The 112,562-nt window shown below is 42.7% G+C and carries 122 protein-coding genes and 1 other RNA gene (2 of these 123 only partly in view); 86 read left to right on the top strand and 37 right to left on the bottom strand.

Annotation, left to right across the window (positions count from 1 at the left end):
• The 10 genes in view from ACY3ZI_RS13995 to ACY3ZI_RS13950 are tightly spaced (at most 51 nt apart) and all read left to right on the top strand, a layout consistent with a single transcriptional unit that may run on beyond the window.
• On the top strand, positions 1 to 1,519 hold the 3' portion of the coding sequence (locus ACY3ZI_RS13995) for a phage tail tape measure protein (RefSeq protein WP_487375366.1). The gene continues 581 nt to the left of window position 1, outside the view; the window shows 1,519 of its 2,100 coding nt (coding positions 582-2,100); the start codon falls outside the window, past its left edge; the stop codon is at positions 1,517 to 1,519.
• Complete coding sequence (locus ACY3ZI_RS13990) at positions 1,512 to 1,844, top strand: DUF2590 family protein (RefSeq protein ID WP_487375365.1); 333 nt, start codon at positions 1,512 to 1,514, stop codon at positions 1,842 to 1,844. The genes ACY3ZI_RS13995 and ACY3ZI_RS13990 overlap by 8 nt, the downstream gene beginning before the upstream one ends.
• Positions 1,837 to 3,027 carry a baseplate J/gp47 family protein gene (locus ACY3ZI_RS13985; RefSeq protein WP_487375364.1) on the top strand — a complete coding sequence of 397 codons (1,191 nt, stop codon included), beginning with the start codon at positions 1,837 to 1,839 and terminating at the stop codon, positions 3,025 to 3,027. Before ACY3ZI_RS13990 ends, ACY3ZI_RS13985 begins: the two co-directional genes overlap by 8 nt.
• Complete coding sequence (locus ACY3ZI_RS13980; RefSeq protein WP_487375363.1) at positions 3,014 to 3,631, top strand: phage tail protein; 618 nt, start codon at positions 3,014 to 3,016, stop codon at positions 3,629 to 3,631. Before ACY3ZI_RS13985 ends, ACY3ZI_RS13980 begins: the two co-directional genes overlap by 14 nt.
• A 13-nt stretch (positions 3,632 to 3,644) precedes the next feature.
• Positions 3,645 to 5,567: a phage tail-collar fiber domain-containing protein gene (locus ACY3ZI_RS13975; RefSeq protein ID WP_487375362.1), complete on the top strand. Its 1,923-nt coding sequence runs from the start codon at positions 3,645 to 3,647 to the stop codon at positions 5,565 to 5,567.
• Positions 5,567 to 6,262: a tail fiber assembly protein gene (locus ACY3ZI_RS13970; RefSeq protein WP_487375361.1), complete on the top strand. Its 696-nt coding sequence runs from the start codon at positions 5,567 to 5,569 to the stop codon at positions 6,260 to 6,262. Before ACY3ZI_RS13975 ends, ACY3ZI_RS13970 begins: the two co-directional genes overlap by 1 nt.
• A complete protein-coding gene (locus tag ACY3ZI_RS13965) occupies positions 6,244 to 7,014 on the top strand; it encodes a hypothetical protein (RefSeq protein WP_487375360.1) in 771 nt (256 codons plus the stop codon). Before ACY3ZI_RS13970 ends, ACY3ZI_RS13965 begins: the two co-directional genes overlap by 19 nt.
• A complete protein-coding gene (locus ACY3ZI_RS13960) occupies positions 6,965 to 7,534 on the top strand; it encodes a baseplate complex protein (RefSeq protein WP_154602631.1) in 570 nt (189 codons plus the stop codon). Before ACY3ZI_RS13965 ends, ACY3ZI_RS13960 begins: the two co-directional genes overlap by 50 nt.
• A complete protein-coding gene (locus ACY3ZI_RS13955) occupies positions 7,534 to 9,210 on the top strand; it encodes a hypothetical protein (protein WP_487375359.1) in 1,677 nt (558 codons plus the stop codon). Before ACY3ZI_RS13960 ends, ACY3ZI_RS13955 begins: the two co-directional genes overlap by 1 nt.
• 51 nt (positions 9,211 to 9,261) lie before the next feature.
• A complete protein-coding gene (locus ACY3ZI_RS13950; protein WP_487375358.1) occupies positions 9,262 to 9,429 on the top strand; it encodes a hypothetical protein in 168 nt (55 codons plus the stop codon).
• Between the two features lie 587 nt (positions 9,430 to 10,016).
• Here the strand turns inward: ACY3ZI_RS13950 and ACY3ZI_RS13945 are convergent.
• The 3 genes from ACY3ZI_RS13945 to smpB all read right to left on the bottom strand — a co-directional run bounded on the left by ACY3ZI_RS13945 (position 10,017) and on the right by smpB (position 11,548).
• On the bottom strand, positions 10,017 to 10,529 hold the full coding sequence (locus tag ACY3ZI_RS13945; RefSeq protein WP_487375357.1) for a hypothetical protein: 513 nt from the start codon (positions 10,527 to 10,529) through the stop codon (positions 10,017 to 10,019).
• 125 nt (positions 10,530 to 10,654) lie between these two features.
• Positions 10,655 to 11,018, bottom strand: a transfer-messenger RNA (tmRNA) gene (gene ssrA / locus ACY3ZI_RS13940).
• Between the two features lie 47 nt (positions 11,019 to 11,065).
• Positions 11,066 to 11,548, bottom strand: coding sequence for an SsrA-binding protein SmpB (smpB, locus tag ACY3ZI_RS13935; RefSeq protein ID WP_006814817.1), 483 nt, complete (start codon positions 11,546 to 11,548; stop codon positions 11,066 to 11,068).
• A 153-nt stretch (positions 11,549 to 11,701) separates the two neighbouring features.
• On the opposite strand from smpB, the gene ACY3ZI_RS13930 reads away from it, so the two are divergent.
• Both ACY3ZI_RS13930 and ACY3ZI_RS13925 read left to right on the top strand, forming a co-directional pair.
• Positions 11,702 to 12,136 (top strand): type II toxin-antitoxin system RatA family toxin, encoded by a 435-nt coding sequence (locus ACY3ZI_RS13930; RefSeq protein WP_036949406.1) that lies wholly within the window; start codon positions 11,702 to 11,704, stop codon positions 12,134 to 12,136.
• On the top strand, positions 12,129 to 12,422 hold the full coding sequence (locus ACY3ZI_RS13925) for an RnfH family protein (RefSeq protein ID WP_211886192.1): 294 nt from the start codon (positions 12,129 to 12,131) through the stop codon (positions 12,420 to 12,422). The genes ACY3ZI_RS13930 and ACY3ZI_RS13925 overlap by 8 nt, the downstream gene beginning before the upstream one ends.
• 278 nt (positions 12,423 to 12,700) lie before the next feature.
• Here ACY3ZI_RS13925 and bamE read toward each other — a convergent pair whose 3' ends face one another.
• From bamE to nadK, 3 genes are all read right to left on the bottom strand, one after another.
• Entirely contained in the window at positions 12,701 to 13,093 is a 393-nt protein-coding gene (gene bamE, locus ACY3ZI_RS13920) for an outer membrane protein assembly factor BamE (RefSeq protein WP_036949409.1), read from the bottom strand.
• Positions 13,094 to 13,205: 112 nt separating this feature from the next.
• A complete protein-coding gene (gene recN, locus ACY3ZI_RS13915; RefSeq protein WP_211886191.1) occupies positions 13,206 to 14,867 on the bottom strand; it encodes a DNA repair protein RecN in 1,662 nt (553 codons plus the stop codon).
• Between the two features lie 85 nt (positions 14,868 to 14,952).
• Positions 14,953 to 15,837, bottom strand: a complete 885-nt coding sequence (gene nadK, locus ACY3ZI_RS13910) for an NAD(+) kinase (RefSeq protein WP_181478775.1) — start codon at positions 15,835 to 15,837, stop codon at positions 14,953 to 14,955.
• Between the two features lie 116 nt (positions 15,838 to 15,953).
• Here nadK and grpE point away from each other — a divergent pair, with 116 nt between their 5' ends.
• Entirely contained in the window at positions 15,954 to 16,544 is a 591-nt protein-coding gene (grpE, locus tag ACY3ZI_RS13905; protein WP_036949413.1) for a nucleotide exchange factor GrpE, read from the top strand.
• 119 nt (positions 16,545 to 16,663) lie between these two features.
• Here grpE and ung read toward each other — a convergent pair whose 3' ends face one another.
• The gene (gene ung / locus ACY3ZI_RS13900; protein WP_211886190.1) at positions 16,664 to 17,344 is read right to left on the bottom strand and encodes a uracil-DNA glycosylase; all 681 of its coding nucleotides are present in this window, start codon (positions 17,342 to 17,344) and stop codon (positions 16,664 to 16,666) included.
• Between the two features lie 339 nt (positions 17,345 to 17,683).
• Here ung and grcA point away from each other — a divergent pair, with 339 nt between their 5' ends.
• Both grcA and ACY3ZI_RS13890 read left to right on the top strand, forming a co-directional pair.
• Entirely contained in the window at positions 17,684 to 18,067 is a 384-nt protein-coding gene (gene grcA, locus ACY3ZI_RS13895) for an autonomous glycyl radical cofactor GrcA (RefSeq protein ID WP_108478520.1), read from the top strand.
• Positions 18,068 to 18,227: 160 nt separating this feature from the next.
• Positions 18,228 to 19,682, top strand: coding sequence for a Tle-like phospholipase domain-containing protein (locus tag ACY3ZI_RS13890; RefSeq protein ID WP_211886188.1), 1,455 nt, complete (start codon positions 18,228 to 18,230; stop codon positions 19,680 to 19,682).
• Between the two features lie 52 nt (positions 19,683 to 19,734).
• On the opposite strand, the gene srmB is transcribed toward ACY3ZI_RS13890, so the two are convergent.
• The 4 genes from srmB to ACY3ZI_RS13870 all read right to left on the bottom strand — a co-directional run bounded on the left by srmB (position 19,735) and on the right by ACY3ZI_RS13870 (position 24,467).
• Entirely contained in the window at positions 19,735 to 21,129 is a 1,395-nt protein-coding gene (gene srmB, locus ACY3ZI_RS13885; protein WP_230082521.1) for an ATP-dependent RNA helicase SrmB, read from the bottom strand.
• 181 nt (positions 21,130 to 21,310) lie between these two features.
• The gene (gltS, locus tag ACY3ZI_RS13880) at positions 21,311 to 22,516 is read right to left on the bottom strand and encodes a sodium/glutamate symporter (protein WP_211886186.1); all 1,206 of its coding nucleotides are present in this window, start codon (positions 22,514 to 22,516) and stop codon (positions 21,311 to 21,313) included.
• Between the two features lie 299 nt (positions 22,517 to 22,815).
• On the bottom strand, positions 22,816 to 23,733 hold the full coding sequence (hutG, locus tag ACY3ZI_RS13875; RefSeq protein ID WP_487375356.1) for a formimidoylglutamase: 918 nt from the start codon (positions 23,731 to 23,733) through the stop codon (positions 22,816 to 22,818).
• Positions 23,734 to 23,735: 2 nt separating this feature from the next.
• Positions 23,736 to 24,467, bottom strand: a complete 732-nt coding sequence (locus ACY3ZI_RS13870) for an IclR family transcriptional regulator (protein ID WP_211886183.1) — start codon at positions 24,465 to 24,467, stop codon at positions 23,736 to 23,738.
• 159 nt (positions 24,468 to 24,626) lie between these two features.
• Between ACY3ZI_RS13870 and trmN the strand changes: the two genes are divergently transcribed.
• Entirely contained in the window at positions 24,627 to 25,361 is a 735-nt protein-coding gene (trmN, locus tag ACY3ZI_RS13865; RefSeq protein ID WP_211886182.1) for a tRNA(1)(Val) (adenine(37)-N(6))-methyltransferase TrmN, read from the top strand.
• 39 nt (positions 25,362 to 25,400) lie between these two features.
• On the opposite strand, the gene nadB is transcribed toward trmN, so the two are convergent.
• On the bottom strand, positions 25,401 to 27,002 hold the full coding sequence (gene nadB / locus ACY3ZI_RS13860) for an L-aspartate oxidase (protein WP_487375355.1): 1,602 nt from the start codon (positions 27,000 to 27,002) through the stop codon (positions 25,401 to 25,403).
• 431 nt (positions 27,003 to 27,433) lie between these two features.
• Here nadB and rpoE point away from each other — a divergent pair, with 431 nt between their 5' ends.
• The 11 genes from rpoE to acpS all read left to right on the top strand — a co-directional run bounded on the left by rpoE (position 27,434) and on the right by acpS (position 37,186).
• Positions 27,434 to 28,012 (top strand): RNA polymerase sigma factor RpoE, encoded by a 579-nt coding sequence (rpoE, locus tag ACY3ZI_RS13855; protein WP_006661282.1) that lies wholly within the window; start codon positions 27,434 to 27,436, stop codon positions 28,010 to 28,012.
• Positions 28,013 to 28,069: 57 nt separating this feature from the next.
• The gene (rseA, locus tag ACY3ZI_RS13850) at positions 28,070 to 28,693 is read left to right on the top strand and encodes an anti-sigma-E factor RseA (protein WP_211886178.1); all 624 of its coding nucleotides are present in this window, start codon (positions 28,070 to 28,072) and stop codon (positions 28,691 to 28,693) included.
• Positions 28,693 to 29,643 (top strand): sigma-E factor regulatory protein RseB, encoded by a 951-nt coding sequence (gene rseB / locus ACY3ZI_RS13845; protein ID WP_036949430.1) that lies wholly within the window; start codon positions 28,693 to 28,695, stop codon positions 29,641 to 29,643. Before rseA ends, rseB begins: the two co-directional genes overlap by 1 nt.
• Positions 29,644 to 29,646: 3 nt before the next feature.
• A complete protein-coding gene (rseC, locus tag ACY3ZI_RS13840) occupies positions 29,647 to 30,111 on the top strand; it encodes a SoxR-reducing system protein RseC (RefSeq protein WP_036949432.1) in 465 nt (154 codons plus the stop codon).
• Between the two features lie 290 nt (positions 30,112 to 30,401).
• On the top strand, positions 30,402 to 32,198 hold the full coding sequence (gene lepA / locus ACY3ZI_RS13835) for a translation elongation factor 4 (protein ID WP_211886453.1): 1,797 nt from the start codon (positions 30,402 to 30,404) through the stop codon (positions 32,196 to 32,198).
• Between the two features lie 17 nt (positions 32,199 to 32,215).
• Positions 32,216 to 33,181 (top strand): signal peptidase I, encoded by a 966-nt coding sequence (gene lepB / locus ACY3ZI_RS13830; RefSeq protein ID WP_036949433.1) that lies wholly within the window; start codon positions 32,216 to 32,218, stop codon positions 33,179 to 33,181.
• Between the two features lie 282 nt (positions 33,182 to 33,463).
• Positions 33,464 to 34,144 (top strand): ribonuclease III, encoded by a 681-nt coding sequence (rnc, locus tag ACY3ZI_RS13825; protein WP_036949435.1) that lies wholly within the window; start codon positions 33,464 to 33,466, stop codon positions 34,142 to 34,144.
• Positions 34,141 to 35,049, top strand: a complete 909-nt coding sequence (gene era / locus ACY3ZI_RS13820) for a GTPase Era (protein WP_036949437.1) — start codon at positions 34,141 to 34,143, stop codon at positions 35,047 to 35,049. Before rnc ends, era begins: the two co-directional genes overlap by 4 nt.
• An 11-nt stretch (positions 35,050 to 35,060) precedes the next feature.
• Positions 35,061 to 35,786, top strand: coding sequence for a DNA repair protein RecO (recO, locus tag ACY3ZI_RS13815; RefSeq protein WP_132495602.1), 726 nt, complete (start codon positions 35,061 to 35,063; stop codon positions 35,784 to 35,786).
• 285 nt (positions 35,787 to 36,071) lie between these two features.
• Entirely contained in the window at positions 36,072 to 36,803 is a 732-nt protein-coding gene (gene pdxJ, locus ACY3ZI_RS13810; protein WP_132495600.1) for a pyridoxine 5'-phosphate synthase, read from the top strand.
• The gene (gene acpS, locus ACY3ZI_RS13805) at positions 36,803 to 37,186 is read left to right on the top strand and encodes a holo-ACP synthase (RefSeq protein ID WP_036949441.1); all 384 of its coding nucleotides are present in this window, start codon (positions 36,803 to 36,805) and stop codon (positions 37,184 to 37,186) included. The genes pdxJ and acpS overlap by 1 nt, the downstream gene beginning before the upstream one ends.
• Before the next feature lie 177 nt (positions 37,187 to 37,363).
• Here acpS and ACY3ZI_RS13800 read toward each other — a convergent pair whose 3' ends face one another.
• Complete coding sequence (locus ACY3ZI_RS13800; RefSeq protein WP_487375354.1) at positions 37,364 to 37,624, bottom strand: YfhL family 4Fe-4S dicluster ferredoxin; 261 nt, start codon at positions 37,622 to 37,624, stop codon at positions 37,364 to 37,366.
• Between the two features lie 216 nt (positions 37,625 to 37,840).
• Between ACY3ZI_RS13800 and ACY3ZI_RS13795 the strand changes: the two genes are divergently transcribed.
• Positions 37,841 to 39,241, top strand: a complete 1,401-nt coding sequence (locus ACY3ZI_RS13795) for a tyrosine-type recombinase/integrase (RefSeq protein ID WP_487375353.1) — start codon at positions 37,841 to 37,843, stop codon at positions 39,239 to 39,241.
• On the opposite strand, the gene ACY3ZI_RS13790 is transcribed toward ACY3ZI_RS13795, so the two are convergent.
• From ACY3ZI_RS13790 to ACY3ZI_RS13750, 9 genes are all read right to left on the bottom strand, one after another.
• A complete protein-coding gene (locus ACY3ZI_RS13790; RefSeq protein ID WP_487375352.1) occupies positions 39,238 to 39,501 on the bottom strand; it encodes a hypothetical protein in 264 nt (87 codons plus the stop codon). The genes ACY3ZI_RS13795 and ACY3ZI_RS13790 overlap by 4 nt on opposite strands.
• A gap of 581 nt (positions 39,502 to 40,082) precedes the next feature.
• Positions 40,083 to 40,676 carry an HNH endonuclease signature motif containing protein gene (locus ACY3ZI_RS13785; protein ID WP_430247558.1) on the bottom strand — a complete coding sequence of 198 codons (594 nt, stop codon included), beginning with the start codon at positions 40,674 to 40,676 and terminating at the stop codon, positions 40,083 to 40,085.
• Positions 40,673 to 40,903, bottom strand: coding sequence for a hypothetical protein (locus ACY3ZI_RS13780; protein WP_430247557.1), 231 nt, complete (start codon positions 40,901 to 40,903; stop codon positions 40,673 to 40,675). Before ACY3ZI_RS13780 ends, ACY3ZI_RS13785 begins: the two co-directional genes overlap by 4 nt.
• Before the next feature lie 25 nt (positions 40,904 to 40,928).
• The gene (locus ACY3ZI_RS13775) at positions 40,929 to 41,108 is read right to left on the bottom strand and encodes a hypothetical protein (protein ID WP_430247556.1); all 180 of its coding nucleotides are present in this window, start codon (positions 41,106 to 41,108) and stop codon (positions 40,929 to 40,931) included.
• A 44-nt stretch (positions 41,109 to 41,152) separates the two neighbouring features.
• A complete protein-coding gene (locus ACY3ZI_RS13770; RefSeq protein ID WP_430247555.1) occupies positions 41,153 to 41,653 on the bottom strand; it encodes a siphovirus Gp157 family protein in 501 nt (166 codons plus the stop codon).
• On the bottom strand, positions 41,653 to 43,641 hold the full coding sequence (locus ACY3ZI_RS13765) for a hypothetical protein (protein WP_430247554.1): 1,989 nt from the start codon (positions 43,639 to 43,641) through the stop codon (positions 41,653 to 41,655). The genes ACY3ZI_RS13770 and ACY3ZI_RS13765 overlap by 1 nt, the downstream gene beginning before the upstream one ends.
• 12 nt (positions 43,642 to 43,653) lie before the next feature.
• Positions 43,654 to 43,986, bottom strand: a complete 333-nt coding sequence (locus tag ACY3ZI_RS13760; protein WP_225575571.1) for a hypothetical protein — start codon at positions 43,984 to 43,986, stop codon at positions 43,654 to 43,656.
• A 623-nt stretch (positions 43,987 to 44,609) separates the two neighbouring features.
• Positions 44,610 to 45,767, bottom strand: coding sequence for a type I restriction endonuclease (locus ACY3ZI_RS13755; RefSeq protein ID WP_487375351.1), 1,158 nt, complete (start codon positions 45,765 to 45,767; stop codon positions 44,610 to 44,612).
• Between the two features lie 9 nt (positions 45,768 to 45,776).
• Positions 45,777 to 46,469, bottom strand: coding sequence for an XRE family transcriptional regulator (locus tag ACY3ZI_RS13750; RefSeq protein WP_487375350.1), 693 nt, complete (start codon positions 46,467 to 46,469; stop codon positions 45,777 to 45,779).
• Between the two features lie 106 nt (positions 46,470 to 46,575).
• Between ACY3ZI_RS13750 and ACY3ZI_RS13745 the strand changes: the two genes are divergently transcribed.
• The 42 genes from ACY3ZI_RS13745 to ACY3ZI_RS13540 all read left to right on the top strand — a co-directional run bounded on the left by ACY3ZI_RS13745 (position 46,576) and on the right by ACY3ZI_RS13540 (position 77,342).
• Positions 46,576 to 46,785 carry a helix-turn-helix domain-containing protein gene (locus ACY3ZI_RS13745; protein ID WP_039855066.1) on the top strand — a complete coding sequence of 70 codons (210 nt, stop codon included), beginning with the start codon at positions 46,576 to 46,578 and terminating at the stop codon, positions 46,783 to 46,785.
• Between the two features lie 109 nt (positions 46,786 to 46,894).
• Positions 46,895 to 47,350, top strand: coding sequence for a toxin YdaT family protein (locus ACY3ZI_RS13740; protein WP_108477975.1), 456 nt, complete (start codon positions 46,895 to 46,897; stop codon positions 47,348 to 47,350).
• A 17-nt stretch (positions 47,351 to 47,367) separates the two neighbouring features.
• A complete protein-coding gene (locus tag ACY3ZI_RS13735; protein ID WP_006814777.1) occupies positions 47,368 to 47,592 on the top strand; it encodes a hypothetical protein in 225 nt (74 codons plus the stop codon).
• A 1-nt stretch (position 47,593) separates the two neighbouring features.
• The gene (locus ACY3ZI_RS13730) at positions 47,594 to 48,445 is read left to right on the top strand and encodes a helix-turn-helix domain-containing protein (protein WP_487375349.1); all 852 of its coding nucleotides are present in this window, start codon (positions 47,594 to 47,596) and stop codon (positions 48,443 to 48,445) included.
• Entirely contained in the window at positions 48,438 to 49,028 is a 591-nt protein-coding gene (locus tag ACY3ZI_RS13725; protein WP_487375348.1) for an ATP-binding protein, read from the top strand. The genes ACY3ZI_RS13730 and ACY3ZI_RS13725 overlap by 8 nt, the downstream gene beginning before the upstream one ends.
• Positions 49,025 to 50,395: a replicative DNA helicase gene (locus ACY3ZI_RS13720; protein ID WP_487375347.1), complete on the top strand. Its 1,371-nt coding sequence runs from the start codon at positions 49,025 to 49,027 to the stop codon at positions 50,393 to 50,395. The genes ACY3ZI_RS13725 and ACY3ZI_RS13720 overlap by 4 nt, the downstream gene beginning before the upstream one ends.
• A 196-nt stretch (positions 50,396 to 50,591) precedes the next feature.
• A complete protein-coding gene (locus ACY3ZI_RS13715) occupies positions 50,592 to 50,828 on the top strand; it encodes a hypothetical protein (protein ID WP_487375346.1) in 237 nt (78 codons plus the stop codon).
• Positions 50,825 to 51,358, top strand: a complete 534-nt coding sequence (locus ACY3ZI_RS13710; protein WP_487375345.1) for a hypothetical protein — start codon at positions 50,825 to 50,827, stop codon at positions 51,356 to 51,358. Before ACY3ZI_RS13715 ends, ACY3ZI_RS13710 begins: the two co-directional genes overlap by 4 nt.
• A gap of 16 nt (positions 51,359 to 51,374) precedes the next feature.
• A complete protein-coding gene (locus ACY3ZI_RS13705; protein WP_487375344.1) occupies positions 51,375 to 51,713 on the top strand; it encodes a hypothetical protein in 339 nt (112 codons plus the stop codon).
• Between the two features lie 78 nt (positions 51,714 to 51,791).
• Complete coding sequence (locus ACY3ZI_RS13700) at positions 51,792 to 52,385, top strand: DUF1367 family protein (protein WP_487375343.1); 594 nt, start codon at positions 51,792 to 51,794, stop codon at positions 52,383 to 52,385.
• Between the two features lie 11 nt (positions 52,386 to 52,396).
• Entirely contained in the window at positions 52,397 to 52,711 is a 315-nt protein-coding gene (locus ACY3ZI_RS13695) for a Ref family recombination enhancement nuclease (protein ID WP_006660871.1), read from the top strand.
• Positions 52,712 to 52,745: 34 nt separating this feature from the next.
• Positions 52,746 to 53,297, top strand: a complete 552-nt coding sequence (locus ACY3ZI_RS13690) for a DUF1133 family protein (protein WP_487375342.1) — start codon at positions 52,746 to 52,748, stop codon at positions 53,295 to 53,297.
• A gap of 200 nt (positions 53,298 to 53,497) precedes the next feature.
• Positions 53,498 to 53,695: a TrmB family transcriptional regulator gene (locus ACY3ZI_RS13685; protein ID WP_265498469.1), complete on the top strand. Its 198-nt coding sequence runs from the start codon at positions 53,498 to 53,500 to the stop codon at positions 53,693 to 53,695.
• 143 nt (positions 53,696 to 53,838) lie between these two features.
• Positions 53,839 to 54,897, top strand: coding sequence for a DNA-methyltransferase (locus tag ACY3ZI_RS13680; RefSeq protein ID WP_487375341.1), 1,059 nt, complete (start codon positions 53,839 to 53,841; stop codon positions 54,895 to 54,897).
• A 100-nt stretch (positions 54,898 to 54,997) separates the two neighbouring features.
• Entirely contained in the window at positions 54,998 to 55,411 is a 414-nt protein-coding gene (locus tag ACY3ZI_RS13675; protein WP_006661481.1) for a putative holin, read from the top strand.
• Positions 55,411 to 55,779 carry a hypothetical protein gene (locus ACY3ZI_RS13670; protein WP_006661482.1) on the top strand — a complete coding sequence of 123 codons (369 nt, stop codon included), beginning with the start codon at positions 55,411 to 55,413 and terminating at the stop codon, positions 55,777 to 55,779. The genes ACY3ZI_RS13675 and ACY3ZI_RS13670 overlap by 1 nt, the downstream gene beginning before the upstream one ends.
• Positions 55,776 to 56,258: a TIGR02594 family protein gene (locus tag ACY3ZI_RS13665; protein ID WP_487375340.1), complete on the top strand. Its 483-nt coding sequence runs from the start codon at positions 55,776 to 55,778 to the stop codon at positions 56,256 to 56,258. The genes ACY3ZI_RS13670 and ACY3ZI_RS13665 overlap by 4 nt, the downstream gene beginning before the upstream one ends.
• Before the next feature lies 1 nt (position 56,259).
• On the top strand, positions 56,260 to 56,799 hold the full coding sequence (locus ACY3ZI_RS13660; protein ID WP_487375339.1) for a hypothetical protein: 540 nt from the start codon (positions 56,260 to 56,262) through the stop codon (positions 56,797 to 56,799).
• A gap of 61 nt (positions 56,800 to 56,860) precedes the next feature.
• Positions 56,861 to 57,880, top strand: coding sequence for a terminase small subunit (locus tag ACY3ZI_RS13655; protein ID WP_487375338.1), 1,020 nt, complete (start codon positions 56,861 to 56,863; stop codon positions 57,878 to 57,880).
• A 198-nt stretch (positions 57,881 to 58,078) separates the two neighbouring features.
• Positions 58,079 to 59,482, top strand: a complete 1,404-nt coding sequence (terL, locus tag ACY3ZI_RS13650) for a phage terminase large subunit (protein WP_487375337.1) — start codon at positions 58,079 to 58,081, stop codon at positions 59,480 to 59,482.
• Positions 59,483 to 59,486: 4 nt separating this feature from the next.
• Positions 59,487 to 61,004 carry a phage portal protein gene (locus ACY3ZI_RS13645; protein WP_487375336.1) on the top strand — a complete coding sequence of 506 codons (1,518 nt, stop codon included), beginning with the start codon at positions 59,487 to 59,489 and terminating at the stop codon, positions 61,002 to 61,004.
• A gap of 22 nt (positions 61,005 to 61,026) precedes the next feature.
• Complete coding sequence (locus ACY3ZI_RS13640; RefSeq protein ID WP_487375335.1) at positions 61,027 to 61,752, top strand: phage head morphogenesis protein; 726 nt, start codon at positions 61,027 to 61,029, stop codon at positions 61,750 to 61,752.
• Positions 61,749 to 63,011, top strand: a complete 1,263-nt coding sequence (locus ACY3ZI_RS13635; RefSeq protein ID WP_487375334.1) for a DUF2213 domain-containing protein — start codon at positions 61,749 to 61,751, stop codon at positions 63,009 to 63,011. The genes ACY3ZI_RS13640 and ACY3ZI_RS13635 overlap by 4 nt, the downstream gene beginning before the upstream one ends.
• Complete coding sequence (locus tag ACY3ZI_RS13630; protein ID WP_473042832.1) at positions 63,011 to 63,508, top strand: structural cement protein Gp24; 498 nt, start codon at positions 63,011 to 63,013, stop codon at positions 63,506 to 63,508. Before ACY3ZI_RS13635 ends, ACY3ZI_RS13630 begins: the two co-directional genes overlap by 1 nt.
• Positions 63,508 to 64,575, top strand: coding sequence for a major capsid family protein (locus ACY3ZI_RS13625; RefSeq protein WP_006814749.1), 1,068 nt, complete (start codon positions 63,508 to 63,510; stop codon positions 64,573 to 64,575). Before ACY3ZI_RS13630 ends, ACY3ZI_RS13625 begins: the two co-directional genes overlap by 1 nt.
• Positions 64,576 to 64,631: 56 nt before the next feature.
• Complete coding sequence (locus ACY3ZI_RS13620; RefSeq protein ID WP_154634582.1) at positions 64,632 to 64,973, top strand: hypothetical protein; 342 nt, start codon at positions 64,632 to 64,634, stop codon at positions 64,971 to 64,973.
• 2 nt (positions 64,974 to 64,975) lie between these two features.
• On the top strand, positions 64,976 to 65,407 hold the full coding sequence (locus ACY3ZI_RS13615; protein ID WP_487377541.1) for a DUF4054 domain-containing protein: 432 nt from the start codon (positions 64,976 to 64,978) through the stop codon (positions 65,405 to 65,407).
• Complete coding sequence (locus tag ACY3ZI_RS13610) at positions 65,407 to 65,865, top strand: hypothetical protein (protein ID WP_187129406.1); 459 nt, start codon at positions 65,407 to 65,409, stop codon at positions 65,863 to 65,865. Before ACY3ZI_RS13615 ends, ACY3ZI_RS13610 begins: the two co-directional genes overlap by 1 nt.
• Positions 65,865 to 66,233 (top strand): phage collar protein, encoded by a 369-nt coding sequence (locus ACY3ZI_RS13605; protein ID WP_187129405.1) that lies wholly within the window; start codon positions 65,865 to 65,867, stop codon positions 66,231 to 66,233. The genes ACY3ZI_RS13610 and ACY3ZI_RS13605 overlap by 1 nt, the downstream gene beginning before the upstream one ends.
• Positions 66,223 to 66,738, top strand: a complete 516-nt coding sequence (locus tag ACY3ZI_RS13600; protein ID WP_487375333.1) for a phage gateway protein — start codon at positions 66,223 to 66,225, stop codon at positions 66,736 to 66,738. The genes ACY3ZI_RS13605 and ACY3ZI_RS13600 overlap by 11 nt, the downstream gene beginning before the upstream one ends.
• A gap of 9 nt (positions 66,739 to 66,747) precedes the next feature.
• Entirely contained in the window at positions 66,748 to 68,235 is a 1,488-nt protein-coding gene (locus ACY3ZI_RS13595) for a DUF3383 domain-containing protein (RefSeq protein WP_487375332.1), read from the top strand.
• Between the two features lie 10 nt (positions 68,236 to 68,245).
• A complete protein-coding gene (locus tag ACY3ZI_RS13590) occupies positions 68,246 to 68,698 on the top strand; it encodes a phage tail fiber protein (RefSeq protein ID WP_487375331.1) in 453 nt (150 codons plus the stop codon).
• Between the two features lie 50 nt (positions 68,699 to 68,748).
• Positions 68,749 to 69,207 carry a hypothetical protein gene (locus tag ACY3ZI_RS13585; RefSeq protein ID WP_006661498.1) on the top strand — a complete coding sequence of 153 codons (459 nt, stop codon included), beginning with the start codon at positions 68,749 to 68,751 and terminating at the stop codon, positions 69,205 to 69,207.
• An 82-nt stretch (positions 69,208 to 69,289) separates the two neighbouring features.
• Positions 69,290 to 71,422 (top strand): hypothetical protein, encoded by a 2,133-nt coding sequence (locus ACY3ZI_RS13580; RefSeq protein WP_487375330.1) that lies wholly within the window; start codon positions 69,290 to 69,292, stop codon positions 71,420 to 71,422.
• Complete coding sequence (locus tag ACY3ZI_RS13575) at positions 71,419 to 71,946, top strand: phage baseplate protein (RefSeq protein WP_108478004.1); 528 nt, start codon at positions 71,419 to 71,421, stop codon at positions 71,944 to 71,946. Before ACY3ZI_RS13580 ends, ACY3ZI_RS13575 begins: the two co-directional genes overlap by 4 nt.
• A 2-nt stretch (positions 71,947 to 71,948) precedes the next feature.
• The gene (locus ACY3ZI_RS13570) at positions 71,949 to 72,242 is read left to right on the top strand and encodes a phage baseplate plug family protein (RefSeq protein ID WP_108478005.1); all 294 of its coding nucleotides are present in this window, start codon (positions 71,949 to 71,951) and stop codon (positions 72,240 to 72,242) included.
• Positions 72,235 to 73,050: a baseplate hub protein gene (locus ACY3ZI_RS13565; RefSeq protein ID WP_006814738.1), complete on the top strand. Its 816-nt coding sequence runs from the start codon at positions 72,235 to 72,237 to the stop codon at positions 73,048 to 73,050. The genes ACY3ZI_RS13570 and ACY3ZI_RS13565 overlap by 8 nt, the downstream gene beginning before the upstream one ends.
• Positions 73,051 to 73,177: 127 nt before the next feature.
• Positions 73,178 to 73,870: a Gp138 family membrane-puncturing spike protein gene (locus ACY3ZI_RS13560; protein ID WP_006814737.1), complete on the top strand. Its 693-nt coding sequence runs from the start codon at positions 73,178 to 73,180 to the stop codon at positions 73,868 to 73,870.
• Positions 73,867 to 74,211 carry a contractile injection system sheath initiator gene (locus tag ACY3ZI_RS13555; RefSeq protein WP_006814736.1) on the top strand — a complete coding sequence of 115 codons (345 nt, stop codon included), beginning with the start codon at positions 73,867 to 73,869 and terminating at the stop codon, positions 74,209 to 74,211. The genes ACY3ZI_RS13560 and ACY3ZI_RS13555 overlap by 4 nt, the downstream gene beginning before the upstream one ends.
• Positions 74,204 to 75,391: a baseplate J/gp47 family protein gene (locus tag ACY3ZI_RS13550; protein WP_006814735.1), complete on the top strand. Its 1,188-nt coding sequence runs from the start codon at positions 74,204 to 74,206 to the stop codon at positions 75,389 to 75,391. Before ACY3ZI_RS13555 ends, ACY3ZI_RS13550 begins: the two co-directional genes overlap by 8 nt.
• Positions 75,388 to 76,047 (top strand): DUF2612 domain-containing protein, encoded by a 660-nt coding sequence (locus ACY3ZI_RS13545; RefSeq protein WP_006814734.1) that lies wholly within the window; start codon positions 75,388 to 75,390, stop codon positions 76,045 to 76,047. Before ACY3ZI_RS13550 ends, ACY3ZI_RS13545 begins: the two co-directional genes overlap by 4 nt.
• 5 nt (positions 76,048 to 76,052) lie before the next feature.
• Positions 76,053 to 77,342: a phage baseplate protein gene (locus tag ACY3ZI_RS13540; RefSeq protein ID WP_487375329.1), complete on the top strand. Its 1,290-nt coding sequence runs from the start codon at positions 76,053 to 76,055 to the stop codon at positions 77,340 to 77,342.
• A gap of 79 nt (positions 77,343 to 77,421) precedes the next feature.
• Here the strand turns inward: ACY3ZI_RS13540 and ACY3ZI_RS13535 are convergent, their stop codons facing one another.
• From ACY3ZI_RS13535 to ACY3ZI_RS13520, 4 genes are all read right to left on the bottom strand, one after another.
• Positions 77,422 to 78,489: a glycosyltransferase gene (locus ACY3ZI_RS13535; RefSeq protein WP_487375328.1), complete on the bottom strand. Its 1,068-nt coding sequence runs from the start codon at positions 78,487 to 78,489 to the stop codon at positions 77,422 to 77,424.
• A gap of 104 nt (positions 78,490 to 78,593) precedes the next feature.
• A complete protein-coding gene (locus tag ACY3ZI_RS13530) occupies positions 78,594 to 78,884 on the bottom strand; it encodes a hypothetical protein (RefSeq protein ID WP_487375327.1) in 291 nt (96 codons plus the stop codon).
• Complete coding sequence (locus ACY3ZI_RS13525; protein ID WP_487375326.1) at positions 78,881 to 79,126, bottom strand: DinI-like family protein; 246 nt, start codon at positions 79,124 to 79,126, stop codon at positions 78,881 to 78,883. The genes ACY3ZI_RS13530 and ACY3ZI_RS13525 overlap by 4 nt, the downstream gene beginning before the upstream one ends.
• Before the next feature lie 527 nt (positions 79,127 to 79,653).
• On the bottom strand, positions 79,654 to 80,103 hold the full coding sequence (locus ACY3ZI_RS13520) for an XRE family transcriptional regulator (RefSeq protein WP_108478528.1): 450 nt from the start codon (positions 80,101 to 80,103) through the stop codon (positions 79,654 to 79,656).
• 191 nt (positions 80,104 to 80,294) lie between these two features.
• Here ACY3ZI_RS13520 and leuE point away from each other — a divergent pair, with 191 nt between their 5' ends.
• Positions 80,295 to 80,942 carry a leucine efflux protein LeuE gene (gene leuE / locus ACY3ZI_RS13515; protein ID WP_036949445.1) on the top strand — a complete coding sequence of 216 codons (648 nt, stop codon included), beginning with the start codon at positions 80,295 to 80,297 and terminating at the stop codon, positions 80,940 to 80,942.
• A gap of 87 nt (positions 80,943 to 81,029) precedes the next feature.
• A complete protein-coding gene (gene tadA, locus ACY3ZI_RS13510; RefSeq protein ID WP_036949447.1) occupies positions 81,030 to 81,542 on the top strand; it encodes a tRNA adenosine(34) deaminase TadA in 513 nt (170 codons plus the stop codon).
• Here tadA and mltF read toward each other — a convergent pair.
• A complete protein-coding gene (gene mltF / locus ACY3ZI_RS13505) occupies positions 81,539 to 83,197 on the bottom strand; it encodes a membrane-bound lytic murein transglycosylase MltF (RefSeq protein ID WP_487375325.1) in 1,659 nt (552 codons plus the stop codon). The genes tadA and mltF overlap by 4 nt on opposite strands.
• 268 nt (positions 83,198 to 83,465) lie before the next feature.
• On the opposite strand from mltF, the gene purL reads away from it, so the two are divergent.
• Positions 83,466 to 87,353 carry a phosphoribosylformylglycinamidine synthase gene (gene purL / locus ACY3ZI_RS13500; protein WP_487375324.1) on the top strand — a complete coding sequence of 1,296 codons (3,888 nt, stop codon included), beginning with the start codon at positions 83,466 to 83,468 and terminating at the stop codon, positions 87,351 to 87,353.
• A gap of 98 nt (positions 87,354 to 87,451) precedes the next feature.
• On the opposite strand, the gene ACY3ZI_RS13495 is transcribed toward purL, so the two are convergent.
• The 8 genes from ACY3ZI_RS13495 to ACY3ZI_RS13460 all read right to left on the bottom strand — a co-directional run bounded on the left by ACY3ZI_RS13495 (position 87,452) and on the right by ACY3ZI_RS13460 (position 96,461).
• Positions 87,452 to 87,820 (bottom strand): type II toxin-antitoxin system PemK/MazF family toxin, encoded by a 369-nt coding sequence (locus ACY3ZI_RS13495; RefSeq protein ID WP_211886170.1) that lies wholly within the window; start codon positions 87,818 to 87,820, stop codon positions 87,452 to 87,454.
• Positions 87,820 to 88,083 carry an AbrB/MazE/SpoVT family DNA-binding domain-containing protein gene (locus ACY3ZI_RS13490; RefSeq protein WP_132495588.1) on the bottom strand — a complete coding sequence of 88 codons (264 nt, stop codon included), beginning with the start codon at positions 88,081 to 88,083 and terminating at the stop codon, positions 87,820 to 87,822. The genes ACY3ZI_RS13495 and ACY3ZI_RS13490 overlap by 1 nt, the downstream gene beginning before the upstream one ends.
• Before the next feature lie 290 nt (positions 88,084 to 88,373).
• Positions 88,374 to 89,414 carry a ferric ABC transporter ATP-binding protein gene (gene fbpC, locus ACY3ZI_RS13485; protein ID WP_132495586.1) on the bottom strand — a complete coding sequence of 347 codons (1,041 nt, stop codon included), beginning with the start codon at positions 89,412 to 89,414 and terminating at the stop codon, positions 88,374 to 88,376.
• A 16-nt stretch (positions 89,415 to 89,430) separates the two neighbouring features.
• Positions 89,431 to 91,509: an ABC transporter permease gene (locus tag ACY3ZI_RS13480; RefSeq protein ID WP_211886162.1), complete on the bottom strand. Its 2,079-nt coding sequence runs from the start codon at positions 91,507 to 91,509 to the stop codon at positions 89,431 to 89,433.
• A gap of 260 nt (positions 91,510 to 91,769) precedes the next feature.
• Positions 91,770 to 92,801 (bottom strand): ABC transporter substrate-binding protein, encoded by a 1,032-nt coding sequence (locus tag ACY3ZI_RS13475; protein WP_211886161.1) that lies wholly within the window; start codon positions 92,799 to 92,801, stop codon positions 91,770 to 91,772.
• Positions 92,802 to 92,828: 27 nt separating this feature from the next.
• On the bottom strand, positions 92,829 to 94,154 hold the full coding sequence (uhpC, locus tag ACY3ZI_RS13470; protein ID WP_487375323.1) for an MFS transporter family glucose-6-phosphate receptor UhpC: 1,326 nt from the start codon (positions 94,152 to 94,154) through the stop codon (positions 92,829 to 92,831).
• A 106-nt stretch (positions 94,155 to 94,260) separates the two neighbouring features.
• Positions 94,261 to 95,787: an MASE1 domain-containing sensor histidine kinase gene (locus ACY3ZI_RS13465; RefSeq protein WP_187129381.1), complete on the bottom strand. Its 1,527-nt coding sequence runs from the start codon at positions 95,785 to 95,787 to the stop codon at positions 94,261 to 94,263.
• Positions 95,788 to 95,834: 47 nt separating this feature from the next.
• The gene (locus ACY3ZI_RS13460; RefSeq protein WP_036949460.1) at positions 95,835 to 96,461 is read right to left on the bottom strand and encodes a response regulator transcription factor; all 627 of its coding nucleotides are present in this window, start codon (positions 96,459 to 96,461) and stop codon (positions 95,835 to 95,837) included.
• Between the two features lie 1,022 nt (positions 96,462 to 97,483).
• Between ACY3ZI_RS13460 and ACY3ZI_RS13455 the strand changes: the two genes are divergently transcribed.
• From ACY3ZI_RS13455 to glnB, 5 genes are read left to right on the top strand one after another with little or no spacing between them, the layout of a single operon-like run.
• Positions 97,484 to 98,923 carry a sensor histidine kinase gene (locus ACY3ZI_RS13455; RefSeq protein ID WP_036949462.1) on the top strand — a complete coding sequence of 480 codons (1,440 nt, stop codon included), beginning with the start codon at positions 97,484 to 97,486 and terminating at the stop codon, positions 98,921 to 98,923.
• Positions 98,924 to 98,925: 2 nt separating this feature from the next.
• Positions 98,926 to 99,738: a two-component system QseEF-associated lipoprotein QseG gene (gene qseG / locus ACY3ZI_RS13450; RefSeq protein ID WP_487375322.1), complete on the top strand. Its 813-nt coding sequence runs from the start codon at positions 98,926 to 98,928 to the stop codon at positions 99,736 to 99,738.
• On the top strand, positions 99,735 to 101,075 hold the full coding sequence (glrR, locus tag ACY3ZI_RS13445) for a two-component system response regulator GlrR (RefSeq protein WP_132495578.1): 1,341 nt from the start codon (positions 99,735 to 99,737) through the stop codon (positions 101,073 to 101,075). The genes qseG and glrR overlap by 4 nt, the downstream gene beginning before the upstream one ends.
• 41 nt (positions 101,076 to 101,116) lie before the next feature.
• Positions 101,117 to 102,739: an NAD+ synthase gene (locus ACY3ZI_RS13440; protein ID WP_487375321.1), complete on the top strand. Its 1,623-nt coding sequence runs from the start codon at positions 101,117 to 101,119 to the stop codon at positions 102,737 to 102,739.
• Positions 102,740 to 102,751: 12 nt separating this feature from the next.
• Positions 102,752 to 103,090, top strand: coding sequence for a nitrogen regulatory protein P-II (glnB, locus tag ACY3ZI_RS13435; protein ID WP_004921424.1), 339 nt, complete (start codon positions 102,752 to 102,754; stop codon positions 103,088 to 103,090).
• A 186-nt stretch (positions 103,091 to 103,276) separates the two neighbouring features.
• On the opposite strand, the gene hmpA is transcribed toward glnB, so the two are convergent.
• Positions 103,277 to 104,476, bottom strand: coding sequence for an NO-inducible flavohemoprotein (gene hmpA, locus ACY3ZI_RS13430; protein WP_211886156.1), 1,200 nt, complete (start codon positions 104,474 to 104,476; stop codon positions 103,277 to 103,279).
• 350 nt (positions 104,477 to 104,826) lie between these two features.
• Here hmpA and glyA point away from each other — a divergent pair, with 350 nt between their 5' ends.
• Positions 104,827 to 106,080 (top strand): serine hydroxymethyltransferase, encoded by a 1,254-nt coding sequence (gene glyA / locus ACY3ZI_RS13425; protein ID WP_036949469.1) that lies wholly within the window; start codon positions 104,827 to 104,829, stop codon positions 106,078 to 106,080.
• Positions 106,081 to 106,209: 129 nt separating this feature from the next.
• Complete coding sequence (locus ACY3ZI_RS13420) at positions 106,210 to 107,361, top strand: 3-phenylpropionate MFS transporter (protein ID WP_487375320.1); 1,152 nt, start codon at positions 106,210 to 106,212, stop codon at positions 107,359 to 107,361.
• Positions 107,362 to 107,442: 81 nt separating this feature from the next.
• On the opposite strand, the gene suhB is transcribed toward ACY3ZI_RS13420, so the two are convergent.
• On the bottom strand, positions 107,443 to 108,246 hold the full coding sequence (gene suhB, locus ACY3ZI_RS13415; protein ID WP_211886153.1) for an inositol-1-monophosphatase: 804 nt from the start codon (positions 108,244 to 108,246) through the stop codon (positions 107,443 to 107,445).
• A gap of 124 nt (positions 108,247 to 108,370) precedes the next feature.
• Here suhB and trmJ point away from each other — a divergent pair, with 124 nt between their 5' ends.
• From trmJ to hscB, 6 genes are all read left to right on the top strand, one after another.
• Positions 108,371 to 109,102 (top strand): tRNA (cytosine(32)/uridine(32)-2'-O)-methyltransferase TrmJ, encoded by a 732-nt coding sequence (trmJ, locus tag ACY3ZI_RS13410; protein WP_211886152.1) that lies wholly within the window; start codon positions 108,371 to 108,373, stop codon positions 109,100 to 109,102.
• 117 nt (positions 109,103 to 109,219) lie between these two features.
• Complete coding sequence (iscR, locus tag ACY3ZI_RS13405; RefSeq protein WP_036949477.1) at positions 109,220 to 109,717, top strand: Fe-S cluster assembly transcriptional regulator IscR; 498 nt, start codon at positions 109,220 to 109,222, stop codon at positions 109,715 to 109,717.
• 128 nt (positions 109,718 to 109,845) lie between these two features.
• Positions 109,846 to 111,060 (top strand): IscS subfamily cysteine desulfurase, encoded by a 1,215-nt coding sequence (locus ACY3ZI_RS13400; protein WP_132495564.1) that lies wholly within the window; start codon positions 109,846 to 109,848, stop codon positions 111,058 to 111,060.
• Positions 111,061 to 111,084: 24 nt separating this feature from the next.
• On the top strand, positions 111,085 to 111,471 hold the full coding sequence (gene iscU, locus ACY3ZI_RS13395; RefSeq protein ID WP_036949481.1) for a Fe-S cluster assembly scaffold IscU: 387 nt from the start codon (positions 111,085 to 111,087) through the stop codon (positions 111,469 to 111,471).
• Positions 111,472 to 111,675: 204 nt separating this feature from the next.
• A complete protein-coding gene (gene iscA, locus ACY3ZI_RS13390; RefSeq protein ID WP_154628970.1) occupies positions 111,676 to 111,999 on the top strand; it encodes an iron-sulfur cluster assembly protein IscA in 324 nt (107 codons plus the stop codon).
• Positions 112,000 to 112,111: 112 nt separating this feature from the next.
• A protein-coding gene (gene hscB, locus ACY3ZI_RS13385; RefSeq protein WP_036949485.1) for a co-chaperone HscB crosses the window boundary here: on the top strand, positions 112,112 to 112,562 show its 5' portion. Its footprint extends 71 nt past the window's final position; only the first 451 of its 522 coding nucleotides appear in the window; the start codon lies at positions 112,112 to 112,114; its stop codon lies off the right edge, out of view.

Here is a 112,562-nt window from a genome sequence, read left to right as displayed (position 1 = left end):
AAATGCGGGTACCCAATTTGGCGTGGGCATTGATGAACAGCTCGCCGTATTAGGTGAATTGCAAAGAACGCTTGGTGGTGAATCATCCGGGGCTTATGAAGCATTCCTAAAAACAGCCGAAGATAGCGGTAAAAAATTAGGGCTGTCCTTTGTCAATGCGTCAGGGCAAATGCTGTCCATGCCTGAAATGTTGGATAAATTACAAGCTAAATACGGGAAAAGCATAGAGGGAAACCTCAAAGCACAAAAAGAAATTGAAGCCGCTTTCGGTGACTCAGCTGTGGTCGTAAAACAGCTTTACGGGAATGTCGATATTTTAAGAAAAAATATTGGTTTCTTGGGGGGTAGCGATGGAATGAAAAGAACCACTGAGCAGGCTGAAAAACTCGCTGATCCATGGGCAAGGTTAATGTCAATTTGGCAATCAATCCGTATCGCAGTTGGCATGACTTTATTACCTGTTATCACACCGCTGATTGATAAAATCGCAGAGGGTGGTCAAACACTTGTGCGCTGGTTAACACTATTCCCAAATATCGCGCGTTGGATTGGTTATATCACCATGGGTACGCTTGGATTTGCAGCTGCGGGCGCAGCAGCAAATATTGTAATGGGCATTGGTAAATTTATCATGTCCGGTTTTAGCATCATTGTAGGACTGTTTAATGGCGTCTTAAAAATAGGTGCCGCTGCTGTGTGGTTATATCGTTCTGCAATTTTGGCTTGGAATATTGCGCTAAAATTTATTCGAGGAACGTTGTTAGCTGTTCGTATAGCAGCAATGGCGGCTGGTGTAGGATTCACGTTTATGAGTTGGCCCATTCTTTTAATCATTGGCGCAATTGCATTACTTGCCGTTGGTATCTATTACCTCATTAAATATTGGGATGATATTAAAGCTGCGATTATGGACACAAAAGCGTTTCAGGCCGTAGCGATTTGGATTAAAAGCGTTGCACAGATTGCTACTGTTGCATGGCAATGGATTTCAGAGAAGTGGAATGAGTTCACAACATTTTTTGCAGATACATGGGCGTTCAAAGCGATCATGCTTGTGATTGAAACAACGAAAATCGCATTCACAAAAACATTTGATGCCATTGTTGCGGGTTGGGATAGCGTCGTTAATTTCTTTGGTGACTTCTCTATCGACAAAACATTTGAAGCGATGGGAAATACTATCAAAAACATTTTTTCAAACGTTTGGCAATCCATCACAGATATGTTTACAGGCGTCTGGAACAGCATCGTTGAAAAGTTAAATTACTTGCCGGGTGTCAACATTGAAACGAAAGCAACCGGAACCGTTGACGGTGCACCAGCCACAGCAGGTGCTGCGGGTTTATTAGTTGGTGGGCAATTGAATGGCGTAGAAAAAGGCGGCATTAGTCGGCAAATCAGCAATAACCGAACCCAATCGATTGATAACAGCAAGCGTTTTGATAACGTAACATTCAATGTGACAAACGGAATGTCACCAACGGATTTAGCGGAATGGACTGCGCTGGAAAATGGATAATTTACTCTATTTTGATTTATTAATTACTGACCGAAACTTTACACTGAACTCCGGTAATGAACCGGAGTTGTGTAATAACCGTCGGTCAATCACTCAAGATGTCGCCCACAGTATTATCGAAAGCGGTCTTGCCACGCAGTTAGTCGCGGAGCGTAGCCCAACATTACGCGCGGATATTCTCACACAAATGGAAATTCTTGTTGAAAGCGACGAGCGACTCGTGCCGGGTACCGTTGTGCTCGACGAAGAAAATAAAACACGGATTTGGGTAACAGCGGAAACGTATGACTTTGGTCCTATCAGTATTGGGGTGAGTCATGAATAACAAAAACATCCCTGAAATCGACTATGAAAATGTTTTGCGTGAAAGTGGCATGCCCATCACCGAGGAAGAAATCAGCCAACAATTTGCTGAAATTGTTCACGATGAGGGGCTAATTACTAACACATCGAATATGTCGCCATTCTGGCGGTTGATTAATACGATTGTAACCCGCCCTGTTCGTTGGCTGATTGAGGCATTAATTAATGTCACGTTAAAAAATATGTATCTCGCCACGGCGTCAGGGCAATGGCTGGATATGTTCGCATGGGGCGTGAATTTAAAGCGTAAACCTGCAACACAAGCAAACGGAGTGATCCGTTTTTATCGCTCTGCTGGGGCTGGCTCTATTACTGTGCCAGCGGGAACGATTGTTCAAACAGAGCGTATTAATGGAATTGTTTACAGTGTTAAAACCGTTGAAACCAAGGTGATTGATACTACTAGCGCATTAGTGCCGGTTATCGCTGAACATGCCGGGGGAGCTTATAACTTAGCCCCAGGTTATTTCCGTATTTTACCCGTGGCCATATCTGGCATTGAAAGAGTACAAAACGAGGAAAACTGGTTATTAGTACCGGGTGCAGATGCCGAGAGTGACAACGATTTGCGTGACCGTTGCCGCAATCAGTACAACTTAGTCGGCAGCTATCATACTGACGCTGTTTATCGCGGCATGATTGCCAGTGTAGTGGGATTGAGTATTGACCGTATTTTCTTTTTGCATGATGCGCCGCGTGGCCCGGGTACCGCAAACGCATATTTGCTGTTAGACAGTGGCGTCACAAGCCAGCCGTTTATCGATAAAGTGAATGACTATATCAATAAACAAGGCTATCACGGGCATGGTGACGATATGCAGTGCTTTCCGATGCAAGAAACGCAGCATGTTTTAAAAGTGACGCTATTTGTGCCAAGTGTGGAAAATTTCACAGCAGAAGAACTGCAAAAGCTAAAGCAAGATGCGGGCGATTTAGTGCGTTGTGCTTTTCGTGAAAACGCACTTTATGATGTTAAAAAGACATGGCCCTATTCCCGTTTTTCATTCTCAAATTTAGGTCGTGAGCTGCATAAACAATTTACGGTGTTGGATTCTATCGTTTTTAGCATTCCCGATATTGTCAGTGATTTGAATGTGCCGAGATTAAAATCACTCACGATTGAGGTGAAAAATGCCAGAGTTTAAGGAACGCTTAAAACGATTGTTGTTGCCGTCGTGGATGAACAAAGGCGAGCCTGCAACATTACTAAGAGCAACAAAGCGATTTTGGGAAATTATCTATGGGTGGCTAACATGGCCATTAGCGCAATTAGATGCAGAAACCTGCACTGAATCATTATTAAACTTGCTTGCTTATCAACGCGATATCCATCGTTTTAATAATGAACCGCTGGATTTATACCGTAAGCGCGTGAAGTACGCGTTTATCAATGCGAAAGACTCCGGCAGTGTCGCCGGATTTATTGAAATATTTAAACGCCTTGGCGTGGGCTATGTCGAAATTAACGAGCGCCAGCCAGATATTGACTGGGACGTCATTATCTTACGCGTTAGCGACGGGCAAATAGCGAATAACCCTGATTTATTGTTAAACATTATCAGGCAATACGGGCGTACTTGTCGCCGTTATCGCTTTGAAGTTATGGCTGTGCATCAGCTTGGCATGCGAGTTGGTTTTGTTGAAGCCGAATATATTTGCTATTACGCAACATTACCTAATCAGCCGCTCTATATTCGAATTGGACAAATTTCAGCGTCGAGCGAAGTCTACGGCGCTTCATTAATGTAAAGGACTGCATTATATGGCATCAGTTATTACCATTGCTTTTGAGGGATGGAAAGCCCAAGAAGCTGCAACAGGAAAGCCTGTTTTACTCAATGAGTTTGTGTTCGCGAATGTACCGAACTTAGACCCGACTAAACCTATTGACCGCAACGAAAAGTTACCACCTGCCAATCAGATTGTTCACCGTCAAGCCGTGAACAAAGCAGGGTTGGTGAGTGAGAATGCCGTCGCATACAGCGTCACTTTAGGTGCAGATGTAGGCGATTTCGACTTTAACTGGATTGGGTTACTTAATAAAGAATCCGGTACCGTTGCGATGATCACCCATGCCCCACTCCAGAAAAAGCTGAAAACGCAAAATGGGCAGCAAGGTAATGTTCTGATCCGTTCATTCTTGCTTGAGTTTAATGGCGCTGCAGAAGAAACCCAAATCAAAACCAGCGCAGAGACGTGGCAGATTGACTTTACTGCACGTCTAACGGGCATGGATGAAATGCAGCGTCTTATTAACGTCGATAACTACGGCGCAGCCGCATTCTTTAATGATGGTTTTGAAGTCACTCGTAGCGGTGAACAGTTTACCGTTAAAAAGGGTCTGGGATATGTGGGAGGTCTGCGTGGTCAGTTAGAGCAAAATCAGATTTTAAACGGGTTACGCAATACCAAGATTTACGCAGATTTCAGCTATCAAGGAAATATTGTTAGCAAATGGAATACAGTTATCAAAATTACATCAGCAGCAACGCTGAGTAATTATGTTGATGCTACGGGATTCACGCACCAAGTTTTCGCCATTGCCAGTGTTGATGCATCGGGGAACGTAAAAGACTTGCGCCCTAAAGGCGCGTTAAGCACCCAATCCATTAGTGAGCTTGAGAAAAGAGTCAATGATAGTTTGGGTGGAAAGCAAGATAAAGGGGACTATGCACTTCGCGGAGAAAGTTACACAAAAACAGAATCAAATTTGAAGTTTCAGCCAACAGGGAACTATCAACCTGCGGGAAATTATGCCCCTGCGGGTGATTATGCAACAAATGCTGCATTGAATGCTGGGCTTAATGAAAAATTTGATAAAAAAGGTGGTACAACCACAGGGGCAATATCAGTTAAGTCATCAAACGAAGCCATATCAATACAGTGTACGAATGAAGAAATTGCCTTTTATTCAATAAAAAATTCAAATGGCAACCGAGCTGCTTATTTTGGCTATGGTAGCCCTGCATCGCCGGATACACTTCAAATTATAAATAGTCGCAGCAACACAAACGTGACCATTGATGGTGGGCGAATCACAGTTAATGGTAAAGAGCTAATGTCGATAGGGGCTTACGGCTTTGGCGGGCGTGGTATCTCACTATCAACTGCGAATGATACTGAGTTGCTCTCATTATTGAGAAATGTTGATACGCCATCGCAAATACTAAGTTCTAGAGAAGTTGCTAGCCAATATTTCCCCGGTAACTACTCAGCATCGTTTTATGCTAGGGGAAATGATTCATTCACTCTGTTTGCTGCAAGTTGTTTTTCTGATGATGTTACTGTCACCGCAGGTAACAATGCAGGAACGCGATTAAAAGTCCTGAAATTACTGACAAGTCAGAATTTAGCACAAGAATTAGGTAGCAGCTCTACGGTTGCAATTAGTCAGAAAGCGGTGTCTGAATCACTGTTTGGGAGAGGTAAATATATTGATGTGACGTCACAAAGAAGTTCAGGTGTTACTTATACAAATACAACGAAAACACCGAGATTTATCTCGTTGATATTAACAGAGAACGTCATGAACCCAAGAATAGAAGTCACCGTTGATAATGTAGTTGTTATGCTTTCTTATAACTCATCAGGAACTTCTAGAAATGGGGGCGTTAGCATGATCCCTGCAGGTTCAACTTATTCATTCACAGCAAATGCTCGTATTCAAGTACTGGAGTTAAACTAATGATACATTTCAAAAATAAAGATAATGCCGTATTTGCATATACGAAGTCAGATTTAACTCAAGTTGAGAGAGCGAGTGAGCTTGAAAAGTTGATTCTAGACATGGAGCCAACATATAGCACTTTAGCTGATAGCTTACAAAAAGCATCGATTGAATTAGAAGAGACATTAAATCAACATGAGCATGTTCAAGGGAAACGTGAGGATATCTTACTTAATACTACTGATGATATTGAAATTGTTAAAGATTTAATTAAAAAACTTGATGAAGAAATTGCTCAATTGGATTTAATTGTTATCGATAAACAAGAGCAAAAAAATAATGCTCTAATTGCATTCAATAAAGTACAAGATGAATTAGAGCCTTTAAAAAGTGAATATTCTGAAATTCTTCCCGTTTTCTTTGATATCAGAGAGCATCTGAAGGTATTGAAAAAAATAACTAATAAAGAGGTTGAAGCATACATAAACCCGCCAGTCTCAAAAGAGCAATACACCGCAGAAGCAGAAATGCAAAAGCAACAGTGTGCTGAGGATGCAGAAAAAAACATCACTATTTTAGAGCGTAAAGTGCGATTGAATATGGCAACTGACGCCGATAAAAATAGTCTTACTGCATGGGAAATTTACAGCATTAACATTGCTGATATCGACACATCAACCGCACCGGATATCACATGGCCAGTGAAACCATAATTCACCCAAAGTGGCGTAAATCCGTAATGAAAATGTCCCCGACTATGTCGGGGCTAACTTGTTCGATGGTGCCTGCACACCCATTTATCTACGGGCTAGGGCAAAAAACAGAAACGGGAAGCTATTTAAGCCCAACAAATTCTATTAACCATATAGCCAAAAAACTGGCGGGAACGGCTGAAACTGAAATCGTTGTCATGATGGTCAGTGCGAAAAGTCACCTTGAATTTATGTCACTGTTACAGCTATTTTCAACTGTATTCCCCTTGCCTGTTTTTTCGCAAGTTGAGCGCATGGCGAAAACCGCGGCAAATCTGCAAATGACCAAAATGCAGCTGCCGGGGTCGCAATTTGGCGGTTTACCAAAGCCACAGGCACTATCAACATCAAGTAGCCGCGCCACTATCAACGCTCAACTGATAGAACAAGCCAAAAACAGCGCAGGCAGTGCCAGTGGTATAGATGCCATGAAAGCGGCGATGTCGGGATTTAAGTCAGCAAGAGAAACTGCACTCAAAGACATTGGCAATAAACTGGCTGATTTATTGGGAAAATCAGTGGTTATTTGGAGTTTTACGGGCAAAGGCACGGGCGATTATTTAGCCGAGCAGCTAAAAAAAGATATTCCGGAGCCGGATGCTATTTTTACACTAGCAACACTGTTCGCAGGAAGCGAACTAGCACCATTAAAGGGAATGCTTCATGAACCAATCAACCAACCAGAAACCGACAACAATCATATTCGCCCTTGACGGCGAAGCGATCCCTTTAAAAAACATCAAAGTTAACCCGTCGGTACAATTTCAAGATAAAGACCAATCCGGTCAAACGTCGAGCACAGCTGTCGCTGAGCAAGGAATCAAGCCAAAAGAGCTGCGTGTCACGGGCGTGATTAACTTTACGGATGACAAAATTCTATCGCGATTATTTGCCCTTGCCGAAGCCAAAGACGGCGGAAAATTAAAGCGTTATCGCGTTGCCAACCATACTGCCAAAGCTATTAATTTTCGCATTGCTACATTTACGGGCAATATTGACGCCAGCGAAATTGACGGGCAAATGGCGTGGCAAGTCACGTTCACGCTAAGAGAACATTTGTCTGTTTCTGAGAAAAAAGATATTAGAGCAGCAGGTCAAGTTCAAGCGAAGAAACAAACCGGTAATCCAAAAGCACCGGTTAAAGGAACGTCAGCTGCAGAAGAAAAAGACGAATTAACATGGTTCGAAAGTACGGTTTTGAAACCAATTGATGATTTTGGGAATAAATTCTGATGAAGCCAATTAGCCGCTGTTATTTATCCAGTGATGAGGTTCATATTGTTGATGCCAAAATCATGCTGGAGTTATCCGCGTGTGGGCGTGGATTTTTAACGGTTGAAACAGAAAAAGACTATACCGGAAAGTTAGTTCGCTTCGACACGGGTTACACTGATTCGCTCTATCGTTATTTCACTGGATATGTCGAACGCGCACAACCTGCTGAGAACGGATTTCAAAAACTGTTTGTTCGTGAGCTGGTAGCGGTATTTGATAAAATGTGGCCATGTTCATTTCAGCACCCAACATTAAAAAACATCACAGACTATCTACACGAAAATAGCGGGTTAACCTTTATTTTGCCTGATGCGAAATATATTAATACACCGATTCCGCATTTCACCCACAACGGTACCGGATTTCAACTGTTAGCCAATTTAGGCGCTGTTTTCAGTATTGATGATTATGTGTGGTACCAAATGCCTGATGGAAAAATCTTTGTGGGAAGTTGGTCCGATTCGATGTTTAAAGATGATAACCACGAAATCTCCGCAAAATTCTCAAAAGGGCAATCAGCAGGTAACAGCGCTACTTATCCTTTAATTCCTGCTTTACGTGCCGGAACCGTGGTCAATAATCAGCGTGTTAACAAAATTCAACTTGAAAATGAAGATATTACACTCTATTGGACTGCAGTAAATCCGCTCACAGGTAAAGCAGAAAATAAAACCCCAATTCAAAGCCAAATTGATAAAGCATATCCTGAATTATCTGCAGGGCTACATTTACCAAAATTCGCCAGAATTGAATCACCAACAGAGTCAGTGAGTGCCGGTGATGTTTCTGATCCATTCAGACCCAAATACGCCGTTGATGTCCAGTTACTTGATGGTGATGGTAACGAATCTGCCGCACCCACTTATAAAGCCGTGCCGTTACCACTGCCGATGGCAGGTGGTGAAAGTGGTATGTTTCAATTTCCACCTGAGGGGACATTAGTTGAAATAGCTTTTGAGGGAGGCAGACCGGATAAACCATTTATTCGGCAAACACTCAGTCAAAATAATACCCTACCGGATATACAACCAGGGGAGCAATTGCAGCAACAGCGCAAAGAAGTTTTTCAGCGCGTGACGCAAGATGGTAGCTGGAACCGTGAAACAGACCAGACCATTAATGAGTCGTCGATGCTACGCAATATCAAAGCGGATAAAGAACAACGTGAATTAGTTGCACGGGAAACGACAGTACAAGCAACAGACACATTAACCATTCTTGGTACAAGAAAATTGTTAGCTGGGGCAATCCAGCAATTATCCGAGGGTGACTATTCTATCGCGACATCAGCAAACTATATTGCGAGTATTGAAAAAGATATGACCGTTAATGTTGGCCAGAATGCCACAGTTGAAATTAGTCAAAAGCTCATAGAGAAAGTTGGACAGATAAAGCAAAGTATTGCAGGAGTTCAGCAACAAATTATCGCCCCAGTCGTCTGGATAGGTAGCCAAAAAATCAACGTCGCGCAGTTGATGATAGACACACTCGATGTTGTCAAAGAGCTAGCCGAACTCACAGCAGAACATACCCACAGCAACACAGGCGCACCACTGAACGCGACAGCCATCAAAGGCACTGGTACCAAGTCAGAAATATTGAATAAAAAGTATTCTCCTGTCATTGGAAAGTAAAACTAGAATTAGATAGAATCATTGATATAAAAGGTTTATTGAGAGGTTACTATGAGTGATGCAACAATGCTACAAGTGCTAAGGAATCAAGCATTACAGCGCGCAATTGGTGAAATGAATGCGGCTCTTGAAACAATGCTAAAAGATGAAAACGGTGAGTATCCTATGCTAGCCACAGTAGTTCAAGATTGCATAACAACGCTCCAAGACAATATGTGAATTATAGATACATAGATTAAAAGTATCGTCCATCATTGCCCACATCATGTGGGCTTTTTTATACCTGCAATATAACAGCCTACACGCCACACAGAGCGCATCAATAATCATCTAGCAAAACCTAATCATTGAATCGGATCGCGTCCACTGCATATCGCTGGTGAATCACAGCGCCCACGAAAGAAAAGATTTCACCACGTAAAACGCACTACACCGCACCCGCCTGCACAATTTGGATCATAAAATTATTTCAGTTTTAAAATTCTACAAAATATATCGCCAAGCCGCGCCAATACTAGGGAGTTGCCGAAGTTATCAAACTGAAATGTGTGAAAAGAATTTCAATAGATTTCAGTTTTTGGATCGCAGAACGGATCGCGTTAAAATCTCAATGCAATGAAATATAAAAGAAAATTCTATTTTACGTGGGATTGATTGGATCGCAAAAAGTGCGTGGATATTTCAAAAAGTCAGCAATCATGCGGCTTGAGAGGGATTGAAAAACTGAAATGAGTTACAAAAATATTCAGGGAAATCAGCGTGACATACTTTTGAAAAAATAAATCACGCCGTGACATGTCACGAAATTATTGTAAGCGACCTTGTGCCACTTGAACGCTAACAACAGATTTATTTTTGATATCGACAGTGCAGTGGTATGTCATTGTTGATTTAGCATTAAAGCCATTTGTAAATTTGACCTGATCACCAAGTAAAACAATTTGTCCTGCATCTTGCTTTAGTAGATAGCGAGAAAAAAGAGGGGAGGTAAAACCATCAGTCCATTCATATTCGAATTTAGAATATTTTTCGACACCACTTTTGCATGCAGTAATTACATCAGGATTAATCATCATTGAGTTAGCTATGCATTCACCGTCTGTAGCTTCACAGACTGCGGGATTTGTTTTTGATGTTTTATCATCAGAGTCACCGCTTGAGAAGTAATAAACAATAGCCGCGAAAATGACGATCATAATAAGACAGCCACCTGCCTTTTGACCTACAGTTACACCCGGCTCTTTAACTCCACAGTGCGGACATTCTTTTGCCTTGTCTGATACTTCTTTTTTGCATTCTTTGCATTTCACTAAAGCCATATTACCCTCGTTAATAAATTGCTAGGTTTATATATGAGTGTCCATCTTAATTTAAAGTGGTGGACGCAAAGTGGACATTAGATAAAACAAAGGGGCTGCGTTTTCACGCAACCCCTTGATTTAATTGGTGGAGCTGGCGGGAGTTGAACCCGCGTCCGAAATTTCTACATCCTCGGTACTACATGCTTAGTCTAGTCTTTAATTTCATTTGCCAGCTGCGGACAGACACGCCACCAACAAACTATCCTGATTAAGTTTAACGCTTCAACCCCAGGCAAGGCATCCACGCGATCTCTTTTGGGTTTGACTTCTCTTGATCCCCGTCCTAAGAGCGGAGGCTAGGGAGAGAAGGCTCTAAGCAGGTTATTAAGCTGCTAGTGCGTAGTTTTCGTCGTTTGCGACTATTTTTTTGCGGCTTTTTACGAGGCCAACCGCCCCTCGGCATGCACCTTGGGTTTCGCAAATCCCGTCGAATCCAGAATCAGCCCCAAGTTGTGAGTGCAGTATAACAGAAAATAACTCTATAAAGCTAGGACTTAGCGATTAGAATGTTTCATTATACGTGCTTTATCTAATTGCCACTCTCTATCTTTGATATCAGAACGCTTGTCGTGGGCTTTTTTACCTTTGGCTACGCCAATTTTCACTTTGCACCACGCGTTTTTCCAATATAAGGAAAGAGCGATGACAGTATAGCCTTCGCGGTTAACTTTACCGTAAAGGGTATCTAATTCACGTTGATTAAGAAGTAGTTTTCTACTGCGGGTTGGGTCGCAGACAACATGGGATGATGCGACTGTCAGTGGTGTAAAGTTGGCACCAAACAGATAGGCTTCACCATCGCGCAGTAAAACATAGCTATCACCAATGTTGGCTTTGCCCGCGCGTAATGATTTAACTTCCCAACCTTGTAGGGATAAACCCGCCTCGAACTCCTCTTCGATAGAATATTCGTGGCGAGCACGTTTGTTCATAGCAATTGTTGCTGAACCGGGTTTATATGGTTTTTTCTTTGTCATAGTTCATTCATTATACGTTAAGATGCGTTGAATGAAATCGTTCAACACTGATATTTTTGCGATTGTGCATTTCTTGCCCTGCACGGGTTTTGTTTTTTGAGTAACCCATCAATGGTGCTATTATATGCGCAGTTTTTGGGGATAGGAATTGATATGCCACAGATTAGTCGCTCTGCGTTAGTTCCTTTTAGCGCAGAACAAATGTATAAACTTGTGAATGATGTAATTTCATATCCAAGTTTTTTACCGGGATGCGTTGGAAGCCGAATCATTAGCCAAAATTCAGAAGAAATGACGGCATCAGTTGAGGTTTCAAAGGCGGGAATTAGCAAAACCTTCATTACTAAAAATGCGCTGGAAGATAATAAACGTATCCAAATGCAGTTAGTGGAAGGCCCTTTTAGAACTCTATCTGGGGGATGGCAGTTTATTCCTTTGAGTGCTGACGCCTGTAAAATAGAGTTTCATCTCGATTTTGAATTTACCAATAAGCTGATTGAGTTGGCATTCGGTAAGATATTCAAAGAGCTGGCCAACAATATGGTTCAAGCATTTACGTCTCGTGCTAAGGTCGTTTACCGTGTCTGATATCAACATTGAAGTGACATATGCGTTACCTGAAAAGCAATTTTTACTCTCTGTAAAAGTTGCAGAAGGAACCACGATTGAAGATGCAATTATTGCATCGGGTATTTTAACGTTGCGTTCGGATATCGATTTAAAGAAAAATAAAGTGGGTATTTATAGTCGGCCTGCGAAATTGGGTGATGTCGTTCAAGAAGGGGATAGAATTGAAATTTATCGCCCATTGATTGCCGATCCGAAAGAGCTACGCCGCAAACGAGCTGAAAAATCGAAAGAGAATAATAAATAAGATATTGCGCAGTGAGCGAATCAATTATATATGAAGCCGAGTGAAAGCTCGGTTTTTTTGTTTCAAATATATAGGTTTTTTCTTTGCGGGTGCGATGGATGCGTCGATTGATAGGCTAGAACGTAGAGGATGGCGCTTTTATGTATTGGCGAGAAGCTATAAAGGGATAAATAAAAGCACTAAAGTAACTACCTGTTTGTTATCCCATCATATAATTGGGCAGGTAGTTACTTATATACTCAAGTTATACACGCTCAAGCATTACGCTATATAGGGTGTTATTCCGCTGCTTTTGGTTCTGATGCTTTAACTTCACCAGCTTCCATGGCTTGTTGTGCTTCAAGGTTTTTCTCATTTTTGATATCTGTGAGGATACCGTTGCGATCAAACGTCAGCGTCAATGTTTCTTGCTTCACTGGGTCATGCCCCAGCTCTTGGCGGAAAACATAAAACCAAGTCTGAGAACCAAACGGGTCAGTCATCATTGGCGTGCCTAAAGCATAAGCAACCTGTTGCTGTGTCATTCCTTTTTTAATCTTCGCAACATCTTTCGCCGTGAGGTAGTTACCTTGGTTAATATCCGGATGATAGACAAGACGTTCCATCATTGAACAGCCCGTGGACATTAATGCGAATGATAGCGCTGCAGCAGTTAACAATTTATAACGCATGGATATCTTATTCCTTTTGGAGTCAGAACATCAATGATAATCGACATTGATACAATTTAAAACCTTCCAGATCGACTCTAAGACAACAGGAGATAAAAAAAGTTGTCGAAATTTAAGCTGCGAGCAACTCTTTTGCATTAGCCAATGTATTTTTCGTTACCTCTGAGCCAGCAAGTAACCGTGCAAGCTCTTGTAATCTAGATTTTTTATCCAGTAATTGCATGTGAGTCTCGGTTTCTACACCGTTCGTTTCTTTACTAACATAAAAATGGTGATGACCACAGCCCGCAACTTGTGGCAAGTGAGTTACACACATAACTTGGGTGGATTCACCAAGTTCACGGAGTAATTTCCCGACAATAGCGGCGGTTGGACCACTGATCCCCACGTCCACTTCATCAAAAATTAAAGCCGGAGTATCCATTTTTTTCGCGGTGATCACTTGAATGGCTAAAGCGATGCGAGATAGCTCACCACCTGATGCAACTTTAGCCAAAGCTTGATGTGGCTGTCCTGGGTTAGTAGTGACATTGAATTCGACTTTGCAGGCGCCATCGATTTGTAAATGTTCAGGGACAAATTTTACATCAATCGTGAAAAGGCCATGAGGCATTGAAAGTTGGTGCATACTGCTAGTAATTAGCTGGCTGAGCTCTTGTGCATAATGCAGACGTACATGATGTAAACGTTCCGCACATTCTAGAGCTTTTTGGTGGTCAGCAATGGCCTGCGCATTTAAAGCTTCACAATCTTCATTTTGGTTAGCTATCTGATTTTGTTCTTCAACTAATTGTTGAAAAAGTTCAGGCAGTGCTTCAGGCGTAACGTGATGCTTACGTGCCAAACTAATTTGTTTGGAAATTCGCTGCTCTAATTCGAATAAACGATTTGGGTCTAATTCATATTGATCGCAGTAATGTTTAATTTCATCACTCACTTCATTAACTTGGATGGCTGCTTCTTCCAGCATATCCAATAACCCTGAAAATTTAGGGTTCAGAGTGACTAAATCTGAAAGCTCATTTTTTGCCATATTGAGAAGGCTGATGACGTTTGCATCGTCACTTTCTGTCAGAATTTGTGCTGTTGTTTGCCCAATAGTTAAAAATTGCCCATGATTAGCAAGCTGCTTATATTCTTGATCAATTTCCTCAAACTCCCCTTGAACGGGTAGGAACTCATTTAACTCTTTTAAATGATAATCAAGCAATTGCTGGCGAGATTCACGCTCTTGCATCTGTTTTTGAAATACAGCTAATTGCTGACAAGATTCATGCCACTTTTGCCACGTCTGCTTCATTTGAGCGAGTAATGCTTGCTGATTAGCATAGGCATCAAGTAGGGATTGTTGATGATCATTATCCAATAATAGCTGGTGAGCATGTTGACCATGAATTTGGATCAGTAATGCGCCAAGTTCACGTAATTGCGATAAGGGAACGGAGACACCGTTAATAAAGCCTCGAGAACGACCATCGGTTGCGATAGTACGGCGTAGTAAGCATTCATTTTGATTATCAAGTTGATGCTCAATGAGCCAATTTGCTGCCATTTGAGCGTCAGACAGTGAAAAGCGAGCACACAAGTCGGCACGTTGAGCACCAGGACGAACCATGTTGGCTTCACCTCGGTTACCTAAACATAAACCAAGAGCATCGATAGCAATGGATTTACCCGCACCGGTTTCACCTGTAATTGTCGTCATACCGCTACGAAAATCGATTTCTAACTCACGAACGATAGCAAAATTATTGATGGTTAGTTGGGTTAGCATCTGCGCTCTCCTGTTTAAATACACACCTGTGTTTTCATACAGTTTAACCTGTTTTTTTATACAGTAAAGAGGCAGTGCAAAAAATTTAAAAAGTTTTTTTAGACCAACCGAGTTTTGAACTTAATGTATTGAAATAATTGTAATCTTTTGGATGAACTAAATTCAGACTCTTCGAGCTGCGCTTTATAATCACCTCTTCGCCATCCTGTATAGGTAGCATAATTTGACTGTCGCAACTCACTTCATAATCAATATTGGTCCGTAAAAATTTTAAGCGGATACTGCTGTCGCTGCTGATAACTAATGGGCGAGACGATAGGGTGTGTGGGAACATCGGCACGAGTACAATAGCGTCTAGATTCGGCGTAAGGATAGGTCCCCCAGCGGATAAAGAGTAGGCTGTTGAGCCTGTCGGGGTCGCAATAATTAAGCCGTCTGAGCGTTGTGAAAAGGCAAATTTTTCATCAATATAAACTTCAAACTCAATCATATGCGCGACTTTGCCTGGGTGAAGAACCACTTCATTAATGGCGCTACTTTTACGGGCTTTTTGATTCGCCTTGATAACTTGAGCTTCTAATAAAAAGCGCTGCTCTTCATGATATTCCCCATCAAGAACACAGGACAGTTGCTGAAGGGCATTGTCGGGGTCCAGGTCGGTTAAAAATCCCAAATTACCTCGGTTGACACCAATAACTTTATTGTTATAGCGGGATAAAATTCGCGCAGCTCCAAGCATGTTGCCATCGCCGCCAACCACAACGACTAAATCGGCTTGTTGACCGATTTCTGTTAAAGTTCCTGTATTGGCATCTTTTAATTTCAAATCCTTAGCCACTTGTTTATCAATTATTGCGTGGTAATTTTTTGAAATCAGCCAATGATAGATAAGTTCATGGGTTGCCAATGCTTCAGGGTGCCTTGGGTGTCCGACAATACCGATAGTTTTAAATTGTGAAGATGGTGTCATCTTAGCCTTTTGCATACTTTTTTAACTCCTCGTTGTATGACTTCCCTTGAATCCCTGTATTAGATCCCCATAATACTCTCATAGATAGAATTATTGCTAAATACGCGGAGATATTCATGAGTAGTAAAGAACAAAACATGCATGATGAGCAAGCTTCTGAGCAAAATGAAACACAAAAAGTGCAAGCAGAGCAAGAAGTTGATACTCAACAAGCAGATTTACAAGCCGAAGAACAAGCGTTAGCAGCGCGTATTGCTGAGCTTGAACAGCAACTTGAAGCTTCCCGTAAAACTGAACGCGAAGCAATGTTACGTGCTCACGCTGAAATCGAAAACATTCGTCGTCGTACAGAACAAGATATTGAAAAAGCCCACAAGTTTGCGCTTGAGAAGTTTTCCAATGAATTGTTGCCTGTTATTGATAACTTAGAGCGTGCAATTGAGGCAGCTGATCGTGACAACGAAGAATCCAAAGCGATGTTAGAAGGCTTAGATCTTACGTTGAAAACGTTCTTAGATGCCGTTTCTAAGTTTGGTATTGAGCCTGTTGATGCGGCAAATGTGCCATTCAACCCTGAAGTTCACCAGGCAATGACCATGATTGAATCTCCTGACCATAGCGCAGGTCAAGTGATCAACGTGATGCAAAAGGGTTATACCTTGAATAACCGTCTGTTGCGCCCTGCAATGGTCATTGTTTCTAAATAAGTTTAGAGCATAAATAGTTTTAGGGTATATAACGAGAATGGGATGCTGAGCATCCCATTTTTCTATTGCGAACTTCTAAGAACTTCATCACCAATACATTTTATCGCTATAGAATGCATTTATTCAGGAATAACTGGATACCAATCAATAGGTGCGCGACCTTGCTGTTCAAGCAATTGATTAGCTTTCGAGAAATGGCCACATCCTAAGAAGCCTCGATGAGCAGAAAGTGGTGATGGGTGAGGTGCTTTAAGTACATGGTGGCGCTTAGTATCGATAATGCGACCTTTCTTTTGTGCATGAGAGCCCCATAAAAGAAAAATCACGCCCTCAGTATGATCATTAATCGCCTGAATCACTTTATCTGTAAACGTTTCCCAGCCTAGGTGTGCATGTGAGTGCGCATTGCCTTGTTCTACAGTTAATACCGTATTGAGGAGTAAAACCCCTTGTTGAGCCCAGCTGAGCAGGTATCCATGTTCCGGGCGGACAAATCCTGGAATATCTTTCTCAAGCTCTTTATACATATTGACGAGTGAAGGCGGCGCTTTAATACCCGGACGTACAGAAAATGATAATCCGTGTGCTTGCCCTGGTCCATGATAGGGGTCTTGTCCCAAGATAACGACTTTGATGTCCGCTAATTCGGTATAGCGAAACGCATTGAAAACATCTTCTTGCGGTGGGTAGATTACTTTTCCGCTTTCTCTTTCGTTCGCGACAAACGCGAGAGTCTCTTTGAAATAGGTTTGTGATTTTTCCGCACCGATTACGTCGTGCCAAGTCATCGTATTTGACATGAATGATCCCATAGTGATGTATTTTATAGTTCGTAGCTTACTGGTTCATGGCGCATAGATAAAGTGTTGTTCCGCGCTAACTCCCTAAAAGCACTTCAAATTAATTTGAAAATTTACAAAAATAATTAAAAAGCCCAAATGTGAATATTGATTTAAATCATAAAGATGCGCAGCCATGGTTAATTACCATACGAAATATTTGATAAATATCAAAGAATCCGGGGGTTCTAGCTGGTATATATTAGATAAACAGGTTGGTTAGACCAATTATCCAATCAATAGCGATTAAAAACAGTTAGCAAAGATTGATCAAAATCTGATTCGAACGTGGAGGTCGAGATGATTACTGGTATTCAAATTACTAAAAGTGATAATGCAGCACTGCTGAACTCTTTCTGGCTAATCGATAGCGAGACAAATGAAGCTCGTTGCGTGTGTGCGAAAGCAGATTATAGCGAAGGTCAGGTTGTTCCTAAAGATGAATTGGGGGCTTTTGAGAGCCGCGAAGTTCCTTTGGAAATGAAACCAACTGTTCGCGTAGAAGGTGGTCAGCACTTAAATGTTAACGTATTAAGCCGTGAAACATTAGAAGATGCAGTTAAAAACCCAGAGAAATATCCGCAATTAACTATCCGTGTTTCTGGTTATGCAGTGCGTTTTAATTCATTAACACCTGAACAACAGCGTGACGTTATTACTCGTACTTTCACTGAAAGCCTGTAATAAACATTAAGGGGTCAATAGATCTCTTATCTTAATAAATTCTAAAAGCCATTGTTCTCAATGGCTTTTTTATTTACCCCTAACAAAGTTGATTATTTCCCCCCTTGGTTATTTATATTTCAATATTCTTCCAGCATACAGCATTTGTTAGGGAGAATTTATGCCATTCAGTACAGCAATACAGCAGACAGTAAGTAAGGACGAACTTTCTTTTGTTGAAGAAGGTTTAAATTTATATCAACAAAATACATTTTCGGATTCATTATGTAGCCCCCGTGATAAATGGTCTAAAAATGTTACGAGAGAGGAGTTTCTAGGAAGAGATGCACAGAATAAAGATTATCTTTTAGCGTTACTATCACAAGGTGCCTATCATAGTAATTGGCGTGATATTCAAGGAATAGAAAAACTCAGCACGTCAAAAATTAATGAATTAGGTATAGATGCAGAACTTTTAAATAATGAATTTACAGGTTTTCAATCGAATATTTGTTGTTTTAATGGTCTGTATATTATTTGCTTTGCGGGAACAAATGATATTGTCGATTTTTATGCCAACATTCGGCAAGGCCTAGGATATTACGAACCTCAATTCTTTCAGGCGGTAGGGTTAACAAATATTCTATATCGAGCCGTGAAAGGTAATATTATCTGCACAGGGCACTCTCTAGGGGGCGGTCTTGCATCAATAGCCGCATTGGCGAGTCAATCACCTTGTATTTCATTTAGTCCTTCAGGGCTTGCTCAAAACACAGTTCATAAAATTGGAATGGATTATAACATTGCTAAGCAACAAGCAGATGAAGGTTTGATACGCTTTTATACTGTTCAATATGATTGGCTTGATGCACTTCAAAACACGTTACCAATCCCTTCTGCGTTGGGAAACCGTATCAAAATGGCTTACAGCGAACATAATTCTTGGAAAGACTGGTTACCACACCGTTTGTTGACCAGGAGCTTTATTGCACATTCAATGGTTAAGATTATTAGGATGATGTGCAAACATAAACCATGGAATAATTGGAATGCGATTACAGGTGAATTTGATAAAACAGCGGATTCTATGTTGAATGAATTTCCAAACGTAGAGCAGAAACAAAGTTTTAATTGGCAAGAAAGCTGTAAAAATTCAATTAAGAAAGAAAATATTAGTGAATTTAAAGTGCTGCTTTCAATGAAAAATAAGCACTGCGATATTGATAAACTCGCAATGCAATCTGTTCGTGCGGGTAATAGCCAATTTATAAAAGTATTATTGGAATCTCCATACGGGCAGGGAATTAAAAAAATGCAGTTAGCTCAGCAAAAAACAGTTTTACATTTAGCGGCTCAAAGCGGGAGAGTGGCTCAATCAGAAATTTTGCTGAGTAATGGTTTAATGGTCAACGTGAGAGATAATTTGGGAAATACCCCGTTGCATGATGCTTTAAATAGCCACTCTTTAGATGTTGCTGAATTATTATTATCAAATGGCGCAGATTGGCGAATGGAAAATAATCAGGGTTATAACTGCCGAGATATTTTAGATAATCATATGATAAAAGCAGAAGCGTTAACCAATGAAAGTCGGGTTATGAGAGAGAAGGTCTATAAGTTAATGAACTTAAGTTAATAAATGAAAAACGGGCCGAAGCCCGCTTTTGTCAGTATCACTCGATTGAGTTTTACTTGGTTTTATTGCTATCTGCTGCGCTTGCAGACGGTGCAGCTTTAGATGGCGCAGACGCAGTTGCAGATGGCGTAGTTGTAGATGATATAGCTGGAGTGCGACGTTTACCGATATTTTTCTTATCGCGATGGCGTACTTTTTCTTTTTTCTTGCTTTGCTCTTCTTTTTTCTTCTCTTTACGCTTAGCCAGCACTTTCTTAGAGGGTTTTGGCTTATTCAGCATCGCTTCAGAAGGCGCTTTGGTTGTTGGGCGTAATGAATCTACCACTCGCATCTTAATTGGGTCTTCGATGTAGCGAGTGATTTTACCCAGTAGAGGGAAATCGTGCGCTTCAACTAAAGACAGAGCAGTTCCTTTGCGTCCAGCACGACCGGTACGACCGATACGGTGCAAATAGACATCCGCGGTGCGCGGTAAGTCAAAGTTAAAAACATGGCTGACGTTTTCAATGTCTAATCCACGAGAAGCCACGTCTGTTGCAACGAGGACTTTAACTTGTCCAGTCACTAAGCGGCGAACAGCTTCGTTACGCTTCGCTTGCACCATTTCACCTTCGATATAGCAAGGTTCAATCCCTGCCTCACGCAGCCATTGGACAACTTCACGAACGCGTTCACGCTTACGCACAAAGACAATCGATTTGGTGACGTCTTCTTGCTTGATAAGGTGACACAGCAGCGCAGTTTTATGCTCTAACGTGTCAGCGCGATAGTAAAATTGTTGGATTTTCTTGCGTTCACGGCGTGAAGGATCTGCTTCAATTTCGATAGGATCTTCGAGTAGACGCTCAGCAAAATCACGAATTGCTTCACCTTCAAGAGTGGCAGAGAACAACATGGTTTGCTTGCGCCAGCGGGTTTCACCTGCGATAGTTTCGATATCGTGCGCAAAGCCCATATCCAGCATACGGTCAGCTTCATCGAGGATCAAAATCTCTACGGCGCGGCAATCGAAGTTTTCTTCTTTAATGTATTGCAGCAAACGTCCGGTGGTTGCGACGACGATATCTTGGTTTTCGCTGAAAACCTCAGCGTGGTTCATATACGCAACGCCGCCTGTAATGGTGGCAACGTCTAAATGATTATGTGCACACAACTCTTTAGCTTGATCAGCGACTTGCATAGCGAGTTCGCGAGTTGGTGTTAAAATCAGAACGCGAGGCGGACCTGATTTTTTTCTTGGGAAATCAAGTAAATGTTGAATGGCTGGCAATAAGAACGCCGCAGTTTTACCTGTTCCGGTTGGGGCTGAACCTAAAACGTCGCGTCCATCCATTGCAGGAGGGATAGCCGCTTCTTGGATGGCCGTCGGGCGCTCGTAACCTTTATTGGTCAGCGCGGTGATCAGGCTCTCATCAAGCTCAAGTTCAGAAAAAGTGGATGCAGTCATGATATACCTCTATTTGGGGCGCTGATTATAAACAGGTTAGCAAAATTGTTCACCACAAAAATCAGCTTTGTGCAGAGTTTACCTGTTTTTGTTGGCGGGGGGTATATAAGGAAGTGGCTTACTGATAATGCTCCCTCTTACCAAACTCTGTCGTATGGTTGGTAAGAGGGATGAAGTGGAATTAGCTGAGCATGTTAATTAACCAAGTGTGGTAAGGAATTCCCACGAGGTCGATAAGTACAGCACCGCTTAATGGCACAATCATAAACGCTTTCATAGAAACTTGTTTGTAGCGCTCACAGACTGATGACATGTTTGCCATTGCGTTCGGTGTAGCCCCTAAACCATGTCCCATCATGCCTGAACACATTACTGCAGCATCGTAGTTTTTGCCTAACAGCCTGAAGACGACGAAAACAACGAACAGGATGATGGCAATAGTTTGCGCCAGTAAGATGATGAATAATGGCAGGGCGATGACTTTCAATTCCCAAATCTTAAGCGACATCATCGCCATGGTTAAGAATAAGCCCAGTGAAACATCTGAAATTAGGTTGATGGATTTTTGGTTAATACGAACAATTTCAACTTGGTCGTTAATGTTACGCACAATAATCGCGATAATCATTGCACCGACATAGCTTGGTAAAGAGAATCCCGTGGCTTTAGTAAATTGCGCAGAAGCAAATTGACCGACAACCATTACACCTAAAATAAGCGCTAACATTTTTAAGAATGCATGGGCATCGATAGAGTCGATTTTGCCAGCCAATTTCTCTTCAACTTTCACGCTTTCAATGTGTTCTTCGGTTTGAATAGTGACTTTGTGTTTTTTAATTAAATAGCTCGCGATAGGGCCACCTAATAAGCTTCCTGAAATCAGACCAAACGTTGCCGCTGCAATCGCCGCAACAGTTGCAGACTGTACGCCAAGACCTTCGGCCATACCACCAAATGCCGCCGCACCACCGTGTCCACCTGTTAAAGAAACACCGCCAGCCATGATCCCGATAACCGGGTCGATACCTAATAAATGCGCCAGACCGGCACCAAAGGTGTCTTGGAAAATAACCAATGTCCAGCAAATTAACAGGTAAGTAATGAGTAAGCGTCCACCGCTTTTTAATACGCGGAAACTGCCATCAATACCAACAGTCGTAAAGAACGCCACCATCAAGAATGTTTGTAAGCTGGTATCGAACGTAATTTCAGCTAAATCGAAAGACTTTAATCCCCAAATAAGTAAGCTGACTAAAAAACCACCAATGACCGGTGAAGGGATACAAAAACGTTGTAGCCATTCAATGCGTTTTTTGAGGTGAACACCCATTAGCAGGCAAACTACAGTCAGGAAGAGGGTGGTGAGTGTGTCGATTTGGAATGTCATTTTTTTCCCTTTATTTATACCATGTCTTTCAATCTACAGCGTTGTTGGCCGCGTTCGGCTACCCTAGTCACATACTTATGTATGCTCCTAGGGATATCCTCTCTAGCCGCCTAGCTGTAACTCGAAATCCAAGGGTATAAATGTCTTGTTAAAGACACGATAAAATTGTTTTTCGTGCTACAGCTTTAGGGGCACAATGCTGTTTATTTTTAACTAGTTGCTTAGTTGACTAAGCTTTTATTTATATTTTGAAAGACAAGGTAAGTTGTTTATCAGTCGTTTTATTGTGTTTGTTGTTTTTAGAATAAATATTGGTAAACCAAGTAAGCTGCTAGTTTTGATGTGTGGTTATCAATATCAAATTCAGGATTGCACTCAGCGATATCAAACAGTGCAATCTTGCCGCTAGATTTGATGACACTAAATAATTCATCAAATGTTTCAGTAGAAATCCCTCGAGCGGCTGGTGCGCTGACTCCCGGTGCGATACCCGCAGAGAACACATCTAAATCCACAGTGACATACAGGTAATCCACAGAATTTATAAATTGTTTAATCTGTTCAATCGCTTGGGGTAATAAGCTCGCGGTTAAGGCTTTATCGCGAATATAGTGGCAGCCTAAGCGCTCCGCTGTATCAAATAACACCTTGGTATTACCGTGATCTGCGATGCCTAAACATAGGTAATTGAAAGGGCGCTGGTGCTTAGCGCACAGTTGTGACGATTGTAAAAATGGCGTACCAGATGTGGCTTCTGGGGCTTCACGTAAATCAAAGTGTGCATCAAAATTGATGATCCCAATGTTTTTTTCTGGCTGATGTTTTTGAACGAAATCGAAAACACCTTGGAAGCTCGCAAAGCCGACTTCGTGACCGCCACCTAAAACAATGGGTTTTTGGCGCTGTTCTAACACTGAGATTATCTCATCGGACAGTCGGCGTTGAGCCGCTTCCAGATCACCATCATCACAACTTACCGTTCCCACATCACGAATAGCTAGTGGCTGATGGATAGGCAGGCCAGCAAGTTGACGGCGGATGGCATCAGGGCCGGCTTTAGCGCCTTGACGACCTTTATTGCGGCGAACACCTTCGTCCGAAGCGAAGCCGATAATGGCAAACTCCGCAGGTAAACGCTGGTTGATGACTTGGTGAATGCGTAAATGTTCCTGTGTTTCACCATCAGTACGACCCTGCCATTGAAAAGGTTGTGTCATAGTTACTCCAAGTTAATCAGTTTTGTTATATTTTGGGCCGTTTGGCATGTGGCTTTAATCAGCTCATCGACGCGGTTGATGGCACGAAATTCGGGTGCCATGACAGAGACGACAGCTAAAATATCATTGCCTTTAAAAACAGGTGCTGATGCGCCAAAAACACCCGCATCAATTTCACCAACAGAAATGCCATAGCCCTGTTGACGGATTTGGATTAGATCCTGTTTTAATTTCTGTAAATAGTTATCTTTGTGTAGCTGCTTGGCGTGGGTTTCGAAGACCAATTCTTGGTATTGTTCATCACGGTAAGCTAAGAGGGTTTTTGCACTAGCGCCGCGGATCACGGTATTGCCATGTCCCACAATAAAAGAGCAGCGTACGGCTTGTTCACTATCAATTTTATCAACACAGATGGTTTCCCGTAGGTTGGCGGTGATAATTGCCGCAGTTTCTTGGGTCTTTTTCGCTAATGCATGAAGCTCTGATTTTGACGAGGTCATCAACAAACTGTGGTGATAGTATTTTTCTTGAGTTTTGATACTCTGCGCACCAACGGTATAAGTGCCATATTGCTTAGAGTAAGTTATAAATTCCCAGTTTATGAGAATAGTTAAAAGCCGATAAACCGTTGAGAGCGGAATATCTAATTCTTTGGAAATGGTTTGCGGTGTGATTGGAGACGCGCAAGTCGTGACAAACGATAAGATATCTAGTGTTCTATTAATACTGTTCATGGCATCTCCTTTTTCTCGAACTTAGCAGTAAAAAAAATCACTAACAAATCACATTCTCATTATGCGAGAATAATATTATTAGAATTAGATTAAATTTGCAGATTTGTGGGTTGAAATTGAGAATATTCACGTAAATCCTATTTAAACCAGAGTGGCAGTATGAGCGAACAAAAAAAGAGTTATCGAAAAGGCGGGTTTACCTTCAAGCAATTTTTTGTTGCTCATGATCGTTGCGCGATGAAGGTCGGTACTGACGGGGTATTACTCGGTGCGTGGGCGCCTCTTAATGCAACAAAATATGCGTTGGACATAGGCAGTGGGAGCGGATTAATAGCCTTAATGCTAGCTCAGCGTAGTGAGCAAGTGCAGGTTGATGCGGTTGAACTTGATGACGCTGCGGCGTTACAAGCACAGGAAAATTTTGATGAATCTCCATGGTCTGAACGGCTGCGAGTGCTCCATCAGGACATTATTACGTTTAGCGAACAGCCTAACCATCAGTATGAATTAATCGTGAGTAATCCTCCTTATTTTGAGCCCGCGGTAGCGTGTCGGGATGAAAAACGCGATCAAGCTCGCTATACCGGAACACTTACTCACCAAGTATTATTAGATAGCGCGAAACGATGCTTGGCACCAGACGGGATTTTTTGTTTGGTATTGCCTTATGATGTAGGGCAGAAAGTCGAAGCGATGGCAATGGCGAGTGGTTGGTATTTAGCCTATCGCGCGCAAGTTCAGGATAAAGCCCATACACCATATCATCGGATGCTATTAGGGTTGACGATTAAGATGATGGAACCGGTTATTTCGTCTTTAACATTGAAACAACCAGATGATAGCTATACGGATGAGTTTATCTCGTTGATCCAGCCATTTTATCTTAAGTATTAAAAGCCTATCTGCGGCTAATGCACAGATAGGCGGTGAATATTAGCGGGTTAAAACGGTTGGACCAGAATCGGGTAAAAGCTCAGGGTAGTCTAAGGTATAGTGCAAACCGCGACTCTCTTTACGTTCTAAGGCGCAGCGCACCATTAGTTCTGCAACTTGGACTAAGTTGCGCAGTTCCAGTAAGTTATTGGAGATGCGGAAATTAGCATAGTAATCATTAATTTCTTGTTGAAGTAGATGAATACGACGCAAAGCGCGTTCAAGGCGTTTTGTGGTTCTTACTATCCCCATGTAATCCCACATAAATAAACGCAATTCATGCCAGTTATGCTGAATGACAACTTGTTCATCAGAATTATGAACTCGGCTTTCATCCCATTCAGGGAGTTCAGAAACCTCAGGGATCTGGTTGATCGTTTTGATGATATTTTCTGCGGCAGCCCACCCATAAACTAGGCATTCAAGTAATGAGTTGGACGCCATGCGATTGGCACCATGTAGCCCGGTATAACTCACTTCACCAATAGCATAAAGATTCGGCACATCTGTCATGCCTGTCGGGTCAACAACGACGCCGCCGCAGGTATAGTGGGCTGCGGGAACGATTGGGATCGGCTCTTGGGTTAAATCTAAACCTAAGGTGAGTAATTTGGCATAAATGGTGGGGAAGTGGTGCTGAATAAACTCAGGGGATTTGTGGCTGATGTCCAGATACATGCAGTCTGCCCCGAGGCGTTTCATTTCATGGTCGATGGCTCTGGCGACAATATCCCGCGGCGCTAATTCACAACGCGCGTCATAATCTGGCATGAATCGGCTGCCATCAGGGCGTTTTAAGTAGGCGCCTTCACCGCGTAAAGCTTCGGTGAGTAGGAAATTACGAGCTTGAGGGTGGAATAAACAAGTTGGGTGAAACTGGTTAAATTCCAAATTAGCTACGCGGCAGCCTGCCCGCCATGCCATGGCAATACCATCACCGGATGAGATATCGGGGTTGGTGGTGTATTGGTAAACCTTCGCAGCGCCACCCGTGGCTAAAACGATGGTTTTTGCTCGGATTGTTTCGACTTGCTCTTTTTGGCGGTTCCAAACATAGGCGCCGACAATGCGGGAGCGGGCGTTCTTTTGGGTTTTATCTTCGAGGATCAGATCAACCGCATTGTAGCGTTCTTTGATCTGGATATTCGGATGCTCAAAAGCAATATTAACAAGGGTGGTTTCAACCTCTTTTCCGGTGGCATCTGCGTGATGCAAAATACGGCGATGACTGTGTCCGCCTTCTCGGGTGAGGTGATACTGCGTTTCCCCTGTTTCGTTGACTTCGGTATCAAATAAAACCCCTTGGTCAATCAGCCATTGAACACAATGTTTGGCGTTTGATGCTATAAACTCTACGGCGCTCTTTTCGCAGATCCCCGCGCCAGCCACAAGCGTGTCATTAACATGGGATTCTATGCTGTCGGTGTCATCGAAAACGGCGGCTATTCCGCCCTGAGCGTAATAAGATGCACCATCACTGAGGGTGCTTTTGCTGAGAATAGTAACTTGATGAAAGGGTGCAAGCCGGAGTGCGGCTGATAATCCTGCGACACCACTTCCAATGATTAAAATATCAGTGTCATGCTGTGTGGATGCGTTCATAAGTGTTTGTGTGTTGTGTTTCTATAGAGAATTTTATGTTAGCCTATCGAGCTGCCTGTGACTATGTATTAATCGCATTTTGAGTTCTTAAAGAACTATATTATTTAGCGACACTTTAGTTTATTTGGAAAATCATCATTTATTTTGGGAAAAACCATTGGCTAAATGAAAAGTGCCAATGAGAATGAATAAATTCCACGTAATCATGCCGTAGATATGCCTGTTTTGTGTATACTATTAGGTAGTGCTCACAAGGATCAATGGGATCGATTAAGAAATATCGATCCCATTTTTTGAAATTATTTTCGATTATTTTTGGAATAAATTGAACTTCATCAGTTTTTATTACTCGAAGTTAGGCTTGCTTAAGGAAGGGAGAAGATGAACAAGTTAAGTCATTATCAATCTGTGTTCAGGAGATGGTTCCTGGAATGAGCGAGCAGCTGACAGACCAAATATTGGTTGAGAAAGTACAAAAAGGCGATCAACAAGCTTTCAATTTACTGGTGATTAAATACCAGCATAAGGTTGCAAGTCTCGTTTCTCGTTATGTACCGCAAGCGGATGTGCCTGATGTTGCACAAGAGTCGTTTATTAAGGCTTATCGTGCAATCGGCTCGTTCCGTGGCGACAGTGCCTTTTATACTTGGCTTTATCGAATTGCTGTCAACACGGCAAAGAACTACTTAGTCGCGCAAGATAGACGTCCTCCCGCGTCAGATCTGGAAGCAAGCGACGCAGAAAACTTCGAATCAGCCGGCGCATTAAAAGAAATTTCGAACCCAGAGAACTTAATGTTGTCTGATGAATTAAAGCGAGTTGTTTTCCGTACCATTGAGTCACTGCCAGAAGATCTCCGAATGGCAATCACGCTACGTGAACTTGATGGCTTAAGCTACGAAGAGATAGCCGAAGTGATGGATTGCCCTGTGGGTACCGTTCGATCACGGATCTTTAGAGCAAGGGAAGCAATTGATGAAAAAGTTCAGCCGTTGATCCAACAACATTAATTGGTTGGGTCGCGAGTTACCATTTAACTGTGAGCAATTAACTGAAGGTAATTGGGCATGCAAAGAGAGAAACTTTCCGCAATGATGGATGGTGAAGCTCTAGATTTAGAACTTATTAACACCATTTCATGTGATTCAACGTTAAAGCAACGTTGGGAGAGCTATCATCTTGTTCGTGATACTCTGCGTAATGATACAGGCGATGTCATTCATTTTGATATTGCAAGTAAAGTTGCGGCAGCGCTGGAAAATGAACCGGTGCGAATTAATCCTCAAGCAGTTGTTGAATCACAACCAGAACCTGCAAGCTGGAGTGGTTTCCCGTTTTGGAGCAAAATTCGTCCATGGGCTAGCCAAATTACGCAAATCGGTGTGGCTGCATGTGTATCACTCGCTGTAATTGTGGGTGTTCAACAATACAATCAAAGCAATAACGTCGATTCTACTGTGGATGATCCTGTATTTAATACTGTTCCTGTCGGACGTGGTGCGCCAGTTAGCTTAAATATTTCAGATAGCCAATTGTTTGGTACTGAGCAACAGTCTCAGCAAATCGAACAACAGAATCAACGTATCAATGCCATGCTGCAACAGTATGAAATTGAAAGACGTTCGATGCTGAATCAGCCACATCAAGACAGTGATAAAAATACCGCATCAGCAGGGGTTAAACTGCAATAATGAATAAATGGTTATCCGTCCTCTGCCTGACGGGCAGCCTGATTATATCTAATCAAGCATCGGCATCATCTACGGATGCCGATGTTCTTTTCAAAGAAATGGGAACGGCTGCCCAGAACCTGTCATATGAAATGTCGTTTATGACATTCAATCCGCAAAATATCGTTCCAGTGCGCTATCGCCATGCGATTATCAATGGTGTTCCTATTTCTCAAATGATCCAAATGGATTCATCTCGCCGAGAAATAGTACAAAATGGCAACCGAATTAGTTATTTTGAACCGGGATTCGATGCGTTTAGCCTGAATGGCGAACATATCATTGATAACTTACCTACGGTCCTTTTTGCTGATTACCAAAAAATTCAGCCTTATTATAATTTTATTGATGCTGGCCGTACGCACATTGGTGATAGACCCGCATTAGTCATCCGTATTATTTCAAAAGATAATTCTCGATTTAATTATGTGTTACTAATCGATGAAGAAACTAAATTGCCACTGCGTGTTGATTTGCTCGACAACAATAATCAAACACTGGAACAGTTCCGGGTAATTTCGACTGTTTTAGATAGCAAAAATGTACAAGATTCATTGAAATCCCTCAGTAATGTGAATTTACCACCATTATTGGTATCGCCAAAAAATGAAAACCCATCATTTAAATGGCGGGTGGGAATGCTGCCTCCAGGCTTTGAGGAAGTGTCTCGCTCTACGCGAAAATTGAGTGATGATGACATCATTGAAACAGCGATGTTCAGCGATGGGTTATTCACCTTTTCGGTTAATGTGACAAAAACATCGAAAGGTCCTTTACTGGATCAGCCGCTACAAAATGGTCGCCGCACAATTTACACCATGACTCAAAAGCAAAATGTGATTACGATAATAGGGGAGCTACCGCTATCAACATCCCAGTTAATTGCGAGTAGCATTCAGTTTCGGGAGTAAATCATGGTAAAAGAATGGGCAACGGTGGTTAGGTGGCAGAAAGGGCGAGCGTTATTGCGTTATGGCTCTTCAGCCGGATGTGGAAGTTGCAGCGCTCGTGCTGCTTGCGGTTCATATGCTTTAAACAAAATAGGACCTAACACAGAGCACGAATTGGAAATTGAAGTTGAACAGCCTTTGGTTGTTGGACAAAAAATTGAAGTAGGTATTCCTGAAGGAAGCTTGCTACGTTCTGCTATGTTAGTCTATTTAACGCCATTGGTTGGATTGTTTATATTTGCCGCATTGGCTCAATTAGCTGAATTTGAGCAGGTATGGGTTGCATTAGCAGGCATTTTCGGTGGGTTTGCTGGCTTTTTCACTGCGAGAGAAATGGCTTCACGTTGGCGCAATAAAATCGATTTTCAGCCTATCGTTTTACAAATAGGGCTGCCCCCCGGCGAAATCAGTGTTCAAACACATGGTTGAATGCCATTGTCTCACATCATCGCCTGTAGCTAAGCTTTCACGACATAAGCTTTTTACTACAGGCGATTTTGTTTTTAGTCGTTCAAAAATGAAGAAAAATGAAATAAGTAACTCATTCAACTTTAGCTAGTTTACAGTTGTTTTACATTGAATCTTTGTGTTAGTGGGTTCTTGTATGTAAAATGCTGCTAATTAGCAATCTTGTGATAATCATAGCATTTTAGTTTTGTGGCAAAATTTGCTCAAAACTGATTTTGTAAGGCAATTTAAAAGAAGATATTACCTTGAAAATCAAAAACATTAGAAACTTTTCGATCATTGCACATATCGACCACGGAAAATCCACGTTGTCAGATCGTATTATTCAAATCTGTGGTGGCTTAACTGACCGTGAAATGGCGGCTCAGGTTTTAGACTCTATGGATCTGGAACGTGAACGTGGTATCACCATTAAAGCACAAAGCGTAACGCTCGATTATAAAGCAGCGGATGGTGAAACTTACCAACTGAACTTTATCGACACTCCAGGACACGTGGACTTCTCCTATGAAGTTTCTCGTTCATTGGCGGCGTGTGAAGGCGCATTATTAGTTGTGGATGCAGGGCAAGGTGTTGAAGCTCAAACCTTAGCGAACTGCTATACCGCAATTGAAATGGACTTGGAAGTCGTTCCAGTCCTTAACAAGATTGATTTACCAGCCGCTGATCCTGAGCGTGTTGCTGAAGAGATTGAAGACATTGTGGGTCTTGATGCCCATGATGCTGTTCGTTGTTCTGCGAAAACCGGTATCGGTGTCCAAGATGTTATCGAACGTTTAGTAAAAGAAATCCCACCGCCAGAAGGTGATGGCGATGCACCGTTACAAGCGCTAATTATCGACTCTTGGTTCGATAACTATTTAGGCGTTGTTTCTCTGATCCGTATTAAAAGCGGAACATTGAAAAAAGGTGACAAAGTTAAAGTGATGAGTACGGGCAATGTGTATAACGCGGATCGCCTCGGTATTTTCACACCAAAACAAGTTGACCGTGATGTGCTTAACTGCGGTGAAGTAGGCTGGTTAGTGTGTGCGATTAAAGACATCACTGGCGCACCTGTCGGGGATACTTTAACTGGTGCTCGTAACCCAGCAGATAAAGCATTACCAGGCTTCAAAAAAGTTAAACCTCAAGTCTATGCGGGTCTGTTCCCTGTTAGCTCTGATGACTATGAAGCTTTCCGCGATGCATTGGGTAAATTAAGCCTGAACGATGCTTCTTTGTTCTATGAACCAGAAACGTCAACAGCATTAGGATTCGGTTTCCGTTGTGGTTTCCTTGGCTTACTGCACATGGAAATCATTCAAGAGCGTTTAGAACGCGAATACGATCTTGATCTGATCACCACGGCACCAACGGTAGTTTATGAAGTTCAGCAAACTAACGGCGAGATTGTTTATGTGGATAGTCCGTCGAAATTACCACCGCTGAATAACATCGAAGAGTTAAGAGAGCCTATCGCTGAGTGTCATATGCTGATGCCTAAAGAGTATTTAGGTAACGTTATCACTCTGTGTATTGAAAAACGTGGCGTACAAACCAACATGGTTTATCACGGAAATCAGGTTTCTCTTACCTATGAAATTCCGATGTCAGAAGTGGTACTGGATTTCTTTGACCGTTTAAAATCAACCTCTCGTGGTTATGCTTCTTTAGATTATTCATTCAAGCGTTTCCAAACGTCAGACATGGTGCGTGTGGATGTGTTAATCAACAACGAACGTGTCGACGCTTTAGCGCTGATCACTCACCGTGGCAACTCGCAGTACCGCGGACGTGAGTTAGTGGAAAAAATGAAAGAGCTGATTCCACGTCAACAGTTTGATATTGCTATCCAAGCAGCAATTGGTAACCACATTATTGCTCGTTCTACAGTGAAACAGCTGCGCAAAAACGTTCTTGCCAAATGTTATGGCGGTGACGTTAGCCGTAAGAAGAAACTGTTACAGAAGCAAAAGGACGGTAAGAAACGTATGAAGCAAGTGGGTAACGTTGAACTCCCACAAGAAGCGTTCCTTGCTATATTGCACGTTGGTAAAGACAGCTAAGTTTACAAGGAGTCTTAATGGCTAACACATTTGCCCTGATCCTCACACTGGCTACGCTGGTGACAGGGATTATTTGGTGCTTAGATAAATTTAAGTTTGCGCCAGCACGTAAAGCGAAACTTAAAAAATTGCGGGAAGTAACAAACGGCTCAATGAACGAAGATGAACTTGCTAAAGCGGTTCGTCGTCCGTCGTGGCTGGAAACGGGAACCTCAATTTTTCCTGTGTTAGCCATTGTTTTGATTGTTCGTTCGTTTATTTATGAGCCGTTCCAAATCCCATCAGGTTCGATGATGCCAACGCTCTTAGTTGGTGATTTTATGCTGGTTGAGAAGTTTTCTTATGGATTGAAAGATCCTATTACTCAAACCACATTAATCGAAACGGGTAAGCCTAATCGTGGAGATATCGCGGTATTTAAATATCCGAAAGAGCCAAATGTAGACTTCGTGAAACGCGTTATTGGTTTGCCGGGGGATAAAATCATTTATAACCCAGAAGCGAAAGAGCTGACCATTTACCCTAACTGTGCAGACAATAAATGCACAGAAAAATTGCCGGTCACTTATGGTCCATTAGAACCAAGTGAATGGACAATGGTATTTGAAAATAGCTCTGTGGTTGATAATCAATATGGTAATTATCAAATCCCAGTAGACCAAGCGTTACCGAATAACTCACTGCGTCAATATGGTCGAAGTGAGAAGTTAGATACCGTTACGCACCAAATTTTGACGATTAATAACTACATTACTCAATCAAAATATGTACAACCAGGTTTACCACTTAATGAGTGGATTGTGCCTGAGAAACACTATTTTATGATGGGTGATAATAGAGACAACAGTTCTGATAGCCGTATGTGGGGCTTTGTTCCTGAGCAAAATTTAGTGGGGCGTGCAGTGTTTATTTGGTTAAGTTTAGATAAACAAGAGAACGAATGGCCTACAGGTATTCGCTTTAGCCGAATTGGTCCTCTATAATTCATTTCAGACAATGCGAGTTTTCATTAGAAAACTCGCATTATCATAAGCATTATTATTTTACCCAGTGTACAATAATGTTGTTTTAAACATTATTGACTTCCTAATTATTAACTATCCTCGTTAAATTCCGATAATTCATAAAAGTTATTTTTCGAATATCAATTGCTTACGAGTGATGGTCGACGGAAGTCAGTGCAAACGCAACAGTTTTGTAAAATAGCTGATTTTACAGGTCTGTTGCGTGTGCTTTTTTATTAAACGTAGAATGGTTGGGCGCACATGAACCCCTCTTTGTTAGAAAAATTACAGCGTAAGCTGGGATATACATTCCAGCAAAATGATTTATTAATTCAGGCATTAACTCATAGAAGTGCTAGCAGCAAACATAATGAAAGACTGGAATTTTTGGGTGATTCAATTCTCAGTTTTGTGATTGCTAACGATCTCTATCATCGTTTTCCTAAGGTGGATGAAGGTGATATGAGCCGTATGCGCGCAACGTTAGTGCGTGGAAATACACTGGCGGAAATTGCCCGTGAATTTGAACTCGGTGAATGTTTACGTTTAGGACCGGGTGAATTAAAAAGTGGCGGTTTCCGCCGAGAATCAATCTTAGCGGATACCGTTGAAGCCTTAATTGGTGGGATTTTCCTCGACAGTAATATTCAAACTATCGAAGAGATCATTCTGGCATGGTACAAAGTAAGATTGGATGAAATTAGTCCGGGTGATAAACAAAAAGACCCGAAAACGCGGCTACAAGAATATCTGCAAGGGCGTCATCTTCCACTGCCAAACTATTTAGTGGTACATGTGAAAGGTGAAGCTCATGATCAAGAATTTACGATCCATTGCCAAGTGAGCGGCATTGAAGAGCCGATTAACGGCATAGGTTCAAGCCGTCGTAAAGCGGAGCAAGCCGCAGCAGAACAAGCATTGAAAATCTTGGAGATTGAATGAGTGAATTACAATCCCACTGTGGTTTTGTTGCCATAGTTGGACGACCAAATGTTGGGAAATCAACACTGTTAAACCAGTTACTGGGGCAAAAAGTCTCGATCACATCGAGAAAGCCGCAGACAACTCGCCACCGTATTATGGGGATCCACACAGAAGATAATTACCAAATTATCTATGTCGATACCCCAGGTCTTCACATCGAAGAAAAAAGAGCGATTAACCGTTTGATGAACCGCGCAGCATCTAGCTCTATTGGCGATGTTGAATTGGTTATTTTTGTGGTTGAAGGTACCCACTGGACACCAGATGATGAAATGGTGCTGAACAAGCTATCTAGCTTACGTTGCCCAGTTATTTTGGCGATCAACAAAATTGATAATGTGGTGGATAAAACCAGCTTACTGCCACACATCGGTATGATCAGCCAAAAAATGAATTTCTTGGATGTCGTACCAATCAGTGCAGAAAAAGGCACTGGCGTTGATACCATCGCGAAGATTGTGAAACAGCATATCCCTGAAGCTATTCACCACTTCCCTGAAGACTATATTACAGACCGCTCTCAGCGTTTTATGGCTTCTGAAATTATCCGTGAAAAACTGATGCGTTTCTTAGGTGATGAGTTACCGTACTCTGTGACTGTTGAAATTGAACAGTTTAAAGAGATGGATAAAGGCGGCTACCATATCAACGGTCTGATTTTAGTTGAGCGTGAAGGCCAGAAAAAAATGGTTATCGGTAATAAAGGTAGCAAGCTGAAAACCATTGGTACAGAAGCTCGTATTGATATGGAACGCCTGTTTGAAACGAAAGTTCACTTAGAGCTTTGGGTTAAAGTTAAATCCGGTTGGGCAGATGATGAAAGAGCACTGCGCAGTCTGGGCTATGTTGACGATTTAAAATAATCGGTGACACCGTGAGTGGTTGGCAACGCGCGTTTGTGCTCCATTCCCGTCCTTACAGTGAAACAAGTCTATTAATTGACTTTTTCACGGAAGGGGAAGGTAAAATTCGTTTGCTAGCAAAGGGTGCGAGACGCAACCGCTCACCATTAAGAGGCTGTTTACAGCCTTTTACACCTTTGTTGATCCGTTGGAGTGGCAAAGGTGAAATCAAAACTCTCATCAATGCTGACCCTGTCTCTCTTGCTCTCCCTCTCAGTGGCACTGTTTTATATAGCGGTTTATATCTTAATGAACTTACCGCTCGGGTTATTGAGTTCGGTACACCTTATTCATCTCTATTTTTTGATTACCTCAATTGTTTGCAAGTTTTAGCAGGGAGTGAACGCACGCCTGAATCTGCGTTACGCCAGTTCGAGCTCGCTTTGCTGTCTTATCTCGGTTATGGCGTAGATTTTTTACATTGTGCGGGCAGTGGTGAGCCAGTTTCAGACACCATGACTTACCGTTACCGTGAAGAAAAAGGGTTTATCGGCAGCCTAGTTGTTGACCAACTCACGTTCACGGGGAAGCAATTAAGAGCGTTAGCCGACCGAGAATTCCCAGATGCCGACACCTTAAAAGCTGCTAAACGGTTTACCCGCATGGCACTAAAACCTTACCTAGGTGGTAAACCTCTTAAAAGCCGTGAACTTTTCAGGCAATTTACTATCCCTTCTCAGAACATGGCTAAGTCATAGCAATTATTTGATTTTGTTTTATGGCGCTATTTTTTATCTGTTGTAATTGCAAATGGCTGTCATCCAAACTGTTGTAACCATAAAACGGCAGGTGAGCGAGACAAATTTTTTGTGCTATTTACTTTCTTCGAGGCGCTTCCCAAAAAATGAATGTAATTGATGAAATATTATTATTAGTTTGGAATCAGTAAGGAAGAAAGAGATATTTTTTCCCCCAACACCATAAATTGCAGTAGGATATGGCAGACAAGAAATAAGTGACTGTTTATTCATAGGGAGTTAAACATGGCTGAGCTGTTATTGGGCGTTAACATTGACCACATTGCAACTGTTAGAAATGCAAGAGGAACACAATATCCTGACCCTGTTCAAGCGGCATTTGTTGCTGAGCAAGCTGGAGCCGACGGGATCACTATTCACTTACGTGAAGATCGCCGTCATATTACCGATAGAGACGTTGAACTGCTCAACCAAACCATTCAAACGCGTATGAACCTTGAAATGGCAGTCACAGATGAGATGATTGACATTGCTTGTCGTATTAAGCCGACTTATTGCTGTTTGGTTCCTGAAAAGCGCGAGGAAGTGACCACTGAAGGCGGACTTGATGTCGCAGGGCAAAAACAAAAAGTCGCATCCGCAGTAAAACGGCTGACCGAAGCAGGTATTTTAGTTTCTTTATTTATCGATGCGGATCATGAACAAATTGATGCTGCTCAAGAGTGTGGAGCGCCATTTATTGAAATTCACACAGGCGCATATGCGGATGCCAAAACTGAACAAGAGCAAGAGCTTGAGTTCCGCCGTATTCGTGATGGCGTAAGTTATGCTGCAGGTAAAGGTATTAAAGTGAATGCGGGGCATGGACTGACTTACCATAATGTTCAACGTATCGCAGCGCTGCCTGAAATTTATGAGCTGAATATCGGTCACGCGATTATTGGGCGTGCACTGTTTAGCGGTTTAGCTCAAGCGGTGTCTGACATGAAAAACTTACTCACAGAAGCACGTAAATAATGGCTATTGTAGGTTTAGGTACAGATATTGTTGAGATTACGCGTATTGAATCTGTTATCGAGCGCTCCGCAGATAGCTTAGCGAAGCGTATTTTAACAGAGCATGAATATGCGCAATACCAGCAACAAACTAAGCCTGCGCGTTTTCTTGCTAAGCGATTTGCAGTGAAAGAAGCGGCGGCTAAGGCATTAGGTACGGGGATCCGTAATGGTTTGGCTTTTAATCAGTTTGAAGTCACAAACGATGAGCTAGGCAAGCCATTACTGTCACTGAGCGGTGAAGCGTTAAAATTAGCCAATAGCTTAAAAGCCACGCATTTTCATGTTTCAATTACTGATGAACGACACTATGCGGCTGCAACGGTGATTATTGAAAGTCTGTAGTCATTATTCATTGCCGGCTTATCTGCAGTCGGCAATGTTTCAATGAAATAGTAGCTCAATGAAAAAGTCTTTTAATGAAAGAGCACTTCAACGGATGGGTTTTTAGTAAAACAAAGCTAAATAACGCAGAGTTCAACCATCGTCGTTTCAACAAGTCTGTTCCGCATCTTTATGAAATTAGATTTTATCGGCGTGATGGATCATGACAAATTTATCCCAAAGCTGTTCCTGGGATTCAATATGTTCAGGATCTGTAATAATTGTATTAGTGATAGGGCAAACTGATTGGCAAGTGGGTTTATCATAGTGCCCAACGCATTCAGTACACAGGCTTGAATCTATTTCATAGATTTCCGCCCCCATGAAGATCGCATCATTTGGACATTCAGGTTCACACATATCGCAATTGATACAGCGTTTTGTGATTAATAAAGACATATCAATAATTTACGTTCAATAAGGTTAATAATCAGTAACTTAATCACTTTCCGTATTCGTTACTTTCGTCTGGCTATTGTGTTTTTATACAGTATGTTTTACATTGGAATACTTGGATTCGTAACACAAAACAGCAACACATACCCATTTTACTGCTCTAAAAATACCTAGTGTGTGAGCTTTAAATTTAATGTGTTGATATACTGAGGTATTTCAATGTCGAAAGTAACAACACAAAAGCCTGAAAACACTAATTCTGATGAATATACTGACGCATTACAGCGTTGGGAGTCATGCAAGCCCCCCTACACAAGTACACACATGAAAGTCTGTGTTACTGCGGCCAAAATCATTTTAAAACACATCAATAAGCCCCGTCGATCTAAATACGAAAAAGAGCATTATCTACGCATTGATTTTAGCAAAGCAGGAAAGGTGACAGTATACGCTGAATTTCCTAAGCATATGGAGGTGAAAGGTCAAAGATTAGGTGAATGGCCGGAACTATCGTTACCTATTGCTAGAGAAAAAGCCAAGGAACTCGGTGAGCAAGGTCTACGAGCTGAATCTGTCCATCAACTTATTACACTATACGAACAAGATCTTGCTGGTAAAGTAGCTCGAGCAAAGTTAAGCGAAAATAGCTATTCAACATACTGTTGCAGAACAAAGCAGTTAAAAGAATCTTTTAGCGCTAGAGAAGTTTTCAGTGATATGAAATATCCACGACTGATTGAAGTTATTGATTCATGGATCCAGACAAAGTCCAATAACCAAGCTCTAGAATTATTTGCGGAATTACGTCGATTTTGGAAGTTTGCGGCACCAATTTATTGCAATGGGATGAACATTGCAGCGAGCATCCCGGATGACTACGTTTCTTCTCGAGTACAAAAGCCTTTACCAACTAAGCGGTATACGGATATAGAATCCATTTCGTCGCTCTGGATTAACGTTGCGTCATGCACTTCCGTTCATCAAAAAAATGCGGTTAGGTATATGATTTTAACTGGCGTTAGACCGATAAACATTGCAAATTTGCGTTGGGATTATGTTGATTTGGATAATCTAGAAATTACTTATCCCGCAGGGCTAACGGGCATGCGCGGGGCCATGAAAACGCAGAAAGAATTTAAGTTCCCGATTACTAAGGCTATGAAGGCTTTACTTGAGGAGCAGCTATCGTGGCGTGAATCCGCAGTTAATTGCAATCGTGATTATGTATTTCTACAACCAAGGGATCCGTTATTGCCATTTTCAAAGCGTTCCTTGGATAAGTTGGTGAAAACATATAGCCCTGAAGGTGCAGTGAAAGGTGTTGTGCATGAAGGAACGGTGAAGGGAAAATCTGGTGCATTCAATACGATGTGCCGGAAATTTTTCAAAAGTAACATCATTGCTCAAATGCGTCAGAAAGGGTACTCACGTTCAGACACAAAAGAGATAAGTATTTTGTGTCTACATCATTCTGACAGAAGCGAAGACCGCATGGCCGAACACTATGATTTTTCTGATGAGATACTGCAGGAAGAAATAGCGCTAAAGCGTCAGGCATTTGAGGCCCATGAAAATAGTATTTTGACTCAAGTAGCGCTATTACGTAGGAAAATGGGTTAGTAAACTTTGCGGCATTTTTCAATAAATGCTTTAACATTTTTATACTCGTACCTAACGACTTTTTCGGTAAAACAAATAGGTGCGAGTATTTTTCTATGTTTATGATTGTTATTCCAATCAGCTAAAGTTTTAGGGCTAATGCCACCAATGAGAATACATACCTCTTGAATACTTAATAAATCATCGTCATGATATTTTTTAGGGGTATTCATCTCTTCTTTTTTTGTTTTGCGTTCTACGCAAGCGCTTTCTGTTGCCATCTTGGTCTTGCCTCATAATTGATGAAATAATTTGATCTGTAGTGTCGCAAGCATGTTTTATTTCAGCTTCAGTGCATGGTCTGTTTTTTACACTAGAAGCTAACTTGCCTAGTTTGATATCGAATTCAGTTAATAACTGTTCCCCAGTTCTCCAAGGGGTTAATTGCGGTTGTTTCATGGTGGTCATCCATTATTGAATAAACCACCATGTTAATTATTACTAAAGAACAAAACTGATTAAGCTTAATCAATTCTTGGTACTAATGATCGCATCAACTGGGTAACACTCAGACAGAATACCTTGTTGGGTTAGCGTATGTTTATCCATCAAGCAATTCTGTTCATCGGGGTACGTATAGCCGTATGGTTTATACAAACAATCAGCACCACTACAAATTAACAAAAACAAAGCATATATCATGATTTGTTCCCTTTGGATTGAGGTTCTTTTACTGGCTCAATCTTGATATTTTTAGGTAAATCATAAACGACATAACAACGGTCATTTGTCGTTATAAACCCTACAGAACCGTCAGGCATGGTCAATTTTACGGTTGGTCTCTGGTTACTATGAAAATGTCTTAGCATTGGTCTTGCCTCTTGGTTTCTTTGCTTCTGATCGCAATTTTGATTTTGGCCAATTGCAACACGGTCGGTTTATGTTCCGCTGGAGCACCGGAAAAGAAGCGATTTATCACCCCATGTTCTGGTTTGGTGATCATCATTAAGTTCTCAATGACACAATTCAATGGGTTATCATCAATGAACTTGATTACATGACCTTTTGGTACCTTTCCGTTAATCTCCTCCCATAGCAAAATATGTTTAAATTTCCATTTGCTAGGTAAACCAGTTTTTACTTTGATATAACCTTCTGTGGTAACCACCTCTGTACCAACATCATGTCGGTTGTGAGGAACATGGTTCTTTTTAAAAGATCCTGAATTTGCCCCTTTCAATCCTTTGATGCCCTTATTTGCTGGAACATGACCTTTAGTGAAAATTCCAGACCTACCAGTTCTCAATTTAAGGCTTTTGCGTAATCCGTTGATCATGTCTTTTGTGCGAGTGGTACCAAATCGGTCATTAAAGTTAGCGGTGAGTTGAGGAAGTGGTAATAAATAGTTTTGACGCATCCAATCACACATTTCTTCGCTATAAGAAAACCGACTCATTTTTTAACTTCCAGATAGTTAGGGGCGTCTTTAATGCGCCCTTCGCTAGACATACGCTTAACGCTGATAGCTAACTGCCCATTATTGACAATTTGAGAAGCAACGACAGATAAAGCTTTTGCGCGTCCAATCTCTTCTTTAAGTTCCTCACCTTTAAGATCTTCATCAGACAGCCTTTCCAATTGCATGAATAAATAGTTATGTAAATCTTCTAGGTTGTTTTTCATAATCTATACCCCGTGACATGTCACACTAATGAATAACAACGGCTTGTGTTGGGTAACCCAGTTGAAGTAAAACAGCTTTTTTTACCATCGCCAGAGTACGTTCTTCTTGGGTTGTCACATGTTCAGTTGTATCAGTGGACCACTCAACACTGCATTTATTGCTGGTTTCATCATGAGTAATGATGACTTCTAATTTCATGGCCATAAAAATATCTCCTGATATGCGCCCATTGCTGGGCGCTAAAGTATTTAACGAACCATCAATGAACGGTCACCAACTTCTAAGTGAGCACCAGGAACGTCGATGCCGTTTTCGATAGCCTCTTTAATGGCTTTTTTGTCGGGTGCCGTAATGGTTTGAACATCGACTAACTCATTAGGCAGTGCATCTTCATTATCAATGATGACTCGAACAACACCGGCGCGAGCCGTGAATGTATTTTTAGTTGTTTTCAACTTGTCCAAGCCCGAAGTTAACAAGCAATCCAAGGCATATTTTTTCAGGCTCTTAACCTGATTTTCGAATGACTTTTTACGGTCTGCCAGACGTTTGGATTCTTCATCCAATGTTTTGGCTTGACCTTCTAAATTACGGGCATGAAGCATAATTGCATCAAGCTTATCGCCTAGCTCACCTTCGATACCGACCAACGTATCGGCGATATCTTCGGCGGTAAACTCGCCAGTTTCGACGAGTTGTTGTAATTTGCTGTAGTCAGCAGCCATTGCAATAGCAGTTGTCTTGGTCATTAGATTGCCTCTTCTTTCTGATTAAGTTGGTCTAAACACTCTTTTTCAATTTCATTTAACCGGCGTAAACGGCCGTTTAAATATTTTTCATATTCACTATCACCACGTTGTTTAGCTAATTTAGCGTGGGTTGAGATTTCACGGGTGAGAGTGGATGTGATCCCCCGTAGTTCGTTTGCAGTTACTGCGCTGCGCATGGTTTCAGTGTGCCGCGTGAACTTCTCATCTAGCTCTTTACGAATGCGTGTCGCATCTTCGGCGTTATCCGTCGCAGCTTTGATTTCATATTCGAGCTTGTTGTTGGCAACATATTCAGGATTATCATGCATACCCATGAATACATCAGCACTAAAGCCAAGCATGGATAAGGCTTTTTTGATTGCGTCAGTGAGTGATTTTTTAATAGCCTCACCATCAACTTTCATTCCATAGTTAGTTTGATAGCGGTATGGTGTCGCGCCATAACTTTCAAATTCACCACGCGTTTCACACTCGATGGTGTACCAAAAACGGATCTTGATTGAGTGGTTTTGTTCGCAGAATAAAGAGCCGTCCCCATCGCGTAAAAATCGTGTGGCCACTTGCTTATTACGTTCATCAAGAATCGGTTCCATAATTGGCTTACCATCGATAAGCTTCTCTTCAAGTACTTCATAGCCCCACCCCTCACCGATAGGGCCGAATATTTCAGTGGCACGCATAAACATATAATTACTGTTTATGCTGGTACCAACAAAGCCCATACCCTCTAAAGGTTTAGTAAATCTGGCATCAGTGCGTTGTACGCGTTTCCAAATATTGAGGTGATCATTATTACTGTCGATGACTTCATCAATCACTGATGCGCGTTGTTCAAAGTCATCTTGTTCATTGGCAATTGGCGCAGAAATAACAGATGTTTCAATCACAACTGGTTCAGGTTCTTTTTCTACTTTAGCCGGTGTGTCTTTCTTCTTGCTGGTGCGCTTTGGTTTTTCTGTTTTAGCCGGTTGCTCAGGTGTTTCATCATTAGCAGGTTTAGTGCCTAAGTTATCAACCGAAAAACGACCATTACCTAAGGAGGTTACTTTCGGATTTTCGGTACCAAGTTTGGTATCGATAAACGCTTTACGGGCATTGGCATCATCAAATAATTCAGGCTTCTCTCGTGCCTCAGTCACTAATGCGAAGATGTTTTCGCGAGGGATATCGAGAACGCTAGGGAGTGTGCGCAAGTCCATTGATAAACGTTTCCATGCTTTATCTTCAGCTGCCATTAATTCTTTAGCTTTACGGATATCAGCGCTACGAATGCCGTCAAAATCAACGTCACCAATCAGTGCAAGGGCGATTTCCATATCAAGCATGGCATAGTCACGCTTAAGAGTTGGCGTATCCTCTTCGCTTTTTGTTGCAGAGGTTAATTCCACCTTAGGCTCTTCTTTCAACCAACTGTTACCTAAACCGATTGCATCGATGAGGGAAACATTATCATCAGCATATTCGAAAATAGCATGAGCCATCTCAGATGTTTGTTTCGCATCCATAGAATCGAGAGCTTTTATTCTTCCCAAGCCTTGAGCGATATTACGGATTTTTGGTTGCTCTGAACTTTCATTCATAAAGCTAATGGCTTTGCTGACATCAGTGCGAGTAAATTGAGTCTTACCAAACAATAAGATTGCAGCGATACGGATGGTCGTATTTATTTTGCTAAACTCTTCTAGTTTTGCCGGTTTCCAACAAGTTCCGTCAAATTCATTTTCAATTGCAAATACTTCGTCAAACTCACCGATAGCAGGGCGAGGGGAGCCCATAGCATCTTCACAAACGATAGGTTCGTCAGTGTTGAAATTATCCATGGCTTCCGGATAAGATTCTGAAAGCTTGATCATTGCTGATGCGCTAGCTAGCTTTTCGTTAGTTGCATTTAAAGCGATAGTTAATGGTACTGCTCCATTGGAGCGAGCCTCGGTCGTTGGCTCAAATACACAAATAAAAGTTTTCATTGGTCTTGCCTCTTAATAAGGGATTTCTTCGTCGATTTTAGAAATTGGCTTGCCTTCTAAACAAAGCAGCATCTGGATCTGATCTTCCAGTAAGCTGGATTTCACCTGCGCATCAGCAAGTATTTTGTTTTGTTCTGCGCGTAAGGACTCAATCTCAGCATTCACTAACTGTTCAGTACTTAGCTCTTGAAATGGAATTTCAACGGTATGCTCAGATACAACGAAACCTAAACCTGACTCCATATCGTATTTGAATGGGAGTGGTCGGTATCGATATGAACCGTCGAATTGCTTTTGTGCATGAATGTAAAGGGTGACACTTAGGGTTTTAGGTTGTGCTTTCATAGCAGCTCCTTTAAAATAACTGTGATCAGTGATTTATCATTGGTCTTGCCTCTTCTAGCGTTTGGTCGCGCTAGTAGAATTCTCGGTTAGCTTTGGTCGGCGACCCGAGGTAAAGGAACCCACTTCGGTGGGTTTTTTTACGCCTGTAAATCAATGCCCGTCTTTCCGATCTGTCAGGTCTTGCCTTGTAGCTTTGGTCGGTAACTAATTAAATTCCCTGGTACTGCTAAAAATTTGCTGTCACATCGTGGTAATCATGGTCAGTCGCTATGAGTGTGACGGTTCTCCTACGCCATAACAGCAAAACTAAATTTGGTTTGAACACCTATCAAAACACTTGCTGTGAGGTCTTGTTTGTTTCGATGTTTGTAATATACAAGATAAATTGTATTAAAGTAAATGGAAAAACTTGTTTAAATTTGTATTTTTTGTTTATTTGTTTGTAGTTGGTTGTTTTTATGAGGATATTTATTTTGTTTAATTTTGTGGAAAAGAGGTGGGGATCACATCAATGTATGCAGAAATGGTTTTTCCATTGAATGAGGTGTGAATAGAGAAACAGAGGATAGGAGGAAACAAAAAGCCCTTACGTTAAGCAAGGGCAGAAAGGTATTACACAATAATTATTCGCTAGCTGATTTTTTTCTGAAGTTTTCATCGTTTTTTACATATTCAAACGAATCAAGAATGATACCTGTTATTCTTAATATATCTTCAGGGGATTGAATTGTGATGCGGTTATTTGTTAACTCTAAACCTGCGCGCTTTATTTCATTACCTAATAGGTCAGTAATCTCTATCGGAACCATGAGATAAGCACTATTTTTCTTATCGTAGAATCTAACTATCCAACGATTAACTTTACCTTGATATAGGATACCAAAGTAAGACTCAGTATCTTTATATTCAATTTCATCACACCCGGTGATCTGTTTTATTTTTTCAAATAAAGTTAATTCATTAGTGGTGGTAATAATGTTTGGATTATCAGGATCAATAATATCTTTTAATTCATTAGACTCTTGAGTTTCCTCTGTTGCTGTTTCTACGGGCTCTTCGCCATAAGTAAACTTACCAGATAAGCCTGAAACTACCATTGCACTGACAGAACGTTCAACAGCTTGCTTGACTAGAGGGGTTATAGAATCGATAAAGCGCTGATTTAATTGTCTTTCAACATTCGAGCGGCTAGCAACATAGCGAACAAACTCACTATCAACATCTCTTAGACTTGAACTAATAGTTTTAGTGAAAGCAGATAGATATACGCTCTCTTCAGCTAGAGTTCTTAATGCTTCAGGTTTGAATTTATCGTGTCTAAAGCGAAATAATTGACCTGCATCTGAATCACTAATTTCATCCATTCTAATGCGTAAGAATGGAGTTGGATCCATAACGTTTTTTTGTTTCAAATCAGTAAAGAAACGCCATTCCAATCCATTAGTTATAGCTGATATAGTGACTTCAGGTGTGGAATTGAAATATCTAGAAAGTTGAGGGCAATGGTTATCTAATTTTTCAAAATAACATTTGGCTTCAATGAACATAACGGGAACATCTTGGCAAAAGAGCGCATAGTCAACACGCTCATTTGCTTTTACACCAGGGAAATCAGCGCCGTATTCTGCCTTAACTTTTTGTGGGTCATAAGGGCTAAAGCCGAGGATATCGAGAAAAGGCAGTATTAACGCCTGTTTTGTGGTTTCCTCTGTTGAGCAGTGTTGCCCAACCTGTTTTACATGGTCCACATGATTTTTAAGCTTTAACTTGAAATTTTCCATAGAGTTACCTTAGTAATCAAGAACAGAATACCAAAACATTCTGCCGATAATCGTCACACTGTCTTCATCAGCTTCTTCATCTTCATATTCATCACGGTTATAACTGCGAATAATTAGTTTTCCACCTGGTCTTCTATATAACATTTTTAAGCGTTTTAGACCGTCTTGGTCTATAGCGTAGACTTTACCATCAATTATTTTTTTATTTGCCATGTCAATTGCTACAGCTGCATTGCTAGGTATTACTGGTTCCATGCTATCCCCATTTGCAGGAAAACATGCAATAGTTGACCCATCAGTAGGTGCGCCAATTCGACGTAGTGTTGACTTAGAAAATCTCAATTTAAAGCCGTTATAATCAATATCAATACAGCTGCCATTACCACAGGCAAACTCTATATCTTTGTAGAAAGGAACTTCAACCTCATCAGATTCTAATGGGGTTTTACTATCCCATGACTTAATACTTCCCCACTCGTTTTCCGGAGGGAGTGAGTCATTGTTGTTTTCTCTTCCTGTGACAAGCCAATCAACTGAGCAAGATAATGCTTTTGCTAATTCAGGTAAAAATCTAGGGCGCTTAGTTTTTCCGCTTTCTAGTTGCTCTATCGATTGCTGGGTAGTTCCAACGGTTTCAGCTAACTCTGCCTGAGTCAGATTGAGAAGAATTCTTTTATTTTTAACTCGTTCAGAAATCGACATATAACCCCCTAAAAAATACAAGAAGATGATTACAAGAAAACCTGTAATTGACAAACAAGTTAGTTTGTTTTTAAATACAAGAAACTTTGTTAAAAAGGAGACGCAAATGAATACGCTTTCAGAAAGAGTTAAGAGTCGCCGAGTTGAACTCAATTTAACTCAGTCAGAACTTGCAGATATGGTTGGATTGAAGCAGCAATCTATCCAGCAAATTGAATCAGGACTTATAAAAAAACCTAGATTTATTATTGAGATCGCAAGTGCTTTAAAGTGCGAACCATCATGGTTAATCAGCGGTAGTAAGAATGTTGCCTAAAATCATGTTGTTATTTTAAACATATGCAGCTCACTGTTTATTAGTGTATTTGATTAAAAAATAAAAACTGATTCTTAATAATCAATTTTGCGACAGGAGACGCGAGTAGATGAATTTTGATATCGATATTGTCCGTTCTGAAATTGAGGATTGGGCAGCGGAGCAAGGTCAAGAGCATGTAGCTATTGAGGTTAGCCGCGCTTATTTAGGCATTGTAAAAAACAGGTCACAAGGGCGTTTGCATGTGATCGAAGACGAATCGGGTAGGGCTGATTGGAAAGCGATTAATAATAACCGGCAACAGATATTTCGTTGGTTGCGTGGTGATTCCCCCGCATCTATCAGAAAAATAGTTGAGTTAATGCCGGCAATAGAAATTGCATTACCGGCATCGAGATTAGCTCGCATTCGTGGTGATACAAAAAATTACCTAGCTTCAATTGCAATACAACGATTTGCTGAGGCAATTAGCGAAATTTTATTAGAGGGTCGTGACATGTCACACCATATTAATAATGCAGTCATTGCGTTAAATGCGATACCACGTCAGACCAGCGTGCATTAATTCAAGAGGCAAGACCAATGCTAAGAACAATTGAGAAGATAACCTATCGCAATGGTTTTTTGTTGAACGGAGAACCAGCGGATAGAGAGAAAATCGAAGACGTTTTCGAGGGTAGAAGAGCTGCTGCGCTAAGCGTTTGGGAACAGTACGAACAACAAAAACAAAAGCTGCTTTCAAAGAAACTCACGCCGGAACAGTACCAGAACGCCTGCCGTGATATAGCTAAAGCACTGGGGGTGTGAAGTGAGTAATAAAATTCAAGGTTATGTTTGGGATGCTTGCGCAGTTTCTGGCGTTAAAGGTACCAAATTAATGATCATGGTTCGCTTGGCTGACTACTCGAGTGATGAAGGTGTTAGTTACCCTAGTGTAGAAACGATTAGTCGACAAATTGGAGCAGGTGTCAGCACTATTCGTAGCGCTTGTAACGAGCTTGAGCAAGATGGTTGGTTAGTTAAAAAGATGCGTAGAAATGGAAATAGAAATGCATCAAATTTGTATTTTTTGAATGTTGATAAGTTGGAAAAAATAGCACTTGAGGAAAATGCAAAACTAAGAAAATTGCGAGAAAAAGCTTCTAAATCTCACCATCCAGATTCTGAACGTTCAGATTCTGACCGTACAGAAAACAATGAAAAAGTGAGGTTTGACCCTCCAGTTTCTGGCGTTCAAGGTGGTTTTCACCCTCCAGAATCTGGAGGCGATCCATCAGTAAATTCAAGACATGATCCATCAGTAAATTCAAAAGAGGATCCATCAGTTCAGGTTGAGCCAAAAAAATCGAAGAAATTATTCGATGCAAAATTGGCTAAACCCGAAAACGTGAGTGACGAAGTTTGGTCAGATTGGATTACTTTCCGAAAGGAAATTAAAAAACCGCTGACTGAAACTATGTGCAAGCAGCAAGCAAAAAAATTAGCGAAGTGTTCTGATGCCGATGCCGTGATTTGTAATTCGATTGCAAATGGTTGGCAGGGGATATTTCCAGAGAAAGTCATAGCCAAGGTTAACAAACATAATTCGCATACTGGGTTTGGTGACAAGCACTATGAATCTCAGGATCCGCACTGGTTTGTGGGAGGTAAAAATGCCTGAACAAGATTTATTGGTTAGTGTGAATATTCCCCCGCGCTTTGCTGATGAGACATTTGAAACATTCAAAGCTGTCACGCAACCGGCTAAACATAATCTCATGATTTGCAAGCAGTACGTAGAAACGTGGGATGACAGAAAAAACGCAGGAGAGGGGCTTGTGCTGTGCGGAATGCCCGGGACTGGTAAAACCCATCTTGCAGTATCGATCGCCCGAGAGATCGCTGTAGGTTTGCAGGAATCGGTATTTATCACTACTGCGGCACGAATCATTCGCGCATTTCGTAGAACGTGGTCAGGGAATTCAGAATTTAGTGAGTTGGATGTGCTAGCAAAATATTGTGATCCTGATTTGTTGATAATTGACGAAATTGGCGTTCAGTATGGGACAGACTCAGAGCGAAATATCTTATTTGAAGTGATTAATGATCGGTACGAATATTTATTGCCGACTATTTTAGTTAGCAATTTACCGTTAAATGAGCTGGAAGAAATGCTTGGTGAACGCGTAGTAGACCGATTATTACAGGGTGGCACCGTACTGACATTCAATTGGGCAACATACCGCAGAGGTAATCATTCATGATGGATGAACGTGATTTAGAAGGCGCGGTAATCAGTGGTTTTCTTGCTGGCGGCGCTTCTCAAGATGCTTATGAGGTATTGGCCACATTACCTGAAGAGGCATTTAGTTCAGGTTATTACCAACGTGTTTACAAAGAGATTAAAAAACAAGCGTTAAGTAGTTCGCTGATAGATCCTTTTTTTATTGCTGATGCATTAGGTGACAAAGGCGATTTAGCCAACCTGCTAGAGCTGGCCAACTCACCTATTTGGAAAGCAAATTTAAAAGGGTATGCAGAGAAAGTTCATAGTTACTTTCGTGTGCGTCAAGTGTTACAGCTCATGAGTAAGTATCAATCCGCTATTACGGGGGCGGGTAATCATGAGCAAGCAGAGGAGCTTATAAGCCAGTTTGCAAATCAAGTGGGGCAACTTACCGCAGGTAGCCAAAACCTGTTACCCGTTCATCTAAATACGCTCATTGAGGGATATGTCGAAGTCCTCGAGCGCAGAAATTTAGGTGAAGATATCAGCGGTATGATCAAAACAGGCATAGAGGCCTTAGATGATAAAATCGGGGGTTTTAACCCAACTGATTTGGTATTTATCGGCGGTAGACCAGGGATGGGTAAAACTGAATTAGCGCTAACCATGATAGAGGGAATGACTCGTGATGGCGGCGGGGCATTGTTGTTTTCCATGGAAATGGCTAATCAGCAAATTGCTGAGCGTATGATCGCTGGCTCATCTCAATTATCAGTATCAACGTTGAGAAAAGCGCAATTACATGATGAAGATTGGGCGCGGTTAAGTTCTGGTCTAGCACATTTAATGGATCGGGATATTCACATCATTGATGCGAACAATTTAACGGTTGAGCAAATATGCGCAATTAGCGAAAACCATAAACGGCAATACCCAAATTTGAAAGGGGTTTTTGTTGATTACTTAGGTTTAATTAAAAAGCCAAAAGCAGAGCGTAACGACCTCGCTATAGCAGCAATTTCAGCGGGGCTAAAAGGGTTAGCTAAACGACTACACACACCAACAATCGCATTAAGCCAGCTCTCACGTGATGTTGATAAACGACCATTAAATCAACGTCGACCAGTAGCAGCTGATTTACGAGACTCAGGAAGTCTAGAACAAGACGCAGATTATATTTTATTTACTTATCGTGATGTTGTTTATAACCCCAATAGCCCTGCTAAAAATTATGCAGAAGTTATTGTAGATAAAAACCGTCACGGTGAAACAGGTACTATTTACCAAGAATTTAAGAAAGGCCACTACATGCCAACCGACCAAATTACAGCGGCTGAAGTGTCCAGAATGCAACAGCAATCACAGAGTCCTAAACCACGCAAATACGCAGAAAAGGCATTTTAAAAACTTATTGAGGCAAGACCATGACAATTAAAGATCCAATCACCGGCGAATCACTTGTTCGGTGTAATCACCCCATACTACCTGATGATGGTTTGGATCATACACCATGCCACATTGAGCGTATTCAATCAGCTGCGCGAGCAAGAACTAAGGCGCCATATCAGCAAATATTGAAACCACAAAAGCCGAGGTAGTTATGTCTGTGCAATCAAGTTACTTGCCTGATGGATTGCCTCACAATCGTGCTTTGTGGTCAGATGAATATCGCGAACTGGAGCAACTTGATTTATTCGCTAGCCGGCTAATTCGGCAACTGAAAAATCGAAAAATAAACAGAGAGCGAGTGTTGGTGGAAATTGAAAAAGCACCTGAAGCACATCAGAGGTTTTTTAGAGATAGGCTTAATTATTGGCGTGAGGTGATGAAAGTATGAAGGATTATAGCGTTACTTATGGGTGTTTTAATTTTACAGGCATCGAGTGTTCACTCCATGAATTAGATGAATATGTCCAATCATCAGATAGCTTAATTGCTGTTATTGATGGAGATACACAGCAGGTAGTAATGATTGAATGTCACTCTGTAAAAACTAACGAGGTAAACATGAAAAATAAAGCACGAGTTGCTTGTGATTATCAAGGTTATGACTTTGGCGCTCATTATCTTGATAGCCAATGTATTGATGGTTACTTATGGGATTTAGATGCTTGCGATGGTAGCGGTAATTTATACGAGCCTATGGAAACTATTCCATGCCCAAAATGTAACTCAGATGCATGGTTAGAAAATTATCGTTGGTTGTTTATCAATGATGGCGCTAATCATGGCAGTACAGGCGAACCATTTAGCAAAATTGGGCGTTTTTATATTCCAGCCGAAATTAGAGCCAAGCGCGGAGCAGTTAAGAAAATATATCGCTGGTTAAAGCGTGGTTATTACTACGGATTAAAAAATCGACATTAATCAAGAGGCAAGACCAATGGCTAAATCAGCAGCAGAACGTAAGGCGGAGCAGCGTAAACGACAAAAGCAATCAGGCGTCACTAAGATTGAGCTATTTCTAGATGAGCAAGAATTGGAAATTCTACAGAAAAATTGCGCTCTTCGTAGACCAGGAAGAGAACCGTATGATGTATCTGAATATCTTTCTATGCTCATTAGAATTGATGACCGTTCGCTAAAATCTGTGATTGAAAAGTTATCCGAGCGTCGCTGTAAAAAGTGTAGTGATAAATTACTCGTTACTGAGTGTTGCATGGATGGTGATAGCGAGTGTTGGTTAACAAGAGGCTGGCATGAACTGAAACTGGTTATATAACCATATTTACTGTATAATTTTCCTATTGGTCTGAACACCCAATTCTAATCACTTGCTGTGTCTACTGAGAGAAAAAGTATGGCACAGCATGGCTTTATCAAAATGTCTAACGACACTCTTGTACCTGCTAATCCCGCTGCGAGAGATTTTCTGCATTCAAAAATCAAATGTGGTGATGTGCTTTATGCTGATTTTAAGAAAGCACGAAACCCACGATTCCACCGTAAATACTTCGCATTGCTTAACCTAGGATATGAATACTGGGAACCAACCGGCGGTACCATTTCGCCTGAAGAAAGAGAATTGGTTCGTGGTTACGTTAAATTCCTCGCTCACTACACCGATAATGATGATGCCCTCCAATCTGCCGCCGATGTTTATCTCGATGATATAGCACAGAAACGCGCTCGCAATATTTCAGCCGCTAAATCCTTTGATGCTTTCCGTTATTGGGTAGTAGAGCAATCTGGTCACTACGAAACCTTTGAGATGCCGGATGGTAGTCTTCGCCGCGTCGCTAAATCAATCAGCTTTGCAAAAATGGATGACCTAGCCTTTGGCGAACTCTACAAAGCCACGCTCGACGTGCTTTGGAACTTCATTCTATTCCGTAAATTCCCTACACAAGAAGCAGCTGAAAATGCCGCGGCTCAGTTATTAGATTTTACTTAGAGGCAAGACCAATGACCAAAAAATCAAAGACCAAAGAAGATAAACAATGGCTATCAGATGTAGCGGAACTCGGCTGTATTTGCTGTCGCAATATGGGGTACGGGGCAAGTCTCGCAGAAATTCATCACGTGAGAACGGGGCAGGGCATGGCTCAACGAGCTAGCCACAAAGATGTTTTACCGTTATGTCCACCTCACCACCGCGCCAGCTATGACACTGGATTTCATGCAGCGCCTAAATCATGGCAAGAAATTCACGGTACGGAAGTAGAGTTGCTCGAGCAAACCAAAATTGAAGTAATGGCATTACGCGCTTGTCGCGTCTAGCAATATTGATAAATAAAGAAGTTGAGGTATTAACATGATATATCCAGAGACAAGCGGCAAGAGTGGTGAACATTTAAGATTGCGCACATTAGAGAGTACGTGGATCCGTGGGAGATTAACAATGTGGGGTTGTTGGTCTGCGTTTAGCAAATCCCCTAAAGCTGCAGGTATTTTTCAGCGATTATTAACAGAACCGAAAATTACAAAGAAAGCCCTTAAAGATGCAATGCAAAGAATGAAAAAAGAAGGACTATCAGAGGAAACCTTGCAGCTTTTTTTGGAAGAGTACCAGGATAAAAAAACACTTAGCAATATGTGGTTCTGCAGTGATACCGAAGGTGGGAAAATGGATAAGGTAATAAGCGCTGTTTTTGCACATGATCAAGGATTGTTAAATGTCTTGAAGCAGCATTATATATACAAAAAATCCTATTATGCACTAGCTCTTGAATTACATGAGAGTAAGCCATCTATATCATTATCAACGTGTAGAAGGCGAATTAAGGCTTGGTTGTCTATTGCTGAATTTATGCTTTATCGACCAATGTGTGATGAATTTGATCGGGATTATCATTATTCTGAATAAATCATTGACTTTTTGAACAATGAAGTTATAGTTTTGGTATACGCTGCGCGAAGCTATACACGCAAAGCAGTAAAGGAATTGAAAACCTCGCCATTGTGCGGGGTTTTTTGCTTTCTAATGCAAGTAAAGCTTGCTGTCACCCTTGTTCAGAGTTACATGTGTGTTCACGACCAATAACTGACCAAAGGTATAGAAATATCATGTTAAAACAGATTGATATGACAGAAGAGGCAAAAATTGTTTTAGAAGTTGTTCCACATTCCTGGTGGGCAACAATAGAAGAAATTTCAGGTTACACTGAATTAGCAAAATCACGCTGTCAGTTGATATTAACGCAACTAGCGATGGCGGGGTTTATCAAAGAAAATATCAAAGAAAACACATTTCAAAATATCTAGCGCTGTGAAAATGGGCGACCGTAAAGGTGTTGGTAGCACCCTTGCGGTCATTCGCCCGTACCGGTAGATCACGGACAAACTAAAGCCCACTGCTTATGTGCACAAAGCATGGTGGAGCTTATCAAAAAAGGTTTCCCTGATCTATGAAAAATACTGTAAATTTAAACAGTGTCAATTTAGTTAATGATGATTCGCTCAGCTATATAAAAACACTTCCGGACAACTGTATTGATTTAATCGCAACTGACCCGCCTTACTTTCAGGTTAAGGCATGTAGTTGGGATAATCAGTGGGAAAATGTTACTGCATATCTATCGTGGCTTGACGAAATGCTGACTGAGTTTTGGAGGGTGTTAAAGCCGACTGGTAGCCTTTATATGTTTTGTGGCTCAAAGCTGGCGGCTGATACGGAAATATTAGTGCGTGAGCGGTTCAACATTTTAAATCATATCATTTGGGCTAAACCGTCAGGACCATGGCGAAGAGCGTGTAAAGCTGATCTTCGTAGTTTTTTCCCGAGCACGGAACGTATTATTTTTGCTGATCACTACCAAAGCCCTTACAAGGGAAAAAGTAGCGAGTATTTGCAGCAATGTCGTGAACTAAAAGAAAACGTGCTTAAGCCTTTGATTGAATATTTTAAGCAGGCTCGAGACTCTTTATGTATCACGGCAAAAGAAATTCATAGCGCAACGGGTAAGCAAATGGCTTCCCATTGGTTTGGTTATAGCCAATGGCAATTACCAAGTGAAACGGATTATTTGAAGCTTCAAGAGTTATTCAAGCGCATTGCTGAGGAAAAGTTAAGCCATAACCCATTAAATCGCGAACATGCAGATCTAGCGAGTGAACAAGGCGCGTTAAGGCGTGAATATCATGAGCTAGCAGCGCAATACCAATTATTACGTCGTCCTTTTACTGTGACCGTCGATGTTCCTTATACGGATGTTTGGATCTATCCACCAGTGCAGTATTACCCTGGTAAACATCCATGTGAAAAACCCGCTGAGATGATGGAACACATTATAAATAGTAGTAGTCGAGAGGGGGATATGGTTGCCGATTTTTTCATGGGCTCTGGCGCCACAATAAAAGCTGCATTGAAACTTAATCGGCGTGTTATTGGTGTTGAATTAGAAACAGAACGTTTTGAGCAAACAAAGTTAGAAATTGAGCAGAATACATGGCGACAAAAGCTGTAGTGGCTAACAGCAGCCAGCCTGAGCTAAATCAGGCATTCATTCAAAGCTGCGCAATGTGTAGCTTTTTTATTATCTAAATTCCATAGAGAACAAATAATTTATGAGCACATCAATAGGGATAACCCTCGGTGCTGCTGGTGGCGGTGCTATGGGTGGGTTCCTTATTGGTGCCGACTATGGCGTCGTGCTAGGAGCTATTATCGGAGCATCAGCCTCAGTTATTGCATCCAGAGATAATAACCGGAGAAAGATACTTCATTTTATTTTAGCTCTTGGTGCGGGGATCCTTATTGCTAAAGAGGCTTCCGATGTTATTTCGCAGATATGGAGTTGGGATATTAGCCCCAAAATAATGGCAATTGTTATTTCGGCATTGCTTATCCCGGTCCTCGTTCTTGCTGCAAATAGAGATAACCTCAAAAAGCTATTTAGCCGGGTCTTTACCTCGATAGATAAAAACTTCAGCAGTGTCACGCAAGCCATTAAAGATTGGCGAAATAAAGGAGGTAGCTAATGAGTGCCGTCCTTAATTACTTAAATAGCATTTCGCTCTGGGTAGACAGTCATCCACTTGAAACAGTCGATATTTTTCTTTTGCTGGCGTCTGCGGTAACGGTATTCCTTTGTCGGTATGCAAAACATCGTGACTCTATTGTTGGTACCGCTCTGTTTATTTGCTGGGTTTATCAAATATACGAGACCTTAGTTGGTGATCGTATTTCTGCACCATCAGATGTGCTTTTTGATGGTGTTATCTTCCTCGTTATTTTCTCTGCCGGTGGCAACATTATGTCTATTGTTGTTATCAGCAAACTTATAGAAAAAGTTAAATCAATCGGGTTGCTGATGATGCGACCGTTTACTTTTAAGGTGAAGAAATGACAGAACCTAAATGGCTCCTTGAAGCCAGAAAAGAAATTGGTGTATCTGAACATACCGATTCAGGCTCAAAAGCAGTCGACCAGATGTGGATTGATAGTAAGTTGCGCGGCTTAGTTGGCACGGCTCGTAAAGTTCCTTGGTGTGCTGGCTTCGTCAATGCCATGTTAGAGCGTGCTGGTATTCGTTCGACTCGCTCTGACTCATCTCGTTCATACCTGAATTACGGTATGAAATTATCCGAACCTAAATATGGGTGTGTTGTAACTTTCTCTCGTGATGGTGGTGGTCATGTCGGTTTCGTTGTTGGCAAGACAGAATCAGGCTCATTACTGGTATTGGGCGGTAATCAATCCGATGCTGTTAACATCAAAGCGTTTAAGACGGACCGTGTAACTGGTTACTGTTATCCAGAAGGTGTGGAAATCGATACCCGACCGCTGCCAATCGGTGATGCTGCGCTGTCAGTGAAAGAATCTTGATATGAGTACGCTGACTAAAGTATTAACTGGTGTTTGTGTGATCCTCGCGGTGTGGTTGTGTTGGGTGATTCGTGACTATGGTGATTTGAAGGGCGATTACACTGCACTGGAAAAAGATAATACTCAGCTAAAAGGGGATAACACGCAGCAAGCTAAAGTTATTGCCACCCAGTCATTTGAGTTTAATCGTTTTAACCAAATAGCCACCACCGCTTATCGTTATGGGATTTCCACTGATGCGAACTCAGAAAATAGAGTTATTGAGTACAGGAAAATACTTCAAAAAGAGCCTACCTGTGATTTGTACATTCCTGATGATATTGGTAACAGGTTGTACAACTACACAAAAGGTTTACGTTCCAGCGCAATGCACACCGATACCGGAGTCGTTAACCGAGCCGATGATAGTGCCATTACCTCCAGCAAGATAACGTATTGCCAAGCTGTTTACTGGATAGACCCATTAATATCAACCATTGATGGTGGCAATGCACGATTTAAAGCCATTAGGGATATTGAGCAACAGCGAGCTTCCAAATAAACATCTACAAACGTCATTCATAGAGTGGCGTTGATAGAGATTTATACAGGAGATAAACACGATGGCTAAACCGGATTGGGGGACGCTACAGCAACAGTTCCTCACCGAACATGCTAAATCAGGAATATCCCCTAAAGAGTGGTGTGAAGACCAGGGACTTAATTACGCAACTGCGCGTCGATACATCAAGATATCAAATGCGCAGAGTGCGCAAAAAACTGCGCACAAGAAATTGCGCACTGCGCACGAAAAAGAATGCGCAAAAGAGCCAATACACGATAGTGATATATCAATTGCTCAGAGCGGGGAACAAGATAATGCGCACAATGATGAAAACACGTTTAACCTGCGCAACTACAAGCTTACAGACCTACAATTTCGTTTCGTCAATGAGTATCTTATCGACTTAAACCGCACAGCTGCATACAAGAGAGCCGGTGGTAAATGTGATGGCCATAATGCCTACGCTAGCGCAAGTCAGATATATAGAAATATTGAGGTCAATCGAGCAATCAGAGACGCGCTAGCTGAACGAGAACGCAGAACTGAGATAACCCAAGATGCCGTATTAAAAATGTGGTGGGATATTGCGACTGCAGACGTTAACGAGCTGACTGAATATCGTCGATTGTGTTGTCGTCATTGCTGGGGCTTTGGTTTTAATTATCAGTGGCGTGATGCGGTCGAATATGAAGATGCCGTGAAAAAAGCCACGGTGGCAAATAAACCACCTCCAAAAGATGTTGGTGGCTACGGTTACGATGACACGTTAGACCCTAACCCTGATTGCCCTCGATGTAATGGCGCGGGTATTGGTCGTGCGCATTTTCATGATACGCGTGATTTAGCCGGCGCAGCTCGTCGTTTATTCGCCGGCGTGAAAGAGGGTAAGTTTGGTGTTGAGGTGATCACTCGTAATCAAGATGATGCGCTTAAAATGGTTGCCCAGCATTTAGGCATGCTGAAAAACAGAACTGAAGTAACTGGTGCGGATGGTGGGCCCATTCAATCAACAGGAATCGATCTAAGCCACTTAAGTTTTGAGCAGCTCATGCAGTTGAGGAAAAAATCGAAAAGTTGACCTTATTTAACATAATGGTGCTTACATGCCCTGCGACTTTTCAACTCAATTAAAATATAACTCTAAACCGATAAAAGCCTAAATCTTCTCTTTGAATTTGGGCTCTTTATTTGTTGCTAATTTGTTATCAAAAACTCATTTTCCGTTTCACTGTCCTTTTGAAGTGAAGTGGCTATTTCTTACATTTTAGGTATGGCTATGGATATCGATTTCAGCTTATTTGATGAAGAGATCGAAAGGGAGATAGCACGCCGTAGTTTGCATGAATTCATTCAGTATATAAACCCTGAATACATCACGAGCCATTTCTCTAAAACGGTGTGTGATGCGCTCGATAGGTTTATCATTAAGATGATGAATGGTGAGCGACCGGTGATTATTTTAGGCGCTCCCCCTCAGCACGGTAAGTCCGATATTGTTTCTCGCTACTTACCTGCTTACATCTTTGGTAAATATCCCGATCTGCGTATAGCGGGTTTGTCGTACGGCAAAGACCTAGCCAGTGATATGAACCGTGATGTGCAGCGGATCATGATGAGCGACGAATACGCTGCGCTGTTCCCTTTGTCATGTTTGAATGCCAAGCGCGTTGTTACCATCGAGGTAGAAGCAAAGCGTAACTCAGAAACGTTCGAAATTGTGGGTAGAAAAGGGACATATATCAGTCAGGGTGTCGGTGGTCCATTAACAGGTAAAAAAGTTGATCTTGGTATTATCGATGACCCCATAAAAAACGCCAAAGAAGCATTAAGCCCAACGACCAAGCAGTCAGTCTGGAACTGGTATGTGTCCACATTTAAAACCCGCTTATCGAAAAATAGTGGCGAGATCATTATGGCTACACGATGGGCAACCGATGATTTATCGGGTCGTGTAATCGAAAATAACAAAAAGGCGATAGTATTAGAATTTCCAGCTATTAATGACGATGGGGAAGCCCTAGTTCCTGAATTGCACCCAATTGACAAACTTCTAGAGACTAAAGCAATCCTTGGTGATTATTTTTGGTCTGCCATGTATCAACAAAAACCTAAGCCGGGTGATGGTCAAATCTTCCATGAAGAGTTTGCGCACTATTACTTGCCAAAAGATCTGCCTGAGTCCTTTGATGAAATTATTCACAGCTGGGATATGACCTTTAAAGATAGCGATGGTACCGACTATGTAGTAGGACAAGTCTGGGGTAAGAAGGGGGCGAATGCGTATTTGTTGTATCAGATTCGTAAGCGTATGAGCTTCACGGAAACACTCAAAGCCGTGAAGCTATTGGTTGAGAAATATCCACAGGCGAGGAGAAAGCTAGTAGAGGATAAAGCTAACGGTCCTGCGGTCATTGATTCACTAAAATCCATTATTTCAGGTCTTGTTCCGATTGAACCAGATGGTAGCAAAATCGCCCGCGCACACGCCTGTACAGCAGAATGGGAAGCCGGAAACGTCTGGCTACCACACAAAGCTATTGCACCGTGGATCACTGAAACGGTGGATGAAATCACAACGTTCCCGTTTGCTGGTCATGATGACACTGTGGATGCCATGACACAGGCACTGCGTTATCTGTTCCAGAAAAAGAAAGGCGGTTTCTTTACAACCAAGAGGTAATTCTATGTGGCCGTTTAAAAGGCGAAAAATTGCAGAGCAGATTGCACCGCCGAAGCGGTCAGCGTTTACCACGGATTTGTATCCTGCATTAGCAAAAGAGAATGGGTTTAACGGGTTAGCATTACCGCAGCCGATGATTAACGGTGTGGGGATGGACAGTATTGATACCTCCGTTCCCTCATTTAAAGGTGAGCAAGTTTATGGCGTTCCCGAGTCACAGGCGGCTTGGTATGCCTCGCAAATGTTTATTGGCAACAATATGTGCGCCATCATTGCGAAGCATTGGCTAGTTGATAAGGCCTGCAACATGCCAGCTCGTGATGCTATCCGTCAGGGCTATGTTGTTGATTGCGATAATGACGATGATAGCGCGATTAGCAAGAAGCTACGCAAGCGCGATAAAAAGTATCGCATACAACATCAACTCAAGGAGCTAATTCACTTTGGACGCGTGTACGGTGGTCGATTGGCTCTGTTCGTGGTGGAAACATCAAATCCTAAAGAATGGTATGAGAATCCGTTTAATCTCGATGGTGTGACTAAGGGGATGTACAAGGGGATTAAGCAAATTGATCCACAGTGGGTAGCGCCTGATTTAACTGACTCCAACATTCAAGACCCGGCAAGCATGGATTTCTACGAGCCGACGTATTACGTCATCGGTGGCCGTAAATACCATAAATCGCACTTTGTTAAGTTTGTGCCGTTCCCTGTGCCTAATGTACTTAAGCCACTTTATAACTACTTTGGTGTATCAGTGCCAGAGCGCATTTATGAGCGTGTCTATGCATCAGAACGTACAGCCAATGAAGCACCGCAACTGGCAATGACCAAACGGTTATTAACTATTGGCATGGCTGACCCTGAAGGAGCAGATAAAAGTACTATTCAGGAGAACATGATTTATTTCATGGAGATGCGCGATAATTATGGCGTACAGGTGATGGGGAAAGAGGACGTTGCTCAGCAGTTCGATACTTCGTTAGCGGATTTAGATGCCACCATTATGACGCAGTACCAGTTAGTTGCAGCGGCGGCAAACGTACCTGCTACTAAGTTGCTGGGTACCACACCAAAGGGATTTAATGCCACTGGTGAGTATGAAGAATCGAACTACCGTGAAGAGCTAGAAAGCGTCCAATCAAACGACTTAGACGAACTTTTACAGCGACATTACGACATGTTGATGCGCAGCGAAGATCTACCACTGACTGAAATATCAGTGACGTGGGCGCCACTCGATAGTCCAACGGCAGCAGAGAGCGCCGATATTGAGTTGAAATCAGCTCAGACGGATGCGGCTCTAGCGGCTACAGGCGCCATTGATGGTTTAGATATTCGTAAAAAAATTGCAGCCGATAAAGAGTCGAGTTATTACGGCATTGATGTGAACGAGAGTGATTATGTCGAGACGAATACGAGTTCGAACGAAAAAGGCGAGGTGGGCAACCTCCCGACAAGCGGTATTGAAGGGCAAGCCTCTACAGTACTCAGCAGCGCCGCCCAGCCGTTACCATCGTGACATGTCACGGTTAATCAACTCAATGATTAAGGACTATGAAAAAGTATTTAGTGAACTGAGTGATGATTTTGACGGCGCCACGATGGACGCCAGTATCGCGAGTCAAACACGGATTTGGCTCAACCGGTTAAAACGCAAGTGGGATAAAATCTTTACTACGCAATCGAGCACCATGGCTGATAAGTTTGTTTCACAAGTCGACATCGGTGCGCAGCGTAATTTAGACGATTCCCTCAAGCAGCTTTCTGGCGGCATCACAATCAAAACACCTGCGATGCCTGAAGCGTTAAAAGATAAAATGATTGCTGCCACGGCTGAAAATGTTTCCCTGATTAAATCCATTCCTACTCAATTTCATCAACGTATTGAAAGTGTTGCTTTGCGTTCTATATCGCAAGGCGGTGAAGGTGCAAAAACTTTACTTGAAGAGATAAGGCCCCTTGTCAATGCAGAGAAAGAAAAGCTGGAAAGCCGAGCGAATTTTATCGCTGTTGATCAAACGCGAAAGATTACGACTGCGGCGAACTATGAGCGCATGAAATTAGCGGGAATTCGTAAGGCTATTTGGCATCACTCCGGCGGAAGCGCTGAACCTAGAGAGTGGCACTTACAGCTAGACGGTGAAGTCTTTGATTTAGACAACCCGCCAATTATTGACCCCAAAACGGGTGAGCGTGGATTGCCAGGGCAATTACCCAACTGTAAGTGCTTCTGGTCACCCGTTATCGACTTCGGCGAGGAGACATGACAAAACGAACTTATGACAACAATGGCTGGCTCGAAGTAAAAGACAACCCCATCTCTAAAGTTGGGGTTTTTGATTATTTGGGGGCTGAAATCGGGGCGCCGATACCCGACAAAATCTATCGCGTATTACGCCCACCGGAAGAATTAGCCAGCGAAGAGACCATCAACTCTTTCAAGTTAACCCCGTTCATTATTGAACATGAAATGCTGGGTAAATATGCCACCCCAGCGGAGAAGAAAGGCATTCAGGGTGTTATTGGTGAGAACGTGTATTTTGACCCTCCGTATCTTAGAGCCAATATCAAAATCTTTTCTAATGTCGCACTTAGCAATATCGACAGCGGCAAAATCGACCTTTCACCAGGCTACCGCAGTAAGTATGAATTTACCTCCGGTATTTATGAAGGGCAGCACTATGACGTAATTCAGCGTCACCTACGTGGAAATCACCTCGCATTAGTCGATGAAGGGAGAACAGGCCCTGACGTCGCTGTGCAAGATCACCTCGTTATCACTATCGACACAAAGGAATTTATTCGTATGAATCCAGAAGATGATAAAGAAAAGCAGACGAAAGATGAAGGGACGTTTACCCCTGAACAACTCGCTGCACTTAAAACCATTATCGCTGAGGCAATCGAAGCTGGTAAATCGACTTCAGATGAAGATCCAGAAAAGAAAGATACTTCTGACTCTGATCCTGAAGAGGATAAAAAAGCGGAAGATGTCGAAAAAACAGTTGAAGACGCCGAGGTTGCAGCGGAAGAAGCAGAGTCCGGTGACCCCGAAGCCGTCGAAGCTGCCGAGGTTGCGATTGAAGCAGCCGAAGAAGCGCTTGAAGAAGCTAAAGAAGAACTTGACCAAGCGACAACCGATAGCTTGAATCGCCGCATCAAGCGTCTTAAGCGTGGCATTACTACGATGGACGAAATGGCATCACTTAAGCGAAAAATGAATCGCTTAGAAAAATCCAAACCGACCATGGACACTGGTGCATTGTTAAAGCAAATCGGTGAGCGTGATTCATTAGCACATAAGCTAACTCCGTTCATTGGCGTGTTCGACCATGCCACCATGACGAAGCAGCAAGTGGCGGAGTATGGTGTTGATAAGCTCGGTATTCAATGCGGTAAGGGTAACGAAGCGATTGCACTTGATGCGTGGATGCAAGGGCGCGTACCGGACTCTCAGAAAGCTACATCAACGATGGACTCTGCGGTTAGCAACAAATCAATTATGGACAAATGGGGAGCTAAATAATGGCAATTCCTAAATCAGTGGCGCATGGATTAACGTCTGGCGTAGTGGGTGAAATCAGTCATGCTGGTCCGATTCGTGCCGTTGCTGCCATTCTCAGTTCTGAGGATGAAAAGCAAAATATCTTCGGTCGTGCGTACACCTACAAAGATGATTCGGTTGAATCTGTCCAAGTGGGTGGTAAGGGTGCGTTTGCGGGGATCATGATTAACCCCAAAGCGTATCGTGTTGAAGTGGGTTACGCACGTAACGGTACGCAAGGTGAATTTTTGGTAATGGGCGAAGTCTATGTCGAACTCGAAGAGGGGGTAGGTAAGATCAATGCGCCAGTTATCTTTGATGAAACGGACGGCTCACTTTCCTCCAAGCTTGTTCCTGCTGCTGGTGACCGCGTGATTGGTTTTGTTAGTCGTCACATTGAGTCCAGCGAATCAGCCCATTTGAGCGTTATTCGCTTAACGGAGATCCCATACCCAGTGGCAGTAAAGGAAGGTGAATAATGCCAGTCAGTCAACAAAAGTTTTATATGTCCGGTCGTGATATTCGCAAGCATGGTCAACTGAATATCCAACCTGACCAGAAGTGGACGTATCGCGAACTCGAACAAATCGGCTTTGGTGGTTTATCTGCAATGGACTCCGCAATTAGCGGCGCAGCAGTGCAAGGCGGGCTAATTCAGCGCGAGATGTTACAGCACGTTCTTCCTGGTCTGATTCGTACTGCAACTCGTGTTCGCGTACTGGATGAAATCACCGGTGTATTGAATGCTGGTGAATGGCACGATGAAGAAATTATCCTTAACGTGGCAACACCAACCGGTAAAGCCGAGCTCTACGGCGATCATACCAATGTGCCGTTAGCATCTTACATTCAAGACCAGGAGCGTCGCGGTATCGTGCGTTTTGAACAAGGCTTCCAAGTCGGTAAGTTAGAAGAAGCGCGCCAGTCTGCAGCAGGGTTTGAATCAGCAGCAGAGAAACGTAATGCGGCGGCTGAGTCATTAGAGCAAGGGCGTGAGCGCATTGGTTATTACGGTTTTAATGCCCCTGAAACCCGTGTTTTCGGTCTGTTAAATGAGCCTAATTTACCGGCTTATGAAACTGCATCGAAAAAGTGGAAAGGCGGTACGTTTGCGGATATCACGAAAGATATTACGGATATGTTCTCACGCATTGAGATCACCTCTGGCGGTATTATTAAAGATGACATCAATATCACCTTGACGTTGCCGTTAGGCTACCGTTCCGCGCTAAACGTTGCTAACCCTGTAGCGCGTGGTGAGACCGTGTATCAGTGGGTGAAAGAGAACTATCCAAACATGCGCTTTGTGTTTTCGCCTGAGTTTGTCGGCGCGAATGGTGGGGCTGATGTGGCGTATATGTTCGCTGACACTGTAGATGATGGCTCAACTGCAACCAGCGCGACAATCTTGCAAGTCGTGCCGGTTAAGTACCAATTACTGGGTTCACAAGCTCAGATTAAAGGTTATTTAGAGGATGCGACTAACGCAACAGCCGGTGTCTTTGTCACGCGTCCTTGGGCGATCACCCGTCTAACGGGCATCTAACTTAACCACTTCCTTTTTTACGCCCTCATTTGAGGGCTTTTTTATTGGAGAAAGCCATGTCTCTCTACGTTTATTGCACATTATCAAACGACCAAAATTACTCCGTTAAAGACGGCAAGGTGTTTATTGCAGGTCAAGCCAACATCATGACTAAGCACATGTATACCCCGCGTGGGCGTGTCACGGAAATTAGTGATGAACAATACGCCCAACTTAAAGATAATCATGTATTTCAGTTGCATAAAGAAAACGGGTTTATCAGTGTGGAAAATCGCAAAGAAGATCCAGATAAAGTGGCCACAAATATGGAAGCCAGTGACAACTCAGCACCTGAAACACCTGAATCACTGGAAGCGGCTAAGCAGGAAGTCCCGAAAACCAACAAAAAGGGTAAATGATGATGGAGGCGAGCACATTTCCCCTTCAATCATTTCGTGTGCTCCGTCCACAGTTCAACGGGGTGCCTGATGATGACATTTATGTTATCGCCCAATCTGCGTTGAATTATTTCTCGCCTTGCCGTGGTGTCTGTACCAATGAATTGTGGATGTTGGTTGTTGCTCATATGCTGGATTTGAATCAACAAATTGCAGAAGGTGCCGCGCCAACGGGTGTTGTCACCAGTGTTACTATGGACAAAATCAGCGTGTCATATTCTGCGCCCCCTGCCGGTTCCGATTGGTCGCACTGGTTCAAAATGACCACCTACGGGCAGCAGTTCTTAGCGCTAATTAAACACTGTAGCGTACCTCAATACTTTGGTGGTGCGGGTGAGCGCTCGGCATTTCGTGGCGTTGGTGGGCGATTCACGCGAGGAGGGCGGTTGCGTTAATGACGAAATTAGCCCAGTTAAAAGCGGTTTACGATGAGTTAGCCAAGAAACAGCTTAAAGTCGGCTTCTTTGATCATTCCAAATACCCTGACGGTACGCCCATTGCGTATGTTGCTGCTATTCAGGAATTAGGTTATCCCGAAGGCGGTATTCCTCCTCGCTCGTTTTTTCGCCCTACGATGAGTGATAAAAAATCAGAGTATGGTTCGTTAATCTTTCGTGCCGCTAAAGCAGCTGCAAAGGGAAATATCACAGTCACTGATGGGCTAACTCAAGTGGGCGCAAAAGCGGCTAGTGATGTGAAATTAGCAATCAAAGCAGTAACAACACCCGCATTAGATGATGCAACGGTAAAGGCTCGTGCGCGGCGACATAGCAAAGGCAAATCGACGAATAAGCCACTAGTTGATACTGGGCAGATGTTAAATGCGGTGGCTTTTGTGGTGGAGGAAAAATAATGTTTGGTAATTTGCACCGCATTGCTTCGCGCTATATTCCTCAGCAAAAAGCCCTGTGGTTTCGCTTCAAAAGCCGTGACCCCGATGATTTAGGGCATGACCAAAACCAATATCATGAGCCGGTTGATATTCGTGGTAGTTGGCAAGCCGTCGATACCCAAGATGCTCAATCAATGGGCTTCGATTCAAACCAAGTTTATCGCCGCTTTTATACTTCCCATGATATCAAAGGTATTCAGCGCGGTGCCTCACCGGATTATCTTGTTTTTAATGGCAAGAAATACGATGTGATGGGTGATGCGGACTGGTATGAGCAGGACGGCTGGAAATCAGTGATTTGTATTGAGGTGGGTACTTATGACGGATAACGATGTCGATATAGCCATTCGTAAACAGCTTCTTTTTCAACTCAAAGAGGCAGGAATTGATATCCCCGTAAAAGCGGGTTTTCAATCAACCAAACAAGGCCGCGAAGAAAACATGGTCATATTTTTCCCCATTGATGAGCATGGTCACGGTTGGCAGGGGAGAAAATATAACGTTCAAGGTGAAAAATCGAATCACCAAGAAAGCCAGTTATCTGAAAAGACATACCAGTTTCAAGCCCTAATCACCGATTTAGGGTGTTATACGGCGGGAGACATTACCGCTATTGTCAGAATGATTACCAACTCTTTGCCATTTATTGAAGCATTAAGAAAGCAAGGTGTTGGCATTCAACGTGCAAGTACAATTCGTAGACCTTATTTTCTTAATGATCATGGCAACTACGAACAAAACCCCTCGTTCGACCTTACCGTTTCATTCACCAGGACATTACTTCCGGATACAGCGGCTGTTAGTGCGCTATATCCTGACATTCACCGCATATAAGGTTTTACTATGCCAATTAAACAAAATCGATACGTTGATATCGCATCGGCGGTTATTGGCGCGTCTGCTGTTCCGATGCGTAAATTAATCGGTCGCTTATTTTCCACTAATCCCAAAATTCCCGCTGGTAAGGTTTTAGAGTTTGCCAGTGGTCAAGTTGATGAATTGCTGGGCGCGGATTCGCCGGAAGCGCACTTTGCCCGTCAGTATTTCAGTTATGTTAGCCCCGCTCCGGTGAGCAAGCCCAAAGCACTGCAAATCGCATCTTATGAGCCAGTAGGAAGAGCACCTATGCTGTTCGGTACTAAGGCAGCGGCATTAGCGGATTTAAAAATGATTGCGGATGGTACCTTGTCTGTCACTATCGGTGCTATCACCAAAGATTACAAAGAATTGGATTTGTCAGAGGTGAAATCGTATGCCGATATTGCATCGATGATCCAAGCGAAACTGAATGCAGAGCCTGAGCCTCAGTTCTCAAACAGCTATTTGACGTTTAATTCCCTGAATAGTTGCTTTGAGTTAAGTGGTGGCGTTCAGGAACGCGCCTCTATCGGTGTCGCTTACTCTGTTCTGTCGAATGCGATGGGATTATCATCCGGTACCACATCCGAAGGCAACCCGGCACAGACGCCACTCGAAGCTTTCATTGTGGCTGAACAAGTCTCTGACTCCTTTGGTAGCGCGACATTCTTAGATGAAATGTCATTAGAGCAGGCGGTACCGCTGGCGCAATATGTTGCCGGTGAGAATGTGAAGTATCAACTTCATTTAAGTGTGAGTAAAGGCAAGGTTGAAGATTTTAGCGCCGCGTTAATCAGTACCGCATCTGTGGGGCTTAATCTTAAAACAGAAAGTCTCTATTACGTTCAAGCGCTGCCAATGGCAATCATGGCCGCAACGGATTACGACCGTACTAATGCAACGACGAACTATATGTTCCGTCAATTTAGCATTACGTTCCCAGCACAAGTGACGACTGATAAAGATGCCAATCTTTACGATAAATCTCGCGTGAACTATTACGGCGAAACGGCGGTTGCAGGTTCGAAAATTCGTTTTTATCAGCGCGGATTTTTGTGTGGAGGCCCATCTAATCCACTGGATATGAGTGTTCATGCTAACGAGCAATGGTTAAAAGCTTATATCACTCAGCAATGGCTCAGTGTGTTACTCGTTACGCGTGGTGTTCCAGCGAACAAAGATGGGGAAGCCCGTGCGCTCATGGTTATTGCTGGGGCGGTTACCAAGGCATTAGAGAACGGCACGATTTTAGCCGGCAAGGAAATCACCGAGGTTCAAAAACTGGCGATTGCCGATGCGTCCGGTGATGACCTCGCATGGCATGACGTGCAAGACAAGGGCTACTGGTACAACGCCCAAATCGTCGAAAGCACAGGCGAGAGCGGATTACCCGAATACGTCATGAAATACGTACTGATTTATGGCAAAGGTGACTGGGTGCGTAAAGTCGAAGGCTCACATAATTTAGCATAAGGAATAGATAATGAGCGATATTTCAGCAACAGGCTTGAGTTTAACGATTCAAGCCTCTAAAACTTTTCCAGCCGGTATCTTAATCACTACCTTTGCTGATGATGCAGATCCGCTGGATTTACCAGCGGTCGATATTGCGCAGACGGGCATGGACATTAACGGCAATTTGGTGAGCTGGTCAACCCCGACACCGCAGACGGTGACGATTAACGTTTTAGCTGGTAGTGAAGAAGACCAAAACCTGTCGATTTTGCTAGAGGCAAACACAGCGAAAAAAGGACGTCGTCATGCCGGTGATATGATCACCATGGTAGCATCGTACGGAGATGGTTCTACAGTCACAGCGCGTAACGGAAAAATGACCAATGGTAGTCGCGGTAATTCAGCGGCATCCGCAGGTAAGTTGAAAGCGAAGCAATACATCTTTGTTTTCCAAGACTTCGACAGCACGCGAGTCCGTTAATTCACTTCCAACTATGGCGGGGCTACCCGCCTTTTTTATAGGTTCACATCATGTTAATTAAACCCAAAGAAGTCGCTATCAAAGACGTTGATGGTGACGAAAAGCTATTTGTGATCAGCCGACTGCCAGCAACGGTTGGGCGTGAAATTTTGGCTAAATATCCACTGTCTAACGCACCGAAAATAGGTGATTACGATGTCAGTAAAGAAGCCATGCTGAAAATGATGGCGTATGTCTGTGTTGTGGTTGATGGGGATGAAATTCCACTCAAAACGCAAACCTTGATTGATAACCACGTCCCCGATGGTGAGTCTCTAATTCGCTTAGAGCTGGAGATGTTGAAGTACAACACCAGTTTTTTCGGGGGCGACGGGAACTCAGGCTTCCTCCATTACCTGCTCAGCAAGGTAAGCGGTTCACTCCCGTCGATTATAAAAACGCTGATGGGTTCTTTGCAGTCATCCTCAGCGAAGACCTCGCCACCCTCTCAGAGCTCAAAACCTCAATAGATTTAGAAGAGGCGATGGACCTGTGGGAAATCGCTATCATTAATCGCTACAACGAAGCCTTAGCTGCTTCAAAGGATAGATAATGTCGTTAATGGATACGTTTGTTCAGGTCTTTGAATTTGATACTCGGCAAGCCGACCAAGCCTTTGACAAAGTCCAGCGTTCTACTGACGACATTATCAAAGGCATGAAGAAAACCCAAGAGGCGGCTGAGCAGAGCTCACTCACGTTTGGTAGTGTGATGAACGATCTGTGGCAATCGCTTCAAGGGCTATCAGGTGAACACCCAATTGATTTTTCAACAAATGCCGAAGAGGTCAGTACCCAGACTTCTGCTGTTAAGTCACAATTGGATTCCGTGAGCACCGCTTTAGTCGCTTTGGATGAGCAGCGAGAGGTCACAGATGCCGGTTGGAGTGAAACTCAGTCGACATTGGGTGAGCTGGATGAGCATTACCAATTATTACACGGTGATATTGCTCAATTATCCACAGGCATGACTGAACTTGAGAACACAGAAAATCAAAGTGTTGCGACTAAACGTTTGGCTAACGCGATAATTCAAGCCTTACAAGGTAATTATAAAGAGCTGATTCGCATTGTTGACGAAATGCGAGCCAAGGGAGTTGAGGCTGCAAATAGCGAAGTCAAAGCGCAAGGTGAGGTTCAAAAAGCCTTAGATAATACCGACGCTAAATACCAAAAAACTGGTAATACTGTCGTTTCTTTTGCGAAAAAAGCATTAGGGGCAGTGGGCTTATTGATGGGCGCGACTGCGATGGTGAGCGAATCTATCACGCGCTCCGCTGAGATTGAATCACTTGATAAGTTAGGCAAAAAAATTAATGTGGCCACAGCCGATGTGGACGCATTTGCAGGCTCAATGGCTGAGCTTGGTGGAACGCGAGATGCGGCTCAAGCCGATTTATCCTCAATGGCAAAATCGTTTGGGTTTGCTAAAAACTCAATGGAAAAAGTCCTGAAAACGGCAGATAAAGTGCAGGGCATGAAGTTCGACAAAGCCAAAGCAACATTGTCTGCATTGGGCGTGACCGATGATAAAACGGTCGAACTCATGATGAAGGGGCGTAAAGAGCTTGAACGGATGATGGGTATTCAAAAAGAATACTCTGGTATCAATAAAGAAAGTATTGAGCAATCTATCAAGTTTAACAAAGCCATGCAGGGGTTTAAGCAGTCTTCCGGCTTACTGAAAAACAGTTTTCTTGAAATGGTTATCCCTGTTTTAACTAAGGGGTTTGAGTGGATTAATAAGTTTGTTGGTTTCTGTAAAGACAACAAGCAATTAATGATTGGTTTCTTCATTGCGATTGGTTCTGCAGTCGCGATTTTCTATGTCCCTTCAATGATAGCAGCGGCAACCGCTACGCTTGCGGCAACGTGGCCCATATTGGCAATTGTTGCTGTTATCGCGTTACTCGCGGCAGCGTTCGCCTTTGTCTATGACGACATCATGAATTTCATCGACGGCAACGATTCGATGATTGGTCGTATTCTTGAAGAATACCCTGAGTTGAAAGAGGTCATTCTACGGCTTTGGCAAACGTTTAAAATTCTGTTTGAGTACCTGATGGTTGCGGTGAAGTTCGTCGCTGATATTGTTGTTGATGCCTATAACACGATGAATAATGCGCTCAATCAATTCATTGATTGGTTAGTGTTAAGTATCAATGCGATAGTCAGTTGGGGAAATGATTTCAAAGGTGTTTTTAACACCGTATCAGATGCCGTTGTCGGCATTTTTAAATGGCTATGGGCTCAAATTCAGCAATACCTTGGCTGGATCAATGACGGATTAGATGCCATTAAAAATGGTTGGAGCACTGTCAAAGGTTGGTTTGGCTTTGAAGATGCGGAAGTGACTCAGACTGTTGAGCGTAAAGTCTCTGCAGACGGGACGATAGAGCACTCGATCCCTGAAACGCCAAAACTGTCCGAAGAGGATACAGCTTTACTTGTTCAAGGGTTAAATCAGCAAATTACAAGCATGTCGACTAATCCGATGAATCCTGTCACTAGTCAAGCAATCAGCAATCAATCCAGCACCGTCAACGAAAACACGGTTAACGTTGGTGAGTTGAAGGTATTGACTCAGGCAACGGATGCTCAGGGCATGGCGAGCGGAGCTAAAGATGCTCTACAGTCACAGCTTCAGGATGTTGGTCAGCAACATGATACAGGGTGGAGCAAATGATCACCGAAGTTAAAATATTCAATGTGGATAATTTTACGACGTTATTTGAAACCGCAAGCCCGATTCAAATCAATGTCCGTGACGAGCATAAAGCGACGCAGTTTGCTGTCGAATCAGGTGAGACGCGTAGCGATCATGTCGTTGTTCAGCCGGTTGAAATTGGCATGGATTTAATTCTCGCTGGTGAGATGAAAAATGCATTTGAGCTTATGCAGCAAGCGTATGACAAACATCAATTAGTCGGCATCCAAACGCGGGTTAAAACCTATCAACCCATGCTGATAGGGAATTTCTATCATGATGAAATTCCCGAAATGGCTGATGCGATTAAGTTGTCATTACGCTTCACTGAGTGGCGAACGGTCGAGCCGGAATATGGTGACTTGCCACCACGTAAAGTCGCGAAAAAAGAGCAATCTAGCACTGTGAACCGCGGTAAAGTTCAAACTTCAACGGTACCGGAGAAAAAGAAAAAGTCTGCGGCCACTAAAGTTGCTGATGGCGAATTTAAATTTGGGTGGTAGTGATGAAAGAAATTCCATTAAACGCAGTCCCCAACCAGCGATTGAGGGTAAGCCTTGGCGATGACGAGTGGGAGCTCACAATAAAAGTCGCCCGTAGTGTCATGTTCTGCGACATTAAGCGCAATGACGAGATGTTAATACAGGGCGTTCGTGTGATGCCGAACCAACCATTGATCCCCTATCGCTATTTAGCTGGAAACGGTAATTTTGCATTCATCACAGACAACGATGAGTTACCGTGGTGGGAGCAGTTCGGAAAGGCTCACTATCTTGTGTGGTGGGGTGACGATGATTGATTTACGCCGCATTAGAGTCGGCATTGAGGTAAATGGGCGACTGCAGTGGTATGAGGGCTTGCGTATAAAAGCCAATGGCACCAAGTACGCCAACCCATTACAGAATGAGTGTACGGTCAACATTGACGGTTTAAATGCGGATACGCGCAATATGCTGTTAACGGAAACCAGTCCATATGCAAAAAGTAAAACGCCACACCGGTTAATTGTTGAAGCCGGTCGCGCCAGTACGGGGGTGTTTCGGATTTATGTGGGTGATATTGTTAGTGCTGAAATAGCATCCCCACCGGATGTCACACTGACGTTGAAAGCTAAAACCAACAACGCCACTGCGCGGGAAATGGTATCAACGTCCGGTTCGGCAATGAACAAGCTGAGTGATATCGCGAAGAATATCGCCCAAGATTGTCATGTAAAACTCGACTTTCAAGCCACTGATAAGAACATTGCGAACTGGTATTTTTGCGGGTCGGCACTCAAGCAAGTCGAAAAACTTCAAGAGGCTGGCAAGGTAAAAGCGTTTATTGACGATGATGTGTTGTATGTCAAAGACCAGGATAAAGCATTGTCGGGTCGACTGCGTATTTTAAACCAAAAATCCGGCATGGTAGGCATCCCCAAAGCCACTGAAAAAGGCGTTGATGTCACTTATCTCATTGATGCGGAGTCGTCGCTCGGCGGCATGCTGCGCCTTGAGAGTAAGTTTAATCCCGCACTTAACGGCGATTACATTATTGAGCAGTTGAAGTTCGATATTGCTTCTCACGACGATCCTTTTTTCTATCAAGCGACCTGTAAGCGTGCTTAAGTCAATTTAGTCCAGCTTAAGTAATTAAAAACTACTTTGATATCAAATTATTAGTTTTCATTGTGACTAATTGGATTTTTACTCCCGGTTTTTAGTCCGTCGATTCTCTCTAATTTAAAGGTAAGAAATGAACCAGCCCAATAGTGATATTGCTAGCGAAGGCAGCTTGGCAGGGCAGCTCTCGGCTGCATTTCGCAATTTCCTGATGAATATTGATGACATGCTTCCGGCAACGGTAGTGAGTTATGACGACGATACCAATCGCGCCGTTATTAAACCGCTAGTCATGATGGTTTCTACTGAAGGACAAAAAATGGGGCGAGCTGCAGTACCGAATATCCCTGTTTTTCGTTTTGGCGGTGGTGGCTTTTTTATCCGCATGCCAATTAAGCCGGGGGATTTTGGCTGGCTCAAAGCCAATGACCGAGACGTCAGTTTGATTTTTCAGCGTGGCGGCTTAGAAGATGAACCCAATACCGCGCGTTTGCATACTTTTAGTGATGCCATGTTTTATCCCGATACGCTCAAAGGCTGGCTGATTGATGGAAAAAATGCCGATGCTTTAGTGATCCAATCTATGGATGGCTCTGTGTGCTTATCATTGCATGAAGATAAGGCGGTTTTAGATGCACCAAAATTTATCTCTAATGCTCCAGAAAATGAGTTTAACGGCAATGTGATTATCAATGGTAATCATGAGGTTAATGGTAACAGTGACTCAAATGGCGGCACTATGAAGCACAACGGCAAAGATATCGGGTCTACACATAAACATGACAAAGTCCAAAGAGGTGACAGTAATACAGGAGAACCCGTATGAGGACATTTAACGTCAACAGTAATAACGACATCCACATTGGCAATGATGGAAATTTGTCGATTGTGAGTGGTGAACGGGCATCCGAAAAACGTTGCGAACATTACGCGAAGGCACTGCGCGGAGAGATGTTGCATAAGTTGGACTTGGGTATTCCGTATTGGAAAACCACATTTGGACGACAGGCTGATATCCCGCTGTTTGAATCTGCGTTCCGCGACCGTATGCGTGAGCTGGATGATGTGATATCGGTCGTGTCATTCTCGGCATTAATCACAGATAACACGCTGAAATACACTGCAGTGATACAAACGATTTATGGGGAGATAACGCTCAATGGCTGATTATCAATTTATTACATCGCAAGGGGTGATTATTCCCGATACCAGCAAGTTACGTGAAGACGTTGAAAACGAGTATAGAGGCGTGTTTGGTCAGGACTTAGATGTTAACCCCGAAACGCCGCAGGGCGCTCTGATCACCATGGAAGTGGAGAACCGAGATGCTGTCGCTCGTAACAATGCCGAATTAGCCAATCAAATTAACCCCGATTTGGCCGGCGGCATTTTTCTTGATGCAATCTGGGCATTGATGGGGGGTCAGCGCTTTGATGCGACACACTCATTTCTGACGCAGGTTAAGTTTAGCGGCGTTGCCGGTACCATTATCCCCAAAGGTTCACAGGCAACGACACGGGGAGGCGATATCTTTGAAACAACAAAGGTATTAATTCTTGGTAAAGATGGTACGGCTACGGGGGATATGCGTTCCATTGAGACTGGTGCTATCGAGTGTGGCGTTGGTCAGTTGGATAAAGTAGCCAGTTCAGTGCTTGGCTGGGAAACTGTCAGTAACCCGACATCTGCGACGTTAGGGCGGATTGAAGAGTCCGATTTGCACGCGAGACGCAGGCGTAAGCAAACACTCGCGCGAAATACGGTGAGTGTTGGGGAGGCGATCACATCAGCACTCTATGAGCTGGAAGGGGTACGCTCTTTAGCTTATAGAGAGAATTATGGCGACACACCGATTATTTTTGATGGGATCACTTTGGTACCACATAGCGTTTACGTTTGTGTTGAAGGGGGAGATAAGAATCAAATTGCCCAATCCTTACTGAGAACAAAAACACTCGGCGCGGCCTTTAACGGCAGTGAAGAAGTTGAGGTACTTGAGAAAATCAGCGGTCAAACGTACCCCGTGAAATTCGATAGAGCAAAAGAAATTGTGTTGTTTTGCCGGGTAACGGTAAAAAAAGCCACGGTGGATGCGCAAACTATTATACCCAAGGCGGTCGAGTCTTGGGCGAATGGTGATGTAGAGGGCGACGGTGGTTTAGTGGTTGGTCGTGATGTTTCTCCATTTGAAATTTCAGCCGGTATTAATACCGTAGAGCCAAGACTGTTTATTACTCGCGTAGAGCTTTCAACAGATGGTAAAGCGTGGTCCTCTGATAACTTCACGATAAAGCTGAATGAAGTGGCTCGTATAAAAGGCAGTGCTGTACAAGTGGTGATTGTATGAAATCAGTACAATCATTTGATTTTCATTCGGATTTATTAAAAGCCATTCTTTGGCAATATGAAGAGGCTGAAAACCTCAAGGCACTAGCAAAATACAAGTCAGATTACTTTGAGCGTTCCACCATAGAATTTTGGCGTAACTGGTACCGCGATGTTTTTAATATCGACACGGCAAATGAATTTGGGCTCAATATCTGGTCACGCATCCTCGATGTACCGTTAGGGATTGACGTTCCTCCCAGCGATAAAACGAAAGTGGGGCTTGGTTTTGGTAAAAAGAAAGCCAATTTTAAAGCTAACTTTCGGCGTAATTCAGATTACACATTGTCACTGACGGTAGAGCAAAAGCGGCTGATCATCCGTATGCGTTATTTCAATCTCACTCAAAGCCCCACAGTGACCAATATTAATGAGTTTCTGCGTCGATTTTTCTGGCAAGAAGACAGCAAAGTCTTTGTGTTAGATCCGCTAGACATGACTTACATGTACTACGTCTTCAACTACAACCCTGACGAACGCCTAAGGCTTTTGCTAGAAAACTTCGATCTCATGCCTCGCCCATCTGGCGTTGGCGTCAAATATCGTATTGTGACGAAGAAATCCTTCGGTCACGGAAAATTCCGCAAAAACTTCCTGAGCAGTAATTTCGGAGCATAAACACAATGACTAAAATCTTTAAAGTTCCCTTTGCAACACAAGGGGATCGAACTTCTATTCCCAATGAAGTGCAATCCGATGGCGCCGTGTCTTACACGCAAGGCTATGGATATGATTATGAGCGCGATCAAGTATCAGACCCTGCAGCTAAAGATATCGAACGTGAAAAAATGAACGGCATATTTCACGATATTACTGAAGCGGTGGGTGAGATCCAAAATTACGGTTTTCCTAAATGGGCAGAAGAGGGCAAGCCTTATCCTATTCGAGCCATTGTTTATCATAAAAACAAAGTGTGGCAGTCCAAAGTTGAGAATAATGAAATAGAGCCGGTTGCTGGTGCTCAGTGGGCTGAATTAAAAGCGGACTTAACCGCTGGCGACATCAACGTTTATAACAAGACGGAGTCAGATAAGCGATACCAGCCTTTGGGGAATTATCAGGCTGCAGGGTATAGCTACTCCAAACAAGAGTCTGACTCCAATTTCCAGCCAAAGGGTAATTATGCGCCCGCAGGCAACTATGCCATGAAAGGTGATAGTTACACGAAAGCAGAGGGCGATGGGCGCTATCAGGCAAAAGGGAATTATGCGCCTGCAGGCGACTATGCAACGAATACGGCACTAACCAGCGGATTAAACACAAAACTCAATACAAGTAACGTAGCTCAAGGAACCGGGAGCTCAACAGCCAATGTCATGAGTCAAAAAGCCGTTACTGATGCCTTACAAAATGCTGTTAACCTCAATGCTATTTATCCGATTGGTATTGTTGTTTGGTTCGCGCAGAATAAAAATCCGAACACTTTATTCCCCGGTACTAAGTGGCAATATATCGGTGAAAATAAAACCATTCGCTTAGCCGCAGCGAGCGGTAACAATGTCTTATCTACAGGTGGCTCTGACTCCGTCACATTAACAGAAGCACAAATGCCAGCTCATAGCCATGCTTTCTCAGAGACGACAAATAGCGCCGGTGGGCATACTCATAACCGTGGAACCATGGAGATTAACGGGCAGTTTGCTGCGGTAAGGCGAGGGGGGAATCAAAATAATACCTTAAGTGGTGCATTTGCAACTCGAACACATTGGAATGCAGGAACCAGTTATGGTGGCGGGGATGATGCTGGTGGACTATGGACCTTTCAGGCGTCCAAAGGTTGGACTGGTGAAACGTCTAATAATGGCGATCATACACACTCAGTGTCAGGAACAACAGGAAATAAAGGCGGAGGGGCATCTGTTAATATAACGAATGCTTATATCATGTTGATGGGGTGGTATAGAATTAGTTAATTTATAGATAACTTTCTAATTAGTGTTGAGTTATTACTAACGCATGATTTTTAGGTTAAATTCAACACTAATTTATTTCTTATTTGAGTGCATCTTTAATGCTATTCATATAGTTATCTATATAAAACTTTTCGACCGACAATTTGATATCTGAGCTATTTGGTAAATTAGGATTGTCAGTAAGTGACTGTAATTTCTCAGTAAGAGAGATGACATCTCCACTTTGGTATAAATCCCCATTAATTGTGGGTGTTATTATGTCAGATGGTCCTGTTGGGCAATTTGAACTGATAACGTAAACACCATAGCTATTTGCTTCAGCAATCACCATTCCAAAACCTTCATAATTAGAAGTAATGACAAGCGAGGTAACTAATTTTATATTTTTTTCTATATATTGCCACGGATTGGTTTGCCAGCCATGCCAAACAACTTTGTCGTCGAAAGAGTATTCCTTTGAATATGCCTTTAACTTATTAATGTCACCATGTTCGCCTGAACCAATAATATGAAGCGTCCAATCACCTCGTAAGTTTGATAACGCCTTAAATAACTCGCTGACATTTTTTTGGCCATCGAACATAACGCGACCCACATAAATAAAGGATGCTTTTTCGGGGCGCGCAATAGTATTATCTTGTCGTTTTATTGGATTATAAATCGTGTAAATGTCATCTTCATTAACACCTTGCTTTATAAATTGCCTAGTTATTGCATCACAGATTGAAAGGTGTTTATCAGCTAAAAGTAAATACTTACCTTTATATGTATGTTTGATTGAAAAATGTGACCAAGAAAACAATGGAATATTAACAAATGAAAATCTCATCGCATATCGAGATATAAAACATCCAATAGGGTCATAGGCAATAACATAATCAGGTTTAGATTTCTTTAAAAATCGTCCAAACTTCAGTCCCATATGCAGTCTTTTTAGTTTTTTATTTTTGAAAATAGATGTAATTCTGCTATAACGCCTACCGCATAACCAGTCATCATTTACAACTGAGTTAGAGTTTAGTTCATTAAAGAAAGTAAATGAGATATCATATTTATCTTTGCTTAATTCATCGTATGTTGTTGTAAATACAGTTTCCATACCACCGAAACCCGAAACCTCTTTACCTACGATAAGAATTTTTTTCATGAAATATGCCCGTTTAACATCACTGCATGTGCCATTGTTTGTCGTTATGTTATCAAATGACGATATTCACGGAAAGAATAAAGCCGCATATTCGCGGCCTTTCATCACATTAGGTATTTTTTAGACTCAATTTTTTCTGTTTCTGAGTTACCGTAAAAATGCCGTTCCAGCTGGGTTAATAAATCTTTAGCAACACTCTCAGCCATAAAAGATTGTACTGGCTCTTTTTCTATGTTTTGCATTTCTCGTGTCTCTTCATTGAATCTAGGATCAGAAAAAACAAATTTCATGAATATAAAGCCGGGCGGGTTATCAATAGATACCTGTGCTTTCTCCAGTTTCGGAATGAATTCTGCGTTATCAGCTTCAAGCTCTACACATTCGTCATTTTTCATGCGGACACCCACGAATCATCCTGCCAAATCTCTTCCAAAATTTGACCTATCTCTTCTTTCTCATCATCTGTTTTAGTGCCGCTAATAGTTAGTGATTGTGATGAACTCATAGCGATACGCAAACTCAATGGACCGAACCGGTCACCAATCCTTTTTATAATTTGTTCCTGCAGGGCGTTACGAGTTTTGTCGTTTGGTTTTTGCTTTGATTCTTTATCAAAGAGAATTTCAATGCGTGGCATAATGTAACCTCTCATTTAACTGTTTATTTATACAGTATTTATATACAGTAAATTTTGAGATTGCAAGAGTAGAGGGCTAATTTTGTGTTACGAAAAAGAAGCTCACAGATAAGTAACACAAAAAATATGAAACACAGAAAGCAACACTTGATTTTATATTATTGATTTAAAATAGAAATATCGCCAATGATACACATATCGCAGTTAATGCATTTTTTAGTAATTAATAGTGCCATTTCAATTAGTTATATCAGATTTAAACCAGTAGTATACGTCTTCGAACGTCATTTTACACTGAAGTAAATCAATTAGACACTGAATTATGTGCGAGTGAACGGAGATGACCAACTAAAAAACAGTGATAAACAAGCAGAATAATTGAAAGTTCTAAGTATTATTTAAAGTGGATAGTTTGTAAATAAAGTCGAATTAATAATATAAAAAGGCTCTATTTATACAAATAGAATAAGAGCTTAATTTAAGCTCTTATGGAAGAAAGCAATTAATAGTTAATAGCAAATATTAAATTAATAATTAATTAAGTTATAGATATACCAGCTCTTAGTTTTATCAGATTGCGTATAGAAGCACAGTACACCATTAATGATAAAGAAGGTCGCTGATTTTATAGAGTCTTCAACGTTGAACTCCTCAGAATACATTAGCACGATGCTGGCATTATCAGCGATTTGATAAACATCGATAACTTTCTCATCGAGATTATAACCGTACAGATACTGTTTGTTCTGTGTTGGATCGTAGAAAGCTTGAATATTTTGCAGATAGGTTTTTAATTTACCTTTTTGTACGACAACGGTAGGTTCAATTTTGCCGGCATCTGTCATGTTATAGATCATGTAGGATTTATCTTTTGAATGCCCTAAGAAGTAATTTTTCTTAGCAGCGCTGAATGCAAGCGTTGTTGGGTAAAACTCTTCAAAGATACTTGATTGCACGGTTCTTCTAATAAAAGCCATGTTTATTCCTCTTATTTAAATTATGAAAACTTAAGTGCGGGTTAATCATATTTAATGAGAGAGATTTTAAAAATAATGTTAATTATTAGTTCGTTTTATATATTCAAATGATTTAAAAATTAATAAAAGTAGAATATTCACAATGGATCGCAACTGTGATAGTAATAAGAAAAAACAATTAGGAAGTGGTCATGTTTGAAAATCTAGGGGTATTGAATTTTTGGACTTACTTAGCGGGGTTGGTGCTTATCATCATTGTTCCCGGTCCAAACTCATTGTATGTATTAAAATCAAGTACTTCACATGGGACAAAAGCGGGATATCGCGCTGCAATCGGTGTTTTCACTGGCGATGCAATACTGATTTTTCTTTCATTCATTGGTGTTGCCTCGGTGATCAAAGCCTCTCCAACGCTGTTTACCATCGTAAGATACTTAGGGGCAGCTTATCTTTTGTACTTAGGGTGCAAAATCTTATATGCAACTTTTTGGCAGAAAAAATCGTTATCAGCAGGGGTTGAGCAGATTGAAGTAAGAAAAGAAAATTACTTCACTCGTGCGTTGGTACTTAGCTTAACGAATCCGAAAGCAATTTTGTTCTATATCTCGTTCTTTATTCAATTTATCGACTTCAATTATAGCCATGCTTGGGTGCCGTACATGGTATTAGCGGTTATCTTAGAGACGGTTAGCTTCTTGTATCTAAGCTTATTGATATTCAGTGGCTACTTGATAGCGCGCTTTTTACGGGAAAAGCAGATTTTGGCGAAATTGGGAAATTGCACTGTCGGTGCATTCTTTATGGGGTTCGCAGCAAAACTTGCCATTTTTAGTAATTAGTTGTTGATTAATATCAGATTCAATTTGCAGTCACTTTAACATTTCGTAATAATCAACTTTTCGAGTGTGGATGAATGAGAGGCTAGAGTGACGCAATTAGAAATCGACGAGTATTGGATGGCTCAAGCTCTTGAGCTAGCAAAAAAAGCTCAAGATGCAGGGGAAATTCCTGTCGGTGCGTTACTGGTCAAAGATAACCAACTCGTGGCAGAAGGCTGGAACCACTCCATTGAAAATCACGACCCTACCGCCCATGCCGAAATTATTACCTTACAAAAAGCGGGCACCGCACTACAGAATTATCGTTTATTAGACACAACGCTGTATGTCACTTTAGAACCTTGCATTATGTGTGCAGGGGCGATGATCCATAGCCGCATCGGTCGAGTGGTGTATGGCGCGAACGATTTTAAAACGGGGGCATGTGGCTCCTTCATTAATATCATGTCGCAGCCAGGTTTAAACCACTATGTTGAAGTGACAAGTGGTGTACTTGAAGAAACTTGCTCATCCATGCTCAGCGATTTTTTTAGAATGCGCAGAGCACAAATTAAAGAGCAGAGGCGTCAAGAAAAGCAGGCTCAAAATCCCGAAAGCTAGTCTTCAATTGATGTTTCCTTTTGTAGGGCTACGTTATTATCGGTGGAATTCGAACGCGTTGGTTTTGCCAAAATATATTTCCCTAGAGAGTCGTTTGGTGCACGAGTATTTTCCTTGGCATTAAACACACCGAGATTTGCTGACGCTTTGGGCGCGATCTCCACTTTTGCTGACACTACATCAGGCATCACATAAGATGAAAGCGGCGAGTTCTCATTTGGCACTACAACGTAAACGTGAGATTTCTTGGCAATTTCGAGTGTTTTCTGCTTTTTCTCCTGACTTTGCAAATAACCCGCTAAGCTTTGATGATAGCGACGAATATTTTCTACATAGCGATAAGCTTCGTGTCCTCGGGCATAACCATAAGTGAGTTGGGAATAATATTTTTGCTGAGTTAGCAAGGGTAAATTTGCTTTAACATCAAGCCAGCGGTCAGGATTACCGCCAAGTCTTTGCGTTAGTTTTCGCACATCCAGCATATGCCCATAACCCATATTATAGGCAGCAAGGGTAAACCAAATGCGATCATCTTCAGCGATAGAATCGGGTAAGCGTTTCATAATATAGGCTAAATACGCAGCCCCACCTTTAATGCTCCCCTCTGGATCTAACCTGTCTTCAATTCCCATAGTTGCAGCCGTTGGTTTGGTGAGCATCATGATCCCACGAACGCCAGTCGGTGAGGTTGCAAGAGGATTCCAGTGAGATTCTTGCCAAGCTATTGCAGCAAGTAATTTCCAATCGATGCTCTCAACGGTCTCAGCATATTTCTCAAAGAGAGGTTGATAATCCGGCAGTTTATTATTTATGGCGCTAATAAACGTTATGGTATCGAAATAATCGAAGGATTCCACATGGCTGAAATGCTTTTCAATCAAGCGAGCAAGAAGATCGTTCTGATTGCTGAGATTAAAAAAATCGAGCAGGGCGGCATCTAGGCTGTTGTCATGTTGGCGGCTTAAATACCATGTAATGGCATGGTCATCGCGCAAATCAAATGCCACGGCGACTTTAGGATGAATACGTTGCTGCAAAGAAACCGCAATAGAATCTTCAAGGGTGTAATCAATTTCACCTTCGGCCACCATTTCTAATAATTGACTTGGTGTATAGTTGCTGCTTTCTTCCCACTTAAGATTAGGATATTGCGCTGAAAGTGCTTTTAACGTGCTTGCATGAGTGCTCCCCGCGATAACCATTAATTTCCCTTTCAGGTCATTAAAGGTTTTTGGGCGCGTAGTGCCTTTACGGTAAACCAATTGCTGAGTAACACTCAAATAGCTTGGACCCGTTTTCATGGTTTCCAAACGGTCTTTATTATACAGCAGCCCCGCCACAGCGATGTCGGCATCGTCGTTATCGAGATCTTCGAAAATCTGTTCAATAGTCGGGCGAATAATAATTTTGAGTTTAATGCCTAGGTACGTGGCAAAGCCTTGAGCAAGCTCGTAGTCAAAGCCACGTAGCTGACGCTGCTCATCAATATAAATGAGTGGTGAACTTACTGCGCTAATACGTAACTCACCCCGAGAGATAATTTTGTCGATTTGGGTGTTTTGCGTATTAGACCATCGGACATTGAAGCCAATGATCATGGTGGCAAGTAAAGCGATGACCACGATAATAAAATAGTTAACTTTTAGGTTATTCAAATAATTATTTCTCGTGCAGGAACTGGTGTTGTGCGCTTAATAAAAACTGTTTAATCATGGTTATAAATCCAGTGGTTTCGTATTTTGCTCTAACAATGATGATCGGTGCAACTAATATTATCGTATTTAGCACATATTAATATTTAACTAATCGCTCTATTTTTAGTCACGCAAACGGTTTCGTATTGATGAACATTGCTCTATAATGGACTCCGGTTTCCCTGCTTTCGTGATCAGGGCTGGCGTTTAAAAGAGAGAATTTAAGACTATGGAAATTTTGCGTGGCTCACCGGCACTATCAGCATTTCGTATTACCCGCCTTTTGGCGCTGTTTGCTGAAAAACAGCTCCCAGTAACGGATATCTATGCTGAATATATGCATTTTGCTGAGCTATCAGCCCCATTAAGTGGCAGTGAGCAAGGTAAACTGAGTAGTTTATTAAAATATGGTCCTTCTCTGGCAGAGCATGAGCCATTTGGAAAACTGATTTTAGTCACCCCACGCCCAGGAACTATCTCTCCTTGGTCTTCTAAAGCAACGGATATCGCACATAACTGTGGCTTAACACAGGTTAAACGTATTGAGCGCGGCGTTGCCTACTATATTCAAGCCGATTCACTGACAAGCGAGCAGTGGGACTTAGTCATCAGTCTGTTACATGACCGTATGATGGAAACGGTTTTTGCCTCTTTTGAACAAGCCGAAGCGCTATTTGTTCAGCAGCAGCCTGCCCCAATGAAAGTGATTGATATTATCGCAGGCGGACGCCAAGCACTCGATACGGCTAACAAAGAGATGGGCTTAGCGTTAGCCGACGATGAAATTGATTATCTATTAGAGGCGTTCACAGGGTTAAAACGTAACCCAACGGATGTTGAGCTATATATGTTTGCGCAAGCAAACTCAGAACATTGCCGCCATAAAATTTTCAATGCGGATTGGATTATTGACGGGGAAACACAGCCAAAATCCCTGTTTAAAATGATCAAAAACACCTTTGAAAAAACGCCAGATCACGTCTTGTCTGCTTATAAAGATAATGCGGCAGTAATGGAAGGTTCCTCAGTAGGTCGTTTCTTCCCTGAGCCAGATGGACGTACTTATCGTTATCATCAAGAAGATGCACATATTTTGATGAAAGTGGAAACCCACAACCACCCAACGGCAATCTCTCCATGGCCGGGGGCTGCAACTGGTTCTGGTGGTGAAATTCGTGATGAAGGCGCAACAGGTCGCGGTGCAAAACCAAAAGCAGGTTTAGTGGGCTTCTCCGTTTCAAACTTACGTATTCCGGGTTTTGAACAACCTTGGGAAGAAGATTTCGGCAAGCCTGAACGTATTGTGACTGCACTCGATATTATGACGGAAGGTCCTTTAGGCGGGGCGGCATTTAACAACGAATTTGGGCGTCCCGCATTATTAGGTTATTTCCGTACCTATGAAGAGAAAGTGAATAGCCATAATGGTGAAGAATTACGTGGTTACCATAAGCCAATTATGTTAGCGGGTGGTATTGGTAACATCCGTGCGGATCACGTTCAAAAAGGTGAAATTACCGTTGGCGCTAAGCTCATCGTTTTGGGTGGCCCTTCGATGAATATCGGTTTAGGGGGCGGGGCTGCATCATCCATGACATCCGGTCAATCTGCGGCGGATCTTGATTTTGCTTCTGTTCAACGTGATAACGCCGAAATGGAGCGTCGTTGCCAAGAAGTGATCGACAAATGCTGGCAGCTAGGTGATAAAAACCCAATTCTGTTTATCCATGATGTTGGTGCGGGGGGATTATCCAACGCAATGCCTGAACTGGTGAGCGATGGCGGTCGTGGTGGGCGTTTTGAACTGCGTAAAATTCTTAATGATGAACCAGGAATGAGCCCATTGGAAGTGTGGTGTAACGAATCCCAAGAGCGCTATGTGATGGCGGTTGCTCCGGAACAACTGGCATTATTCACTGAAATTTGTGAGCGTGAACGCGCGCCGTTTGCTGTGATCGGTGAAGCAACGGAAGAGCGTCATTTAACTCTTAATGATGAGCATTTTGATAACCAACCAATCGATATGCCACTGGATGTGCTACTTGGCAAAACGCCGAAAATGTTGCGTGATGTGACAACACTGATAGCAGAGCCTGAATCACTGGATAGAACCGCCATCGATTTAACTGAAGCAGTTAAGCGCGTTCTGCATTTACCTGCTGTGGCAGAAAAAACCTTCTTAATCACTATCGGTGACCGCACTGTGACAGGAATGGTTGCTCGTGATCAAATGGTTGGCCCTTGGCAGATCCCAGTGGCTGACTGCGCGGTGACAACCGCAAGTTTGGATAGCTATTATGGTGAATCAATGTCTATTGGTGAAAGAACGCCAGTGGCTCTGTTGGATTTCTCCGCTTCTGCGCGTATGGCTGTGGGTGAAGCATTAACCAACTTAGCGTGCTCTTATGTACAAGATCTTAAGCGCGTGAAGCTGTCTGCTAACTGGATGTCTGCGGCGGGTCACCCAGGGGAAGACGCGGGTCTGTACGAAGCGGTTAAAGCGGTCGGTGAAGAGTTGTGTCCAGCATTAGGTCTGACTATCCCAGTGGGTAAAGACTCAATGTCAATGAAAACTCGCTGGCAGCAAAATGGTGAAGAGCGTGAAATGACGTCGCCATTATCATTGATTATCAGTGCATTTGGTCGCGTTGAAGATGTTCGTCTAACGGTTACACCAGAGCTGAAAACTACGGCAGATAACGGCTTGTTATTAATCGACCTTGGTCAAGGTCACAATGCGCTTGGTGGCTCTGCACTGGCGCAAGTTTATCGTCAATTAGGTAATAAAGCGCCAGATGTTCGTGACCCAGCGCTGTTGTTAGGCTTCTTTAATACCATTCAAAAACTGTTATCTGAACAAAAACTACTGGCATACCATGACCGTTCTGATGGTGGGTTGTTTGTCACGTTAGTGGAAATGGCATTTGCGGGTCATTGCGGTATTAACGTGGATATCAGTTCATTTGATGAAGACACCTTAGCGGCGCTGTTTAATGAAGAGTTGGGTGCAGTGATCCAAATCCAAGGTGCTGATCGCCAATACGTAGAGCAGTGTTTTGCCGATGCTGGCTTAGCTGGCTGTGTTCACTATCTGGGTTCTGCAACGCACGACGACGCGGTGATCATTAATAGCCGTGATACGGTAGTTTACAACGGTTCCCGTAGTGCTCTGCGTGAGTGCTGGGCTGAAACTACATGGCAGATGCAGCGTTTACGTGATAACGAAGAGTGCGCAGATCAAGAGCACGAAGCGAAGAAAGACAATCAAGATCCAGGTCTGAATGTGAAGCTGACTTACGATATCGCAGAGGATATTGCTGCTCCGTATATCGCGTCTGGTGTTCGTCCTAAAGTGGCTGTGCTGCGTGAGCAAGGGGTTAACTCCCACGTTGAAATGGCGGCGGCATGGGATCGTGCAGGCTTTGATGCTATCGACGTTCACATGAGTGATTTACTGGCGGGTAACTTGTCTCTTGAACAGTTCCAAGCGCTAGTGGCATGCGGTGGTTTCTCATACGGTGACGTATTAGGCGCGGGTGAAGGTTGGGCGAAGTCCATTCTGTTCAATAACCGTGTTCGTGATGAGTTTGCCTCCTTCTTCAACCGCCCAGACACTTTATCATTAGGTGTATGTAATGGTTGCCAGATGATGTCTAACTTGCATGACCTGATCCCTGGTGCTGAGTATTGGCCTCGCTTTGTACGTAACCGTTCAGAGCGCTTTGAAGCGCGCTTCAGCTTAGTGGAAATTGCAAACAGCCCATCATTACTGCTGCAAGATATGGCGGGTTCGCGTATGCCGATTGCGGTTTCTCACGGTGAAGGCCAAGTAGAAACTCGTGCACCTGCTCACTTAACTCAGTTAGAAAATAACGCGCTGGTGGCAATGCGTTTTGTGAATAACTACGGTCAAGTGACGGAGCAATACCCAGCGAACCCGAACGGTTCTGTGAATGGGATTACGGCAGTAACATCAATGGATGGTCGCGCGACTATTATGATGCCGCACCCTGAGCGTGTATTCCGTACGGTAAGCAACTCTTGGCACCCAGAAAACTGGGGTGAAGATAGTCCATGGATGCGCATTTTCCGTAATGCACGTAAGCAATTAGGCTGAGATTAAAACGTCTGTTTTAATTTAGAGCTAAAAACAAAACACCCTATAAGTCGCTTGATTTATAGGGTGTTTTTTGTTTCATCAAAAATGGTAAAGATTCAAATTTGAGGGTCAATGATATCAATAATATTACTGAGAACTTCTTCGAAAATATCTTCATTTAGGGTTGCTGAGTAGGTGGCTTTTCTGGCGATTAAATCCAACGAGCGAAGTTGATAACATAAGATACAGCCAGTAATGTTCCCCGTGTCTGTACTTGAACCATCTAAGTAAACAGTGACATTTTGAGTTCTGGCACGGCTCCCTCCACTTGTAATAGGAACGCAAATTGACGTACCAAGTGCGGTGTTGATTTGTGAATCTGTAATCACTAAATAGTAGTGGGGCCCCTTGAATTCCTTACCTGCGACTGGATCACCATTAATGTGCCAAATCTGGCCTTTGTGGGGCCTTTTCACGTTTACCATTAAATAACCTCATTTCCCTCTGGGTCAGAATCATCGACTTCACTGTTTAATAACTTAATCTCTTCTTTATCAATACCGGATAGTAGCTCATTAATAGATTTTCTTCCTCTAGCCACGCGTTTTACCGGTTTTATGCAAATGGATTCTCCTACAGCATCAATATTTAATTTCATACCGACAACCCATCCTGCCATATTGGCGACTTCAATTGGGATAGTTAAAACAACAGCTCCGCCTTGCTGCCTTAATTTGGTTGTTGACATATAAGCCTCGCATATCTATTAGGTGTAACTTAGTCACACTATAGCAAAGAGTGATACAAAGTCACACTAAATCGTCGTTTTTTTATTCTGTGTTAGTGACGAAAATAGCAAGTATCGCCATTTTTTATCATACATGTGAGCAATTAGGCTGAGATTAAAACACCTGTTTTAATTTAAAGTTAAAAACTAAACACCCTATAGGTCGCCTGATTTATAGGGTGTTTTTTTATCTGTTATCCATAAAAAACCGCCCAATCGGGCGGTTGAGATATATCTAAAACAGAAAATCTTTATTCTAAAATAAACATCCCGTATGGGTGGATTTGCAGGTAAAGATCTTCACCTACAGACGGTTGCAATTGAGTTGCGTTGATCTGCAATAGCATTGATTGACCATGCCAATCTACTGTGACCTCATATTGCGGCCCCATATAAGCCACATGAGTGATGGTACAGCGTTGGCTATCTTCACCTTGTTTGCTTAATGTGATGGCTTCAGGGCGAACGCCGACAGTGACTTGGGTTTTATCTGTTGCAAACAGCGCAGGGCGCGGTAAACGGTAATTAAAGATATCCACGGAATCGCTGCTGAGTGTAGCAGGGAAAATGTTCGCATCACCCATAAAGCTCGCCATAAACTTGGAAGCAGGTTGGCGGTACAGTTCTTGAGGTGAACCTAACTGCATGATTTTACCTTTGTTCATTACCAGAACCATATCCGAAACCGCAAAAGCTTCACTCTGGTCGTGGGTCACGTACAGTGAGGTAATATTAAATTGCTGTTGCAGTTCACGGATTTTTTCACGCATGCTACGGCGTAAGTTAGCATCCAAGTTACTTAATGGCTCATCAAATAACAGTACCTTTGGTTTTAAAATCAAGGCACGTGCTAGTGCAACACGCTGCTGCTGTCCACCGGAAATTTGGTCAACGAAACGGTCTGCAAAGCCCGCTAAGTCCACCAGTTCCAGCGCTTCTTCTACACGTTTTTTTATTTCAGCCTTTGGCAAGCCAAGCATTTTCAATCCATATCCCACGTTATCCCCTAACGACATATGCGGGAAGAGGGCATAGGATTGGAATACCATACAAATATCGCGCTGTTGAATAGAGCGGTCGGTGACATCTTCGCCATCGATAAACATACGCCCTTCAGTAGGCTTTTCTAAACCTGCGACTAAGCGCAGTACAGTGGTTTTACCACAACCAGATGGTCCTAATAGGGTGACCATGCTCCCTTGTGGGATAGAAAGGCTTAAATCGTCAATGACCGTATTGTCGCCAAAGCGCTTAGTTATATTTTTTAATTCAACGAAACTTTTCTGTGTCATGTCAGTGACTCCATGATTACTGTGCATTTTTGGCTTTGGAACGTGAAACACGGGCTTCGCCAATTAAATAGTCAAATAAGAAGATAATCGCGAGCATGACCACGATCAGAATAGAACCGTAAGCAATCGCCACACCGTATTCACCATCTTCAACACGGTTCAAGATATACGCTGTCGCAACGCGGGTATCTGGCGTAACCAAGAACACAATAGCGCTTACGGTGGTGATAGCACGGACAAAGCTGTAGATCAGCGCCGATAAAATTGCTGGGCGTAACAATGGCAGCAGGATGTGGAAAATTGTCCGCATTGAACCTGCACGCAAGCTGAGGGAAGCCTCATCTAACGATTTGTCAATTTGCCCTAATCCTGCGATACCCGCACGAATACCCACTGGTACGTTACGCATGGTCATGGAGATAATCACAATCGCCGCGGTACCGGTTAAATAGAACGGTGTATCGTTAAAGGCGAGGATGTAAGAAACCCCAGCCACAGTACCTGGTACGGCAAAGCACAACATAGTGGTAAATTCGATGGTTTTTTTACCACGGAAATCTTGGCGAACCACAATATACGCGATAAGCAGACCTAAAATCGCCGTGATTGGTGCAGCGATACCCGCATATAACAGGGTGTCTAACAGTGACGGCCATGCACCATCATCAAAACCTTGACCAAACAGTTTGATAAAGTTGTCCAGTGTTAAGGTGTAGTCCACGCCCCAGTTCACTGTGAAGCTTCCGTAGAAGATGCTGCCGTACAGTAAGACGTTAAACGCGACCCAAATACCGAGAATTGTTGTCACTGTTGCGACAAGAGAAACGGGCAGCGGTTGAACATCGCCACGATATGATTTACCGGAAACGGTGACGTAAGAACGTTTACCAATCCACATGTATTGCACACAGAAAACCAGCAATGAGAAGACAAGTAAGGATGCACCTAACGTACTGGCCGCTTGGTAATCAAGCTGGGAACCGGTGATATAGAAATAGATTTGTGTCGCCAGAACGTCGAAGTTACCCCCTAATACTAATGGGTTACTGAAGTCAGCAAGGGATTGCACAATCACGATTAAGAAGGCGTTCGCCAGTGCCGGTTTCAACAGTGGCATAAACACGTTGAAGAATGTCTGGTAGCGGTTAGCGCGTAAGGTGTATGACGCTTCTTCCAGTGATGGATGGATAGTTTTAATCGCACCATCAAGGATCATAAAGGACATCGGGGTGAACGCGAGAACCTGCGCTAACCAAATACCGGTAAAGCCATATAGCCAGTTAGTATTTTCTAGCCCCATATAGGTAGCTAGAAACTCAGTAATATAGCCTGAGCGACCCATCATTAAGGTGACGCCTAAACCGACAACAAACGGCGGGGTCACAATCGGTAAAATCGAGAATACGCGACCAATAATCGCGGAGCGCTTAGCAATTCGAGTGGTGTAAATCGCCAGGATTAAACCAAAGAAGGTACACCCAACACCCACTGCTAGTGAGAGGAATATGGAGTTGATGATGACCTGAACAATATGCGACTGGGTTAAAATAGCCACAAATGCAAATGGTGCAAAATCTCCGTTCCCGTCAGTAAACATCGGAATAAAAATTGCCACACTGGGAAAGACGATAAATAGCGCAATCAGTGCGACGACGGTGATAAGGGAGCCAATAACAAATTGGTCGCCACCCAGCCACTCTAATCGAGTCAGGGCGTGGGTCATTATCATTCCAAGGGCGATAAATAAGGTGATGGCGGAATAGCCTAATCCCTTACCCTCTAAATAAGCAGTAATAATCACGAGAACTGCCGTGATAGCGGCAACCGCGATATCAAGATAGTGGCGGGATTTTTGATTACGATCGGCTGGCGTGATTGGTCTTAACAGTAAAATAGAAGGCAGTAAATACCATAGCCAACTAATATTGACACTGCTCCAGCCGTACGCAGCTAAGATCTCATCTTGGGTTGAGTCGAATAAGCCGTAGTCGAGGCTCCATGAGGGTAGCAGAGCGAAGCCCAGCCACGCTATCAGAATCCAAAGGAAGATGCTGTCCTTTTTCTTCGAGGCTGTGAGGGTTAAGGTCTGAGGCATTGTTTTTCCCCTAAGTTTATTATTATTGAGTTAATTAATCATTGGGTTAATGGAATGATTTATAACGAAAATAATTTTAAACTTAATTAATATTATCGTTCTAATGAGTGAGCCAAGCTGGAGCCGTCTGCGTGGTGCAGACACTCTTTTATTTGGCATCATTTTTTATAGTAAGTAGCTAATACACTAAATCGCGAAGCTCGCGAGTCGTACGTGAGTCAATCAGGTAAAGTGCGGCGACAGGCGCCGCACCCAACATCTTATTTACTCATTTTAACTTCAGTAACCCACTTGTTGATCAGATTCTTACGGACTTCAGCGTCACCGTATTTATCCATATCGTAGTTGATTAAGTTTAAGTCTTTGAGTTTCAGAGACAGTGGAGAAGATTCTGCGGTGGTGTTAGTCAGGATTTGGTAAGACTGACCTTGTTTCCAGCTCAGCTCTTGGGCTTCTTTAGACAGAACGAAATCTACGAACAGTTTTGCGTTGTCCATGTTACGTGCGTTTTTCAGAATACTGATCCCGCCGATTTCATAGCCTGTCCCTTCGCATGGCGCGATTAACTCTAATGGTGCACCATTTTCAACTTCTAAAGAGTAGTCATGCAGGAAGCCGATACCGATAGCAGATTCGCCACGAGCCGCGTTACGTGCTGGGGCAATACCTGATTTGGTGTATTGGGAGATGTTAGCGTTCAGTTTTTTCAGGTAATCAAAAGCTTGCTCGTTACCCCACAGTTGGTCAAAGGTTGCCAACGCAGTGTAAGCAGTCCCTGAACTTTGTGGATCCGCGATTTGAATTTCGCCTTTATATTCAGGCTTAGTCAGATCTTTCCAGCAAGTAGGAATTGGTAAGCCTTTCTCTTTTAAGCGATCTTTATTCACACCAAAACCTAAGATACCGATGTAAACCGCAGAAGAGTAGTTACCTTTGCGTTTAGCTGGATCTTGGAATTGCGGCATGATTTGAGACAGGTTAGGGGATTTGTACGGCTCTAGCAGATCCATTTCACCAGCTTGTGAATGTGGATCTAAGGTTCCGCCATACCAAACGTCTGCTTGTGGGTTACGTTTTTCAGCTTCTATTTTTGCTAAAGTACTGCCTGAACCGTTGCGAACGAACGTGGTTTTAACGTCGTATTTCTTGGCGAATGCTTGCGTTTCCGCTTCACACATCGCGTTGGTGGCACTACAGTAAACCACTAAACGGCCAGCTGCGTTTGCAGTGGTCGTAATAGCGGCAAGGGATAAACCTGCTGCAACTAGTGTAGAGAGAGTCTTAAGTTTCATTGTCAGTCCTTTATTCACGTTTTCGGATTAACTATTATTATGTGTCGGTGAAACTGCACCGGCTAAATGCTCTCTTTTACTGACATTGGCAATTAAAAGAGGCATCAGTAGTAGCCCCATCAAAGCAGCTGCACTGGCAAGTAAGGTAAACATCCCTGACCAACCATAATTGGCAATCACTTGAGAGAGCGGCCATCCTGCGATTGCAGCCCCTAGATAAGCGTACAATCCAAGATAACCAGTTACCGTTCCAGCTGCCTTTTTATGACAATATTCTGTAGCAGCTAGACCGACTAACATCTGTGGTCCAAATACAAAGAAACCGTTGGCTAAGAAGCATGCAGCTAATAGCCCGTAGTGATGAATTGGAATTAACCATAGGGCATTCACAGAAATGAATAGACCTAAGGAAAACAGCAAAATCATCGGTGCTCGTTGTCCTCGAAACAGGAGGTCGGAACCCCAACCTGCGCACAATGCACCTAATAAACCACCTAATTCAAACAGAGCTAACGTGGCATTGGCACTTAATAAATTGCTTCCGTGTGTTTCGGTTAGCCATAAATTTCCCCAATCGTTTATCCCAATACGGATGAGATAAACCAAAATGTAGGTGAAACCGAGCAGCCAAATCATTGGGTTAAACACAATAGTTTGTTTTAAAATCACCCACATGGATTGCGGGGGAGAAAGCTGCTCTTGGCGTAACTCTAATGCATCATGTCGCCACTGCCCCACGGTGGGTAAATGTTCTTCTTTGGGCGTACCCCGAAGCTGGCGACATAGCCATAATCCTAAAATAACCCCAATAATTCCGGGAACGATCAGCGCTATTTGCCAACTGTAATGGGTCGCCAACAGCGCCGTTAACAGCGGTAGCGCCATTCCCCCGAGATTGATGGAGATATTCCACAGTCCCCACCAAAAGCCCCGCTCATTACGTGAGTACCAATGAGTGAGAATACGCGCACAGGGCGGCCAACCCCAGCCTTGGAAAAATCCGTTTAACGTCCAAACGATTAACAGTGCAGGGAACGATAAACAGTAGGCAAAAATGATATTGAGGATCCCTGTCATTACGAGACCAACCCCCATAAACCAACGGTAGCCTGTAATGTCATGGAAAATACCGGATATAAACTTGGATAGACCATACGCAAGGTAAAATGCTGAGGCGATCCAACCAATATCACTTTTGTCTAAAAACAATTCTGCCTGCATAACGGGCATCACAAAATTAAAGCTTTTACGGGTAAGGTAAAAAGCGGCATAACCGATGATCATGGAAAACATCAGGCGGCGACGCCAGAAACGGTAATTGTTATCCAGATCCAGTTTGCTTGTACCCGTCATGATTGTGTTTCTCCCGTTTGGCAGAATGTAATGAAGTTTTTAAATAAAAGGATGAGATAAGGTATTAGGAGGCTAAGAATTATTCCTAGTTTTTCACTATTTCATTTCAAAATGTGGGCAAGTTAACAATTATTTTGGTACCACTTTGGGTTGTTAGCGTCCAGTCGCCACCTAAGGCTCTGACTCGCTCCTCAATTCCACGCAAACCAAAGCCTGATGTGCGTTTGCTAAAAGGAATGCCCACGCCATTATCATCAACAATTAGCTGTATCGAGTCACCTTGTTGATTTAGTGAGATGTGGATTTTTGTGGCTTTGGCGTGCTTACTGATATTGTTCAGTAGCTCTTGAACCAAACGGTAAAGGGTGAATAACACCGTTTCATTGGCTGGAGTTTCAGTTAATCCGTAATGAAAGTCACATTGAATATTATTTTCCTTGAAAGCAAATTCACCGATTAAATGGGTGAGTGCGTTTTCGAGGGACATTTCATCGAGCACGGGCGGACGTAATTGGCGCAATAGATGGCGGGTGGCTTGGTGGATCTGTAGTGCCAATTCGTTGATTTGGCTAGCGGCGTTATAGCTTAAATCGTTAGCCGCGGTTTTCTTCACCAGCATCGATTGGATTTGGATTGCGGTAATATTTTGTCCAATTTCATCATGAAGTTCACGGGCGATATCTTTCTTCACATCTTCTTCGGTGTGCACTAATTGGCGCATCAAGTCTCGGCGGGCGTGAAGCTCTTCTTCTAATCGCTGGCGGTAGCGTTGTAAGTTACTTGAGAGTTGCTTTTGGCGGCTGATAGCGATACCTAATCCAATACCAATCAACGCTTGAGAGCTTAAAAAGAGCTGTAGTTCTTGGAGATCATCAAAGGCACCTTGGAACTGTCTTGCGAAGGTGATGATTAAGCTTCCAAGTAATGCGGATAACACGCCGCCTTGCCAGCCATAACGATATGCCATGAAAATATTGGGAATAAAGACCAACAAAACAATCAGTTGCTCAATTTCTGGGGCAAAGAAAATTTGAGCACTTAAGCCGACGAGGCAGAAGAGAAAACACCAAATAATCAATGAAGTACGTAATTGCTTATCCGTGGTTCCGTAGTCGAGCAGCATATGATAGTGCTGCTCGTGCAAGTATTCATAGATAAGATAAACAAAGGGGGAGAGGAGAATTCCGCCTGTAAATGTCGTTAAGAATAATTGGCTAATGGAATATTGAGATAACAGCCCAAACAGCAAGGCATTGAGTATGCTGTTGGCGGCGACGCCTGCCAATAACAAAATAAGTCGTTGCCAATAAAGTGTATATCGCCACCAAATATTTTGGATGACCATCGCAACCAGCAGGCTCAATATTGGGGATAACAGCAAGATAGGTTGAGTGAGTAATTGTTCTTCTGCAAGCCAGTAGGTCAGCAGGCCTTCAGCGAGTAAAACGGTTGGCCAGTAGCGTCGCCATAATAAGATCATCAAGGTGAGTCGTAAGGCTTGTGGTAGAAATAGAGTGGCTTGGAAGCTATTTTGGCTAAGATAAAAGCCGATGATCCATAATCCCACCCAAATCAGTGAGTAGGTAAATAATAGGAATAGAGACTGTAATCCTAAACGAGCCGCTTTGTTCATTACTATTTACCTTGTTAGGGCGTTACCTTACTGGAAAGAAAGTCTGTCTATCGAGAAATGATGTTATGTTCTAAGGCATAGTGCACTAAATCAATGGTGTTTTCGCATTGTAATTTCCCGAGAACATTCGCGCGATGTACATGCACTGTTTTATGGCTGAGGTTTAATTGTTCCGCAATGACTTTCACACTGAGACCTGCTACCAGTAAATCAAAGACTTCACGCTCACGGTTAGTAAGCTCTTGAACACCTTGTTTTTGCTGCGGTGTTTGGCGTAAGGCTCGCATTGCATCAGCGCACAGGTAGCATCCACCTTGGTAAACAGAGCGTACCGCCTGAACTAATTCTTCAGGTCCGCAGCATTTGGTGAGATAGGCGCTGGCACCGGCATCGAGCGCACTTTGTACGAAAGCAGGAGTGTCATAGATGCTTAAAATAATGGTACGAAAGTCGGGCTTTTTTTTACGTAAACGGGTTAGCAGTTGTAAACCGCTCTCATCTGGCATTGAAATATCCATAATTGCCACGTCAATATCGAGGCTAATTAGGTGCGGCCATGCTTCTTGCGCACTCGCATATTGCCCCACAATACTAATGTCAGGTTCTAACGTCAGTAATTGGGCAAATCCGGAGCGAACAACAATATGGTCATCAATAAGGGCTATTTTTATCATTGTAATGTCAAGAGTAAGTAGGAGACCATTTGCCAGTCTTATATCAATATAGGGATGGATAAGCTAGCGGAATAACATAAAATTCTGACGTACATCAGAAATGAAACGCGCAGGATCATAGCGATAATAAATAGGATGGCAATATTTTATTTGGGCTTCAAGAATCGATATATACCGTCCATTCAACGCTAAATAGATAGGTTTAAAGAGAATATAAATAATAGAAGATAGGTAAATTTTCTGGAGTGTCTACTATTCGCGACAAATAGGGTTTGCTAGTGTCTCCAAAAGGAGACATTTATCTTGTTGATAAACAAGTGATTTAAAAATCACGGAATTCACTGTCTTAAATTGGAGACAGATTCATGGTGAGTTAGTGGTATTTTTCATCACTCATAACAATTCAAAAATGATATAAACAAGTAAGAAAATAAATTTATATAAAAATCAGTTAGATAAAAATTTTATTGAAAAGTTGGCACGGGTTGTGCATAATATCCATCAGTTGCTCATTCAATTGCTTATGTAGGTCCAAGCTTGGGGAAACCTAGCAAATGGGAACATACCACATAAAACCCGAATGATGCCAAAGTAAGGTGCCTACCGTCCAAATCATCGATATTCGCTTTCGAGCTTTATCAAACACAGGGCGACACGTGGAGTGAGGCACCACCTATATGATTATCTTTAATGAAAGACATAGTCATATGAAAAAAATCGACATTCAAGCGTAATGCCGAGTATCGCTGGCGGAGGTGAGAAGCAATTCTTCCCTCCGCCTTCCCATTTCTGGGGCATCAATATTCCTTTCTATCAAGTTTATTCTTTCTATCGAATTAATCCTTCCATTCAATCATAGTATATTTAATCTATTTATCTGAAATCATTCACGTTTAGCTCACTTTCTTGGCATGTTCATTGCTATCTATCTGTCTATTGGTTTATCTATCATCAATGTAAACAGCACTTTTCGCATTAACGGGAGTTCTGCTACCATTGAATTACATATAAACAGGTAAGAGATGAATGCGTTGAGTAAATTGCGCCTTTTTCCGCGCTCATTGCGGCAGCTAGTGGTCATGGCTTTTTGGTTAGTCCTTTTGCCATTACTGGTACTGGCTTATCAGGCTTATCAAAGTCTAGAACAATTGAGCAACCAAGCGGCAGATATCAATAAAACTACGCTGCTTGATGCTCGGCGCAGTGAAGCGATGAGTAGCCTCGCACTGGAAATGGAGCGCAGTTATCGCCAGTATTGTGTATTGCAAGACAAAGCCTTACAGACGCAGTATCAAAAGCAGTTTGCTGATTATGAACAGATGCTGGAACGTCAAAAAACTATTTTGCCAGAGACTCCTGAAGTGCTGGGGCTCTTTACTGGGCTACAAAAGCTAAAAGCGATCAGTTGTGAAAATAATGAGCCGATGGAAGCCACGACTAAAGTGTTAGAGCAATTCTCCGCGCAAAATACGGCTGTCGTTCAGCAAACTCGAGAGGTGATTTTTAGCCGCGGTGAACAGCTTCAAAAAGCCATTGCCAATAAAGGACAATTATTTGGTTGGCAAACATTGATCCTCTTCTTGCTGAGCGCGCTGTTGGTGACCTTATTTACTCGTATGATTATCGGTCCGGTTAAAATCATTGAGCGTATGATTAACCGTTTAGGGACGGGGCTGACTCTGGAAAATGATACTGATCGCTTTAAAGGCCCGAGAGAGCTGAGGATCATTGCTCAGCGAATTATATGGTTAAGTGAGCGGTTGGCTTGGTTAGAATCCCAGCGCCATGAGTTTTTACGTCATATTTCCCATGAGCTGAAAACGCCATTAGCCAGTATGCGAGAAGGAACGGAATTATTGGCAGATGAGGTTGCAGGCCCGTTAACTAGCTCGCAAAAAGAGGTGGTTGATATTCTTGATCAGAGCAGTAAGCATCTTCAGCAACTTATTGAACAGCTTCTTGACTATAATCGGAAATTAGTCGATGAGCCGCCCGTTGCCCAGCAAGTCGATTTGAAAAAGCTTATTGAAGATATTGTTAATGCACATAATTTACCCGCAAGAGCGAAAGATATTACCACTGATATTCGCTTAAAAGTGGACAGTTGCCTTGCAGAACCGACCTTACTCGGAAGGGTTATTGATAATATCTACTCCAATGCGGTGCACTATGGTGGCGAATCAGGTAATATTTGGATCTCAAGTCGCAGAACAGGGAATAAATTACTCATTGAGGTTGCCAATACGGGCACGCCTATCCCTGAGTCTGAGCAAAATATGATTTTTGAACCTTTCTATCAAGGCAGCCTCCAAAGAAAAGGCGCCGTCAAAGGAAGTGGGTTAGGGCTTAGCATCGCGCAAGATTGTATTAAGCAGATGGGTGGTGAATTATCATTAGTGCCACATAAATCAGCGGATGTTTGCTTCCGAATTGAACTGCCTTTAACCGCAGAGAACGAATAATAATGCAAAACAGGTCTACAGATTTCTTGGTGGTATTGTGTAATGCAGTACTGTCGAAGACAAAAGCAATCTCAATTCGCCGTGGGACAAGTATTAAGTCTTCCCGCGCGGGTACTCCTTTGGGAATAATTCTATTCTCGCTCATTTTAACAGGGTGTGTGGCGAAGAACGGTCAATCACCATTAGAAACTCTAGCTAAAGTTGTTATCCCAGAAGTGAAAACCACGGATTACCGTTATGCTTCTTGCGAATCAATTTGGGAAAATCAAGAGCCTGTCTCACAGGAAAATGCCCTCTATTGGTTACGCATGATGGGCTGTGTGGACAGAATGGATGCTGACAAAGCGCGTGCTGAAGCGAAAAAGATTGAAGTGAATGATTGGTCTACTTCATTTACTAAAAATATTCTATTAGGTTCAGCGGAGCCAACAATCGCTGAACGTCGCCAAATGCTCGATAGCATCAACACCTATAGTTTGAGCTTCCCAACACCAATTCGCCCATTATTGCAATTGTGGCGCGAGCAGCAGGTTCAAGCGATCAACCTTGCAGATGCGAATGCACGTTATAAACGTATGCAGCAAGAGATGGATGCAAAGCTTGACCGTCTAAAAGAAGATAATGCCAAGTTGCGTTTTGAGCTTAATAACACTTCCCGCAAGTTAGAAAACTTGACGGATATTGAACGCCAGCTCTCTTCTCGCAAGAAAAATGCGAATGAAGTTGAAAAAGAAGATGAAGCCGCTGTTGCTGCGCCAACAGAAGCGAAGCCAGCTTCAGCCGAACAGAATTCCTCGGAGAATAAAGCACAATGACTGGTCGTAAGTCAGCTAACTTACTTTTGGTGGATGATGATCCTAGCCTGCTAAAATTGCTTGGTATGCGGTTGAGTAGTGAAGGTTTTAAAGTCTCAACAGCGGAAAGTGGGCCTGAAGCATTAAAATTACTCCAGAAAGAAAAAATCGATCTCGTGATTAGTGATTTACGAATGGATGAAATGGATGGCATGGCGCTGTTTGATGAAGTGCAAAAAGCCCATCCTAATCTTCCGGTGATTATTCTCACTGCTCATGGTTCGATCCCTGATGCGGTTGCGGCAACGCAGCGCGGAGTGTTTAGTTTCTTAACCAAACCCGTTGATAAAGACGCGCTTTATAAAGCCATTGATGAAGCATTAGCATTATCTTCCACACCGATTAGCGATGAAGAGTGGAGCGCTGGCATTGTCACGCGTAGCCCGCTAATGATCCGTTTGCTTGAACAGGCTCATATGGTGGCACAATCGGATGTGAGCGTGCTGATTAATGGGCAAAGTGGGACGGGTAAAGAAGTATTAGCACAAGCGATTCATAAAGTGAGTCCACGTGCTCATAAACCGTTTATCGCAATTAACTGTGGCGCATTACCTGAACAATTACTTGAGTCTGAACTGTTTGGGCATGCTAAAGGCGCGTTTACCGGTGCAGTCAGTAGCCGTGAAGGGCTGTTTTTTGCAGCCAGCGGAGGAACGCTCTTTTTAGACGAAATTGGTGATATGCCAATGCCGCTGCAAGTCAAATTGCTGCGTGTTCTACAAGAACGTAAAGTTCGCCCGCTAGGTAGCAACCGCGATTTAGATATTGATGTACGCATTATTTCTGCGACCCACCGTAACTTACCGAAAGCGATGGAAAAAAACGAGTTCCGTGAGGATCTCTATTATCGCTTGAATGTAGTGAACCTGCGCATCCCTGCGTTGAATGAACGCGCAGAAGATATTCCATTATTAGCTAATCATTTATTACGTGAAGCTGCGAGTCGCCATAAACCATTTGTTCGCAGTTTTTCGAGCGATGCGATGAAGTGCTTGATGACCGCAAGCTGGCCCGGAAACGTGCGCCAGTTAGTGAACGTGATTGAGCAGTGTGTTGCATTGACGACATCTCCAGTGATCAGCGAAGCCCTCGTTAGCCAAGCTCTGGAAGGTGAAAATACGGCGCTACCGACCTTTGTGGAAGCGCGTAACCAATTCGAATTAAATTATCTGCGTAAATTATTGCAGATGACCAAAGGCAACGTGACCCAAGCTGCACGCATGGCGGGACGCAACCGTACTGAGTTTTATAAATTACTCGGGCGTCACGATTTAGAAGCGAATGATTTTAAAGAATAAAACCTTTATAGCCTAAAGGATTAAGGGAGAACAAACACGTTATGAGCCGTAAGCTTAATATCTCACTGGCACAACTTAACTGGCTGGTTGGCGACATCGAAGGCAACTGCGAGCGTATGTTGCAAACTGTTGAAGAACAGGCTGAAAACACTGATATCGTCATGTTTTCTGAGCTGGCTCTAACAGGGTATTCCCCTGAAGATTTACTTTTCCGCCACGATTTTGAAGAGCGATGCACTGCGCAATTAAAACGTTTACAACAAGCTAGCGGTCAATGCGGGATCATCGTGGGTCACCCGTGGTACGAAGATAATGAAATTTATAACGCATTATCATTTTTCTACCAAGGCAAGCTATTAGCCCGTTACTTTAAGCAAGAACTGCCTAATTACGGCGTTTTTGATGAGCCTCGTTACTTCACGGCGGCGGAAAAAACGTGCGTGGTGGAATTCAAAGGTTATCAGCTCGGTTTACTGATTTGCGAAGATATTTGGTATGACGAGCCAATTGATGCGGTGAAAGGGGCGGGGGCTGAGTTGGTTCTCACCATTAATGCTTCACCGTATGATTTAAATAAAGAGCATATTCGTAGTGATCTGCTGGTGGAACATGCGCAGCGTACCGGTTTGCCGATTGTTTATCTGAACCAAGTGGGTGGACAAGACGAACTTGTGTTTGATGGCGGCTCTAAAGTGCTGGCAAATAAAGGCAAGCAAGTCTACCAAATGGCTGAATTTGCAGAGCAAGTGGCGACAGTCACCTTTGAAGATGTGAAATTAGTGACTGAGCAGACGAAGCAGCCTGAAGCGCCGCAAATTGCTCAGGTATATCAAGCATTAGTCTTAGCTACCCGCGATTACATCAACAAAAATGGCTTTAATGGGGCGATTTTAGGGTTATCCGGTGGGATTGATTCAGGATTAACCGTGGCGATTGCGGCAGATGCTATCGGTAAAGAGCGAGTTCAAGCGGTTATGATGCCGTTCCGTTACACCTCTGAAATGAGCATCCATGATGCTAAAGAGCAGGCGGAATTACTGGGTGTTGAGTTTGATATCGTTTCCATTGAACCGATGTTTGATGCCTTTATGGCACAATTGCAGCCGATGTTTGAAGGGACTCAACCGGATACCACGGAAGAGAATTTACAAGCCCGTTGTCGCGCCGTGATCTTAATGGCGATGTCCAATAAGCGCCGCCGTTTAGTGCTGACGACTAGCAATAAAAGTGAATCTGCAGTTGGGTATTCAACGTTGTATGGCGATATGGCAGGGGGCTTTGATGTCCTGAAAGATGTGCCAAAAACGCTGGTCTTTGAACTGGCTAAATATCGTAATACAATATCGCCAGCAATTCCGCAGCGCGTGATTGATAGACCACCTTCAGCGGAGCTGGCTCCAGGGCAATTAGACCAAGATAGTTTACCGCCATACGATGTGTTAGATGCCATCTTAGACGGTTATGTAGAAAAAGATTTATCTGTGGCTGACCTTATCAAGCTCGGATTTGATAGAGAAATTGTTCGCAAAGTTGTGCGTCTTGTCGATATTAACGAATATAAACGCCGTCAGGCTCCTGTTGGACCGCGGATCACAATGCGTAATTTCGGTAAAGATCGTCGTTATCCGATTACCTCAGGTTTTGGCCGCAAAAACTGGTCATAACAGGAACTGAAAATGAAAAAAATTGATGCAATTATAAAGCCATTCAAACTTGATGATGTGCGCGAAGCGTTAGCTGAAGTGGGGATCACCGGCATGACAGTGACTGAAGTGAAAGGCTTTGGTCGCCAAAAAGGTCACACTGAACTGTATCGTGGTGCGGAATATATGGTGGATTTTTTACCAAAGGTAAAAATTGAAATCGTTGTGCCGGATGATATTGTTGAAAGCTGTGTAGAAACCATTATGCAAACGGCGCAAACCGGCAAAATCGGTGATGGGAAAATCTTTGTGTATGACGTTGCTCGCGTCATTCGTATTCGTACAGGTGAGCAAGACGAAGAAGCAATTTAATTTTTGTTCTAGTTGGCGGATTAGCTTTTAGGCTGGCGAGTTAGCTAGAATGAAAAATGCGGTAACGGGATAAATATATCTTACATGGGATGATAATATATTTATATGCGAGTCCGTTACCGCAAAAATTAAAAATTTATATAAACTAAATCTTTAAAAACAATTCACTATAATGAATAACTGCAATTAATTTAACGGTAATACTTTATGAGGACCGAAACACTCATAATGAATGTTATCGGCAGTAACACCCATTTCAATTAGCTGTTTTCCAACATGCTGCATAAAGCCAACAGGTCCACAGAAATAGAATTGCATATTTGGCTGAAGCACTTTCTCTTTGACTTGCGTTAAATCCAGTAATCCACAGTATTGGTAATCTTCACCCTGTTTATCTTGTGGTGCTGGCTGGTTAAACCAGACTGCCGAATGACCTTGGGTATGTTGTGACATCAATTGGCTAACTTCTTGATTAAAAGCGTGTACATCCCCATTTTCAGCGGCGTGTAGCCAATTCACAGGTGCTTGATGTTGGTGCATAGTGAGGTGGTTAAGCATGCTGAGCATTGGTGTTAAGCCGACGCCAGCAGAGATTAAAGTCACTGGCGTTTTCGGTTCGACATCAAGGTAAAAGTCACCGCAAGGTGGCGCTAAACGAACAATATCGCCTTCATTGAGATTTTGATGTAAGAAGCCTGAAACGATGCCTTGCTCTTCACGTTTTACCGCAATACGGTAGGTTTTCCCATTTGGCGCAGTAGTGAGTGAATACTGGCGAATCTCTTGATTTTCAAAACTATTTTCATTCAGGTATACAGTAATATATTGCCCTGGACGATAATCGGCCACAGCTTTACCATCTACCGGAGTGAGTTCAAAACTGGTGATAACGGCACTTTGAGGCTGTTTTTTAGTGACTTTAAATTCACGTAAGCCTTCCCATCCGCCAGATTTTTCCGCATTTTCATGGTAGATCGCGTTTTCACGGTTAATGAAAATATCCGCCAGTACGCCATAAGCTCTTCCCCATGCGTCCAACACTTCCTGACCTGGGCTCAGTAGCTCATCAATCGCAGCGAGCAGATTTTCCCCAACAATCGGGTAATGCTCTGGTTTGATATTTAAGCTGGCATGTTTTTGCGCAATTTTTTCCACTGCACCAATTAATGCTTCAGGGGTTTCAATATGGATGGCATAGGCGCAAATGGCGTTGAATAGGGCTTCACGCTGATCGCCATTCGTTTGATTTCTCATATTGAAAATATCTTTCAGTTCAGGATGTTGTTTAAACATTCTGTCATAAAAGTGAGCGGTTAATTTAGGGCCAGTTGCTGCGATGGCAGGGATGGTGGATTTAATTGTGGCGATAGTTTGTTGATCAAGCATACAGGTACTCCTGAATTATTTTCATAATATTATGAATTTATAAACATGCATTTTGTATGCAACTTATAATATTTAGCGGGAAATGTAAATAATTAACGCATCAAAAAGTGGGGGAATTCACCGCAAAATTAGAGGTAGCTAGCAAAGTTAGATATTCGTCTCGGTATTATTGAAATGTGCGCTATTATATTTTGTGTTGTTTAAAGGTATCTGAAAGCAAAAAAATTAATGCAATCGTTTGCGTATATTTTTTCTTAGGGGCTATCTCAACGACGAAAAAGAGTTTACACTGTCAGTCATTAAGTTGAATTGATTGTTACCTTATTGAATTGCTGAGGCAGGAGAAGCGAATGTTAAAGCGTGAAATGAATATTGCAGATTACGACCCACAACTGTGGGAAGCAATGGAAAAAGAAGTACAACGTCAAGAAGAACATATTGAATTAATTGCTTCTGAAAACTATACCAGCCCACGAGTTATGCAGGCTCAAGGCTCTCAGCTGACCAATAAGTATGCGGAAGGTTATCCAACTAAACGTTATTATGGTGGTTGTGAATTCGTTGATGTGGTTGAGCAATTAGCTATCGACCGCGCAAAAGAGTTATTTGGTGCTGACTACGCAAACGTACAGCCACACTCAGGTTCACAAGCTAACGCTGCCGTCTATATGGCGCTGCTGCAACCAGGCGACACAGTATTAGGTATGAACCTTGCACACGGCGGTCACTTAACTCACGGTTCCCCAGTAAACTTCTCCGGTAAACTGTATAACATCGTTCCTTACGGTATCGATGAAAGCGGTAAAATTGATTACGACGATATCGCGGCTCAAGCGAAAAAACATCAACCAAAAATGATCATTGGCGGCTTCTCCGCATACTCAGGTGTGGTTGATTGGGCTAAAATGCGTGAAATCGCTGACAGCATCGGTGCTTACCTGTTCGTTGATATGGCTCACGTTGCGGGTCTAGTTGCCGCGGGTGTTTATCCTAACCCAGTTCCACATGCTCACGTAGTTACTACAACAACCCATAAAACATTAGCGGGTCCACGCGGTGGTCTGATTTTAGCCAAAGGTGGCGACGAAGACCTGTACAAGCGTCTGAACTCTGCGGTATTCCCAGGTTCTCAAGGCGGTCCTCTGATGCACGTTATCGCAGGTAAAGCGGTAGCACTGAAAGAAGCGATGGAGCCAGCGTTCAAGACTTACCAACAGCAAGTCGCTAAAAATGCGAAAGCAATGGTTGAAGTTTTCCAAAAACGCGGCTTTAAAGTGGTATCTGGCGGTACTGAAAACCACCTGTTCTTAGTTGACTTAGTTGACAAAGATATCACGGGTAAAGACGCTGATGCTGCACTGGGTCGCGCAAACATTACAGTAAACAAAAACAGCGTACCTAACGATCCGAAGAGCCCGTTTGTGACTTCTGGTGTACGTATTGGTTCTCCTGCAATTACACGTCGTGGCTTCAATGAAGCAGATGCACGCGAGCTAGCTGGCTGGATGTGTGATATTCTGGATAACCTCAATGACGAAGCGACCATTGAAGCTGTTAAACAGAAAGTATTAGCTATCTGCAAAAAATACCCAGTTTATGCATAATGGCAATATGCCCATAAAGTAAGCTGAATTAGCATGATAAACCCGCTTCTACACTTGTAAAAGCGGGTTTTTTGTTGTCAGTTGTAAACCCCTTCATAGAGAGGGTGATATGAAAATAAGGGAGGAGTGATGGTTATTCCATCAACGCGTTGGCTAGCGATTGATTATTTTACCTACTTTTTTGCTTACAGTATTTTCCTACCATTTTGGTCAGTGTGGCTACAAGGTGAGGGAATAGATGCAGAAATGATAGGGCTGTTGTTAGGTATCGGGCTTGCGGCGCGTTTTCTTGGTGCGATGTTTATCACCCCCCAAGTCAAAGAGCCTTCCAAGCTGATCAATGCATTACGATTACTGGCGGCGCTTTCCCTTATATTCTCCATTGGATTTTCGTTCGGCTCCCATTGGGCTTGGCTGATGTTTGTCATGATAGGGTTTAACCTCTTTTTTGCCCCTATGGTGCCATTAGGTGATTCACTGGCAGGAACATGGCAGAAACAATTTACGTTTGATTACGGCAAAATCCGCGTTTGGGGCTCCATCGCCTTTATTATTGGCTCATCGTCGATGGGCTATTTCGCTGGTGTGTGGGGACATATCTCTATCATGGTAGCGCTGGTGATCAGCTGCGCTGCCCTATTACTGGGGGCGATGCTAAAACCGGCAATTATGCCCGCGGGTGTGGCAAAAGTAGATGGGGCAAATAAGGTCTCATTTAAACAGCTGATTGCAGATAAAAATGTGCTGTTGTTTTTAATCTGTGTAACTTTATTACAAGGTGCGCACGCCGCTTATTATGGATTTGCCTCGCTGTTCTGGAAAGAAGCGGGTTATTCCGATTTAGTGATCGGTAATTTATGGTCGCTGGGTGTAGTGGCAGAAGTGATCGTATTTATGCTGAGCCATCGATTATTCCGACGTTGGAGTGCTCGTAATTTACTCTTATTATCCGCAGTTTGTGGGATTATCCGCTGGGGAATGATGGGGGCATTTACTGCATTACCAGTCTTAATTATTGTTCAAATCTTACATAGCGGAACCTTCACCGTTTGCCACTTAGCGGCAATGCGCTTTATTAGTGCGCGTAAAGAAAATGAAATCATTCCGCTACAAGGCGCTTATTCTGCATTAGCGACTGGGGGAGGGCTTGCGGTGATCACGATTATGGTCGGTTATATTTATGAACGTATGCCTGAACAACATGGCGTCGTGTTTTATTTGATGGCGCTCTTGGCTGTGCCTGCGCTGTTTATTCGACCAAAAGTGACGGCTCAGTCTTAGACTGAAGTTGTCGTAACGCAATAATAAAAAGGGCGCTTAGTTTTCACTAGCGCCCTTTTAGCAAATTTAACGAGGGTTAAATTAACGTTTTAATGCTTCAGATAATTCATCTTTCATAGCAGCCAGAATATCGCGAACAACGCGTGGGCTACCTGCAACTAAGTTGCCAGATGCTAAATAGTTATGACCGCCTACGAAGTCAGTCATGATCCCGCCAGCTTCACGCATGATCAGTTCACCGCCTAAGAAATCCCATGGTTTTAAACCGATTTCGAAGTAGGCATCAACGCGACCTGCTGCCACGTAACATAAATCCAGAGCTGCTGAACCTGTGCGGCGGAAATCTGCACACTGGTCAAACATTTTACCCATGATGTTCATGTAGATAGATGCGTGTTGCTTGTGTTTGAATGGGAAGCCAGTTGCGACAACTGCGCCTTCAAGGTCGCGCTTCTCAGCCATACGTAAACGGTAGCCGTTCATTTGAGCGCCTTGACCACGTACCGCAGTAAATAATTCGTTACGCATTGGGTCATAGACAGCAGCAACCTCTGTACGGCCTTTTACGCGTACAGCGATAGAAACTGAGAAGTGAGGGAAACGTTTTGTGAAGTTTGTGGTGCCATCCAGTGGATCAATTACCCATTGAATATCTTCATCTTTACCTAATAACTCACCACTTTCTTCAGTGATGATAGTGTGGTCTGGGTAAGATTTACGAATAATATCAACGATGATTTGTTCAGCGTCACGGTCAACGTTAGTGACGAAATCGTTAGCACCCTTTTGGGTTACTGTTACGTTCTGAGGATCTTCATAGTTTTTAGCTATGTAATTACCAGCCTTACGTGCAGCACGTATGGCGATGTTAAGCATCGGATGCATGGGTATTTTCCACTGGGATGTTAAAGAACGAAAATCAAGAGACGCAAAGTATATAGATGTTCGTCACAATAAGCAATTTTGTGTTAGACTCTTGCGATTAATTTTTCATGACAACGTATAAACCATGCTAGAAAATATTCGTATCGTTCTTGTTGAAACCTCACACACTGGCAATATGGGCTCAACGGCTCGCGCAATGAAAACCATGGGGCTTTCAAATCTCTATTTAGTTAATCCACTCGTCGAACCTGATTCCCATGCTATCGCATTATCTGCGGGAGCAAGTGATGTGATTGGTAATGCAAAAATCGTAAAATCTCTCGATGAAGCATTAGAAGGGTGCAAATTAGTCATTGGTACCAGCGCCCGTTCTCGTACACTTTCTTGGCCAATGGTCGAGCCTCGTGAATGTGGTGTGAAGTCTGTTGAACAATCAAAAGAGTCACCCGTCGCGATTGTTTTTGGTCGTGAGCGTGTCGGTTTAACCAACGAAGAATTACAAAAATGTAATTACCATTTGTATATTCCGACCAATCCAGAATACGGCTCGTTGAATTTGGCAATGGCGGTTCAACTAGTTAGCTACGAGATTCGCATGGCGCATTTGGCAATTGCTGAAAAAAATACGCAAACATCGACCGATGATGAGGTAGAATATCCACCAGCTGAAGATTTAGAACGTTTCTATGTTCATCTTGAAAACGTGTTGAATGAATCGGGCTTTATTCGCAAGGCACACCCGGGGTTAATTATGAATAAACTGCGACGTTTATTTACCCGTGCCCATGTTGAAACCCAAGAGTTGCACATTCTTCGCGGCATTTTGACATCAATGGAAAAATGGGCGAAAAAATGAGGTTAATGCCGTGGTAAAGTGAGCATAATACTTGAGTAAATTAGTCAGGTAAATAGTTGACCAAATTACTCAGGTATGTCACAATTGCTGCATATTTTACCACGGAGTATTTATGTTATGAGACTCACTTCCAAAGGGCGTTACGCAGTAACTGCGATGCTAGATGTCGCGTTACACTCTCAGACAGGTCCAGTACCTTTAGCTGACATTTCTGAACGTCAGGGAATTTCCCTCTCTTATCTTGAGCAACTCTTCTCTCGTTTACGTAAAAACGATTTAGTTTCTAGTGTTCGCGGTCCTGGTGGCGGTTATCTGCTTGGGCGTGATGCTGACCAAATCTTTGTTGCTGAAGTAATTGCTGCGGTTGATGAATCCGTAGATGCAACCCGTTGTCAGGGTAATAAAGAAGGTTGTCAAAATGGCGACCGCTGCTTAACTCACGCATTATGGCGTGACCTAAGCGATAGAATCACCAGTTTCCTTAGCAGCATCAGCCTTGATGAGCTGGTTAAGAACCAAGAAGTTCTGGATGTTGCTGATAGGCAAGATAATGAAAAGCGTAAAACAATGCCGAACGGCATTACGCCAGAATCCATTATCAATGTTCGTGCCTAATATAAAATAGATTATAAATTGCAGTCGATCACCAAATGGTGAAAAAGCCCAGCCTATAGCGGCTTGCATCATTGGGGTCATTAAAAAATTAAAGGCAAAGTTGTCTTGTCCTTTGGAGTATGTGAGCAATGAAATTACCGATTTATCTAGATTATTCAGCAACTACGCCTGTCGACCCGCGCGTTGCTGAAAAAATGATGCAATGTCTAACAATGGATGGGAATTTTGGTAACCCAGCATCTCGTTCACACCGTTTCGGCTGGCAAGCTGAAGAGGCGGTAGATATTGCTCGTAATCAAATCGCTGAATTAGTGAATGCGGATCCTCGCGAAATCGTCTTCACATCAGGTGCAACAGAATCTGATAACTTAGCTATCAAAGGTGCTGCCCAGTTCTATCAGAAAAAAGGCAAGCACGTCATCACTTGTAAAACAGAACATAAAGCCGTTCTGGATACATGCCGTCAATTAGAGCGTGAAGGTTTTGAAGTGACTTACTTAGCACCTCAAAGCAACGGCTTAATTGACCTGAAAGAGTTAGAAGCGGCAATGCGCGAAGACACCATTTTAGTGTCAATCATGCACGTGAATAACGAAATCGGTATTGTTCAGGACATCGCTACAATCGGCGAATTATGCCGTAGCCGTGGCATCGTATTCCACGTTGATGCAACCCAAAGCGTCGGTAAATTACCTATCGACCTGTCTGCGCTAAAAGTTGACCTGATGTCATTCTCTGCACACAAACTGTACGGACCAATGGGTATCGGCGCACTGTATGTTCGTCGTAAACCACGTATTCGTTTGGAAGCGCAGCAACACGGTGGTGGTCATGAACGTGGTATGCGTTCAGGAACTTTACCTGTTCACCAAATCGTGGGCATGGGTGAAGCTTACCGTATCGCTAAAGAAGAAATGGCTCAAGAATCTGAACGTCTGCGTGGTTTACGCTTACGTTTATGGAACGGCATTAAAGATATCGAAGAAGTTTACCTGAACGGTGACTTAGAAAATGGTGCGCCGCACATTCTGAACGTCAGCTTCAACTATGTTGAAGGTGAGTCATTAATGATGTCGCTGAAAGATTTAGCAGTTTCCTCAGGTTCAGCATGTACTTCTGCAAGCTTAGAACCTTCATACGTGCTGCGTGCTTTAGGTATGAATGACGAACTGGCTCATAGCTCAATTCGCTTCTCTTTCGGTCGCTTTACGACTGAAGAAGAAATTGACTATGCAATTAAACAAATTCATGGTGCGATCGGCCACTTACGTGAGCTGTCTCCTTTATGGGATATGTTTAAAGCAGGCGTAGATCTCAACAGCATCGAATGGTCTCACCATTAATCAGACAGTTTCAGGAGTTTAAAAATGGCTTACAGCGAAAAAGTTATCGATCATTATGAAAATCCACGTAACGTCGGTTCATTTGATAACAATGATCCAAGTGTGGGTAGCGGTATGGTAGGTGCACCTGCTTGTGGTGACGTTATGAAGTTACAAATCAAAGTAAATGATGACGGTATCATCGAAGATGCACGCTTTAAAACCTATGGTTGCGGCTCTGCAATTGCTTCAAGTTCACTGGTAACTGAGTGGATGAAAGGCAAAAGCTTAGACGAAGCTGAGTCAATCAAAAATACAGCGATCGCAGAAGAGTTAGAATTACCGCCAGTGAAAATTCACTGCTCAATTCTGGCTGAAGATGCAATCAAAGCTGCTATTGCTGATTACAAAAGCAAACGCCAAGGCAAATAATAGATAAATATCAGTAAGTAAGGGCTGTACCTTAGAGCATATAAACAACAAAAATAGACAGCCCACGACTGATAGATAAACTCAAATTAATTAAAGGTGTATTTATTATGCAACTTTAAATATAATGAGTTGTACCGATGATTTGAAGGCGGATGCTAATAATTTCTAGCATCTGCCTTGTTTGTTTCTAAAGTGAGGTTTGCAATGTCGATTTCTCTTACTGAAAGTGCAGCGCAACGAATTCAAGCATTCTTGAATAATCGTGGTAAAGGCGAAGGCTTGCGTTTGGGTGTAAGAACTTCAGGTTGCTCGGGAATGGCATACGTGCTTGAATTCGCTGATGTAATTAATGAAGAAGACACCGTTTTTGAAGACAAGGGTGTTAAGGTCATCGTTGATGGCAAAAGCATGGTTTATTTAGACGGCACTGAGCTGGATTTCGTAAAAGAAGGCTTAAACGAAGGGTTTAAATTTAATAACCCTAACGTTAACAGTGAATGCGGATGCGGTGAAAGTTTTCACGTATAATGTCTTCAAATGAGCATGACTTTGACCAATGTAACTAACGTGGCGTTAATGACCACATGATCTTTAGCTAAGCTTAGCTACATTGGTACCCGGTTCGAGAAACTGAGCACTTATGGATTACTTTACTCTTTTTGGGCTAACCCCTAATTACGCGATTGATAGTGAGCAACTTACACATCGTTTTCAAGAATTACAGCGACAATATCATCCCGATCGCTTTGCAACCTGTTCAGAACAGGAAAAAATGCAAGCACTACAACATGCTGCAACTATCAATGCGGCATATCAATCCCTTCGTCATCCGCTGAAACGTGCGGAATATATGCTGTTACTACATGGTTTTGATATAAATAACGAACAACATACCATGCATGACACTGCATTTCTGATGGAGCAACTCGAATTACGCGAAGAGTTAGATAACATCGAAAATAGCCCGCAAGCTCTTGAGCGGGTGTCTGCCTTTATGAAAAATGTCAAACAAATGCAACAGACGCGCAGTGCCTTGATGGTTTCAGAACTCGATGCGATGCAGTGGGAAAAAGCCGCTGATACCGTCCGAA

Source organism: Providencia sp. LY12 (assembly GCF_057621555.1).
The sequence above is the reverse complement of the archived record's forward strand: the minus strand, read 5'-3'. Positions and strand labels throughout refer to the sequence as shown.

What these genes read in the sequence shown, in the direction of transcription:
- ACY3ZI_RS13990 (WP_487375365.1), top strand. Translation starts at nt 1,512, where the DNA reads ATGGATAATTTACTCTATTTTGATTTATTAATTACTGACCGAAACTTT.
- ACY3ZI_RS13985 (WP_487375364.1), top strand. Translation starts at nt 1,837, where the DNA reads ATGAATAACAAAAACATCCCTGAAATCGACTATGAAAATGTTTTGCGT.
- ACY3ZI_RS13980 (WP_487375363.1), top strand. Translation starts at nt 3,014, where the DNA reads ATGCCAGAGTTTAAGGAACGCTTAAAACGATTGTTGTTGCCGTCGTGG.
- ACY3ZI_RS13975 (WP_487375362.1), top strand. Translation starts at nt 3,645, where the DNA reads ATGGCATCAGTTATTACCATTGCTTTTGAGGGATGGAAAGCCCAAGAA.
- ACY3ZI_RS13970 (WP_487375361.1), top strand. Translation starts at nt 5,567, where the DNA reads ATGATACATTTCAAAAATAAAGATAATGCCGTATTTGCATATACGAAG.
- ACY3ZI_RS13965 (WP_487375360.1), top strand. Translation starts at nt 6,244, where the DNA reads ATGGCCAGTGAAACCATAATTCACCCAAAGTGGCGTAAATCCGTAATG.
- ACY3ZI_RS13960 (WP_154602631.1), top strand. Translation starts at nt 6,965, where the DNA reads ATGAACCAATCAACCAACCAGAAACCGACAACAATCATATTCGCCCTT.
- ACY3ZI_RS13955 (WP_487375359.1), top strand. Translation starts at nt 7,534, where the DNA reads ATGAAGCCAATTAGCCGCTGTTATTTATCCAGTGATGAGGTTCATATT.
- ACY3ZI_RS13950 (WP_487375358.1), top strand. Translation starts at nt 9,262, where the DNA reads ATGAGTGATGCAACAATGCTACAAGTGCTAAGGAATCAAGCATTACAG.
- ACY3ZI_RS13945 (WP_487375357.1), bottom strand. Translation starts at nt 10,529, where the DNA reads ATGGCTTTAGTGAAATGCAAAGAATGCAAAAAAGAAGTATCAGACAAG.
- smpB (WP_006814817.1), bottom strand. Translation starts at nt 11,548, where the DNA reads ATGACAAAGAAAAAACCATATAAACCCGGTTCAGCAACAATTGCTATG.
- ACY3ZI_RS13930 (WP_036949406.1), top strand. Translation starts at nt 11,702, where the DNA reads ATGCCACAGATTAGTCGCTCTGCGTTAGTTCCTTTTAGCGCAGAACAA.
- bamE (WP_036949409.1), bottom strand. Translation starts at nt 13,093, where the DNA reads ATGCGTTATAAATTGTTAACTGCTGCAGCGCTATCATTCGCATTAATG.
- recN (WP_211886191.1), bottom strand. Translation starts at nt 14,867, where the DNA reads ATGCTAACCCAACTAACCATCAATAATTTTGCTATCGTTCGTGAGTTA.
- nadK (WP_181478775.1), bottom strand. Translation starts at nt 15,837, where the DNA reads ATGACACCATCTTCACAATTTAAAACTATCGGTATTGTCGGACACCCA.
- grpE (WP_036949413.1), top strand. Translation starts at nt 15,954, where the DNA reads ATGAGTAGTAAAGAACAAAACATGCATGATGAGCAAGCTTCTGAGCAA.
- ung (WP_211886190.1), bottom strand. Translation starts at nt 17,344, where the DNA reads ATGTCAAATACGATGACTTGGCACGACGTAATCGGTGCGGAAAAATCA.
- grcA (WP_108478520.1), top strand. Translation starts at nt 17,684, where the DNA reads ATGATTACTGGTATTCAAATTACTAAAAGTGATAATGCAGCACTGCTG.
- ACY3ZI_RS13890 (WP_211886188.1), top strand. Translation starts at nt 18,228, where the DNA reads ATGCCATTCAGTACAGCAATACAGCAGACAGTAAGTAAGGACGAACTT.
- srmB (WP_230082521.1), bottom strand. Translation starts at nt 21,129, where the DNA reads ATGACTGCATCCACTTTTTCTGAACTTGAGCTTGATGAGAGCCTGATC.
- gltS (WP_211886186.1), bottom strand. Translation starts at nt 22,516, where the DNA reads ATGACATTCCAAATCGACACACTCACCACCCTCTTCCTGACTGTAGTT.
- hutG (WP_487375356.1), bottom strand. Translation starts at nt 23,733, where the DNA reads ATGACACAACCTTTTCAATGGCAGGGTCGTACTGATGGTGAAACACAG.
- ACY3ZI_RS13870 (WP_211886183.1), bottom strand. Translation starts at nt 24,467, where the DNA reads ATGAACAGTATTAATAGAACACTAGATATCTTATCGTTTGTCACGACT.
- trmN (WP_211886182.1), top strand. Translation starts at nt 24,627, where the DNA reads ATGAGCGAACAAAAAAAGAGTTATCGAAAAGGCGGGTTTACCTTCAAG.
- nadB (WP_487375355.1), bottom strand. Translation starts at nt 27,002, where the DNA reads ATGAACGCATCCACACAGCATGACACTGATATTTTAATCATTGGAAGT.
- rpoE (WP_006661282.1), top strand. Translation starts at nt 27,434, where the DNA reads ATGAGCGAGCAGCTGACAGACCAAATATTGGTTGAGAAAGTACAAAAA.
- rseA (WP_211886178.1), top strand. Translation starts at nt 28,070, where the DNA reads ATGCAAAGAGAGAAACTTTCCGCAATGATGGATGGTGAAGCTCTAGAT.
- rseB (WP_036949430.1), top strand. Translation starts at nt 28,693, where the DNA reads ATGAATAAATGGTTATCCGTCCTCTGCCTGACGGGCAGCCTGATTATA.
- rseC (WP_036949432.1), top strand. Translation starts at nt 29,647, where the DNA reads ATGGTAAAAGAATGGGCAACGGTGGTTAGGTGGCAGAAAGGGCGAGCG.
- lepB (WP_036949433.1), top strand. Translation starts at nt 32,216, where the DNA reads ATGGCTAACACATTTGCCCTGATCCTCACACTGGCTACGCTGGTGACA.
- rnc (WP_036949435.1), top strand. Translation starts at nt 33,464, where the DNA reads ATGAACCCCTCTTTGTTAGAAAAATTACAGCGTAAGCTGGGATATACA.
- era (WP_036949437.1), top strand. Translation starts at nt 34,141, where the DNA reads ATGAGTGAATTACAATCCCACTGTGGTTTTGTTGCCATAGTTGGACGA.
- pdxJ (WP_132495600.1), top strand. Translation starts at nt 36,072, where the DNA reads ATGGCTGAGCTGTTATTGGGCGTTAACATTGACCACATTGCAACTGTT.
- acpS (WP_036949441.1), top strand. Translation starts at nt 36,803, where the DNA reads ATGGCTATTGTAGGTTTAGGTACAGATATTGTTGAGATTACGCGTATT.
- ACY3ZI_RS13800 (WP_487375354.1), bottom strand. Translation starts at nt 37,624, where the DNA reads ATGTCTTTATTAATCACAAAACGCTGTATCAATTGCGATATGTGTGAA.
- ACY3ZI_RS13795 (WP_487375353.1), top strand. Translation starts at nt 37,841, where the DNA reads ATGTCGAAAGTAACAACACAAAAGCCTGAAAACACTAATTCTGATGAA.
- ACY3ZI_RS13790 (WP_487375352.1), bottom strand. Translation starts at nt 39,501, where the DNA reads ATGGCAACAGAAAGCGCTTGCGTAGAACGCAAAACAAAAAAAGAAGAG.
- ACY3ZI_RS13785 (WP_430247558.1), bottom strand. Translation starts at nt 40,676, where the DNA reads ATGAGTCGGTTTTCTTATAGCGAAGAAATGTGTGATTGGATGCGTCAA.
- ACY3ZI_RS13780 (WP_430247557.1), bottom strand. Translation starts at nt 40,903, where the DNA reads ATGAAAAACAACCTAGAAGATTTACATAACTATTTATTCATGCAATTG.
- ACY3ZI_RS13775 (WP_430247556.1), bottom strand. Translation starts at nt 41,108, where the DNA reads ATGGCCATGAAATTAGAAGTCATCATTACTCATGATGAAACCAGCAAT.
- ACY3ZI_RS13770 (WP_430247555.1), bottom strand. Translation starts at nt 41,653, where the DNA reads ATGACCAAGACAACTGCTATTGCAATGGCTGCTGACTACAGCAAATTA.
- ACY3ZI_RS13765 (WP_430247554.1), bottom strand. Translation starts at nt 43,641, where the DNA reads ATGAAAACTTTTATTTGTGTATTTGAGCCAACGACCGAGGCTCGCTCC.
- ACY3ZI_RS13760 (WP_225575571.1), bottom strand. Translation starts at nt 43,986, where the DNA reads ATGAAAGCACAACCTAAAACCCTAAGTGTCACCCTTTACATTCATGCA.
- ACY3ZI_RS13755 (WP_487375351.1), bottom strand. Translation starts at nt 45,767, where the DNA reads ATGGAAAATTTCAAGTTAAAGCTTAAAAATCATGTGGACCATGTAAAA.
- ACY3ZI_RS13750 (WP_487375350.1), bottom strand. Translation starts at nt 46,469, where the DNA reads ATGTCGATTTCTGAACGAGTTAAAAATAAAAGAATTCTTCTCAATCTG.
- ACY3ZI_RS13745 (WP_039855066.1), top strand. Translation starts at nt 46,576, where the DNA reads ATGAATACGCTTTCAGAAAGAGTTAAGAGTCGCCGAGTTGAACTCAAT.
- ACY3ZI_RS13740 (WP_108477975.1), top strand. Translation starts at nt 46,895, where the DNA reads ATGAATTTTGATATCGATATTGTCCGTTCTGAAATTGAGGATTGGGCA.
- ACY3ZI_RS13735 (WP_006814777.1), top strand. Translation starts at nt 47,368, where the DNA reads ATGCTAAGAACAATTGAGAAGATAACCTATCGCAATGGTTTTTTGTTG.
- ACY3ZI_RS13725 (WP_487375348.1), top strand. Translation starts at nt 48,438, where the DNA reads ATGCCTGAACAAGATTTATTGGTTAGTGTGAATATTCCCCCGCGCTTT.
- ACY3ZI_RS13720 (WP_487375347.1), top strand. Translation starts at nt 49,025, where the DNA reads ATGATGGATGAACGTGATTTAGAAGGCGCGGTAATCAGTGGTTTTCTT.
- ACY3ZI_RS13715 (WP_487375346.1), top strand. Translation starts at nt 50,592, where the DNA reads ATGTCTGTGCAATCAAGTTACTTGCCTGATGGATTGCCTCACAATCGT.
- ACY3ZI_RS13710 (WP_487375345.1), top strand. Translation starts at nt 50,825, where the DNA reads ATGAAGGATTATAGCGTTACTTATGGGTGTTTTAATTTTACAGGCATC.
- ACY3ZI_RS13705 (WP_487375344.1), top strand. Translation starts at nt 51,375, where the DNA reads ATGGCTAAATCAGCAGCAGAACGTAAGGCGGAGCAGCGTAAACGACAA.
- ACY3ZI_RS13700 (WP_487375343.1), top strand. Translation starts at nt 51,792, where the DNA reads ATGGCACAGCATGGCTTTATCAAAATGTCTAACGACACTCTTGTACCT.
- ACY3ZI_RS13695 (WP_006660871.1), top strand. Translation starts at nt 52,397, where the DNA reads ATGACCAAAAAATCAAAGACCAAAGAAGATAAACAATGGCTATCAGAT.
- ACY3ZI_RS13690 (WP_487375342.1), top strand. Translation starts at nt 52,746, where the DNA reads ATGATATATCCAGAGACAAGCGGCAAGAGTGGTGAACATTTAAGATTG.
- ACY3ZI_RS13685 (WP_265498469.1), top strand. Translation starts at nt 53,498, where the DNA reads ATGTTAAAACAGATTGATATGACAGAAGAGGCAAAAATTGTTTTAGAA.
- ACY3ZI_RS13680 (WP_487375341.1), top strand. Translation starts at nt 53,839, where the DNA reads ATGAAAAATACTGTAAATTTAAACAGTGTCAATTTAGTTAATGATGAT.
- ACY3ZI_RS13675 (WP_006661481.1), top strand. Translation starts at nt 54,998, where the DNA reads ATGAGCACATCAATAGGGATAACCCTCGGTGCTGCTGGTGGCGGTGCT.
- ACY3ZI_RS13670 (WP_006661482.1), top strand. Translation starts at nt 55,411, where the DNA reads ATGAGTGCCGTCCTTAATTACTTAAATAGCATTTCGCTCTGGGTAGAC.
- ACY3ZI_RS13665 (WP_487375340.1), top strand. Translation starts at nt 55,776, where the DNA reads ATGACAGAACCTAAATGGCTCCTTGAAGCCAGAAAAGAAATTGGTGTA.
- ACY3ZI_RS13660 (WP_487375339.1), top strand. Translation starts at nt 56,260, where the DNA reads ATGAGTACGCTGACTAAAGTATTAACTGGTGTTTGTGTGATCCTCGCG.
- ACY3ZI_RS13655 (WP_487375338.1), top strand. Translation starts at nt 56,861, where the DNA reads ATGGCTAAACCGGATTGGGGGACGCTACAGCAACAGTTCCTCACCGAA.
- terL (WP_487375337.1), top strand. Translation starts at nt 58,079, where the DNA reads ATGGATATCGATTTCAGCTTATTTGATGAAGAGATCGAAAGGGAGATA.
- ACY3ZI_RS13645 (WP_487375336.1), top strand. Translation starts at nt 59,487, where the DNA reads ATGTGGCCGTTTAAAAGGCGAAAAATTGCAGAGCAGATTGCACCGCCG.
- ACY3ZI_RS13640 (WP_487375335.1), top strand. Translation starts at nt 61,027, where the DNA reads ATGATTAAGGACTATGAAAAAGTATTTAGTGAACTGAGTGATGATTTT.
- ACY3ZI_RS13635 (WP_487375334.1), top strand. Translation starts at nt 61,749, where the DNA reads ATGACAAAACGAACTTATGACAACAATGGCTGGCTCGAAGTAAAAGAC.
- ACY3ZI_RS13630 (WP_473042832.1), top strand. Translation starts at nt 63,011, where the DNA reads ATGGCAATTCCTAAATCAGTGGCGCATGGATTAACGTCTGGCGTAGTG.
- ACY3ZI_RS13625 (WP_006814749.1), top strand. Translation starts at nt 63,508, where the DNA reads ATGCCAGTCAGTCAACAAAAGTTTTATATGTCCGGTCGTGATATTCGC.
- ACY3ZI_RS13620 (WP_154634582.1), top strand. Translation starts at nt 64,632, where the DNA reads ATGTCTCTCTACGTTTATTGCACATTATCAAACGACCAAAATTACTCC.
- ACY3ZI_RS13615 (WP_487377541.1), top strand. Translation starts at nt 64,976, where the DNA reads ATGGAGGCGAGCACATTTCCCCTTCAATCATTTCGTGTGCTCCGTCCA.
- ACY3ZI_RS13610 (WP_187129406.1), top strand. Translation starts at nt 65,407, where the DNA reads ATGACGAAATTAGCCCAGTTAAAAGCGGTTTACGATGAGTTAGCCAAG.
- ACY3ZI_RS13605 (WP_187129405.1), top strand. Translation starts at nt 65,865, where the DNA reads ATGTTTGGTAATTTGCACCGCATTGCTTCGCGCTATATTCCTCAGCAA.
- ACY3ZI_RS13600 (WP_487375333.1), top strand. Translation starts at nt 66,223, where the DNA reads ATGACGGATAACGATGTCGATATAGCCATTCGTAAACAGCTTCTTTTT.
- ACY3ZI_RS13595 (WP_487375332.1), top strand. Translation starts at nt 66,748, where the DNA reads ATGCCAATTAAACAAAATCGATACGTTGATATCGCATCGGCGGTTATT.
- ACY3ZI_RS13590 (WP_487375331.1), top strand. Translation starts at nt 68,246, where the DNA reads ATGAGCGATATTTCAGCAACAGGCTTGAGTTTAACGATTCAAGCCTCT.
- ACY3ZI_RS13585 (WP_006661498.1), top strand. Translation starts at nt 68,749, where the DNA reads ATGTTAATTAAACCCAAAGAAGTCGCTATCAAAGACGTTGATGGTGAC.
- ACY3ZI_RS13580 (WP_487375330.1), top strand. Translation starts at nt 69,290, where the DNA reads ATGTCGTTAATGGATACGTTTGTTCAGGTCTTTGAATTTGATACTCGG.
- ACY3ZI_RS13575 (WP_108478004.1), top strand. Translation starts at nt 71,419, where the DNA reads ATGATCACCGAAGTTAAAATATTCAATGTGGATAATTTTACGACGTTA.
- ACY3ZI_RS13570 (WP_108478005.1), top strand. Translation starts at nt 71,949, where the DNA reads ATGAAAGAAATTCCATTAAACGCAGTCCCCAACCAGCGATTGAGGGTA.
- ACY3ZI_RS13565 (WP_006814738.1), top strand. Translation starts at nt 72,235, where the DNA reads ATGATTGATTTACGCCGCATTAGAGTCGGCATTGAGGTAAATGGGCGA.
- ACY3ZI_RS13560 (WP_006814737.1), top strand. Translation starts at nt 73,178, where the DNA reads ATGAACCAGCCCAATAGTGATATTGCTAGCGAAGGCAGCTTGGCAGGG.
- ACY3ZI_RS13555 (WP_006814736.1), top strand. Translation starts at nt 73,867, where the DNA reads ATGAGGACATTTAACGTCAACAGTAATAACGACATCCACATTGGCAAT.
- ACY3ZI_RS13550 (WP_006814735.1), top strand. Translation starts at nt 74,204, where the DNA reads ATGGCTGATTATCAATTTATTACATCGCAAGGGGTGATTATTCCCGAT.
- ACY3ZI_RS13545 (WP_006814734.1), top strand. Translation starts at nt 75,388, where the DNA reads ATGAAATCAGTACAATCATTTGATTTTCATTCGGATTTATTAAAAGCC.
- ACY3ZI_RS13540 (WP_487375329.1), top strand. Translation starts at nt 76,053, where the DNA reads ATGACTAAAATCTTTAAAGTTCCCTTTGCAACACAAGGGGATCGAACT.
- ACY3ZI_RS13535 (WP_487375328.1), bottom strand. Translation starts at nt 78,489, where the DNA reads ATGAAAAAAATTCTTATCGTAGGTAAAGAGGTTTCGGGTTTCGGTGGT.
- ACY3ZI_RS13530 (WP_487375327.1), bottom strand. Translation starts at nt 78,884, where the DNA reads ATGAAAAATGACGAATGTGTAGAGCTTGAAGCTGATAACGCAGAATTC.
- ACY3ZI_RS13525 (WP_487375326.1), bottom strand. Translation starts at nt 79,126, where the DNA reads ATGCCACGCATTGAAATTCTCTTTGATAAAGAATCAAAGCAAAAACCA.
- ACY3ZI_RS13520 (WP_108478528.1), bottom strand. Translation starts at nt 80,103, where the DNA reads ATGGCTTTTATTAGAAGAACCGTGCAATCAAGTATCTTTGAAGAGTTT.
- leuE (WP_036949445.1), top strand. Translation starts at nt 80,295, where the DNA reads ATGTTTGAAAATCTAGGGGTATTGAATTTTTGGACTTACTTAGCGGGG.
- purL (WP_487375324.1), top strand. Translation starts at nt 83,466, where the DNA reads ATGGAAATTTTGCGTGGCTCACCGGCACTATCAGCATTTCGTATTACC.
- ACY3ZI_RS13495 (WP_211886170.1), bottom strand. Translation starts at nt 87,820, where the DNA reads ATGGTAAACGTGAAAAGGCCCCACAAAGGCCAGATTTGGCACATTAAT.
- ACY3ZI_RS13490 (WP_132495588.1), bottom strand. Translation starts at nt 88,083, where the DNA reads ATGTCAACAACCAAATTAAGGCAGCAAGGCGGAGCTGTTGTTTTAACT.
- fbpC (WP_132495586.1), bottom strand. Translation starts at nt 89,414, where the DNA reads ATGACACAGAAAAGTTTCGTTGAATTAAAAAATATAACTAAGCGCTTT.
- ACY3ZI_RS13480 (WP_211886162.1), bottom strand. Translation starts at nt 91,509, where the DNA reads ATGCCTCAGACCTTAACCCTCACAGCCTCGAAGAAAAAGGACAGCATC.
- ACY3ZI_RS13475 (WP_211886161.1), bottom strand. Translation starts at nt 92,801, where the DNA reads ATGAAACTTAAGACTCTCTCTACACTAGTTGCAGCAGGTTTATCCCTT.
- uhpC (WP_487375323.1), bottom strand. Translation starts at nt 94,154, where the DNA reads ATGACGGGTACAAGCAAACTGGATCTGGATAACAATTACCGTTTCTGG.
- ACY3ZI_RS13465 (WP_187129381.1), bottom strand. Translation starts at nt 95,787, where the DNA reads ATGAACAAAGCGGCTCGTTTAGGATTACAGTCTCTATTCCTATTATTT.
- ACY3ZI_RS13460 (WP_036949460.1), bottom strand. Translation starts at nt 96,461, where the DNA reads ATGATAAAAATAGCCCTTATTGATGACCATATTGTTGTTCGCTCCGGA.
- ACY3ZI_RS13455 (WP_036949462.1), top strand. Translation starts at nt 97,484, where the DNA reads ATGAATGCGTTGAGTAAATTGCGCCTTTTTCCGCGCTCATTGCGGCAG.
- qseG (WP_487375322.1), top strand. Translation starts at nt 98,926, where the DNA reads ATGCAAAACAGGTCTACAGATTTCTTGGTGGTATTGTGTAATGCAGTA.
- glrR (WP_132495578.1), top strand. Translation starts at nt 99,735, where the DNA reads ATGACTGGTCGTAAGTCAGCTAACTTACTTTTGGTGGATGATGATCCT.
- ACY3ZI_RS13440 (WP_487375321.1), top strand. Translation starts at nt 101,117, where the DNA reads ATGAGCCGTAAGCTTAATATCTCACTGGCACAACTTAACTGGCTGGTT.
- glnB (WP_004921424.1), top strand. Translation starts at nt 102,752, where the DNA reads ATGAAAAAAATTGATGCAATTATAAAGCCATTCAAACTTGATGATGTG.
- hmpA (WP_211886156.1), bottom strand. Translation starts at nt 104,476, where the DNA reads ATGCTTGATCAACAAACTATCGCCACAATTAAATCCACCATCCCTGCC.
- glyA (WP_036949469.1), top strand. Translation starts at nt 104,827, where the DNA reads ATGTTAAAGCGTGAAATGAATATTGCAGATTACGACCCACAACTGTGG.
- ACY3ZI_RS13420 (WP_487375320.1), top strand. Translation starts at nt 106,210, where the DNA reads ATGGTTATTCCATCAACGCGTTGGCTAGCGATTGATTATTTTACCTAC.
- suhB (WP_211886153.1), bottom strand. Translation starts at nt 108,246, where the DNA reads ATGCATCCGATGCTTAACATCGCCATACGTGCTGCACGTAAGGCTGGT.
- trmJ (WP_211886152.1), top strand. Translation starts at nt 108,371, where the DNA reads ATGCTAGAAAATATTCGTATCGTTCTTGTTGAAACCTCACACACTGGC.
- iscR (WP_036949477.1), top strand. Translation starts at nt 109,220, where the DNA reads ATGAGACTCACTTCCAAAGGGCGTTACGCAGTAACTGCGATGCTAGAT.
- ACY3ZI_RS13400 (WP_132495564.1), top strand. Translation starts at nt 109,846, where the DNA reads ATGAAATTACCGATTTATCTAGATTATTCAGCAACTACGCCTGTCGAC.
- iscU (WP_036949481.1), top strand. Translation starts at nt 111,085, where the DNA reads ATGGCTTACAGCGAAAAAGTTATCGATCATTATGAAAATCCACGTAAC.
- iscA (WP_154628970.1), top strand. Translation starts at nt 111,676, where the DNA reads ATGTCGATTTCTCTTACTGAAAGTGCAGCGCAACGAATTCAAGCATTC.